This is a genomic window from Huintestinicola sp. (genome assembly GCF_051882455.1).
In the GTDB taxonomy this organism is placed as follows: Bacteria; Bacillota; Clostridia; order Oscillospirales; family Ruminococcaceae; genus Huintestinicola.
The window spans coordinates 1-102,442 of the sequence record NZ_JBJERV010000032.1 but is presented as its reverse complement, the minus strand read 5'-3'; the positions used below and the strand labels follow the sequence as shown (position 1 = coordinate 102,442).

The 102,442-nt window shown below is 47.0% G+C and carries 96 protein-coding genes and 3 pseudogenes; 18 read left to right on the top strand and 81 right to left on the bottom strand.

From position 1 onward, the window contains the following. Nucleotides 1-594: 594 nt before the first annotated feature. Together ACI4J0_RS04590 and ACI4J0_RS04585 are read right to left on the bottom strand one after the other, a co-directional pair. Entirely contained in the window at nt 595-1,950 is a 1,356-nt protein-coding gene (locus tag ACI4J0_RS04590; RefSeq protein ID WP_439764634.1) for a hypothetical protein, read from the bottom strand. A gap of 421 nt (nt 1,951-2,371) precedes the next feature. Continuing rightward, a complete protein-coding gene (locus ACI4J0_RS04585; protein WP_439764633.1) occupies nt 2,372-2,926 on the bottom strand; it encodes a helix-turn-helix domain-containing protein in 555 nt (184 codons plus the stop codon). Between the two features lie 158 nt (nt 2,927-3,084). Here ACI4J0_RS04585 and ACI4J0_RS04580 point away from each other — a divergent pair, with 158 nt between their 5' ends. Further along, on the top strand, nt 3,085-3,279 hold the full coding sequence (locus ACI4J0_RS04580; RefSeq protein ID WP_439764636.1) for a gamma-glutamyl-gamma-aminobutyrate hydrolase family protein: 195 nt from the start codon (nt 3,085-3,087) through the stop codon (nt 3,277-3,279). Between the two features lie 72 nt (nt 3,280-3,351). Here ACI4J0_RS04580 and ACI4J0_RS04575 read toward each other — a convergent pair whose 3' ends face one another. Then, on the bottom strand, nt 3,352-3,765 hold the full coding sequence (locus tag ACI4J0_RS04575; protein ID WP_439764632.1) for a DUF4143 domain-containing protein: 414 nt from the start codon (nt 3,763-3,765) through the stop codon (nt 3,352-3,354). Between the two features lie 287 nt (nt 3,766-4,052). On the opposite strand from ACI4J0_RS04575, the gene ACI4J0_RS04570 reads away from it, so the two are divergent. From ACI4J0_RS04570 to ACI4J0_RS04555, 4 genes are all read left to right on the top strand, one after another. Continuing rightward, nucleotides 4,053-5,039 (top strand): YecA family protein, encoded by a 987-nt coding sequence (locus ACI4J0_RS04570; RefSeq protein WP_439764631.1) that lies wholly within the window; start codon nt 4,053-4,055, stop codon nt 5,037-5,039. 18 nt (nt 5,040-5,057) lie between these two features. Continuing rightward, a complete protein-coding gene (locus ACI4J0_RS04565) occupies nt 5,058-6,251 on the top strand; it encodes an IS1096 element passenger TnpR family protein (protein ID WP_439764630.1) in 1,194 nt (397 codons plus the stop codon). 70 nt (nt 6,252-6,321) lie between these two features. Then, the gene (locus ACI4J0_RS04560; RefSeq protein WP_439764629.1) at nt 6,322-7,104 is read left to right on the top strand and encodes a zinc ribbon domain-containing protein; all 783 of its coding nucleotides are present in this window, start codon (nt 6,322-6,324) and stop codon (nt 7,102-7,104) included. A 113-nt stretch (nt 7,105-7,217) separates the two neighbouring features. After that, nucleotides 7,218-7,670: a hypothetical protein gene (locus ACI4J0_RS04555; protein WP_439764628.1), complete on the top strand. Its 453-nt coding sequence runs from the start codon at nt 7,218-7,220 to the stop codon at nt 7,668-7,670. Between the two features lie 26 nt (nt 7,671-7,696). On the opposite strand, the gene ACI4J0_RS04550 is transcribed toward ACI4J0_RS04555, so the two are convergent. The 14 genes and pseudogenes from ACI4J0_RS04550 to ACI4J0_RS04485 form a co-directional block, all read right to left on the bottom strand. After that, complete coding sequence (locus ACI4J0_RS04550) at nt 7,697-8,290, bottom strand: hypothetical protein (protein ID WP_439764627.1); 594 nt, start codon at nt 8,288-8,290, stop codon at nt 7,697-7,699. A 41-nt stretch (nt 8,291-8,331) separates the two neighbouring features. Then, nucleotides 8,332-8,622: pseudogene (locus ACI4J0_RS04545) on the bottom strand (sigma-70 family RNA polymerase sigma factor); the annotation flags it as partial. A gap of 455 nt (nt 8,623-9,077) precedes the next feature. Next, a complete protein-coding gene (locus ACI4J0_RS04540) occupies nt 9,078-10,805 on the bottom strand; it encodes a MutS-related protein (RefSeq protein WP_439764626.1) in 1,728 nt (575 codons plus the stop codon). 27 nt (nt 10,806-10,832) lie between these two features. Beyond that, complete coding sequence (locus tag ACI4J0_RS04535; RefSeq protein ID WP_439764625.1) at nt 10,833-11,048, bottom strand: topoisomerase C-terminal repeat-containing protein; 216 nt, start codon at nt 11,046-11,048, stop codon at nt 10,833-10,835. Further along, the gene (locus tag ACI4J0_RS04530) at nt 11,018-11,773 is read right to left on the bottom strand and encodes a DNA topoisomerase (protein WP_439764624.1); all 756 of its coding nucleotides are present in this window, start codon (nt 11,771-11,773) and stop codon (nt 11,018-11,020) included. Before ACI4J0_RS04530 ends, ACI4J0_RS04535 begins: the two co-directional genes overlap by 31 nt. After that, nucleotides 11,766-12,338 (bottom strand): GNAT family N-acetyltransferase, encoded by a 573-nt coding sequence (locus ACI4J0_RS04525; protein WP_439764623.1) that lies wholly within the window; start codon nt 12,336-12,338, stop codon nt 11,766-11,768. The genes ACI4J0_RS04530 and ACI4J0_RS04525 overlap by 8 nt, the downstream gene beginning before the upstream one ends. Nucleotides 12,339-12,393: 55 nt before the next feature. Next, nucleotides 12,394-12,834, bottom strand: a complete 441-nt coding sequence (locus tag ACI4J0_RS04520) for a hypothetical protein (protein WP_439764622.1) — start codon at nt 12,832-12,834, stop codon at nt 12,394-12,396. Then, nucleotides 12,831-13,268, bottom strand: coding sequence for a LytTR family DNA-binding domain-containing protein (locus ACI4J0_RS04515; protein WP_439764621.1), 438 nt, complete (start codon nt 13,266-13,268; stop codon nt 12,831-12,833). The genes ACI4J0_RS04520 and ACI4J0_RS04515 overlap by 4 nt, the downstream gene beginning before the upstream one ends. 3 nt (nt 13,269-13,271) lie before the next feature. Then, the gene (locus tag ACI4J0_RS04510) at nt 13,272-14,579 is read right to left on the bottom strand and encodes an alpha/beta hydrolase family protein (RefSeq protein WP_439764620.1); all 1,308 of its coding nucleotides are present in this window, start codon (nt 14,577-14,579) and stop codon (nt 13,272-13,274) included. Nucleotides 14,580-14,713: 134 nt separating this feature from the next. Further along, nucleotides 14,714-14,926: a hypothetical protein gene (locus tag ACI4J0_RS04505; protein WP_439764619.1), complete on the bottom strand. Its 213-nt coding sequence runs from the start codon at nt 14,924-14,926 to the stop codon at nt 14,714-14,716. 64 nt (nt 14,927-14,990) lie between these two features. Continuing rightward, nucleotides 14,991-15,860 carry an AraC family transcriptional regulator gene (locus ACI4J0_RS04500; RefSeq protein WP_439764618.1) on the bottom strand — a complete coding sequence of 290 codons (870 nt, stop codon included), beginning with the start codon at nt 15,858-15,860 and terminating at the stop codon, nt 14,991-14,993. 1 nt (nt 15,861) lies between these two features. Next, nucleotides 15,862-17,187: an MATE family efflux transporter gene (locus ACI4J0_RS04495; RefSeq protein ID WP_439764617.1), complete on the bottom strand. Its 1,326-nt coding sequence runs from the start codon at nt 17,185-17,187 to the stop codon at nt 15,862-15,864. A 432-nt stretch (nt 17,188-17,619) separates the two neighbouring features. Beyond that, the gene (locus ACI4J0_RS04490; RefSeq protein ID WP_439764616.1) at nt 17,620-19,020 is read right to left on the bottom strand and encodes a family 43 glycosylhydrolase; all 1,401 of its coding nucleotides are present in this window, start codon (nt 19,018-19,020) and stop codon (nt 17,620-17,622) included. Further along, nucleotides 19,017-20,552, bottom strand: coding sequence for a carboxylesterase/lipase family protein (locus tag ACI4J0_RS04485; RefSeq protein WP_439764615.1), 1,536 nt, complete (start codon nt 20,550-20,552; stop codon nt 19,017-19,019). The genes ACI4J0_RS04490 and ACI4J0_RS04485 overlap by 4 nt, the downstream gene beginning before the upstream one ends. Before the next feature lie 279 nt (nt 20,553-20,831). On the opposite strand from ACI4J0_RS04485, the gene ACI4J0_RS04480 reads away from it, so the two are divergent. From ACI4J0_RS04480 to ACI4J0_RS04470, 3 genes are all read left to right on the top strand, one after another. Next, entirely contained in the window at nt 20,832-22,361 is a 1,530-nt protein-coding gene (locus ACI4J0_RS04480; RefSeq protein ID WP_439764614.1) for a glycoside hydrolase family 43 protein, read from the top strand. 412 nt (nt 22,362-22,773) lie between these two features. Continuing rightward, the gene (locus tag ACI4J0_RS04475) at nt 22,774-23,139 is read left to right on the top strand and encodes a hypothetical protein (RefSeq protein ID WP_439764613.1); all 366 of its coding nucleotides are present in this window, start codon (nt 22,774-22,776) and stop codon (nt 23,137-23,139) included. Nucleotides 23,140-23,298: 159 nt separating this feature from the next. After that, complete coding sequence (locus ACI4J0_RS04470; RefSeq protein ID WP_439764612.1) at nt 23,299-24,480, top strand: glycoside hydrolase family 5 protein; 1,182 nt, start codon at nt 23,299-23,301, stop codon at nt 24,478-24,480. A gap of 209 nt (nt 24,481-24,689) precedes the next feature. Here ACI4J0_RS04470 and ACI4J0_RS04465 read toward each other — a convergent pair whose 3' ends face one another. Next, nucleotides 24,690-25,658 (bottom strand): phosphotransferase enzyme family protein, encoded by a 969-nt coding sequence (locus tag ACI4J0_RS04465; RefSeq protein WP_439764611.1) that lies wholly within the window; start codon nt 25,656-25,658, stop codon nt 24,690-24,692. Nucleotides 25,659-25,802: 144 nt separating this feature from the next. Between ACI4J0_RS04465 and ACI4J0_RS04460 the strand changes: the two genes are divergently transcribed. After that, nucleotides 25,803-26,198 carry a hypothetical protein gene (locus ACI4J0_RS04460; protein WP_439764610.1) on the top strand — a complete coding sequence of 132 codons (396 nt, stop codon included), beginning with the start codon at nt 25,803-25,805 and terminating at the stop codon, nt 26,196-26,198. 45 nt (nt 26,199-26,243) lie between these two features. On the opposite strand, the gene ACI4J0_RS04455 is transcribed toward ACI4J0_RS04460, so the two are convergent. The 7 genes from ACI4J0_RS04455 to ACI4J0_RS04425 form a co-directional block, all read right to left on the bottom strand. Then, nucleotides 26,244-27,029 carry a helix-turn-helix domain-containing protein gene (locus tag ACI4J0_RS04455; protein ID WP_439764609.1) on the bottom strand — a complete coding sequence of 262 codons (786 nt, stop codon included), beginning with the start codon at nt 27,027-27,029 and terminating at the stop codon, nt 26,244-26,246. 63 nt (nt 27,030-27,092) lie between these two features. Further along, nucleotides 27,093-28,433 (bottom strand): family 43 glycosylhydrolase, encoded by a 1,341-nt coding sequence (locus ACI4J0_RS04450; protein ID WP_439764608.1) that lies wholly within the window; start codon nt 28,431-28,433, stop codon nt 27,093-27,095. 101 nt (nt 28,434-28,534) lie between these two features. Continuing rightward, nucleotides 28,535-29,968: a carbohydrate ABC transporter substrate-binding protein gene (locus ACI4J0_RS04445; protein ID WP_439764607.1), complete on the bottom strand. Its 1,434-nt coding sequence runs from the start codon at nt 29,966-29,968 to the stop codon at nt 28,535-28,537. 31 nt (nt 29,969-29,999) lie between these two features. Continuing rightward, nucleotides 30,000-31,145 (bottom strand): glycoside hydrolase family 5 protein, encoded by a 1,146-nt coding sequence (locus ACI4J0_RS04440; RefSeq protein ID WP_439764606.1) that lies wholly within the window; start codon nt 31,143-31,145, stop codon nt 30,000-30,002. Nucleotides 31,146-31,322: 177 nt separating this feature from the next. Then, on the bottom strand, nt 31,323-32,015 hold the full coding sequence (locus ACI4J0_RS04435; RefSeq protein ID WP_439764605.1) for an alpha/beta hydrolase: 693 nt from the start codon (nt 32,013-32,015) through the stop codon (nt 31,323-31,325). 43 nt (nt 32,016-32,058) lie between these two features. Continuing rightward, nucleotides 32,059-32,511 (bottom strand): GNAT family N-acetyltransferase, encoded by a 453-nt coding sequence (locus tag ACI4J0_RS04430; protein WP_439764604.1) that lies wholly within the window; start codon nt 32,509-32,511, stop codon nt 32,059-32,061. A gap of 31 nt (nt 32,512-32,542) precedes the next feature. Beyond that, nucleotides 32,543-33,571: a DUF5104 domain-containing protein gene (locus ACI4J0_RS04425; RefSeq protein ID WP_439764603.1), complete on the bottom strand. Its 1,029-nt coding sequence runs from the start codon at nt 33,569-33,571 to the stop codon at nt 32,543-32,545. 226 nt (nt 33,572-33,797) lie between these two features. Between ACI4J0_RS04425 and ACI4J0_RS04420 the strand changes: the two genes are divergently transcribed. From ACI4J0_RS04420 to ACI4J0_RS04405, 4 genes are all read left to right on the top strand, one after another. Beyond that, nucleotides 33,798-35,183, top strand: a complete 1,386-nt coding sequence (locus ACI4J0_RS04420; protein ID WP_439764602.1) for an ABC transporter substrate-binding protein — start codon at nt 33,798-33,800, stop codon at nt 35,181-35,183. A gap of 6 nt (nt 35,184-35,189) precedes the next feature. Further along, a complete protein-coding gene (locus ACI4J0_RS04415; RefSeq protein WP_439764635.1) occupies nt 35,190-36,035 on the top strand; it encodes a carbohydrate ABC transporter permease in 846 nt (281 codons plus the stop codon). After that, entirely contained in the window at nt 36,032-36,862 is an 831-nt protein-coding gene (locus ACI4J0_RS04410; protein ID WP_439764601.1) for a carbohydrate ABC transporter permease, read from the top strand. The genes ACI4J0_RS04415 and ACI4J0_RS04410 overlap by 4 nt, the downstream gene beginning before the upstream one ends. A gap of 198 nt (nt 36,863-37,060) precedes the next feature. Then, a complete protein-coding gene (locus ACI4J0_RS04405; protein ID WP_439764600.1) occupies nt 37,061-38,731 on the top strand; it encodes a bifunctional diguanylate cyclase/phosphodiesterase in 1,671 nt (556 codons plus the stop codon). 49 nt (nt 38,732-38,780) lie between these two features. Here the strand turns inward: ACI4J0_RS04405 and ACI4J0_RS04400 are convergent, their stop codons facing one another. The 16 genes and pseudogenes from ACI4J0_RS04400 to ACI4J0_RS04325 form a co-directional block, all read right to left on the bottom strand. Continuing rightward, nucleotides 38,781-39,992: a transglutaminase domain-containing protein gene (locus tag ACI4J0_RS04400; protein WP_439764599.1), complete on the bottom strand. Its 1,212-nt coding sequence runs from the start codon at nt 39,990-39,992 to the stop codon at nt 38,781-38,783. A 23-nt stretch (nt 39,993-40,015) separates the two neighbouring features. Further along, a complete protein-coding gene (locus ACI4J0_RS04395) occupies nt 40,016-41,653 on the bottom strand; it encodes a transglutaminase domain-containing protein (RefSeq protein WP_439764598.1) in 1,638 nt (545 codons plus the stop codon). Nucleotides 41,654-41,708: 55 nt separating this feature from the next. Further along, on the bottom strand, nt 41,709-42,890 hold the full coding sequence (locus tag ACI4J0_RS04390) for a transglutaminase domain-containing protein (RefSeq protein WP_439764597.1): 1,182 nt from the start codon (nt 42,888-42,890) through the stop codon (nt 41,709-41,711). A 17-nt stretch (nt 42,891-42,907) separates the two neighbouring features. Continuing rightward, entirely contained in the window at nt 42,908-44,251 is a 1,344-nt protein-coding gene (locus tag ACI4J0_RS04385; protein ID WP_439764596.1) for a transglutaminase domain-containing protein, read from the bottom strand. A gap of 73 nt (nt 44,252-44,324) precedes the next feature. Continuing rightward, nucleotides 44,325-46,025 carry a transglutaminase domain-containing protein gene (locus tag ACI4J0_RS04380; RefSeq protein WP_439764595.1) on the bottom strand — a complete coding sequence of 567 codons (1,701 nt, stop codon included), beginning with the start codon at nt 46,023-46,025 and terminating at the stop codon, nt 44,325-44,327. Then, nucleotides 46,006-47,367 carry a hemolysin family protein gene (locus ACI4J0_RS04375; RefSeq protein WP_439764594.1) on the bottom strand — a complete coding sequence of 454 codons (1,362 nt, stop codon included), beginning with the start codon at nt 47,365-47,367 and terminating at the stop codon, nt 46,006-46,008. Before ACI4J0_RS04375 ends, ACI4J0_RS04380 begins: the two co-directional genes overlap by 20 nt. Before the next feature lie 305 nt (nt 47,368-47,672). Continuing rightward, on the bottom strand, nt 47,673-47,834 hold the full coding sequence (locus ACI4J0_RS04370) for a hypothetical protein (RefSeq protein WP_439764593.1): 162 nt from the start codon (nt 47,832-47,834) through the stop codon (nt 47,673-47,675). A gap of 96 nt (nt 47,835-47,930) precedes the next feature. Further along, nucleotides 47,931-48,218, bottom strand: coding sequence for a hypothetical protein (locus ACI4J0_RS04365; RefSeq protein WP_439764592.1), 288 nt, complete (start codon nt 48,216-48,218; stop codon nt 47,931-47,933). Beyond that, nucleotides 48,215-49,558 (bottom strand): ABC transporter permease, encoded by a 1,344-nt coding sequence (locus ACI4J0_RS04360; protein WP_439764591.1) that lies wholly within the window; start codon nt 49,556-49,558, stop codon nt 48,215-48,217. The genes ACI4J0_RS04365 and ACI4J0_RS04360 overlap by 4 nt, the downstream gene beginning before the upstream one ends. Further along, nucleotides 49,545-50,288: an ABC transporter ATP-binding protein gene (locus ACI4J0_RS04355; RefSeq protein WP_439764590.1), complete on the bottom strand. Its 744-nt coding sequence runs from the start codon at nt 50,286-50,288 to the stop codon at nt 49,545-49,547. Before ACI4J0_RS04355 ends, ACI4J0_RS04360 begins: the two co-directional genes overlap by 14 nt. 88 nt (nt 50,289-50,376) lie before the next feature. Beyond that, entirely contained in the window at nt 50,377-50,745 is a 369-nt protein-coding gene (locus ACI4J0_RS04350; protein ID WP_439764589.1) for an SdpI family protein, read from the bottom strand. A gap of 148 nt (nt 50,746-50,893) precedes the next feature. Beyond that, a complete protein-coding gene (locus ACI4J0_RS04345) occupies nt 50,894-51,154 on the bottom strand; it encodes an SdpI family protein (RefSeq protein ID WP_439764588.1) in 261 nt (86 codons plus the stop codon). Between the two features lie 289 nt (nt 51,155-51,443). Further along, nucleotides 51,444-51,602: pseudogene (locus ACI4J0_RS04340) on the bottom strand (Arc family DNA-binding protein); the annotation flags it as partial. Nucleotides 51,603-51,620: 18 nt separating this feature from the next. After that, nucleotides 51,621-51,986 carry a hypothetical protein gene (locus ACI4J0_RS04335; RefSeq protein ID WP_439764587.1) on the bottom strand — a complete coding sequence of 122 codons (366 nt, stop codon included), beginning with the start codon at nt 51,984-51,986 and terminating at the stop codon, nt 51,621-51,623. Continuing rightward, a complete protein-coding gene (locus tag ACI4J0_RS04330; protein ID WP_439764586.1) occupies nt 51,983-52,786 on the bottom strand; it encodes a YhfC family intramembrane metalloprotease in 804 nt (267 codons plus the stop codon). The genes ACI4J0_RS04335 and ACI4J0_RS04330 overlap by 4 nt, the downstream gene beginning before the upstream one ends. 72 nt (nt 52,787-52,858) lie before the next feature. Next, entirely contained in the window at nt 52,859-53,857 is a 999-nt protein-coding gene (locus ACI4J0_RS04325) for an SPFH domain-containing protein (RefSeq protein WP_439764585.1), read from the bottom strand. Nucleotides 53,858-54,116: 259 nt separating this feature from the next. Between ACI4J0_RS04325 and ACI4J0_RS04320 the strand changes: the two genes are divergently transcribed. From ACI4J0_RS04320 to ACI4J0_RS04310, 3 genes are all read left to right on the top strand, one after another. After that, a complete protein-coding gene (locus ACI4J0_RS04320; RefSeq protein ID WP_439764584.1) occupies nt 54,117-55,832 on the top strand; it encodes an ABC transporter ATP-binding protein in 1,716 nt (571 codons plus the stop codon). Then, nucleotides 55,833-57,602: an ABC transporter ATP-binding protein gene (locus ACI4J0_RS04315; protein ID WP_439764583.1), complete on the top strand. Its 1,770-nt coding sequence runs from the start codon at nt 55,833-55,835 to the stop codon at nt 57,600-57,602. It begins immediately after the preceding gene. Between the two features lie 105 nt (nt 57,603-57,707). Beyond that, nucleotides 57,708-58,496, top strand: a complete 789-nt coding sequence (locus ACI4J0_RS04310) for a polysaccharide deacetylase family protein (protein WP_439764582.1) — start codon at nt 57,708-57,710, stop codon at nt 58,494-58,496. A gap of 48 nt (nt 58,497-58,544) precedes the next feature. On the opposite strand, the gene ACI4J0_RS04305 is transcribed toward ACI4J0_RS04310, so the two are convergent. The 39 genes and pseudogenes from ACI4J0_RS04305 to ACI4J0_RS04115 all read right to left on the bottom strand — a co-directional run bounded on the left by ACI4J0_RS04305 (nt 58,545) and on the right by ACI4J0_RS04115 (nt 99,930). After that, the gene (locus ACI4J0_RS04305; protein ID WP_439764581.1) at nt 58,545-59,405 is read right to left on the bottom strand and encodes a TIM barrel protein; all 861 of its coding nucleotides are present in this window, start codon (nt 59,403-59,405) and stop codon (nt 58,545-58,547) included. A 14-nt stretch (nt 59,406-59,419) separates the two neighbouring features. After that, nucleotides 59,420-59,905 carry a YqeG family HAD IIIA-type phosphatase gene (locus tag ACI4J0_RS04300; RefSeq protein WP_439764580.1) on the bottom strand — a complete coding sequence of 162 codons (486 nt, stop codon included), beginning with the start codon at nt 59,903-59,905 and terminating at the stop codon, nt 59,420-59,422. Nucleotides 59,906-59,994: 89 nt separating this feature from the next. Then, entirely contained in the window at nt 59,995-60,168 is a 174-nt protein-coding gene (gene rpsU / locus ACI4J0_RS04295; RefSeq protein WP_022474864.1) for a 30S ribosomal protein S21, read from the bottom strand. Between the two features lie 155 nt (nt 60,169-60,323). Next, nucleotides 60,324-62,762 (bottom strand): leucine--tRNA ligase, encoded by a 2,439-nt coding sequence (gene leuS / locus ACI4J0_RS04290; protein ID WP_439764579.1) that lies wholly within the window; start codon nt 62,760-62,762, stop codon nt 60,324-60,326. 57 nt (nt 62,763-62,819) lie between these two features. Continuing rightward, nucleotides 62,820-63,680: a hypothetical protein gene (locus tag ACI4J0_RS04285; protein WP_439764578.1), complete on the bottom strand. Its 861-nt coding sequence runs from the start codon at nt 63,678-63,680 to the stop codon at nt 62,820-62,822. A gap of 14 nt (nt 63,681-63,694) precedes the next feature. Then, on the bottom strand, nt 63,695-64,204 hold the full coding sequence (locus ACI4J0_RS04280) for a hypothetical protein (RefSeq protein WP_439764577.1): 510 nt from the start codon (nt 64,202-64,204) through the stop codon (nt 63,695-63,697). Between the two features lie 19 nt (nt 64,205-64,223). Further along, nucleotides 64,224-64,589, bottom strand: a complete 366-nt coding sequence (rsfS, locus tag ACI4J0_RS04275) for a ribosome silencing factor (RefSeq protein WP_439764576.1) — start codon at nt 64,587-64,589, stop codon at nt 64,224-64,226. Nucleotides 64,590-64,602: 13 nt separating this feature from the next. After that, entirely contained in the window at nt 64,603-65,190 is a 588-nt protein-coding gene (yqeK, locus tag ACI4J0_RS04270) for a bis(5'-nucleosyl)-tetraphosphatase (symmetrical) YqeK (RefSeq protein WP_439764575.1), read from the bottom strand. After that, nucleotides 65,191-65,811, bottom strand: a complete 621-nt coding sequence (gene nadD / locus ACI4J0_RS04265; protein ID WP_439764574.1) for a nicotinate (nicotinamide) nucleotide adenylyltransferase — start codon at nt 65,809-65,811, stop codon at nt 65,191-65,193. Further along, the gene (locus ACI4J0_RS04260; RefSeq protein ID WP_432649829.1) at nt 65,808-66,116 is read right to left on the bottom strand and encodes a YhbY family RNA-binding protein; all 309 of its coding nucleotides are present in this window, start codon (nt 66,114-66,116) and stop codon (nt 65,808-65,810) included. Before ACI4J0_RS04260 ends, nadD begins: the two co-directional genes overlap by 4 nt. Nucleotide 66,117: 1 nt before the next feature. Further along, entirely contained in the window at nt 66,118-66,690 is a 573-nt protein-coding gene (gene rdgB / locus ACI4J0_RS04255) for an RdgB/HAM1 family non-canonical purine NTP pyrophosphatase (RefSeq protein WP_439764573.1), read from the bottom strand. Nucleotides 66,691-67,102: 412 nt separating this feature from the next. After that, nucleotides 67,103-68,002: pseudogene (gene ftsY / locus ACI4J0_RS04250) on the bottom strand (signal recognition particle-docking protein FtsY); the annotation flags it as partial. 18 nt (nt 68,003-68,020) lie between these two features. Next, nucleotides 68,021-71,584: a chromosome segregation protein SMC gene (smc, locus tag ACI4J0_RS04245; RefSeq protein ID WP_439764572.1), complete on the bottom strand. Its 3,564-nt coding sequence runs from the start codon at nt 71,582-71,584 to the stop codon at nt 68,021-68,023. Nucleotides 71,585-71,599: 15 nt separating this feature from the next. Beyond that, complete coding sequence (locus ACI4J0_RS04240) at nt 71,600-72,616, bottom strand: elongator complex protein 3 (RefSeq protein ID WP_439764571.1); 1,017 nt, start codon at nt 72,614-72,616, stop codon at nt 71,600-71,602. A 1-nt stretch (nt 72,617) separates the two neighbouring features. Beyond that, entirely contained in the window at nt 72,618-73,325 is a 708-nt protein-coding gene (rnc, locus tag ACI4J0_RS04235) for a ribonuclease III (protein WP_439764570.1), read from the bottom strand. Nucleotides 73,326-73,391: 66 nt separating this feature from the next. Beyond that, nucleotides 73,392-74,396, bottom strand: a complete 1,005-nt coding sequence (gene plsX / locus ACI4J0_RS04230) for a phosphate acyltransferase PlsX (protein WP_439764569.1) — start codon at nt 74,394-74,396, stop codon at nt 73,392-73,394. A 4-nt stretch (nt 74,397-74,400) separates the two neighbouring features. Continuing rightward, nucleotides 74,401-74,943 carry an RNA 2'-phosphotransferase gene (locus ACI4J0_RS04225; protein ID WP_439764568.1) on the bottom strand — a complete coding sequence of 181 codons (543 nt, stop codon included), beginning with the start codon at nt 74,941-74,943 and terminating at the stop codon, nt 74,401-74,403. Then, nucleotides 74,940-75,467 carry a YcxB family protein gene (locus tag ACI4J0_RS04220; RefSeq protein ID WP_439764567.1) on the bottom strand — a complete coding sequence of 176 codons (528 nt, stop codon included), beginning with the start codon at nt 75,465-75,467 and terminating at the stop codon, nt 74,940-74,942. The genes ACI4J0_RS04225 and ACI4J0_RS04220 overlap by 4 nt, the downstream gene beginning before the upstream one ends. 4 nt (nt 75,468-75,471) lie before the next feature. Next, a complete protein-coding gene (locus ACI4J0_RS04215; protein ID WP_439764566.1) occupies nt 75,472-75,636 on the bottom strand; it encodes a hypothetical protein in 165 nt (54 codons plus the stop codon). Next, nucleotides 75,636-76,961, bottom strand: a complete 1,326-nt coding sequence (trmFO, locus tag ACI4J0_RS04210; RefSeq protein ID WP_439764565.1) for a methylenetetrahydrofolate--tRNA-(uracil(54)-C(5))-methyltransferase (FADH(2)-oxidizing) TrmFO — start codon at nt 76,959-76,961, stop codon at nt 75,636-75,638. The genes ACI4J0_RS04215 and trmFO overlap by 1 nt, the downstream gene beginning before the upstream one ends. 2 nt (nt 76,962-76,963) lie before the next feature. Then, the gene (topA, locus tag ACI4J0_RS04205; protein ID WP_439764564.1) at nt 76,964-79,042 is read right to left on the bottom strand and encodes a type I DNA topoisomerase; all 2,079 of its coding nucleotides are present in this window, start codon (nt 79,040-79,042) and stop codon (nt 76,964-76,966) included. An 81-nt stretch (nt 79,043-79,123) separates the two neighbouring features. Then, on the bottom strand, nt 79,124-80,416 hold the full coding sequence (dprA, locus tag ACI4J0_RS04200; protein ID WP_439764563.1) for a DNA-processing protein DprA: 1,293 nt from the start codon (nt 80,414-80,416) through the stop codon (nt 79,124-79,126). Next, nucleotides 80,413-81,234 carry a TrmH family RNA methyltransferase gene (locus tag ACI4J0_RS04195; RefSeq protein ID WP_439764562.1) on the bottom strand — a complete coding sequence of 274 codons (822 nt, stop codon included), beginning with the start codon at nt 81,232-81,234 and terminating at the stop codon, nt 80,413-80,415. The genes dprA and ACI4J0_RS04195 overlap by 4 nt, the downstream gene beginning before the upstream one ends. A gap of 79 nt (nt 81,235-81,313) precedes the next feature. After that, nucleotides 81,314-81,667, bottom strand: coding sequence for a 50S ribosomal protein L20 (rplT, locus tag ACI4J0_RS04190; protein WP_432649841.1), 354 nt, complete (start codon nt 81,665-81,667; stop codon nt 81,314-81,316). Between the two features lie 55 nt (nt 81,668-81,722). Next, nucleotides 81,723-81,920, bottom strand: coding sequence for a 50S ribosomal protein L35 (rpmI, locus tag ACI4J0_RS04185; RefSeq protein ID WP_022474285.1), 198 nt, complete (start codon nt 81,918-81,920; stop codon nt 81,723-81,725). Nucleotides 81,921-81,965: 45 nt separating this feature from the next. After that, nucleotides 81,966-82,508, bottom strand: coding sequence for a translation initiation factor IF-3 (gene infC, locus ACI4J0_RS04180; RefSeq protein ID WP_439764561.1), 543 nt, complete (start codon nt 82,506-82,508; stop codon nt 81,966-81,968). Between the two features lie 357 nt (nt 82,509-82,865). After that, a complete protein-coding gene (locus ACI4J0_RS04175; RefSeq protein ID WP_439764560.1) occupies nt 82,866-83,663 on the bottom strand; it encodes a hypothetical protein in 798 nt (265 codons plus the stop codon). A 208-nt stretch (nt 83,664-83,871) separates the two neighbouring features. Then, entirely contained in the window at nt 83,872-84,297 is a 426-nt protein-coding gene (locus ACI4J0_RS04170; RefSeq protein WP_439764559.1) for a hypothetical protein, read from the bottom strand. A 47-nt stretch (nt 84,298-84,344) separates the two neighbouring features. Beyond that, nucleotides 84,345-84,875, bottom strand: a complete 531-nt coding sequence (locus ACI4J0_RS04165; RefSeq protein WP_439764558.1) for a hypothetical protein — start codon at nt 84,873-84,875, stop codon at nt 84,345-84,347. A gap of 26 nt (nt 84,876-84,901) precedes the next feature. Continuing rightward, a complete protein-coding gene (locus ACI4J0_RS04160) occupies nt 84,902-85,324 on the bottom strand; it encodes a hypothetical protein (protein ID WP_439764557.1) in 423 nt (140 codons plus the stop codon). A 63-nt stretch (nt 85,325-85,387) separates the two neighbouring features. Next, nucleotides 85,388-89,293: a UvrD-helicase domain-containing protein gene (locus ACI4J0_RS04155; RefSeq protein WP_439764556.1), complete on the bottom strand. Its 3,906-nt coding sequence runs from the start codon at nt 89,291-89,293 to the stop codon at nt 85,388-85,390. Nucleotides 89,294-89,311: 18 nt separating this feature from the next. Beyond that, nucleotides 89,312-92,854 carry a PD-(D/E)XK nuclease family protein gene (locus ACI4J0_RS04150; RefSeq protein WP_439764555.1) on the bottom strand — a complete coding sequence of 1,181 codons (3,543 nt, stop codon included), beginning with the start codon at nt 92,852-92,854 and terminating at the stop codon, nt 89,312-89,314. A gap of 74 nt (nt 92,855-92,928) precedes the next feature. Beyond that, a complete protein-coding gene (locus ACI4J0_RS04145) occupies nt 92,929-94,623 on the bottom strand; it encodes a MutS-related protein (RefSeq protein ID WP_439764554.1) in 1,695 nt (564 codons plus the stop codon). Nucleotides 94,624-94,626: 3 nt separating this feature from the next. Continuing rightward, nucleotides 94,627-96,366, bottom strand: coding sequence for an Rqc2 family fibronectin-binding protein (locus ACI4J0_RS04140; protein WP_439764553.1), 1,740 nt, complete (start codon nt 96,364-96,366; stop codon nt 94,627-94,629). Then, the gene (locus ACI4J0_RS04135; protein WP_439764552.1) at nt 96,356-97,201 is read right to left on the bottom strand and encodes a putative RNA methyltransferase; all 846 of its coding nucleotides are present in this window, start codon (nt 97,199-97,201) and stop codon (nt 96,356-96,358) included. Before ACI4J0_RS04135 ends, ACI4J0_RS04140 begins: the two co-directional genes overlap by 11 nt. Before the next feature lie 15 nt (nt 97,202-97,216). Then, nucleotides 97,217-98,002, bottom strand: a complete 786-nt coding sequence (locus ACI4J0_RS04130) for a Nif3-like dinuclear metal center hexameric protein (protein ID WP_439764551.1) — start codon at nt 98,000-98,002, stop codon at nt 97,217-97,219. A 16-nt stretch (nt 98,003-98,018) separates the two neighbouring features. Continuing rightward, nucleotides 98,019-98,960: a hypothetical protein gene (locus ACI4J0_RS04125; protein WP_439764550.1), complete on the bottom strand. Its 942-nt coding sequence runs from the start codon at nt 98,958-98,960 to the stop codon at nt 98,019-98,021. A gap of 1 nt (nt 98,961) precedes the next feature. Continuing rightward, nucleotides 98,962-99,642, bottom strand: coding sequence for a class I SAM-dependent methyltransferase (locus ACI4J0_RS04120; protein WP_439764549.1), 681 nt, complete (start codon nt 99,640-99,642; stop codon nt 98,962-98,964). A 78-nt stretch (nt 99,643-99,720) separates the two neighbouring features. Further along, nucleotides 99,721-99,930 (bottom strand): DUF1858 domain-containing protein, encoded by a 210-nt coding sequence (locus ACI4J0_RS04115; protein WP_432649856.1) that lies wholly within the window; start codon nt 99,928-99,930, stop codon nt 99,721-99,723. A 136-nt stretch (nt 99,931-100,066) separates the two neighbouring features. Here ACI4J0_RS04115 and ACI4J0_RS04110 point away from each other — a divergent pair, with 136 nt between their 5' ends. Together ACI4J0_RS04110 and ACI4J0_RS04105 are read left to right on the top strand one after the other, a co-directional pair. After that, nucleotides 100,067-100,777, top strand: coding sequence for a rhomboid family intramembrane serine protease (locus ACI4J0_RS04110; RefSeq protein ID WP_439764548.1), 711 nt, complete (start codon nt 100,067-100,069; stop codon nt 100,775-100,777). Beyond that, complete coding sequence (locus tag ACI4J0_RS04105) at nt 100,764-101,315, top strand: DNA-3-methyladenine glycosylase (protein WP_439764547.1); 552 nt, start codon at nt 100,764-100,766, stop codon at nt 101,313-101,315. Before ACI4J0_RS04110 ends, ACI4J0_RS04105 begins: the two co-directional genes overlap by 14 nt. Nucleotides 101,316-101,519: 204 nt before the next feature. On the opposite strand, the gene ACI4J0_RS04100 is transcribed toward ACI4J0_RS04105, so the two are convergent. Beyond that, the coding region (locus ACI4J0_RS04100) for a glycoside hydrolase family 9 protein (RefSeq protein WP_439764546.1) at nt 101,520-102,442 on the bottom strand (923 nt) is incomplete at its 5' end.

The window sequence follows — 102,442 nt, the reverse complement described above, 5'->3', positions numbered from 1 at the left end:
ATTTCTTGGAAAAGATAACCTTCAGCTGGCCAGACAACTGTTTGAAGAAGATTTTTACTTATCTGCCTCAAACAAAAATCTCAGGATCATTTGGTAATAACCTTTTTATGCATATTTTTGAAAACAAACTCGACAAAAAGAAAATAATGCATATTTTTGTCGAGTGACTCGATGAAAATTCGTCGAGTCGCTCGACAAAATCGTTCGTGGGGTAAATATAAATATCGAGGTGATAGCCATGGCAATACCTGATATGAAAAAAAGATCATTGAAGCACTGAAAAATAAGCCGCTTACGCTGACAGAACTCTCTTTGGCTTTGGGATACAAAGGTATAACATCAAAGCTGACCAAAACCGTTAACGATATGATCGCCGGGTCACTTATTGAGAAAATTGCCGGAGAGAGAAATACTAACAAGCTTAAGGTTAGGCAGTGATTTTGCAGTGCAGACTTGATATTTTATATTTGCGTTATTTTATACACGTAACCCACAATACGTTACAGGTATAAAATGCAGCTTTAAGGGATTACCTGATTCCGCAAACTCTAAAAGCCGAATTATTTATTATATCAGTTTTACTATGAATAATTTTTAGTCATACATCTCCGGTTCGTACAGTTTAAAATCATTTGTCACATCAAACTGCTTCGGTATTTCTTCCAACAGCCTGTTATATAAACCGTTCAGTATTCTCTCAAATGTTTCATAGTTCATATTATTATTGTTTAGACACTGCTCTCCTGCACAGATACATATACACCTGACCATATGACGGGCAACTGCTCCCACATTGTATATCCTGCTGTTTTCATCCTGTAGATTTATACTCATTTGCTCACCATCATAGTAGTATTCCACAGCCACCGGGCACAGCGGTTTTTCTGCTTTTTCAAGCGAATTTATAAAGTCATTGCAGCACACTTCGATACATTCGTTTATTGCCTGTCCGAGTGTCTCCGGTTCTTTGCCTCCGGAAAAATCAAAGGTCAGATAAATCGGCAGCTTACCTTTTTCGGTATTTATGTATACCGAAAATAATTTACCGTCCCAATATGTTATCTCGGTGCATTTAGGGACGTTGCAGTCACCGATGTCGTACACCGTATAATCGTTATTTCTGCTTAATATACAGTTGCCGTCAAGTTCAAAGATAAAGCCGTCCCCCTCGGGTACTTCAATGCTACTTAGCTTATATATCCCGTTTTCATGTCTAAATGGTATCTTATATTTTCCTGTGTAATGTGTCTTTTTTATTTTCTGCTGATTTCCTGTGACAGGGGCGGAAGGCACAGAAGGTAGTTTTTCATAGGCAATATCCGATTCATCATCATATACCTTTTGAAAATTAAACCCTGTCAGATTATTCTCCTTAACAAACTGAACAAATTCGTCAAGAGCAAATATGTCGAATGGTTCGCATATAGTTATCGCTCTGCCTTTATTTTGATCAAACCCTGATTGTTTAATCCGAAAAATAGGATAATCCTTTACAAAATCTTTAAAACAGTACTTAGAAATATCACTTATATTATATATCCCGTCAAATAATTGAATATGATTATGATCCTCATCAAATTCTAATCGTTCAACATCAAGACCTTCTATGTATTTAGACGGTAAAAAAGAATAATACTTATTACCTTGCTCATCTGTACTCTCCAAGGGAAAAAACCATATAAATTCACCGTATTTCTGTTGTATAATTATTTTCGATTTCTCATTTACTACCCATAGTTCTGTTAAATTGGTATGCATAAAATCACCCAATATTTTTCCCTTTTTCTTATGTTCATAATGACAAAAATCAAATTTAAAAGGCAAACCGCCATTGAAATCAAGTTCTTCTTTCCACAGCATTTTACCCGCATCCAAAATACTCAACGAATTGTAGTCCGAGTAAAATGGCACTCTATAGCCCTCACAGCATTCAATTTTATATACTTTCATAATAATTCCTCCTAAATATTTTACGTTGAATAAACGCAGATTAAAATCGAAACAATGAACCTCTCTTTTTTATGTTCGCAAAAGGCACTTTTATCATTTTCAACAAATATTTACAAAAACATTTGTTGAAATAAACAAGCCAATATGTTTTGATTTTCCAATATGTTATGATAAAATAGAGTTACGGAGATAAAGACCCTTGCATCTCCGTGTGATCTATCGTGGTTTTCTCTCCATATTATTTAGCTTTTTATAGTAAAGTTGGACTTGACCTCTTCCCGGTTTTTTTACCGAGAAGAGGTTTTGTTCTTGTATTTTATATATGAAAATCAAGCTGTTTCTTAATATGGATTTCGATACAGTGAAAACCTTCACTATATTTTAAGATTGGTTTTATTATAATGAACATTTTCCTCTGCCTTTACTTGCAATAACGTATCTTTATCCACATATTGTCATCAACACATTTTCCTTTGGTGTATTCAATAATGCTGAGCGGGTCATAGCTGTCGATATTCATACTTCTGAGCAGACTTTTGATATTTCCTCTTGTTCTCGGCGGACATCTGTCCTCTAAAAAAGCTTCAAAATCCTCCCATTCGGGAGATTCGTTAATGCCGAAGGCTCTGTGAAGGATATCGTCTGTTTTATTTTGAATATATATCTTCTTTTCCAGAAAATCAATGTCTATCTCGGTGCAGGGAGATTTTTTATACATATATGTCATACGCATAGAACAGCCCTTATGGATAGGCTTGTTGATATATTTGCTTATTATCTGCCTTGATGTACCGTATTTCTCGGCTATCTGCTTGATAGTCATCCCTCCGCTGTACAGCTTCAGTATCTGGCCAGCCTCTTTTTCGGTAAATTTCTTCTTCCTTCCCGGTTTTGATTTCTCTGCAATTTTTTTAAGTGTATTCACATCATCTGTTCCGAATAATTCTATACACAGCTTTCTGTAGTCCGTTGCCATTCCCATCACCTCGGTATGTAATTTTTTATTTAATTACATATTATATCACTTAAAGGATTTTGTCAAGGGGAAAAATGCAGAAAAATCGTTAATGGATAGCTCTCATGATAAAACGATCGACACCATATGCCTGATATGATATTCTTATTAGGCGATGAATCCCTATTCAGGCAATCAAAGCTCTGGCCGCGGGGCTTGTGGAAATGGCAGTTTCTGAGGACGGACTTACAGAAGCCGTCTGTATGCCCGAACATCATTTTCTGTGGGCAGTACAATGGCACCCGGAATTTTCCTATCTGACAGATGAATCAAGCAGAGCTATTTTTTCTGCTTTTGTAAATTCAATGCTGTAAAACCGAAGTGTCCAAAGACTGTTTATGCCCCCTCAGACAGCTTTTTCAAGCCGTTTGAGGGGGCATTACATATCATATAAACATTGTCAGATAATGCGGCAGAGTGACCTTGGAATCGCTTTCTCCCATATTGCCGCTTATAAGCTTGAATGCAACAGACGGCGAGAAATTTTCAATAAACGAATTAAGTGACTTGGTAGCAGTATTGCCTGCCTTGACCTCAATAGGTATCACTTCACCGCTTTTTTCGATTATAAATTCAAGCTCCGAGTTATCATCGGGCTTGTAGTAGTGAAGGGTGTAGCCGTTCTTTATAAGAGTTTCGGCAACAAAATTCTCGTATATTCCGCCCTTGGCAAAGCCTTTCAGATTGCCGTTTAAAAGTGCCTGCTTTGTGGCAAAGCCGAACATTGCCAGCAGAAGTCCCGTATCATTGATGTACAGCTTGAACTCGTTATCTTTTTCATAAGCGTTCAGCGGTAACATATTATGTACACAAAATCAAGAGCTATGCATAAAATAGGATATTCAAAAAATTGATTTATGCATATTTTCGGGTATTGTCTATGCAAAAATATGCATATTTTAGAAGCCCAATGAAATAAAATGCTCGTAATCTGATTGAAAGTTTATTTGTAAAGCCTTGAAAATATTGGTATTGTATGATATAATAGAGATAAATTGTGAGCTGTACAATTCGGAATGTATATCGATTGTTGATAAACAGCGAAACAATGGAGTCTTTTCAGAAAAATACAAAGGAGAAAAGAGTTATGAGTGAATTTCCTCAGAAATTATCGGGTACTGAGCTTGACAAACTTCATCAGAAAGCACTTCTCACAATATCCGAAGAAAAGATCGGTTATCTAAGGAAAATGCTGTATGCAATGGTGAATTTTTACGGCATAATTCCTGTGAAAAAAGCATATGAAATTCTGACAGAGAATTACGGTGAGGATATTTCGGAGGAGGCTTTCCTTGATCTTTGCGAATATATCCGATATGAGCAGAAGGAGCATTTTTACATTTTCGGCAAGGAAGAGTATTACATTGACTGCACCGACCCTGCTTCCGAACCTATGGATCGTCTGATATCCCAGGAATCCTTTGTTCAGTTTGAAGATATATATGAAAAACTGATGAAGCTGAAAGAAGGAAAGCCCTGGTATATTCCTGCAAAGGAAGAGCTTGAAAAATACACAAAGGATACCGAGTTCGAAAAGGACGAGCATTATTATGCCTTCATTGATTTTATGAAGGCTGAATTCAAGCTTAGCGGTGATGAAGCGGAGGAACTGGTGTTTGATGCTATTTTCGGTCTTCATATGGAGGAACACAGCTTTGATGATTTCCTGAACGCTATTCAGCGATTCGGTTCATTAAACATTACCTTTGAGCAGACTAATAAGATCGTGCCCTACTATATTGCTATGAACAATAATACAAGAATGCCTGCAAATAACGGCTATACTCCTATAGAAGCAGAAAAGCTGCGTGAAGAATACGGCTTTGAATCTGATTCTTGCTTTGTTTCTGAGATCGAGCTTGATGAAGCTCATGAAAAGGAACGTTCAGAAAAATCCAAGGAATTTAACCGCAGCTTAAATAAAATGAGAGGTCTGTTTAATGAATTTGCCCTGTCTCAGATGATAAAAAATCCTCCTGCGAAAAAGAAGAAAATCGGTCGAAATGAGCCTTGTCCCTGCGGCAGCGGTAAGAAATATAAGAAGTGCTGCGGAATGAATAATCAGTCTTTGTAAAAATAGGAGCGTAAAAAAATGAACGATAAAATAATGCAGCTTCACCTTGAAATATCCCCTAAGCCCGAAAGGAAAGAACTGAATATCCTAAAAAAATACGGAAAGGTAACCAAAAGCCTGAGCCGTGATATTCTTGTTTCTTCCAAGATGCCTCTTCACAATCTTCATTATGCAATTCAGAAGCTGTTCGGCTGGCGAAACAGTCATTTGCACAGCTTTTCCTATGACAGGGAGCTTTTTGAAGAGCTTACGAAAAATGATTTTAACAGGTGGCTTGATTTGTGCGGAGTGTATTTCCGTTTTCCCGATGATGAAATGAGCGATCATTTTTGGGACGATGATTATGACGGTACCATTGACCCGAAAGCGTGGTTCAGGAGCAAATATACTGCGCCATATATTTACAGAGGCTTCTGCGAGCATTTCATGTGCGCTCAGAATATGGCAAGAGATTTTACCGCAAGCAACAAGGAAATAACCGTTATGCCAAGCTTTGAGGAATTTCTCAGCTCAGATGCGAAGCCTAAAGTGATGAAGCTGGCTGATGCGACTCTTGACGAGGTTCACAGATCACTTGAAGGAAGTATGACAGAGCTTCTCGAAAGGCTTCCTGTGGAGGATATTATTTCGGTGAAAAAATGCAGCATTGCGGAGTTGAAAATAGACTCAAGCGAGACTGTTTACAATGAAAATTTCTTTCTATATAAACGTATTATGGAGCAGTTTGACAAAATAGACGAGCTGTCGGAAAAGCAGGAAAAATATTTTAGTTCCAAAAGAGCTTTGGAATTGAGGTCGTTATGCTCCGAAACAGATCAGTTATTCGACGATCTGTGCAGCAAAACAGACAAGACGGTTATTCCTCTGTCTGACAAGCTTCTGTATTCCTACGATTACGGTGACGGCTGGGAAATTGAAATTACCTGCACCGATATATTTGAACACACCGGAAACGGATTTATAGGCAGCAAAGGCAAGCCTGCTTCTGAAGAAATATCCGCAAAGCTTTCCGCCGTAAGATCAAAACGCCGCCCCATATGCATAATGGCTGATGGTCTGCCGCTTATGGACGATGTAGGCGGTATCGGCGGATACTGCGAATTCCTTCAGACCATAAACGGGTCCGACAAGGAAGAAAAGTCATATATGAAGGAATGGGCTTCGGATATGGGCTGGACAGGCAGAATGGTGAAGCCCGAGAATATTCTTTGATTTGCGAATTTTACGATGTTTTGTATCAAACCGTGTAAAAGTTGATCTTTTAATAAAGGGGGAAAATAAAATGGGCAGACACCACGGAAGCCGTCATTCGGGCAGCCATCATCGCAGCAGCAGCCATAGAAGCAGTCACAGAAGCAGTTCACATAGCCACAGCCGTTCACGCAGCAGAAGCAGCTATCATAGCTACAGCGGAGGAGGTGCAGCTCCGTCTCCCGAGGGGTATAAGGCTGACCAGCAGTATAAAACCAAACCTGCGCATACTACGGGAGAATATGAGACCCTTTGGTATGATGACGAAACAGGCGGCTTTTCATATTCATACAAATATCCATACATCAAGGATACAGTGGATACTCATATCAGAGAAAAAGAGCCTCCTGTTATCCATTATCTTTCTATGTCAATGGCAATTACCGGAGCTTTCTTTCTGTTTGTGTTCGCTCTGATAAATCTTCCATATGAAATTTTCATTATTCCGTTTGAGTGCATAGATATGTCTGATGTTGCTTTTGACTTTATTGATGATTTCTTATATGTGGGTCAGTATCTTGTTGCCCTGATACCTATAATTAAAAGCATAATTGACAACAGAAAGATGACAAAATACAAATTTGAAGTAACAAAGCAGGCTGTCGAATATTATAAGCTTCAGGAAAAGCTTAACGCCGAAAGAGAAGCAGCTGAGAGAGAACACAGGGTCACGCTCAAAGTCTGCCCTTCCTGCGGTGCTTCTGTTGAACAGGGCGACAGGTTCTGCCCTTATTGCAATACCATTTTAGAGCGATATACCGACGAAAATACAATGCAGTCGATCGAGACCATAAGCCACGAAAGAGATGAATGATAATGCAGTACACCAGGCATCCGGAATACAAAAAGGCGCTGAAAAAGAAAATCCCGCCGGGTACATATATATTTAACGGAACGTGGATATCAGGTAGGGATTTTGAGCTTAATATGAATGACCCGTTTGTCAAAGAGCTTCATAAGGCTCAGAAGCTGCCCTTCCTGATTGAGAAAAAAACTTTGGGGATAATTCTCCTGATGGTATTTATAGTTAATGCCTTGTTCAATATATCCTACGAGCTGATTATTCCGTTCTTTGAAAGCACTATGGACGAAATGTCATCTCAGTTTATAACCGTTGATGACATAGTCTTTTACAGCCAGTTTGCCGCAGCGGTGATATATGCTCTGATCTATATTCTGTCCTCACTTAAAGCCGTAATAATAAAGCGTTCCTGGGCTGAAAAAACTATTGAACATTATAAGGAACTCCGTCAGAAGGACAGGAACGCTTTTGATAATATTATCGGAAAATACCTGATAACCTGCCCCCACTGCGGCGCTCCTAATGACGGCGATCTGACTGTTTGCGAATACTGCAGATCGGAAATGAGGATATTATAAAAATCTCCGTTTCCGACTAATGCATCTCAGCGTTTCTCAAGCAGCCTGCTTATCTTCTCATAAGCAGGAGAAGTATGCTCAACCGTAAAATGCGATACATTTTCGGAAGAAGTTTTTTTCACACCCGTCACCTCAAGCAGCTCTTTCCAGGTTGCCACACCAAGATATCTCGCAACGGTCAGCCAGGTGGGACTGTCATTGTCCCGTTTAACATTGTACTCCTTTGCCGAAACGGGACGAATAGAATTATACTGCGAAATAAAATCCGTTATCCATTCTTCCCTTGAACGGACAGAATATCTGCTGCTTTGTGGTTTTCTCTTTTCTGTGGTATAATATGTATTCAAAAACGCACTTGCTTTCATATCAAAAAGCTTCTGTATCGTCACAGCCTTTGGCATATTCGGCTCGACGAGGTCGGTGACGGTGGGATTTCTCCCGTGAGACTTAGCCCATTCGTCAAGTGCCTGACGCACCGATTCTTTCGTCCAGGTAATTGCCTTGCAGTCGTTTTTTATGTTTAACAGCCTTTCGACAGCCTGCCTGTTCTCATTGGAATCGGGCAGCTGATTTATAGCCGAAATGGCAATATCAATAGCCCTGAGTCTGGTTATGTACATAGTGAAAACCTCGATTCTGCGTGGTTTCAACTACTGTATGTCATTGGAACGGCATATGTGGAAAATCTCACATCAAGCTCGGTATTGAAATTGTCGATGGCTTTGATAAGCCCGATGCAGCCGACTTGAAAAAGGTCGTCGGGATTTTCACCTCTGCCCATAAATTTCTGGATAACGCTGAGCACCAGCCTAAGATTTCCGCTGATAAGCTTTTCGCGGGCTTTTTTGTCTCCTGCGCGGCATTTTTTCAGAAGCTCTGTTTTCTCTGACTCTTTGAGGACTGTAAGTCCCGAGGTGTCAACGCCGCTGATATCGACTTTGTTATAGTACATAAAAAATCCCGCCTTTGCGATAATCTGTTAAAATTATTGGCGATGGCGGGGTATGTTATGCATGGAATAAACATTGAAAAATTTCCCATTATTATTGATACTATAGCAAGACACAGAAATAGACTGACAAAAGGAGGCGAGTGCAAAGCTTGAAGAGTTAGGAAGGAACCCGCAGGCAGGCTTGCCGCCTGTCAAGGGTGAGTGACGACACTATTCAAGCTTTGAACCGCCGAACTTGGCAGGATATTTTTGTGGTGGGAATAACAAAAAAGAACGTAAAAAAGAATTCCAAATCACAGCAATTATCCGCAAATACCCACAGAATAAGTATATACTATAATAGTGATAAATGAAGAAAAAACCGTAAATTACGTGTACAAGCGTAGTTTACGGGCTTTTTTCATTTGTGTGAAAATAACTTCTGCAAGGCATATAAAGTGTAAAATGCCTGTTTTTTACTTCAAATCTCCCACCAGCATATCATAAGTAACACCATATTTCTCCGCAATATCCATAGCATACGATATACCCTCGGGCGGGGCAATCTCGATTTTAAATGACCTCTTGTTACCCTCATTCTTTACAATAAGCGAAGCAGCCTTTGCATTGCCGCCTGCCTTATTTAACTCGTTCGTATCGGCAGCCAGCTTGTGCATATGAGTGTTGTAGATCGTCCTGACCTCCTTCTTTAAAAGTGCCCGGACAGAATCCTTAGCAATAAAGTAACCTTCCTCAAAGGACGTGGTTGAGAAGGTCTCATTCATCAAAAGCAGACTGTCTTTTGTACAGCTGCCGTATATCTCCTTGAACCTTATGCACTCCTCACCAAGTCTTCCCAGATCCATCGTCTTGTCCTCATCGGCGGGGAAATGGGTATATATGCAGTCGGCAGGACGATATACAAACTCCGAAGCAGGTACAAATAATCCTCCCTGTGCCAGAACAAACATCAGCCCCACAGCCTGCGTAACTGTAGTTTTGCCGCCTCTGTTTGCGCCTGTCAGAATATAAATTGTATGTTCATCATCAAAAATAAGATCGTTATATACGATGTCATTTTTATCGGGAATGCTTACTGCAAGCTTCAGATTATAAAAGCCCATTGCACACATTGAACAGCTGTCATTACCCGAAAGCTGAGGTTCGCAGAACGGAAAGCCCTTTTCCATACAGCTTTCCACAAATTCAGCCGTTCTGATATAATACACAAATTCGGGAATTAGCTGAGAAATGTTCACAACTGCTACATTCGCATATTTTGTAAGGGTGTCACGAAGTTTTTTTACCAGAGAATCAAGCATTTTATTCAGCACATTTTCAAGATAGAAGGTTGAATTATTTGCCCCGTCACCCTCGGGCATATTTACGATAGTTGATTTTGTCCTTATGTCCATAAGCGGGTTCTGAGCAGCCTGAACAGCAGCTGTTTTCTCAAGAAAGACAAACGCACCGTTATCCTTTTCCTGCTCGACCATATGGTAATGCATATCACCGTTCCACTCTGTACCGCTTTGTATCTTATCCTTTAAGGAAATGGCATCGGCAAAATTGCTTATAATACCCGATTTTTTGAAGGGCTTGTCATTTATGGAAACAAGTCCCATACTTACTGCTTCAAACCGTTCATTTACATTTATTCCGATGTTCACACTTTTTATATCCGAAGCAGTAATTTTCAAAGCAGCAATATCCTTTTTCATTTCCGCAAAGAAGGCTTCATTGTACAGCATATCAATATGATTTTTAAATCGGGTCAGTCCATCGGAGGTTATATCTGCCTCGGCAAGACATTCTCTCATTTCCTCCACGCATTTTATGTAATTGCTCAGATCTTCAAGCCTGTGCATAAGGTGCCACAGCCCAAGCTTTTCGTCCGAGTCCTTGTGCATAATCCCGAAATTGCGGATAAATTCAACCTTGTCAAACAACTCTGTCATACGTTTTCTGAGTTCAGGCAGCCGCAGAATATCCGCAAATATCTTCTGGCGGTATAGTGCTGTATCGGGATCGGCGGTCATTTCGGATAATACATTCATTATCAGCCGCTGTTCCTTTGTATCGTCGGTAATCTTTCGGCAGATATTATCAAGCCCGAGATCGTGACAGGCGGTTTCCGAAAGCTTTGAAATGCTGATGTTATTGTGATCGGGATAAAGCAAGCTGAATGTGCCGAAATCGTTCATTTTTATGACCGTCCTTTCAAAACTATACTATTTCATTTCCTCCGGAATGACCGGCTCATAATACTCAATCTCCGCATCATCGGGATAATACCCTCCCCTCGGAGGCGCTATAGGTTCCTGCCTTGCAAACTCGAAATCAATTTTGTGAGTCTCCTTGTTCACAACAAGCGCAGCGTCAAAATCCTTGCCCGCCTTTGACTTGAAACCCTTTATCACATCTGTCCTGCCGTTTTTGAGAAGCATTGCAACCTGTCCTTCGGGATCGCATATTTTGAATATTCGGGCATATTTATAAGCTTGCCGATAGTCACCGAAACCTCGGACATCATCGCTTCGGTAAGATGTTCGGACGATGTTCGGGGATAGGTCATCAGCTTGTGTTCGTACAAGTCCTGCATAACCTTCGTGGTCTTGTCCGAATCCCAGCCGAATTTTTTATTGGCTGCTATCTGCAGCTGTGTAGCATTGAAAAGCAGCGGAGCAGATTCGCTCTTGTGCTTGGTATTTACCTCTGCCACAATTCCATCGGCATTTCCGCACTCGGACAGCTTTTTCTCCGCATCCTCAAGCTTAGTGATCTTGCCTTCAATGTATTCGGCTTCAAACACATCACCGTTTACAGTCGTAAAGCCTGCCATTATCCGCCAGAATTTCGACTTTGTATGATTGAGAATTTCCTTTTCACGCTCAACAACAAGTGCAAGTGTAGGTGTCTGAACACGTCCTACTGACAGCAGTTCCTTATATCCGCCGAAACGCTTTGTGGCGGCAACGGTCAGATTGTTTCCTATAAGCCAGTCAGCAATATCTCTCGCCCGTCCGGCTGGTCGCTGGCATACCATTTGATAAAAATGGGCTATTCGGAGCTTGGAATTTACCCCGATTATCCGGGAAGCAAAATACTTTTTGCAGGTATCCGATTTTTTGCGGTAAACCTTGTACCGTCTCAATAAAATCTGATCATGCATTGAAATACATATCATAAACAATAAACCCATGTATGCCGTCCAATGAGCCTTTATATGTCTCCCGGCACATCATGCACCTTGGTTCCTGCATCGGGATACCGCTTGTGGGAAAAATGTTATATTCCGATGATGTTCTGAACCCTACATGATTATAAAAGCGGAAATTCCCCTCAACGGTTATACCCTTAAAGCCCATCTCCTTAACTTTTTCAATTCCCAAATTCAGCATAGCGGTCCCTATTCCTTGGTGAAAATGATCCGCATGAACAGATACAGGCGCTAACATTACTATTTCCGTATCTGCCGCATTGCCGTGTCCGCCATCTTTTGTGGGAGATAACGGAAATCTCGAAAACAAAAAGTGACCTACTATTTTTTTATCTAATTCTGCGACAAAAGACAATTCGGGTATATAGTATTCCGAATCCCTTATCTCTTCTACCAATGCAATAATATCCGTTCCGTCGGAATAATCGGTCCCTTCCTGAAACGAACGCAAAATCAAAGAAATAATATCTTTATAGTCTTTATGCTCTTCCGGGCGAATTGTAATATTTTTGTTCATATAAATAACCTCCACAATTAAATAAGTTTTAACACACTTTATTTTACAACGGAATTTATTCTTTCTCTTTTTCGGACTGTATCTGACGTATCCCGCGATTTATAAGCTCTGCGCTGCGCAGGTCATTGATGTACATTACAATATTCACTGCCACATCTATGACAAAAATCATTACCGCCAGTGAAATCGTTACGGACAAACTTACCGGTGCACCGTTAATGAAAAGTATTCCGTTTATGGTAAGCTCCAGCAGAAGCAGATGTAATATCTTGCGAAAGATCGTCTCGCCGACCGTCAGTTCGTGCCTTGAATACATCACCAGCGACGGAAAAGATGCCGCCATACCGAAAATTATGGGAGCCAGAAATCCTCCGTAGGAAAAAAGTTTATCAGGCTCGAAAGTGCTGCCGACTATCGCCATTCCTACGCAGATGAATGTTACAGAAATAAAAAAGCTGTTCATTACATTTTTTATAAGAAATTCCTTGAAATTCATTTTAGCACCGCCTTTTTAAGCGCAGGTACATACTGCCTTGATATTATTACCCGTTCCCCGTTTTTCATATGAGCGGTAAAACGCCCGTTAAGTGCGGGGCTGACGCTTTCTATTTTCATCAGGTTTATTACTGTGGATTTTGAACAGCGAAGAAAGGAGCTTTCCGACAGCTTGCGCTCTATCTCGTACAGCCGTCCCTTCACTTCGAAAACCTTGCTTTCGGAGTAGGCGAATATCCGCTCGTCCACTGCCTCAAAGTAGTAAATATCCCCGATATTTACACTGTAGAGCCTTCCGTCAATACTGCCGCTAAGGGTCTGTCCCGAGCTTTCCGCAAAGAGGCGGATACGCTCCACCTCCTCTGTGACTTCAATACATTCGATTATTACCTGTTCCTTTTCCTTGCTGTCCACATTTCTGATGATAACGTTCATATTTTAGTATTCCTTTTCAATTTTGGGTTTCTCTCCGTCCTTTAAAATATAGTCAAAGTAATCCCCCGTAAGCTTGTTCATTGTGTTTATACAGTACAGGCTGTCGATATCGCCCGTACCCATATTTCCCAGTGCTTTTCCAAGCATCGGCGAGAAAAGCGGCAGGTCGGTGAAATTAAGATGTCCCGATTTTTTAAAGCAGGTGGATATCACATTATCCGAAATTCTCTCGGTATTGAAGTTCACATATTCATACCCTTCACTTTCGTATTGGGCAGCTAAGTCATAAAGATACTGACTGTAGATCACCAGCATGGGAACGGGGAAAGGTTCGTCGGTAAATACAGAAGCACCGTTTTCAAATGCAGTTTCATCGCCCGAAAGCGTTCCGTCAAGGTTTATTACGGCGGAAATGTCGCTTCTGCTCCTTGCGGTCTGAGCTGCCGCCGCTCCGCCTAAGGAATGACCTAAAATGCCTATCTTTGCAGTGTCCGTGTTTGCGAAAACAGGGTCTCCGCTTTCGGACAGACCTATGATAGTGTCAAGGGCAAAGTTAATATCCTTAACTCTAAGGTCAAGCCATTCCTTGTTATCGGTATATTCCTTTTCGGGGTCATCTGTGGCGTTATGCTCCATTACGGTGTTGATAAATTTCATATCCGCTATGGTAATATTTCCTTCGGTATCGGCAGTGAAAAGCGCGTGATAAGTATGGTCTATTCCCGCAACCGTATAGCCTCGGGAGGCAAGCTCGGTGCAGGTGGAGTAGTTTGAGCCTGAAAATCCGAATGCTCCGTGAGAAAAAAGTATCAGCGGAGTTTTTTCGTGGCAGTTTTCGGGATACCATACACGAACGGTTATTTTGCGGTTTTCGCCTGTCCGGGTAAAGGTTTCGGCACGGCTCTCATCCGTCCATGTGTATTTTGCCTCAAGCACATTATACTGTCCCGTAGGCTCCGGCTCGGTAAACTGAGGGCAAATTATAGCAAGACATAGAGCTGTTGTGTAGAGAATAGTTTTGCCCACAAATCTTCCCACAGACTTGCCGATGACCTTGACTGCCGTTTCGGTTTTATCCTGCTTAATGAGCCTTATTACGGCAATTACCGACTGCATAGCCAGCGCAAAGCCGAAAATATAATATCTGAAGCCCCAATCCACAACGCCTGTAAGGCAGAGCGTCACAAATATAACAAAAATAGCAATGGCACTTACCGCTTTTTCTTTTCGGTGAAGATCGCTTTCTGCAATGTTCCGGATCATAAATGCCAGCTCCAGAAGTATCAGAGCCGTAAGAATTATCATACCCATATTATCCTCTTCCTTTCTGATGATAATATAAGTATAGTTTACAGCAGGACTGATTTCAACTTTTTTGGGGCAAGCTGCATTTTTGGACGGTAAGATGCATTACAGAGAGATATTTCTTCTGCAAAATATGGACCCTATTTCCTTTTCCCGATAATTGTCAGAATGATCCCTGCCAACAGAAAAACTGCAAACGCAGTGATCATTATAATACCCATAGCAACGCCGATATTGTAATTTGCCGCATTTTCGGGGTGAATTCTGTACCCGTGAAAGGACGCCCCGATCATAAGTGAAGCAACTGCTATACCGAAGCATATCCGACTGAAAATTTTAAGCTTTTTCTGCATTTTTTTATCTTTCCTTGAATTCATTTTTATATGTATGAGCTTTTGTAATTATTCAAAACGTTATTCATTTCAGTGGAAAACAAATATCTATCTCCATGTATCCGTCCTCTCTCACATTCCGGTATATATCGAATATGGGTCTGTCATCAAGCTGATTTCCTGTTTTTGAAAGCCATCTGCAGAACACCTCCTGATATACCATAAACAAAAACTGCGGAAATCCCTTAAAGTGGTAGACCGCATATTTTCCACCTTCAAAAGTGTGCGTTAAAAGACTGTTATCCTCTTTCAGGGCAGGGTGATCGGGAGAAATTGTCTGGCACAGTTCATACATACATCTGTTTTCATCTGTAATGGTTGGGTCGTCAATGGTAGCTTCAATATAAAGCGTATCTTTTGTGGAAAGATGCTCATACTTTCTGATAAACCTGCACCATTCCTCCGGCAGATCATGATAATTGCCTTTCCTGCGCTCATATATGACCGGATAACTGTCAAGCTGCTCCACAGTTATCAGATCTTCCGACCCTTCCAGCTCGTCAATTGATATTCCATGTGAAAATGAGCTTTGCTGTACCATTTGCTCGCTTTTCTTTCTGAAATCTGCCGGAGATACATTCAGATGCTTCTTGAATGCTGTTGCAAAATTTGAGGAAGAATACCCATAGTCAACGCCGATTTCCGTAATGCTTTTATCCTTCTCGACTTTGAGCCTCCAGGCGCTTCTTTCAAGACGAACACGCTTGATAAACTGATACAGAGCCTCGTCGGTATCCTCTTTAAACATTCGCATAAGATGATATTTCGAATAACAGCAATGCTTCGCCACATCATCTACAGTAATATCTTCCTCAATATTGTCAAAGATAAAGCTTATTGCTTTGTTGATAACAGCACTTCTTATCGTAGTGCTGTCTTTCTCTTCCACTTCCATATCACCTGCTTTCGATCATTTTCTTTTGTTTCATTATCAAGCCTGCCGAAACGACAGCTGTTAAAACCTCTGTGGTCGGAGCTGCCAGCCATACTCCCGTCATTCCCCAGATCGCAGGGAAGATGAATGTGAATGCAAGGAGAAGAACAATGCCTCTCAGAGATGAGATAAGTGCCGAACTCAAAGCATCACCGCAGCTTGTAAAATACATGGAGTTTATCACATCATATCCCATGAACAGAAATGTTACAGCGTAGATCCGAAATCCTGCGGATACCATATCTGCCACACTGCCGCTGCAGCCAAACACACCTGCATAGCTCTTTCCAAAGACAAAAAAGAACACTGCAAATATCAAACCGATAATGAACAATATTTTATTCGTTATTCTCCGCAGCTCCATTGCAGTTTTCTGTTCCTTTGCACCCCAGCAGATACTTATAAGTGGAGTAATTCCCTGACCGAAACCAATGGCAATCATGCTGTATCCGTAAACCGCAAAGCCAAGTATCGTAAATGCGGCAACGCCTTCTGTTCCCACATATTTCATCAGCACATAGTTAAATGCAAACATTGATATCGCGCTTGCCATCTCACCGATAAACTCAGACGAACCATTGAAAAATGTTTCCTTATTCACTGCCGTGTCAAAGCTGAAACGTCTGAACCTTATGCTTATGGACGGTTTTAAAAAGTAACCAAGCTGCACAATAACTGCAAATACCTGAACAATGAGCGAAGCTACAGCACTTCCCTGTACACCCATTGCTAATCTGCCGACCAAGATGTAATCAAGGACAGCGTTCAGAACACAGCTTACGATACTGACAAGCATACACACCTGAGGCTTTCCGTCTGCACGGATAAACATTCCGAGTATAGTCCCTATAACCATCAGCGGGTAATTCACAAGCATTATCCTGTAATACTCGGTGAAGTAAACGGACAGTTCTCCGTCCGCTCTCAGTACTTTCAGGATAGGGGAGAACAGCAGAAATACCGCAAGTGATGTTAGTATGCATATAACTGCGGCTGTAACAACAGTTTGCGAAAACACTTCGGAAGCCTTTTGTTTATCCTTTGCCCCAAGCAGTCTGCCGCATATCACAGAACCACCCACACCTACACATAGTCCGACACCAAGGTAAAAATACAGTATTGGCAATCCAAGATTTATCGCAGCCAGTGCATTTTCACCCACATAATTTCCAGTAAAATAGCCGTCGGTTATTGTAATCGCCGTCTGCAAAAGCATCGCTATAATGCTTGGGACGGAAAACCGGAGAATTGTTTGAAGCTTATTTTCGTTGATTTCCTTTATTTCCATAATTACATCTCTCCTTTACATAGTTCTATTATAGAGATGTAATAATTTATTTTCTTCTGAATTTGTGCTATCTTCAAAATTCCTCAGCCGTGTGATCTATAATTATGTATTATAGCATATTCATACAAAAAAATCAACCGGAAGAAAGAACTGCGCCATAAATAACACTTTTCGGAAGGGTATTATGTAAAATCATCTTGAAAATAATGCTATAGTATGATATAATGAAAATGTAAAAAATTGGTTGGAGCCGGTACGGCGGAAAGAAGAAAATTGTTGATAAACAGCGAAGTGTTATCCTTCCTTGCCTCAAGCCGTACACCCGTCAGCTCAGGCAAATCCATAAACAGCTGCCCGTTCCGCTTGGAATCGGGCAGCTGTTTTATATCCGAATTTGTAATATCGTCCGAACGAAAATTTTACCGATACATTTTACTCAAGAGTAAAGGATTTTAGCATAGAATTACCGCTCCCTCTGAAAGTGAGATAAATTGCATTTACGCCATCGGGAAGCCTGATATCAGCACTCTTTGTTTCCCAGACATTGCTGAATTCCACCCATATCTCCCCAAGGATCTCTCCGTCCCATTTCGTCCTCACTTCATATTTTCCCTGAGCATAGCCCCTCGTGGTAACGGATATCCTGCTCACACCCCTGCAGTCAAAAAATTTAAACCCTGCTGCTGCACCATCGGTGATATTTCCGATATAGCCTGTTTCCTCATCACCGTCTCTGCCGTCCTGCATGATTTTCGGAGCGCCCTCCTCGCCGATGTATAACGAGTGCTTTTCGGTGAACAGGTTGCAGGCAAGATATGCGGGATATTCGCCCTTTCCTTCAAGAGCACCGCCGTTAAGTCCGCAGGAGGTCATTTCCGCCTGAGTGAATGAGCCGTCAGCATTAAGCCCCAGCTTTTCCGCACAGCCCTGTCTGCTGTACCATGTGCCGTTTGTGTGGCGGTGATAGAAAATGTACCAATCGCCGTTTATCTCTATAATGCTGCCGTGATTGTTTGCACCTGCTGCCATTGGCAGCTCGGCAGGCTTGTAGCTGTCAATGTGCAGATCGGTATTGCTGATAAGCACCCCGCCGTATTCAAAGCCCTCAAGGGGACTGTCGCTTACAGCATAGCAAAGCTCGTGCATGACTTCGGAGGAATATATGAGATAATATTTGTTATCCACCTTGCGGATAGACGAAGCCTCAAAAAAAGCATGTCCCTCAAAGCCCGTACCGCTGCTGTATTCGCAGCCGGGAATAACGGTTACAGGCTCGGTCTTGACGGTGAGCATATCCTTGTCAAGGATAACAGCTCTCGAGCCTGTTCGGCTCCTGTCACCCTTTCCGCAGAAGCCGCTGTAAAGATATGTATTTTCCCCCTCGGTGATAACTCCCGGGTCGAATTGGGGCTCGTCGCCCTCACGTTCGCCAAGCCTTGTTCCGTCGGGATAATGTACATATCCGTAAAACTCATATCTGCCCGCAGGTGTGTCGCATACTGCCACAGACATAACGGGAACCTTGTCAAGAACATAGTAAAGATAATACCGTCCGTCGGGTCCCACAGTCACATCGGGGGCATAAAGACACATCTTTCCTTCCTTGTTCATAAGGTCATCGCAGCGTCCGTAAATAACACCCTCGCACCGCCAGTCTCCCAGATCGTCAACAGGCGCAGACCAGCACAAATAATCACCCATACAGAAAACATAGCCATTATAAAAATCATGTGAGCCGTAGATATAAACTCTGTCCCCGAATACATAAGGCTCGCCGTCGGGAATATACTCCCAGCTTGGCAGATATGGATTAAATGCAGGTTTTTTACTCATTTAGTGATACCTCCGTTTTCTCTACTGACTATTTCGTTTATCAGGAATGAAGCAAATTCGCTTTCGGTTTCGGCGGGCTTTGCGCCGTCCGATTTAAAGAGCATTTCGGCTCTGTTTTTGTGGGTATATTTATCCCAATGGGGGAGTGGCTCGCCGTTGTTGTCCATGCCGTTGGGGTCTCCCGTTTTGATGAAGTTTGTAAAGTAGCTGCTCATCTGTCTTGCAAGGTCATAATGCCTGCCTGAATAGGGTCGGGTGCATTTTGCAAGAGTCTCAAAAAAGAACCAGAGATCAACCGAATGGAATGTTCCCGGGTGGTCATCGCCGGGAATATCGGGTATGAAGCGGTAATAATAGCAGTCACGAGGGTCTTCAAGTCTGCTTTCGCTGATAAAAGCCGATTTCACACCTATTTCGGGGTGACTGACAGCTGCATATCCGCAGGCTGTTTTTTTCACCGCTTCGTCAAAGGAAAGGAATTTATCCGCATTATCACCGAAATATTTTTTGGCTTTATTTCTCAGCTCGTCAATATTTTCGGCATTTATTCCCTCTACAAATTCATCTCCCGTATTTCCTGCCATAACGGGAATTCTGATGCGTTCTCCCGAATAGAATGCCTTCATAGCGTCTCCCGTGCAGAATTTATCGTCCCGGACAATGCAGAACATAACATTTTTTGCACCTCTGAACTCGGAATATTTATCTCTGATAAATTCAGCATCCAGCTTTCTTGCCTCTTCAAGTGAAGAAACGCCCATAAAGCCGAAAAATTCTTCGCCAAGCTTTCCTGCCCGTTCAAGGGAAAGGGGAATAAAAATGGGATCAGGTTCATAGGGACTGCGGAACATTCCGCTGAAAATTACCGCTTTATTGAAAGCCCCCTCATTATCTTTGCACGCCATCTGAGCAAGAACACTTCCGCCGCCCGCGGATTGACCCGCAATGGTAATATTATCGGGGTCGCCGCCGAAATGATCAATATTTCTTTTGACCCAGCGAAGTCCTGCCTGCTGGTCAAGGCTGCCGAAATTGCAGGGAGCGTCGGGCTGAGCGGCTGAAAGCTCGGGGTGAGCAAGAAATCCGAATGCGCCCAGGCGATAATTGACGGTCACGACCACAACTCCCTGTCTTGCGAGACGTTCCCCGTCAAACTCCATTTCTGAGGTATATCCCCACTGAAAGCCGCCGCCGAAAAACCACACAAGAACAGGCAGCTTTTCATCTGTGCTCTTTGCATTTGTCCAGACATTAAGATAAAGACAGTCCTCGCTCATAGGAATTTCGGGGTCAACGTGCCATTCACGGCAGTAAATATCCGTTCCAAGCCCGGGAACGTCCTGCATAGAGATAGGCGCAAAGGCATATGCATCAAGAACACCGTCCCAATTTTTGCAGGTCTGAGGCGCACGCCAGCGGTTTTCTCCGATCGGCGGTGCAGCAAAGGGAATACCCTTGAATGATGTTACCCTCGGGTCGGCAGCGGGAAGTCCCCTGACCTTGCCGTTTTCTGTATCTGCTATTCTTATCATAAATTTCATCTCCGCACAAAAATGATTTCTTTGCAGATATTCTACCATACACAGCTTTTTTATTCAAGAAAAATTGTGCTGATTATCCTGTGTCAATGTTCATTTTTTGCGGTTTGATGATAATATTAAGCGACACAGCGCAATTATTGATCAAGGGAAAATAAAAATCGGATTGCAGAGCTTGGTTTTTTATGCTATAATTTTATGGTATGATAAATTTGGGGAATTTTTCTATGTATATCATAATAATGCATCATAAAACAGAAGGGAAAAACAGCTATGAAAATAAAAAGATCATTTGCAAAAATTGCGGCGGCATCTGTGGCTGCAGCCCTTATATTTACACTTTGCGGCTGCGGCAAAGCAGAGGCAAATTCATTTTCTCTGGGAGGAAAGACAGTAATGTCGGGAGCGGCAGGAGCAAAAATCGAAAATATCAGCGAAATAAGATCAAAGGAGCCGAAGAATACAAATCCTATTATCTCAAATGTATTCTGCGCCGACCCAACATCGATCGAATATAACGGCAGGCTGTATATCTACGGCACCTGCGATCAGCAGCAGTATGAGGTGGTAGGAGCGGACGGCGAAAACACCTACGAGCATATAAAGTCACTTGTAATGCTTTCAACGGACGATATGGTGAATTATACCTATCACGGCCGCATAAATGTGGGCGAGATATGCCCCTGGATAATTGCTTCCTGGGCACCGTCCATAGTTTCCCGTGAGGAAGAGGACGGACTGACGCATTTTTATATGTACTTTTCAAACAGCGGCTGGGGAACAGGCGTTATCACCGCAACATCTCCGACAGGTCCCTGGAGCGACCCGCTGGGGCACTCGCTCATTGACGGACATACTCCCGGTCTTGCAGGCTGCAAAATTCCCTTTGACCCGGGCGTATGCATTGACGATAAGGGTACAGGCTGGCTTTCATTCGGCGGCGGAACGGACAGCGCAAGAATTGTTAAGCTGGGCAGCGATATGATAAGCCTTGACAGCAAGATAACAAAAATACCGTCAAAATTTCATTTTGAAGCCGGCGAGCTTAATTTCATCAACGGGACTTATGTATATACCTACAATACCGACTGGGAAAAGCATATCCTTAAATGGGACATCAAGGGCGTTTCTGCACCTCCGACCTGCAGTATGGCATATATGACAACAAAAACACCTCTTGACCCCGAAAGCTGGGTATATCGTGACTATTATTTCAAAAACCCCGGTGAACAAGGACTTGAATACAGCAATAATCACACACATCTTCAGAAATATGGGGAAAAATATTATCTTTTCTATCATTCACTGTTTCCTCAGAAAAGTCTCGGAACAAGCGGCGGATTCAGAAGCCTGTGTGTAAATGAAGCCATTGTTGACGAGGGTACGATCACTATTGAAAAGGTTTCAGCCACCAAAGCAGGCGTATCTCAGATAAAAGATCTCGACCCGTATCAGCCCGTAAAGGCAACAACTATCGCAGCCTGCTCCAATATCTCATATGAGCAGAATGAGGAGGCAGTGACCGTTATAAGCGGCAGCGGAGACGGAAAGGCATCGTGGATATGCGTTCGGGGAGTTGATCTCGGCAAATCTCCGGAGTATTTCGCCGCAAAGGTCAAGGGAAAGGGCAGAATGGATATTTACATCGGCGGAATTGAGGGTGAACCTATTGCCTCCCTCGGATTTAACTGCGGTGATATGACAACTGTTTATAACAAATTCAATTCTAAAATAAGCGGAGTAAACGATATTTATTTCGTAATATCCGATGGAGTTATGTTTGATTCCTGGCAGGTGTCGTAACAGGTCTTGCAGGACTTTCGGCAGCTGCCGGTGAATGTCTTGCTTTCTATAATTGCTGCGATTTGTATATGTTAATCTTTTGTTAACACTTTTATTTCTTCGATGATATATACTTTAATAGTAAATCGCAAATCAATACCGTATTAGAGCGATATACCGACGAAGATACAATGCAGTCGATCGAGATCATTAGCCACGAAAGAGATGAATGATAATGCAGTACACCAGGCACCCGGAATACAAAAAGGCGCTGAAAAAGAAAGTCCCGCCGGGTACATATATATTTAACGGGACTTGGGTATCCGGCAGGGATTTTGAGCTTAATATGAATGACCCATATGTCAAAGAACTTCATAAGGTTCAAAAGCTGCCCTTCCTGATTGAGAAAAAAACTTTGGGGATAATTCTCCTGATGGTATTTATAGTTAATGCCTTGTTCAATATATCCTACGAGCTGATTATCCCGTTCTTTGAAAGCACTATGGACGAAACAACATCTGTGTTTATGACCGTTGATGACATAATTTTTTACAGCCAGTTTGCCGCAGCAGGACTGTATGCCCTGATTTATATTCTGTCCTCGCTTAAAGCCGTAATAATAAAACGCTTATGGGCTGAAAAAACTATTGAGCATTATAAGGAACTCTGCCGGAAGGACAAAACTGCATTCCATAATATTATCGGCAAATACCTGATAACCTGCCCCCACTGCGGCGCTCCGAATGACGGCGATCTGACCGTTTGCGAATACTGTAAATCGGAAATGAGGATATTATGATCTATGCAGTCAGTTCTGTTTGTAGGGATATTAAACGTTTACTTAAACAGATATTTACAATTTACGAACTGAATATTTATACCAATCTTACCGCACTTGTGGTATACTATAGGTAGTATATTCCTACGGTTCAGACTGAGGAAATTAAGGAGTGCTTATATGAAAAAAATACTTGCAATGATAATGTCCGCTGCTATGACAGCGGCAGTTTTCACAGGCTGCGGCAAGGCTGCCCAAAAGCCTGCCGATAACGGTGAAGCTGATGTAACAAATGCTGCTGTATCCGAGGTGACCTTCCCCGAGATCGCTATAGCAGACAACGCTGTTGACTATGCAAAGTCTATGAAGCTGGGCTGGAATCTGGGCAACACCCTTGACGCTGTTACAAGCAGCAGTCTTGATTCGGAAACCCTGTGGGGTCAGCCTAAGACTACCAAGGAGCTTATAGGGTTTGTTAAGGAGTCCGGCTTTACTACCATAAGGATCCCCGTTTCCTGGGGGCAGCATACCACCGATGAAAACTACACCATTGACCCTGCATGGATGGCACGCGTCAATGAGGTCGTTGATTATGCGGTTGAAAGCGGACTTTACATAATCCTCAATTCACATCATGACTGCGACTACTATTATCCCACCGAGGAGAAATTCGCAGAAGGGGAGAAGTATCTTAAATCAATATGGACTCAGATATCCGAGAATTTCAAGGATTATGACGAGAGACTGATATTCGAGTCTATGAACGAGCCCAGACTTACAGGCACCAACAAGGAATGGTGGTTCCAGGACAACGATGCAGAAGGCGTTGCTTCCATTAAGACTATCGTGAAGTATAATCAGATATTTGTTGATACCGTTCGTGCAGGCGAGGGTTACAACAAGACACGTTTCCTTATGGTCCCCAGTAATGCTGCTGCACCTCAGAATGCCCTCAACGCTGCTTTTGAGATGCCTGTTGACACCGCAGAGAACAGACTGATGGTTTCCGTTCATGCATATTCTCCTTATGATTTTGCTATGAACGATAAGGGATACAAGGTATGGGACGGTTCTAAATCGGGTGAGCTTAACTTTATGGATAACCTCAGCAAGAAGTTCATCGAAAACGGCTATGGCGTAGTAATCGGTGAATTCGGTGCGACTAACAAGGATAATCTTGAGGACAGAGTTGCATGGGCAAAGGATTACTGCGGCAAGGCTGCTTCTCTCGGCATTCCCTGCGTACTCTGGGACAACGGCGGTACAAAGGTCGGCAGCGAGAATTTCGGTATGATATACAGGCTCCCCAAAACTATCCACTACCCCGAGCTCCTTGATGCAATGCTTGAAGCATACAAATAATAGTGTAATATAAAAAGACTGATGCGGCAAAGGACATTTCCCATGCCGCATCAGTCTTTTTGCACGCTGTAAATCATTTTATTCCGATAAATATGCTTTTGCCTGCCCACCCTCTTCGCCTTTGGACAGCGATGGTTCAGAGTCTTGTGTGATCCGATTTTACATTATTGAGAAGCACCGATTGAAAGCAAGGATAAGCTCTTTCATTGTTATATTTCAATACAAAGCTCGCAGGGATTTTCTATCATATTGAGAAAAGCCTCATCAGCCGCTTTATCATTTGACAGCCAGTCCTGCATTACAGTGTAAATGAGCAGTCTGCGATATTCAAGAAATATACCGAGATTTCGGAGCCAGAGATCGTCTATCCTGTTTTCTGTAAAATAGCCTTCCAGAAAACAAGAATAAAACCGTTTCAGCACCTCCATATCCGTAATAGGACTCATCATTCCGCCGCTCACATCAAATAAAAGCCCCTGTATCGGCAGAAGGATATCATTTGCAAAAAAATGACATTCCGCACAATCAAAATCAATAACTGCAATGCCTTCTTCCGATGTAAGTATATTCATCTGATGATTATCGTTATGGATAAATCCATAGCTGTCCCTGTCAATAGGGAGCTGTTTGAGCTTTTTCTTCATATCAAGCCACTTATCCCTGATATTATCATTCGGTGACATCTCAATAAAGGAATCTATTTCGGCTTCAAAACCAAACCGCTCATCGTCCTCACGGGAGTTTTTCCACACGGGATAAGCCTTTGCAGCCTTATGCAGCTTGCCTGTAAGCCTGCCCCACTCATAGACAAGCTTTTTATTATTTATTAGTTCATTTGCATCGGGATTTCGTCCGTTTATAAATTCCATTAATGTGGCTAAATACAAAATATCCCCGTCTTTTGCCGTCTCGAAAATGTTCCCGTTTTGGTTTTTTAGCGGTCTGCCGACATAAATTCCGCTGTTCCCTAAGAAATCGGCAAATCTCAGAATATTTTTTGCCCGCATTTCATCAGCCGCCTGTGAAATTTTGAATACCTGCTTCTTATCGGCTTTATTTACAGTGAAAACAATACCGTCGCTGTCCTCTCTGCCGCCTGCGAGAAAAACAAGCTCCTCAGGCGAAAATCCGAATTTCTTTGCCAGATCATTTCTAATGCTGTCTTTTAATGGCTTCATTTTTTCATTCCTCTGCGTAATGCTCTTAATTTCACGTTTTATGATTATGTAATAACTATACTGCAAATATCAGAAAAAGTCAATAGGAAGATTATTTATGAATCCTATATCTTCCTATGTGAAGTCCACAGCAGCGAGCATTTTATGAACCCGAAGGAAACCTACGACGGCGCATTGCCGAGCGGCAATTCCCTTATGGCATATGACCTTGTGCGGCTATATCAGCTGACGGAAAAGAAGGAGTATAACGAGCTTGCAAAAAAGCAGCTTGCCTTTATGTCCGCTCAAGCGCAAAGGTATCCGTCGGGGTACAGTATGTTCCTGACCGCAAAGCTGATATATGATGCTCCGCCCCCGCATATCACTGTCGTTACAAAGGAAAATACTGACCTGACCGAGCTAAAAGAACGGCTGCCGCTGCTTGCAAATATATCTGTGACCTCCGAAAGCAAAAATTATCCCCTTATTAACGGCAGGACCACATATTATGTGTGCAGAAATGAACATTGCCTTCCGCCGTCGGATACATTGGAATTATAGGCAATGCAAAAAAAGAAAACCGCCGTGCGTTCGGCGGTAAGTAAATCATATCTGTCTGCGGTATTCGGTGGGAGTTTTGCCCGTCCTGCTTTTGAACTGCCGCATAAAGTTGTATTCGGTGGTGTAGCCGCATTTTGAAGCTATTTCCGAAACGGTCAGGTCGGTGGAGGAAAGCAGCCTTTTTGCACGTTCCAGCCTGCCGTTTATCACATCGTTTATCACGCTGATACCAAACATTTTTTTATATAAATGCTGAAATCCCGAGCGGCTCATATTCACGGAAGCCGCCATCTCGTCAATGCTCATTGTCCTTTCGGGGTCGGTATGAATAATGGTCCTCAGCTGTGTCATACGATGATTTTTTTCTAAGAACATTTTCGAGGAAATATGCGCTCCCGAACGGATAGTCCTGCTTACGGACAACAGCAGTATCTCGGTGTAATGCTCCTCAAGCTCAATATGACAAGGCTCTGCACTGTAATGCTCATAGGCAAGGATATGCACGATATGCGAAACAGGCTCGGCATCTCCCAGATATACAGGCTCGTTTATGGGAATGCTAAGCTCACCAAAGTGACTCACATCATCTTCGTCCGCACTGAAATAGATCCAGTCATCTGTGTATGTATCACCCGACGCCCTGTATCGGCAGGGAGTGTCGGGTGATATTATCACGAAGGAATTTTCCCTGACAGAAAAGCTTTTGCCGCTTAGCTCAAACAGCGCAGGAGTCTTGATAACAAGCATAAGCCAGCAGCCGGGACCGTTTGGTCTGTCCATAACAAAATCCGCATCGTGGCTGTAATTGTATCCGATAGTGCCGAGCTCCATTAACATCACTCCGATATTCATTGGTATAATAAATATTATACCATAGCCTTGACCGCTTTTCAACTATTTCATAAATACAAATTCGCTCAGTTCAAACAGGCTCCTGCCCTTGAAATATTCGGCAGTCCAGCCGCTGTAGTCGGTCGAGATCTTAAAATAAACCGCCCGTCTGCCCGTAACAGCCTTCACAACAGTTTTTACTGCGCCGCCGTCCTGACCGATATCACAGACGCCTATCTCCTCATCGTCCGCAAAAATGTGCATATGACAGTTGCAGCCCGTGCCTTTGATCTTTGCGGCAAATTCCATAGTTTTGCTTGAATTGTCCTCGCCGAAATCAAAATACTTGTAGCCGATAACATCGCCGTCCTGAATATTTATTACCGCCCTGTCAAACACATTTCTCTCGGTAATGAATGCGCTGCCCTTCAGAACGCAGGCAATGTCCGCAGGAGTTATCTCATAAGGGTCAAGGCTGTCCTCAAAGCCCAGAGAGGTCATTTCAACGGGAGGGATAGTGCCGTCGGGGAGTATCTCTATTTTTTCGACACAGCCTCTTCTTGACATTATGGTGCCGTTTGTCATGCGGTGATAGAAAACATACCATTGCCCGTTTATGCAAGCCACAGAGCCGTGATTGTTGCCCCCGGGATAATCTGTTCCGTTGTCAACGATATATCCCCGATAGGTAAAAGGACCCGTGGGGCTGTCAGATGTGGCATAAGCAAGGCGGCTGCCCCGCTTGGGCGAGTATATCATATAATAAACGCCGTTTATTTTCCGCGGTGAGCAGGCTTCATAAAAAAGAGACTCCTTTTCGGTAAATCCGCCTTCTGCCGTTTCTGTGCAGGGGATAAAATGCTCAATGCAGCTGCCGTCGATTATCTCGTACATATTATTGCTGTTAACTTCCGCAAGGAAAGAACGCTCAAAGCCGCAGTAAATATATGTTCTGCCGTCATCATCCACCAGCACGCCCGGGTCAATGAACCAGCCATTGCAGCACACCTCATCGGGAATGGTGTATTTGTATTTTGAAAGGAGCTTAAAGGGACCCTCGGGTCTGTCGCTTACGGCAACACAGCCCCTTGCATTTACGATATAAGCATACAGATAATATTTTCCGTCCGGACCCTCTATAACATCGGGAGCAAAAAGCTGAGTATTGTCGCCGTTCCAGTCAATGTCGGAGGGGTGATCTCTGTCGGCTCTCGTATGGAAAATATCGCCGTGACATACCCATTTTGTGGGGTCTGACAGGGGAGCGCTCCAGCATTTTAAAACAAAATCGCAGAAGCTGTCCGAGCCTGCCTTATCGTGAGAGCCGTAAACATATATCCTGTCGCCGAAAACTCTGGGTTCGCCGTCGGGAATGTATTCGTAACGGGGGAGATATGGGTTCATGTTGATTTACCGTCCTTTCTGTAACTGCCCGAAAAGACCGCCCGTTTTTTCGGTGCAGTCTTTCGGTTTTGGGGATCATAAGGAAAGAAGAAAATAAAGAATTATTGAAGCTGAGCCGCAACCTGATCGTTGGCGTCATTTATACCCAGGTCAATAGCGTCAAAAGCCGCGTCACGTACCGAATACCAGTCATTGCCCTGGAGAGGCTGATTTATGGTGTCGCTTACAAGATTTGCGTAATCGGTGGGAAGTCCGCCGTAGATATCTCTTACGGGATTTTCGGAGGTGAGTCTCTTCACCTCGTCCTTCATCTCAAGCATTTCATCGGTCCAGCCGTAGTCGGACTTGTGCTTATCCTTATTTATCTGAATAGAATTTTCATCGTCATAGGAGGCGATAATGCACTCCATAAATCTTGCAACGCCCTCGGGATTTCCCGCGCCCTTGCAGAGATTGTAGCAGTCTATCTCAGCATTGTAATAATACTTGTCAGCCTTATCGTCTCTGGGAACAGGAACGAAGAAAACGTCCTCGGGAGAGCCGAAATTCTTTGTCCATATATCGGGAGCCTGCTCTATCTCATAAAGACCGCCTATGTAGAAAAGCTCCTTGCCCTCGCCCATAAACTGTATCTGAGGTGACCAGTTGAACAGAGACTTGTCAAGCACAAGACCGTTTTTGTTCAGCTCATACTGAAACTGCATAGCTCTTTCAAATGAAGGGTCATTAAGGTTATTGATAAGCTTTCCGTCAGAGATCGAAACCGCAGGCACGCCGCTTGCCAGATAAAGGGGAGTAGCATTGAACCAGCCGTCCAGACCGTACCGCTCCGAGTCGTTATCCACAAATTCAAGAAGCATTTCCTTGAATTTATCAAGAGTCCATTCGCCGTTTTCGTAAAGCTCCTTGGGGTCGTCAAAGCCCATTTCCTCGATAGTCTTTCGGTTGTAATACACAACATATCCCTCGGTTGCCTGACAAGCCATAAGGTAATGCTGTCCTCCGATGGCAAACATTTCGTTAAGCTCCTTCACGCTTTCCCACAGAGGACTGCTCCAGTCCACATAGGGGTCATAGGACTGTGTCATTCCCGAAATAACACACTTGGGAACAGCCTCGGAAGCAGGAAAGAAGTCTATTCCCTCGCCGCCTAAAATATATGTGGAAAGGTCGCTGTACTGATTTGCCCAGGTAGTGGAAAAGCTTTCGATATTTCCGCCGTATTTCTTTTCAAAAAGCTCAACTGAAACGGGCTTGGTGTTTCCGAGACCGGTAGGGTGCCATGGGTCATAGAAGGAAAGCCACTTGATGGTCTTGTTCTCAAGCTCGCCCGTAAGCGTATCGGCAAGAGCGCTAACCTGCTCCTCCTGCTCGGGAGCAAGGGTCTCGGTGTTTATCTCAACGGTGAATGCGGTGGTGGTCTCTTCTTCAAGAAGATAGCCGTGGTCTCCTTCTTCTGCACTTCCTCCGCAGGCGGTCATAGAAGCTGTTAAACAAAGTGCGGTGCATAGCGCTGCTGTTTTTTTGAATGACATAACTGACATATCCTTTCTGGTAATTTATTTCTCAGTTCTTAACGTCCATAAGCCCTTTAAGAATGTCCTTGTCCTTGAAGCTGCACTCGGTGCGGCTGTAGAATGCGTCTGTAACGTCCCACAGAACGGGGCACATATCCCTGTCGTAGGCAACTTCGCAAACGCTTGTAAGATACTTTTTAATGGAGTCCTTGTCCTTGTTTTTTACGGGACAGCCGTATTCTCCGATGATGACGGGAATACCCTTGTCAACGAAATGCTCCTTCATCATATCCATATTCTTTTCAAGCTCAGCCATATCCGCGTCGGTTCCCCAGTCCTTCCTGCACTTGCCCCAGGAAGCGTCCTTTTCAAGGATAGCAAAGGTGGAGGGAGTGTAGTAATGTACCGAAACAGCGCAGCGGTTTTCGGGGTCCACGGGCATTTTGTAAAGCTCGTCGCAGGTGAGGGAAATATCCGTAGCATAGCCCGCAATAAGCAGATGGCGCTTTTTGTTGTTTCCGCCCGAAGCTCTGACAAGATCGACAAATTTCTGATTTATCTCATTTAAAAGACCGAATGCCTCAGCCTTGCCGTCCTCTTTTCCGCTGTAGCGGTTCCAGATGTCGTCCCAGCAGCCCTCTTCGTTTAAGGACTCAAACATAAGCTTGTCGCTGTAATTTTTAAATTCGGCAGTGAGCTGAGTCCAGATACGTTCGTATTTGTGCATACATTCGTCCTTGTCCTTGCCCGAAAACTTCTCAAACCAGCCGCCGTCCCAGTGGATATTGAGAATAACATACATATCGGTCGCAAGCGCCCAGTCAACCACCTGTTTCACTCTTGCAAGATATTCGGGATTTATGTCATAATCGCCGCTCATCATATTCGACCATGCCACAGGTATGCGAAGGACGCCGAAGCCCGACTCCGCATAGCCCTTTATGATATCCTCGGTAATAACGGGACTGCCCCAGCCCGTTTCGTAATTTGTCACGCTCGAACTGTTTATCCAGCCGCCGCAGCTTTCAAAGGTATTGCCGAGATTTATTCCGAGACCCATATCCTTAACGATCTCCATAGTTGACATATTGCGCATTTCGCCCTTAGGCTCTCCGCAGCCCGAAAGCAGGGCAGTGAGCATGGAAAGGGAAAGCACAAGCGCAGTAAATTTGGATATTGCTTTGATGATTTGCATGACCATCACTCCTCCTTTTTTTATAATTATAGCGCTTTATATACATTTGCACAATATCCTATGCAGTCGGGTTTACTGACCTTTTGTGCATTTTATTGCTCGTAAAAAACTAACCGGCATTCACAAGCAGGACCTGTCGTGATACGGCAGTCCATTTTGTAAATGCCGGCAAGCATATTATATGTTCTCGTCAAGCCACTTTTCAACTATCTTATTATCCTCGGGAGCCATGAACGGGTGCTCGCTCTGCTCCGATACAGTAAGCTTTGCCCCGAATTTATCCGCAAAAGCGCGAACAGACTCAATAGGCTGCAAATTATCCTTTGCCCCGTAAAGTATGGCGGTAGGGAACGGCCATCGGCAAATGGGGTGGGACAGGATATATTGATAATGATCCCACCGCAGCGTATCGATATCCGTAACGATCTCCTGCTTTTCCTCCAACTGCTTTTCGCTGACTCCCGACCACAGCATCATATGCCGTACAAGCCACTCCATATCTGCAACAGGCGACTGGAACAGGCATTTTTCAAGCTGTCTGTCAGCATAGGCGTTCAGTGAAAAACAAGCGCCCAGGCTGCAGGCGAAAAGCGCCGCAGTTTTCCAACCCGCAAAAGCATAGTCTGCTATCACATTCAGATCGTGTATCCCGTTCATCACATCACATCTGTAAGTCTTATCCGTCCGCTCGCCGTGTTCGGGAAGGTCAAAGCTTAAAGTCTGATAGCCCTTTGTCTCTGCTATCTCTGCAAACTGCTCCGCATATTCCTTTCTGCTCATCTTTCCGTGAACGTGAATGTAAATTTTCTCCGATGGCTTTCCCCACAGTATCGCAGGGATACCTTCAATGCAAAGCTTTTCTTTTATCATTTTTTATCATTCCTTAATGTTATCTCTGCCTCAAAAAAAGCAGTTATATTTTTTTTACCATAACAAAATTATTCAGTGCAATTCCGCTTCTTATGACCTGCTGTTCCCTTACCGCAGTATAACCTCTCTTCTCAAAAAATCCTTTCGCAGTAATTGAAGCGTGAGTCGTGATAACGGGAACACTTACAGCCTTTTCAAGCTCATCGCATATGGCGGAAGCAATTCCGCATCGCTGATAGTCCTTGTGAACATAAAGCCTGTCAAGATACCCTGTTTTGTCAATATCCCCGAAGCCTAAAATAAGCTCTCCCTCGGCACATACCACAGTATAATGCTCGCAAAAAGACTTGTCCCATTCTTCGGTGTCAACCGTTCCCGCCGCCCATACGTCAAGCTGCTCGGGCGAATGATCCTTTGCATTAACGGAATGAACAGTTTCAAAAAACAGCCTTGATATCTGCTCACAGTCCGATGAATTATACTTTCTTATTATCAAAATATCCACCTCTATGATTTTCGGCATATGTTCATTCTTCGTCATTAAGCTCTACATTATAAAAGCTTTTTGTATCGGAACAGATATCGGCATACAAAATTTCACCCTGCTCAGAGCTTGTGCAGATATGAGCATACAGCGGAATATCTTCTTTTGGAACAAGCTCATAGTAATGGTCATATCCCGTACTGTTGCTGTATTTTTTTGTAACATTGGGCTTGCCTATCTCTTCCGAAAGACCATACAGACTGTCATATTTTCTCAGAAGCTTTATCATTTCCGCGGCGGATATCTGCCGTTCGGGATCCGGTTCAAATAAAAACGGCATTCCGCTGATAAGACGTGCGGAAACCTCACTGTCGCTTTTAATATTGCATACAAGGTGCTTATACCCGTAGTAAGTATCCGCTGCAGCACCCTCAAGATCTTCAATGCAGAAAAATTCTACTCCCACCTCATCGGGAGAATTTTCATTATAACAGCAGAATTTCAGCTTTATCCTGTACCATTCGCCGTTCATCATACAGGTATATGTTACGCTGCCTTTGCGCACCTCACCCGAGCTGTTTTTTGACACTCCGCTGCTTTCCCGTTCGCATTCGGACAATCCCGCAGGATAAGCCTCAAAAAATTCATTTATGGCACTTTCAAAGCTTTCGGAATTTTGGAAACCGACAGTAAACAGCTTGCCGAAGCTTTCTCTGTCGCCGTTGTCGGCAGCGGATAAAAGCTCGTTCATTGCGTCCACAGCAGCCGAATTTTCCGAGACCCGTTCATTCCGCCACAGCTCGGTCACATTTTCATAGCCCGACCGCCGTTCCCTCATTTCAGCCGAGGATATCAAACCGCTTACAGTTAAGAATATCACAATGCCCACAGGAATAGCAATAAGCACCGACCCCGCGGCAATTAAAACGGCAGGCAGCGCCCGTCCTATGTACTTCGGCTCACGAACTTTTGTGATTCCCGATATGAGAAGTATGATGCCCGTTACCAGAACTGAACCCAGCACCAGGCATATTATTACCACAAAAACAAACATCAATGAAGCAAAAGCCATTGCCCCGCCCCCTTACGCTTTCTTGTATAGATAAATTATAATATCCTCCGTTCCAAAAGTCAACAAGATATCCGATTTTTAATAAATCTATCCAAATTCTAATGAATTTACCGAAATTTACAAACCACAGCAAAAGCCGATTTTCTGAATATCGGGGATAGAAAAATAAATACTATTTCCAAAAGCAAATTGCGGATAAAGCAATTTTTGAAAGGAAGAAAAGCTGATGAAAAGCTACAGAAAAATAATATGCTGCATAGCGGCAGTGAGCATAATGACCTCACTTACCGCCTGCGGAAGAAAAAACAACAACGAGCAGGGAAATGTTCAGGAGGGACAGAACGGACAGACGGCGGCAAAAAACGTCACTGTCAGATTTTTAAACTTCAAGCCCGAAGCCGCATCCGTCTACGAGGAAATTGCGCGTGCGTATAAGGACGAAACGGGCAATACCCTTATCGTCGAGACTGCCGCGAACAATACCTACGAGCAGACCCTGAGCGCAAAAATGTCCACCCCCGAAGCCCCCGTAATTTTCCAGATAAACGGACCCCGGGGCTATGCAAACTGGCGCGACTACTGCCTTGATATGACCGACAGCGATATCTATAATCACCTTATCGACAAGTCCGCAGCAGTCTCCGCAAACGGTATGGCATACGGTATTCCCTACGCCGTTGAGGGCTATGGCATCATCTACAACGACGAGATAATCCAGGGGTATTTTGCCCTTGAAAACCGTGCAACGGATTTTGTCTCAATGGACGAGGTAAATTCCTATGAAGAGCTTAAAGCTCTTGTGGAGGATATGCAGGCAAATGCAAAGGAACTGGGCATAAAGGGCGTGTTCGCCGCCACATCGCTCAAATCGGGAGACGACTGGCGCTGGACGACACACCTTGCAAATATCCCCATCCACCGTGAATTTGCGGATAACAACATCGACCTGACAGGGGAGGGCGTAAAGGCCCTGAACTTTGCCTATGGCGATAATTACCGCAATATCTTCGACCTCTATCTGAATAACTCCACCCTTGACAGAAAAATGCTGGGCTCCAAGATAACCGACGAGTCAATGGCAGAATTTGCCCTGGGCGATTGCGCAATGGTACAGAACGGCAGCTGGGCATGGTCGCAGATAAGCTCCGTGCAGGGCAATACCGTCTCCGAGGAAAATATCCGTATGATGCCCATTTATATGGGACTTGAAGGCGAAGAAAATCAGGGACTGTGCATAGGAACGGAAAACTTCCTCTGCATAAACAGCGCCGCAAAGCCCGAGGAGCAGCAGGCGGCAAAGGACTTCCTTTTCTGGCTCTATTCCTCCGAAACAGGCAAGGATATGGTGGTAAACAAGCTTGGCTTTATTGCACCCTTTGACACCTTCACAGATACCGAAAAGCCCTCCGACCCCCTGAGCAGAGAGGTTCTCCGCTGGATGGACAAGGAGAACGTGCAGACTATCCCCTGGAGCTTCACCGTGTTCCCCAGCCAGACCTTCAAGGACGATTTTGGCGCCGCACTCTTACAGTATGCTCAGGGCAGCCGTGACTGGAATTATGTCACCGAAAGAGTAAGAAGCTCCTGGGAAACCGAAAGCTCAATGCTGTAAATGAGTATGAAAAGAAATTTACACCCCTATTTCCCGCTGTTTGTGCTGCCCACCCTTGCGGCATTCGTCATATCCTTTCTCATACCCTTTTTAATGGGAATATACCTCTCCTTCTGCAAATTCACCACCGTGGCGAATGCACAGTGGACAGGGCTTGAAAACTACAGAAGGATATTTTCGGACAGCAATTTCACAAACGCCCTGTGGTTCACGGTAAAATTCACCGTCATATCGGTCATAACGGTAAATATCTTTGCCTTTCTCCTTGCCCTTGCCCTCACAAAGGGACTTCGTGGCACCAATGTGTTCCGAACAATATTCTTTATGCCCAACCTCATCGGCGGCATCGTCCTGGGATATATCTGGAACCTGATAATAAACGGCGTCCTGGGCTATTTCGGCACGGACATCACCTACAAGGCACAGTACGGCTTCTGGGGACTTGTTATCCTCACAAACTGGCAGCTTATCGGCTATATGATGGTCATCTATATCGCAGGGCTCCAGAATATCCCGAGGGATATAACCGAGGCGGCACAGATAGACGGAGCGTCAAAGGGACAGATAACCCTTCGCATAACCATACCCATGGTAATGCCCTCCGTGACCATCTGTACCTTTCTGACCCTCACAAACTCCTTCAAGCTCTTTGACCAGAACCTTGCCCTTACCGCAGGCGCCCCCGGCAGGGAGACCGCAATGCTTGCCCTGGATATCTATAACACCTTCTACGGCAGACCCGGCTGGCAGGGCGCAGGACAGGCAAAGGCAGTCATATTCTTTATAATAGCGGCAGCAATAGCCTTTATCCAGCTGAGACTCACCGAAGGAAAGGAGGCAGAGGCACGATGAAAGAAAAAGCAGATCCTTTTGGCTTTGTATTTATGATATTTCTGTCAGCAGTGTTCCTTTTCCCCATAGCCATAGTTTTTATGAACTCATTCAAGACCAAATTCAGCATTATGGGCGCACCCTTCCGCCTGCCTGATAAGGACACCTTTGCAGGCTTTGACAACTATATAACGGGCATAACCGCAGCAGGGATAGGCGGAGCCTTTCTCCGTTCGGTTTTCATAACCGTTCTGAGCGTGGCTGCCCTTGTCCTGCTCTGTTCCATGACCGCCTGGTATATAATGCGTGACACAAGCGCAGTTGGCAGAGTAATTTATAAGCTTTTCCTGTTTTCAATGATAGTGCCCTTCCAGATGGTGATGTACACTATGACCTATGTGGCAACAGGGCTTCATCTCAATAATCCCGTGGGAATAATCGCAGTATACCTTGGCTTCGGCTCGGGGCTGTCGGTATTTATGCTTGCAGGCTTTGTAAGGTCTGTTCCGCGGGAGCTTGAGGAAGCGGCAGAGATAGACGGCTGTACGCCCTTCCGGACATTTTTCAGTGTAGTTTTCCCTATCTTAAAGCCCACAGCGGTAACGGTAGCCATACTGAATGCAATGTGGATATGGAACGATTATCTTCTGCCCTATCTTATCCTCGGAAACAGGTACAAGACCCTTCCCGTAGCCATACAGATATCCATGCAGGGCGCATACGGCTCTGTGAACTGGGGCGGCTTTATGGCAATGCTTGTGCTTGCCATACTGCCCATAATCATCTTTTATCTGTTCAGTCAGAAGTATATCATTGAAGGCGTTATCGCAGGCGCAGTAAAGGGATAATAATATGCTTCTCTTTCGCGATAGGAAGAGAAGCATACATAGCGCAGTGAGTTTTTTTAACAAGTTATAAACCTTAAATTAGTTACAAATATCAAAAATGCCAATTATTTTCAAAAAAATATTGACATTTCTATATATTTTTGATATAATAATATTTGAAAGCAACAGTTGCGCAATAATATGCAAAGGAGGATGACTATGGAAGATGTTCTGAATAATCCGCTGTTTGAAGCATTCGCCAACGCTTCGGATAATGTATATATTTACGTATGCGACGTAAAAAAAGATCTTTCCCGCTGGTCGCCCAACGCAATAAGCTATTTTGATCTGCCCGGAGAGTATTTTGTCAATGCAGGAGATGTCTGGGGCGAAAAGATACATCCCGAGGACAGAGAGATATATTATAAAGATATATCCGCAGTATTTTCGGGGGAGAAGGATAATCACAGCTGTCAGTACCGTGCCGTCAACCGTTACGGAAAATACGTATGGCTTGAATGTAAGGGAACAATGATCCGTGACAAAAACGGCGGGCTTGACACCTTTGCAGGCATAATGACAAGGCTTGACAGGCAGAATAAATACGACACTCTCACAGGTCTGCTTACGAAATATGAATTTTACGAGCAGTCTCTGGGCAAAGGCGGCGGAGTAGTAATGCTGCTTGGTGTTGACAGATTCAGAAATGTAATAAATACATACGGCTACTACTATGGGGACGAGCTTCTCACCACCATTGCAAAGCGGCTTCAGTCTCTGTGCAGGGACGACAGAAAAGCTTTCAGGTTTAACGGAGACGAATTTATCCTCCTGCTCCCGGGAGCGGATAAAGCAGAGGCAGCCAATGTTTTTAACAGCATACGGAACACTGCCCGCTCCATCGAGACAAAGGACGGTAAAAGGATAGAGCTGTCCATATCGGCAGGAGCGGTGGTCTATGAGGACGAAAAGACTGACAAGGACGAGATAGTGAACCGTCTTGAGCTTGCCCTTTCCTATATCAAGAAGATAAACAAGGGCAGCATAGAGTTTTATTCTGACGAAATAGATGAAAAGCAGCGGCGGTTAATGACTCTCAAGGAGGACCTTAAATACAGCATAGCGCATGATTTTGAAGGCTTTGAGCTGTATTTCCAGCCTCTTGTGGACGCAAGGGGAACAAGGATACTTGGCTGTGAAGCGCTGCTCAGATGGCATGGCAGGCATATCAAGGACGCAGGGCCTATGGATTTCATTCCCATACTGGAGGAAGACTCGGGCATAAATCAGGTGGGAAGATGGGTAATGCGGCAGGCAGTAAAGCAGCAGCGGGAGTGGCAGGAGAAGTTCGGGGATTTCAAGGTAAATTTCAACGTGTCCTACGGTCAGTTCCTTGAAGAGGGCTACGTTGAGGAGCTTGTACGAACCACCGAGGAATACGGCGTATCTCCCGAAAATCTTGTGCTGGAGCTTACCGAGAGTAACAATGTGGAGTCTCCCGAAAGCCTTGCCCTTATATTCGAGCAGATACGTTCCCACGGCTTCCATATCGCCCTGGACGATTTCGGAACGGGCTATGCGTCAATGGAGCTTCTGAAAAAGCTGCCCGCAGATGAAATAAAGATAGAGCATACCTTTGTAAGGGAGCTTGCCAACGGAGATTTTCACCAGGTGGATTTTGCCATAATAGAATCCCTTCTGTATCTTTGCAAAAAGGTAAACAACAGCGTAGTTGTGGAGGGCGTGGAAACCAAGGCGGTGGACGATATAATCCGTACCATGGGCGCAGATTATCTTCAGGGCTATTACTACTCAAAGCCCGTCTGCAAGGCGGAATTTGAGAAAATGCTCATAGAAAATCATAGTACTCAAGCAGTCGGCAGCGTCTGAAAAATAAAAAAGCATAGCCGTGAAATTCATTTTCTCAGGCTATGCTTTTTTATTCCACCACAAAAATAAGTATGCGGTACTGCTTGTAGTAATCGATATAGCTTATCTGCCCCTTGAAATTGAGCCTTTCCACTATCCTGTCAATGTCAGAAACGCCGTTTTCGTCAGGCTTGATAAGGTCTGAAATGGTCTGCAAACATAGATTTGAGGAGTCAAATTTCAGCATAAAATACTTTTCGCCCGTGTCGATACAGCTTCTGCAGGAGTCCTCGATTATATTAAGTGCCTCTTCGTAATCCGACGCGTATCTGTCCTCATAAATGAAATAGTTCATGGTCTCAGCCTCAGCGTCGGGAGGGGAGCAGAGATAATTGTTTATGCTCCGGTTGTTCTGTATGACCGCGTCGTCCACCAGGAAATACTGGTAAAGTATCAGGTCGGGATACTGACTTTTCAGAGCCTGTGCAGGCTGGTCCCAGCCGATGTCAATATGATACCAGCTGCCGCCCAGCTTCACCATATTCCACATATGGTCAACGCCCGTATAACCCGTAACTATCATATTTTCGATGCCGCTTAAATTGCACAGATAGGAAAAAGCCTTTGCGTAACCCTCGCACAGGGCTTTTTTGTCTATCAGGGCACCGTATATTGAGTCCGCAAATTCGCCGTCCACGGAGCTTTCCACATTGAGCACAAGATAATCGTGGAAAAATTTCAGCTTTTCATAATCGGACATATTCTCATCAAGCTGTGAAATGATATCCAAAGCCGCCTGCTCGGTCTCTTTCAGCATAGCGTTCACTTCGTCCACCGAAAACCTGTATGTAAAATCAATGGTGTAGGAATGGGTGAAGCTGTCAAAATCGCCTAAAGTCCTGTCCTTCAGATAAAACAGCATAAGCTGTTCGCAGCGGACGGTCTCAAGCACCTTGACATAATCGGTCTCGCTGATGGTGAGGGGCATATGAGCGGAGGGCTCAAAGTTCAGAATGGTATCCACCACACTGTCATAAGCGTCCTGCATACGAGCGTCATAGTCAAGGGAAGCGTACTTTGTGACCATATGCTCAGGGATATACAGCCCCGACGGAGCATAGACCTCGGTGTCCGAAGCACTGCTTTCGGTTATCTCCGCAGCAGTGCCGTCGGAAATAACCGTGATCCCGTCCTCATGCTCACAGCCCGAAAGAGCGGTGAGAAGAAAGCAAAGTGCCGCAGCAGCGCAAAATATTCTGTTTTTACCTCTGCTGCAAAGCATAATTTAAACCATACCCTTCCGTATCAGTCGAGATATTCAAGAAAGATCTTGACAGTTCTGGTGCTGCTGTTGCTGTTATGGTAGATAGACTCTGTATTGAAGCGGTTTTCCGCCTTGTCCTTGATAGCGCCCAGTATACCGATAACATTATCCTGGCTGTTTCCGAAAAATACGTCGGTGACTTCTTTAAAGACCGTATCATCGGCACAGAGTATCTGAATAGTGGAAGCCTTTGTTTTTGCAGCTTTCAGAGCCTCCGATTCGATGAGCGCCTTAGCCTCGGCAACGCTGCCTGCGACCAGGTTGTTGTAGTAATAATACTGATATTTTGTACCCTTAGCCCGGGGTATCTCGTAATCGTAATCGTCAAACTGTCTCAGTTCTCTTATCCTGTCATCGGTAAGTCCGAAATAGTCATATCTGACGGAATCGGGAGATTTTGCGCGGTCGGGGTCGTCCCAGGTCAGGTCGACGTGATAATAATCCCCGTCCATCTTCACCACATTCCACATATGAGGCTCATTTGCCACGCCCAGAACGATGAACGAATCAATGCCGACCAGAGAGCAGAGATATGTAAAGCTCTGAGAATATCCCTGACAAAGAGCGGACTTTTCCACCAGAGTGCCGTAAATGCTGTTTGGATTTTTAGCGTCGGTGTCATAGGTGCAGTTAATGATAATATAGTCGTGGAACAGCTTTACGATATCATAATCGTTCATATCGGGAGTTATCATAGAAAGTATCTTATCGGTCTGTGAGTCTATCTCAGCCTGCATATCCCTGATCTTGTCCTTTGAGTAGGTGTAATTCACCTTCATACTTCTTATATGACCCGTAGAACCGTCCGAAACATATTCAATGGTAGGGGAGATGTAGAAGAGCCTGTTTTCGTCATTGTATATCAGCTGATATGTGTCAAAAAGCTCCTCAAAGCTTACCTTCTCGTCGGCATCAAAGCTTATCCTGTCCTCGCAGTCAAGCATTGCGCTTACAAGCTTGTCATAAAGCTTTTTGTGCTTATCGTCAAGGGTGTAGTAGCTGTAAGGGTGGGAAATTATCTCTCTGCCCGTGTACTGACTTTTCCGCCCGTCTGTAAGCTTGACGTTGAGACCCGATGAAACGTCAGCCGTTGAAACGGCAGTTTCCGAAGATGAAGTAACGCTGCTGTCTGCCGAACCTGTCACATTATCCGAAGAAACGCTTTCGGAAACAGAGGTGACATCTGAAACGGATGTAGTCACCGCAGCCGTAGTCTGAGATGGGGCAGCCGTATCGGTGGGCAGGGGAGGGGTGGTCTGAGTTTTCTCATAATACTCGGATATCCCCACCACAGGAACGTCCTCCAAGGAAAGGGACTGAGCTGAGCTTGCGGAAGTCTCGCTCTCGGAGGGAACGGTTTCCGTCTCGGTCTCGGTCTCAGTTTCCGTTTCGGGAACAGTGGTCACCTCGGAAACTGTGGTCTGAGAGGTGGTAACAGTAGTTTCGGGCGTGGTATGTTCTGATGTGTCATAAACAGTCAGAACAGTTCCCGTTGCGGAATATGTAGGCAGTGTGTCCGCGCCGTCGGGATATTCGACCTCGCTGCCGCAGGCACTGAGATAAAGCAGAGCTGCCGCAAAAGCAGCGGCTCTGAAAGCAAATGATCTGAATTTTTTCATTTTCTGTTTGCTCTCCGTAAACTATGGGGCACTCCGAAGTATTCACAGTTCCCCGTTATTCAAATATCATGGTGATGTGTATGATAAGCTCATCATCGTTAAGGTAGCGCACATATCTTTTGTCCGTGACCTTAACGTCCGAGCTGTCGTTTGCAAATTTAAAGACCTGTTTGATATCCCCGAGGTCAAACAGCTTGCTTACAGCGTCATTGTAAGCCTTTTCGTCGGAAAATCTCACAGCAGCGTCTTTTCTGCCGCAGTTCAGAGCGTCAGCCGCCGATTTGGAGAGAAGTGAGATGCCCTCATCGGCAGACGAAGCGAAATAACCCTCGCGCTTGTAATAATTGTCACCCGAGGAGCAAATGGGAAAGGTGTAATAAGTGTTGTCGGGGAAATGGGTCACTCCCGAAATATCGGAATCCGACGCCAGAAAGTAGTAATATCTGATGAAATCCTCATCAACGGGAGAAAGAATGGGGTCGTCCCAGGTGCAGTCAACATTGTACCACATACCCTCAAGCTTGACCACATTCCAAGCGTGAAGCGCCCCTTCTGAGTTTGTTCCCGAAACTGTAAAGCAGTCGATATCAGCCAGACTGCAAAGATAATCGAAGGCGAAAGCATAGCCCTCGCACTGAGCGTAACCATCGCAGAGAGCGCCGTAAACGGTGTTCACATAATCGGTATCCATGGAAAAGGTGCAGTTTAAAACCAGCTGATCGTGAAAGCTTTTTAGCTTTTCGTAATCGGAGGTATCCTCATTGAAGGAGCTGAAGATCTCCGCAGCTTTGGCGTCTATCTCAGCCTGAAGCCCTGCGGATTCCTCCTCAGTGAAGCGGTAGGAAAGCATAAGGGTATCCGATTCTGAGGCAGGTCGGTAAAACATACTTGACAGCCAGAAAATGCTTTCTTCCTGGTAATAGACGGAAATATACAGCTTTCGCAGCAGCTCGGGGTCAAGAGCCTCGGGAAAAACAGCCTTGTCCTCAAAGCTCATGGCAGCGTCTCTGATGATGCCGTAATATTCCTTTTCCTTCGGTGAAAGCTGGCTGTAAATATAGCGGCTGTCATCGAAAATATCGTCTGAAATTCCGGACTCATTTGCGGACAGGCTGTCCGCAGGCTCGGGACCCGCCGCATCAGCGGGGATCTCATCGACCTTTGAACAGCCTGCCGTCATTATAGCGATCGCCTGCACTGCAAGGAGCAGTGCAGGAATAAAAGCAGATCTTTTCATTTGGGCTCCGAAAAAAATCAGTAAATAAGATCAAGCTCGATAACGAGAGTATTGGGGTCGCAGTTAGAAGCCACAGAGGTAACGGAGGAATTTTCGCTCTTTATCCAGGAAGCGTAATCCTTGAGATCAGCGGTAATAGCGTCATAAACGCTCTTGTCGGATACGCGTATCTCAGCGGCTCTCATCTTGCTTGCAGCGGTGGACTTGAGCTTTTCCTTGAGAGCGGAATCAGCGGAAGCCTTGTCGGAATAAACCTGATTTGTAACGTTGAAGTAATTCATCTTTGTAGAGGTGCAGGCAGGAGGAGTGAAATAAGTAAGCTGAGTGCCCGATATCTTTTTGTTGATGTTAAAGTGGGACTTGTTGTGTATCCACTCGTCGGGTACCAGGAAGTATCTGTATCTTACATTTGTCTCGTCCACCTCGGAAAGAATGGGGTCGTCCCAGGTGCAGTCGATGTTGTACCATTCACCGTCTACCTTGACAACGTTCCATGCGTGGGTGTCATTTGCCTCATTGCTGCCTACAACGACCATAGATTCGATGCCCGACATATCGCAGAGGTACTGCATGGTCTTTGCATAGCCCTCGCACTGTATGGTGCCCTTGACAAAACCGCCGTAAATAGTCTGATTGAAGCCCTCTTCCTTGACGAAGTTGTTGTTGAGGGTGATGTAGTCATGGAATACCTTGAGCTTGCCGTAGGTGTCCTTGCCCTGAGCCTGAGCCAGAACATCGGATACCTTGGCGTCAATTTCCTTCTGCATGGAAGCGATTATCTCGGGGTCAGTCTCCCAGTACCACAGCTTGCCCTTAACGACCTTTTTGGAGGTGAGCCAGAAGAGCTGAGGCTCCTGCATATAGAGGCAGCCGTAAACCTTTATCCACATCTCATTGGTAACGCTGTCGTCCACCTTGACCTTGGTTTTAACGGACTTTACAGCCTCAAGGATATCTGCATAAAGAGCCTTTTCCTGGTCGTTTAAAGTGTTGTAGCCGTAGCGGGTCTTGAAGTCCACATTATACTCGGTCAGAACGGGCTTCTTTTCGGTAACAATGCCGCCCTCGATCATGCTGACGATATCCTCGTGATTTTCGGGGAGACCTGTGTCAGCTTCGGTAACAACTTCGGGAGCGGTCTCTGAGCCGCCGAAATCGATATTTGCGCCCGGGTCAACAAAGGAGGTGGTCACGGTCACAGAGCCGTCCTGACCCTCGGCAGCAGGAGCTTCTGTGCCGTCCTGAATGATGTTAATGGAAGTTTCCTCCGCAGGTGTATCATCCGTTTTCTTGCCGCAGCCTGAAAACATAGAAGCAGTAAGGAGGAGAGCCGCACAAACAGCGGAAATTCTTTTCTTCATTTTCGTAATGTTCCTTTCCTTTAAATATCGGCGTGCCGTAAAAACGGCTGCCGCTTTATATTTTTATGTTTTATCAATTATAAACGATATCGTAGTGAACGACCTGAACGCCGCCTGTAAAGGAGCGCTGTCTCTGTATCTGCTTAACGGAGGAGGACTTGCTCTTGGCGTACTTCTGGAAGATCTTGAAATAATCGTCGCTCATAAGAGTGTCATAAACGGACTTGGAGGTAACTCTTATCTCAGCAACGTTCTTACCGTTTGCGATAGCTTCATCGATAGCGGCATACATAGCAGCCTCAGCGTCAGCCTTGGTGTCATAAAGCTTGTTGTAAGCAGCGAAGTAGTTGCAGGCTTCCTTAGTGCAGGCAGGGGGATCGTAAAGCTTGATAGAGCCGCTGCTTCTGAGCAGAGTGCTTACGTTGAAGTGAGTGATGTTATGTATCCAGGAGTCGGGAACGAGGAAGAACTCATACTGAACGTAGCTTGAGCCGAAGCTGTTGATGGGGTCGCCCCAGGTGGTGTCCAGATTGTAATAACCGTTTTCGCAGTAAACAACGTTCCATGCGTGGGAGTTGCCGTCCTTGTCGGAGCCTCTTACAACGCAGGACTCAATGCCCGCCATATCGCACAGATACTGCATAGTCTTTGCATAGCCTGCGCACTGAATAGGACCCTTTGCGGTAAGACCGTTGTAAATGGAGCAGTTGTAGCCCGACTCAGACTTGCTGAACTCGCCCTGGAGAACGATGGAGTCGAAGAAGACCTTGAGCTTTGAAACTGTGCCGCTGTAATTCTTAGCCTTAGAAAGGATAGACGAAGCAGCAGACTCGATCTCGGACTGCATAGCCTTGATCTCGCTTCTGTCAGTGGTCTTGAAGGAAAGTGTGGCAAAGGAAGAGCCGGCGGAAATGGTGTTGCCCATCCAGAAGAGCTGAGGCTCGGAGTCATAAACGATGGTGTATACCTTTACAGCCTGTTCCGAGGTCATTCCCGAGGGTAACTCAACAACGCTGTTAAGTGTCTTTACAGCATTGACATATCTGTTGTAAAGTGTCTGCTCGTCAGCGGTGAGCTGCTTGTAAGCGTATCTTGAGGAGGACTTGACATTGTAGCCCGGGGTCTCGATAGCGTCACCGAAGCTTCCTGTGTCCTTGTTGCTGCTGCCCGAGTCAGAATTTCCGTTATCGGAGCCGGTATTCTCAGCGGCAGTGGTGGTCTCCTCCACAGCAGCAGTGGTCTCGGGAGCCGCAGTAGTAGTTGCCGCAGTCTCGGCAGGCTTCTCGTCGGAAAGGTAATCCGAGTGGATAAAGCCGCCCTCGGCAAGCTTGTAGTAGCCTGTATCGGTAAGAGCAGTTACCTCGACCGTGTCGCCCACATAGTGCTGGGAAATGGGAGTGGAGCCGATAATAGCCTTCTCTCTGGAGTAGCAGTTCTCGGTAACGTACATAGTGCCCGAGAGCTCAGTCTCGGACCATTCCTGAGCGGTTTCGGAGGTTTCCGAGGTCTCGGAAGTCTCGGAGGTCTCTGTGGTCTCCTCTGTCGCGGAAGTTTCCTCGGAAGTGGTGGTTTCCTCGGTAGTGGTCTCGGGAACGGTGGTGGTCTCGGGAGCGGTAGTTTCCGAGACAGCCTCAGTCTCGGGAGCAGCGGTGGTCTCTATCTCGGGGATAGAGCTGCCGTCCTCCGCAGTTTTCTGACAGCCCGATGCGATCAGCGTAAGGGAAAGAACGCAGGCGATGGCAGCGGAAATTCTTTTACTGTTTGTTGTCTTCATCTTCTGGTAACTCCTTTTCATCATCTTTGTGTTTTATTACAGCTTTAATTCTGACAATTCTCATATCCTCGGTAAGCAGAACGGTAAATTCGATGTTCTTGTAGCATACGGAGGGGGTCTCGCCGTCCTCGGGGATACGTCCCAGGAGGTCGGTGATAAAGCCGCTCATAGTGTCATAACGGCAGTCCTCGGGGAGCGGCTCTCCGAGAGCTTCCATAACATCGGCAGGGTCGGCAGTGCCCTTAACGGTGTAGGTATCATCGGATATTTTTGAGATATCCTCGGTCTCGTTGTCATATTCGTCCTGAATACTTCCCACAATGGATTCCACAAGGTCCTCCATGGTAACAAGACCTGCCGTGCCGCCGTACTCGTCCACCGCCACAGCTATCTGCAGCTTTTTTTCGGTGAACATCTTAAAAAGGTCGTCGCACATACAGCTTTCGGGAACAAATTCGGCGTCTCTGAGAAATCTGCTTGCCGAAACGCCCTGAGAGGACTCCGTACCGATAAGGCATAAAAGGTCCTTCACGTGTATCATACCCTCGATGTGGTCAACGCTGTCCCTGTAAACGGGGATACGCGAGAAACCGCTTTTGATGGCGGTATAGACCACCTCGGATATCTCAGCGTCAGCGCTCACCGCCACAATATCGGTGCGGTGGGTCATAACATCGCTTACGGTAAGCTCGTGAAACTCAAAAACGTTGTTTATCATTTCCTTTTCGGAGGATTCGATAGTGCCCGTTTCGTTTCCGGCGTCCACCATCATAAGAATTTCTTCCTCGGTGACAGAGTCCTCATCTCCCTGATTTCTGCCGAAAAGGGAGGAGACCGCCGCCGAAAGCTCGGTAATGGGGGATAACAGGTAATACAGCAGTCTGACTGCCCCCGCTGAGGACGCCGCAAATTTCTCAGCGGTATCGCCTCTCATAAGTATCCTTGGCAGGTCGCTGCCGAAAAATCTCAGTATAAGCGCAGTTATCAGAAAGCTCAGAGCAATAATGAGCCATACAACAGGAGCATTACCGTCTCCCGCCCCGATAACAAGGGGCTTAGCAAAGGAAAAAGCGAAAATTGCTCCCGCCAGCAGTGAATTTAAAAGCTTGTGAACGGAGAACACAGCGAAAAATCTCCGCTGATTTTTAAAAAGGGTGAAAAGAGTGTGCTTTCCGCCGCTTTCCTCCTCATAGCTTTTTATCCTGCCCTCGCCAAGCTCGTCCGCCGCCGCCTCGGCGCAGCCGTAAAACAGCCTTATTAACGTAAGAACGGCACAAACTGCAAGAGCGATGACAAGCTCCTTCTCGTTCGAAAAAATAAACCGACTCCCGTCCGCTTCCATAACCGACTTCCTTTCGGGAAAATTTTATATGCCATGCTTACATATCACAGGGCATAATTTTCAATTCTGATGATACACTGTAAATTATACTACAAAACTCGCTCAATGTCAACGTGACAATGAGATAATAAGATTAAAAGATAGAAGGGTTAATTCGTTAAAATTGCCCTAAAAACCGCAGTTTTCGGCTGAAAGTAAAAATAGTGTAACGATTTGTAATCAAAATTTGGCTGAATTACATAACAAAAAAAGCGCCGTATCTCATAAAAATGAAATACAGCGCATTGCAGCAATAAGCAGAGCTATTATCTTTCGGAGCGGTTGTCCCTGCAGTTCTGACCGTTCTGCTGATTTTTCTTCTGTTCGTTCTGCTGACGGTTCTGCTGGTTCTGCTGGTTCTGCTGGTTCTGCTGGTTGTTCTGCTGATTATTCTGCTGACGGTTGTTATTCTGGTTCTGATTAAACATAGTAATACTTCCTTTCCACGGGAAAGCTTCTTCCCCGTTACAGAAGTATTATGTTCGGTATCCGTCCGAATATACAGCAAGGGTGAGGATTTCCGATTATTTGAAAAAGATGCTGCTGTCGGAAAAGTCCTCATATTCCATATCGTCCCTCTGTTTTTTTAGTTCCAGAGAAGTTCGGAAATTTTCCATTTTTTTCAAAATATCCCTTACTGTCAGCAGCACTATAAGCAGAGCGCCGCCCGAAAGCATAAGCATATCGGGAATTGACAGTTCCAGTTCTTCCCTGAAATACCACAGTCCCGCAGCAGCGGCGGCGGAAAAGACCGCCGTGCCGATAAGCAGAGGATTTTTCTGCATTTTTGGCTTGTAATCGTGAAAGATCATTTAGCCGCACCCTTGAGTAAGCTTTTCTTTCTGCCGCTGTCCGCGGAGAAATTCATAGTAAACAGCAGGTCGGAGGTAAACATCTTCACCGCCAGGTACATACAAACCGCAAAGAAAACAGCCTGATAGATCAGTCCTCCGATAACCAGCGCCGTCTGACCGAACATCAGGTTAGTCATAGCGGTGTAGGTGTGAGTAAAGGGAATGATGTACATAATGACCTTGAGCAGGGGAGACATAGAATTAACGTCCGTAAACATAGTAACGAAGAAGGGTATCATGGTCGCCATCATAATGGGCATTACCAGAGTCTGAACGGACTTTGTGTCCGTAGCCATAGCGCCCAGGATAAGGGACACCGACAGACCGATAGCGATGGTAAGGAACAGGTCAAGACCGAAAATAAGGATATCGCCGATACCGAGAGTAAGTCCCAGGCTTGCCATAGCCTCAGCACCCGAAGTAATGCCTGCGGTATTTGCGGCAGCGCCCTCCTCAAGCTCAGCAGCAGCGCCGCCCATCATGCTCTGCATATAGAAAGCAAAACCGATTATCATAGCTCCTGCATTAAGAAGCGCCACAATAACAGCGGATATCATCTTAGCCGACAGCACCGTAAGCCTTGAAACGGGAGCGGACATAAGAGTTTCCAGAGTTTTGTCTATCTTTTCTGTAGAAATAGCGGTCATTATCATCTGGGAAGCCATAAGGATAAGGAAGAATACCGCAAAGGGAGCTATCATAGACTGGCTCATAAGCACGCCCATAAGCATATCCGCCGAAACCTGAACAGACTTGCCGTTGGCGGTAGTGTATTCAACCGTCACAACAGGCTCCGCAAGAAGCTCCTTTTCGCTTTCGGTCATACCCATTTTCTGAGTCTCTATGTAATCTCTTACATAGCTTGAAATGGAAGCGGTAAGGCTTGAAGCGGACATATTCTGCATAGACGTGGTAACGCCGCCGCCTGTCACAATGCTGACGCAGTCAACGCCTGCCGCCTCCGAGCCGTTTACCACGCTGTCGCCGAAGCCTGCGGGGATAATAACGAGATTTTTGATATCAAGCTTTTTCATCTCGCTCTCATAATCCTCAGACTCAAGTGTGACCACCGTGGGGTCAGCGCCGTAATCGGGGAGTGTCTTTATCATTTCCTCGGTAAATTCCGAGCTGTCGAGATTTGCAATGTTAACGCTTGAATTGTTGAGAGCCTCGTCCATGGCGCCGCCCATTACCTTGCCCATAACAATGAGCAGAACGCAGGTGAATACCATAGAGAAGATCGCCTGGGGAGTAAGCAGCTCCTTTATCTCTTTTTTGAGCAGATTACCTAATTTCATCTGTCTGCACCACCCTTTCAAAAACTTCCTCAAGATTAGCGGCACTGTAACGTGATTTCAGCTCGTCAATGGTACCCGTGACCATAAGCTCGCCGTGAGCCATAATGCCCACCCTGTCGGAAACGTACTCTATCTCCAGCATATTGTGGGAAGAAAGAAGGAAGCTCATACCCTCTTCTGCGGAAAGCTTTTTTATTGTCTTTCTGATGTCAAGAGCGTTGATAACGTCAAGACCCGAGGTAGCCTCGTCCAGAATGGCAAGCTTGGGTCGGGTCATAACAGCGCGGGAAAGGAGCAGCTTTCTTATCATACCTCTTGAGTAGCCGCCTATCTTTTCCTCCAGCCTGTCGCCCAGACCGCACATATTCACAGCCCTGTTCACAAACTTGTCTATCTCGTCCTTGTCGGCGGAAAAAAGCCCCGCCATAAAGTAAAGGTAGTCCATACCCGTCATAGTCTTGTATGCGCCTGCCTCGTCGGGGAGATATGTAATAGCCTGCCTTACCTTGTCGGGCTCGGTGATAATGCTGTGACCGTCCACGAAAGCGTCGCCGCCTGTGGGCTTGATAAGGGTGGATATCATTCTTATAGTCGAGGTCTTGCCTGCGCCGTTGGGACCGATAAGAGCGAAAATTTCTCCCTCGCCCACAGTAAAGCTCACGTCCTTGACCGCCATAACGCCCTTTTTGTAGGATTTAGACAGACCCTCTGCCTTTAATACGTCAGCCAATTTAAAACCCTCCTGTTTTATGATAATATAAATGCATTTATATCTTACCACGTTATTTATAGAATGTCAATGATAAATCTAAAAAATATCAAATATGAAACATCTTTTTGAGCCTGCTCTCCGTCACAGGGATCGCCCCAAGCAATAAAGCAAGCTGCACCGCCTCTTCAATGAGCATGACATTGTAAAGCCGTCCGTCCGCCTCCATACCCGTTACCACCGCAAAAACGCCGCCGATAAGGGCAATGATAAGCGTGACGATGCCCGAAATAAGCCACAACCTGCCGCATATCCTGTGAGCCGCAAGCCAGGTCTCGGCAGATGTCATAGACCGCCTTGTCCTGTAGCCTATGCCGCTTTCGGGCTCGGGTGGGGATCTTAAAAAACACCCGCCGCATATCACCATCGTCAGCGGAAGTAAAAGCATAAAAAGCGAAGTGAAAATTATCTCAAACATAAAAATGCACCTCTTGAAATAATTCGGCTCAGCCCACCGTCTCCTCTTCGCATATCTTCTTCAGAGCAAGCTCCGTCACAGGAAAAGCCCCTGCGCATAAAGCGTACTGAACAGCCCACTGTCCGTAGATGAAATTATCTGCACAGTTTTAGGAAATGCCGCCCGAAGAGCCGAGACAAGCCGTAACGACAGCCGCCGCCGCAAGGGTGAATATTCCCGAAACGAGCCAGAAGCCTCCCAATGTATAATGAGCCGCAAGCCACGCCCTTTCCGAAGAAAGGGACCGCCTTGTCCTGTAGCCTAATCCGCTTTCGGCAGCGGGTGTGCGCTTTATCATCAGAAGCCCCAGAACGATCATAGTAACGGGTACGAATATCTGCTCCGAAAAAAATACAATAAACTTAAACATAATTTATCCCTGTCCTTTCTCTGATTATGAGTATATCACAGGGAAAAGAGATATTCAAGCGGGATAAACATCTTCTAATCTGTTTAATGATATTTTAATTTTGGGGCTTTTCCTCATTTTCGGGTGTCTCGTCCGCCGCATTGTCCCCGCCGTTTATGACATAATCAAGAAAGGCTTTCACATTTTCAAACTCTTTAGTGTGACCGTCGGAGTATGTGAAAATAAAGGGCTCATTCAGCTCGGGAGCTTCATTTGGAGGAACATTTCCGTTGCGCTTTTTGGGAGCGGCTTTTTTGCGCTTTTTGACGCATTCCGTAAGCAGATATTCTATCTGCCCGTTGATGGAGCGGAAATCGTCCTCAGCCCATTTTGCAAGCTCATCGTAAAGGGAAGCGGACAGCCTGAGGGGGACCTGCTTTTTGCCCTTTGCCTTATCATTTTCAGCCAAACGCTTCACCTCCGTTTATTATTTTTTCTTGTCGGCTATAAGAATGGAAATCAGCAGTGTGACCCCGATAATGTTTACATAAACCGCAAACAGCCTATCGGAAATGCTTTCGTAAAATAGAGGAACAAGAAACAGGGGAATGCTGAGAATAAGCAGAACAATGCTTGATACCGAAAGTATCCTGTCAAGCTTTGCCGTGTTCTTGTATCCGTTTTCTGCGGCAAGCCCGAAACCGAATTTCAGCATTGCTGTCAGAATGAAATTCACGCAGACGACCACCGCCGCCCCGATACAAAGCTCTGATCTGCTGTGCAAAGCAATGACGAGAGCGGTAAAAACGGCGGCAGAGATACCGAGAATTATCCTGCATATCCTGCCTTTCAAGACGTCTCCTCCCCGGCACAGACCGCCCTGGTCCTCTTGTACGACTTAACGGCAAAATAAACCGCCGCCGCCGTAAATAATGTCATAAAGATATAAACCGCAGGCATAGGTATCGCCTGTCTCTGATAGAGTGCGGGAGCAACGTCCAGAAGTGCATGGAAAAGGATACAAACAGGGTATAAGTACCCCTTGCCCTTGACCCTTGCGCTCTCGAAAACCATTACCGACATAGCCGTGTGGAAGGTCATAGCGATAATTCGCTCTAAAACATTGATCCATATCATGCCCGTTCCCACAGACGCCATTGTTTCAAGCTGTGCGCGGACAAGCTCGGCGGTCTCGGCATTTCCGCCCGAGGACATGGAGACCATTGTCTCAAGTCCCATCTTATTGGTCATTATTGCCGTAGCCGCATAGCTGAGCAGTAAGACACCCGCAAGGATCACGGCTTCGAGACCGCCGTGACCCAGTCCGAACATAACGGCATCCTTCGGGTCATTCCGATTTTTCATCACCGTTTTGAAAGCGGCAAATCTGCCCGTCTCCTCGAAAATACCTGCGGCAAGAACTCCGTATATCACATAAGTAACAGTGCTTCCGCTTACAATGGGCAGCATAAAATAATGCATTATCTGCTCAAGCACGAGAGCGAACAGGAAAAAGACCGCTGCGCCGATGAAGAACGAGGAAATTCTCACGTCCTTGTTTTTCTTCTTGTAAATTATCATTGCCGCGATGGGAATGATAATGCAAAGCAAGCCGCATATTATCATTGAAGCTATTATAGTATCTGAGAACATAAACTGTCACCTCTGAATATGTGGTTATTTCTGTCTCCCTGCCTTGGCGGGGAGACAGAAGACTTGTTTTTATCAATATATGGAACCGCTGTTTACAATAGGCTGAGCGTCCTTGTTGCCGCAGAGAACGACCAGCAGATTTGATACCATCTGAGCCTTTCTCTCATCGTCAAGGTCGCATACATTGTTCTCGGTAATGCGCTCGAGAGCCATTTCGACCATGCCCACAGCACCGTCAACTATTTTCTGTCTTGCCTCGATGATAGCAGCCGCCTGCTGTCTCTGGAGCATTGCCGCAGCTATCTCGGGAGCGTATGCAAGGTGGGTTATGCGAGCCTCAATGACTTCCAGACCTGCGTCTGCAACTCTGTTCTGAAGCTCAGCCTTGAGATTTTCCGCAACCTCGGCAGAGGAGCCCCTGAGGGACTTGCCGCCGTCATTTCCAACATCATAGGGATAAAGGCTTGCCACATCTCTGAGAGTGGAGTCCGCCTGAATTGAAATGTACTCCTGGAAGTTGTCAACATTGAAAACAGCTTTTGCAGTGTTTGCTATCTTCCAGATGACCACAATGCTCACCTCAACGGGATTTCCGTCCCTGTCGTTTATCTTCTGCTTTCTGTTGTTGAGGGTCATCGCCTTGAGAGAGAGCTTTTTGGAAACGGAAGCCGATTTGACCTCTGTTTTTCCGTCCGCAGAGACCTGAACGCCTGACTGTGAAGCAAGCTCGGCAGCTGCGGGATTGACAGCCGATGAAAAGGGGTTTACAAAGAAAATGCCATCCTTTTTGAGAGTGCCTGTGTATTTTCCGAAAAGTGTAAGTACGAGAGCTTCGTTTGGACGAATTACCTTTATGCCCATAAACGGTATCCAGCCCACACAAAGCCACAGCACGCAGAGCACCATCAGCGGAGCGCCGAAGGTGGGAGCGTCGCTGTCCAGGTCCATTCCCGCGGGAATGATGCCCACGACAGCAGCGATGTAAAGAATTATGAATAAAAATGCGATTGCCAGACCGTTGGGAGCATTCAGCTCCTTTTCCTCAATTTTGCCTGTGATCTTCTTGCTCATAAAAATTTCCTCCCTTTATGATACGTCAGAATTGGGTTTGATTTGAAATGATATCATTTTGATATCATTATCATAACACATATTTCCATATTTGTCAAGAGGTCTCAGAAAAAAATTTTTTGCAGGCGGGTCTTAACATAAAATGGAAATTACACATAATAATATTGCCAATAAATTTAACAAATTAGAATTAAACATTTTCTCCCGATATGGTATAATAATTCTGTATGTGAAAAATTTTTTCTAAGGAGAGATGGGATTGAAAAAGCTTCTTGTTTACATGAAGGCTTACATCAAGGAAAGCATTCTGGGACCGCTTTTCAAGCTGCTTGAGGCTTTGCTTGAGCTTTTTGTGCCGCTGGTGGTGGCGGCGGTCATCGATAACGGTATCGCAATGGGCGACAGGGCGTACATCGTGAAAATGTGCCTTGTGCTGGTGCTTCTCGGCTTTGTGGGGCTGGCGTTTTCCATTACGGCGCAGTATTTTGCCGCAAAGGCTTCGGTGGGCTTTACGGCAAAGCTTCGCCATGTGCTTTTTGAGCATATCCAGAGCCTGTCCTATTCCGAGCTGGACGAGCTTGGCACCTCCACAATGGTGACCCGTATGACCAGCGATATGAATCAGGTGCAAAACGGCGTAAATCTCACCCTGAGACTGCTTCTGCGCTCGCCCTTCGTGGTTTTCGGCGCAATGATAATGGCATTCACCATAAACGCCCGTGCGGCGATGATATTCGTTTATGTGACCGTACTGCTTCTCATTGTGGTATTCGCCATAATGCTCTGCTCAATTCCCCTTTACAAAAAGGTGCAGCAGAAGCTTGACGGCGTTACGGGCGTTACAAGGGAAAATCTTACCGGTGTGCGCGTTATACGTGCGTTCTGCAAGGAGGACGAGGAGACGGAGCGCTTTGTTTCCAGAAACGCCGAGCTTACCCGTTCCCAGGAATTTGTGGGACGAATTTCCGCTCTTATGAACCCCGTGACCTACATCATCATAAATCTGGGCATAATTTTCCTCATAAACAGGGGTGCTGTCAGCGTAAGTCAGGGAATTATCACACAGGGTGCGGTGGTTGCCCTTTACAATTATATGTCACAGATTCTTGTTGAGCTTATAAAGCTTGCAAATCTTATCATCAACATTACAAAAAGCATTGCCTGCGGAAACCGTATCCAGGCGGCTCTTGAGATGAAGCCCTCCGTTTGTGACGGCGAGAAGGGCGCGAAGGAAAGCGACAATGCGGCAGAGTTCCGTCACGCTTATCTGCGGTACAAAAATGCGGGTGACGACTCCCTTTCGGACATCGATTTTTCGGTGAAAAAGGGGGAGACTGTGGGAATTATCGGCGGCACAGGCTCGGGAAAATCCTCCCTTGTAAACCTTATCCCCAGATTTTACGATGTGAGTCGGGGCGAGGTGCTGGTTGACGGCATTAATGTGAAGGATATGCCCGTTTCGGAACTCAGGAGCAAAATCGGCGTTGTTCCTCAGAAGGCGGTGCTTTTCAAGGGCACAATTCGTGAAAATATGCTCTGGGGCAACTCAAATGCTTCGGATGATGATATTATGGAGGCGATCAAGGCGGCTCAGGCGCTTGACGTTATCAAGGCAAAGGGCGGTCTTGACTGTGAGATCGAGCAGGGCGGCAAGAACCTTTCGGGCGGTCAGCGACAGAGACTCACCATTGCAAGAGCGCTGGTGAGAAAGCCCGAGATACTCATTCTCGATGACAGTGCTTCGGCTCTGGATTTCGCCACCGACGCGGCTCTCAGAAGATCGCTCAGGGAGCTTGACTATTCACCTGCGGTGTTTATCGTTTCCCAAAGGACTTCCTCCATTCAGCACGCTGACAAGATAATCGTTCTTGATGACGGAAATGCGGTTGGCATCGGCACTCACGCCGAGCTTCTTGAAAGCTGCGAGGTTTACAGAGAGATCTACAATTCCCAGTTCAAAAAGGAGGCGGTCTGAGTGGCGGATAAAAAAGCAAAAGCCCCCAAGGGCGCTCTCAAAAAGGTTTTTGTTTATGTAAGGCGGTACATTCCGCTTATCGTCATATCGGTGATAACGGCGGCGGCGACCGTGGGGCTTACGCTCTACGTTCCCATACTTGCGGGAAATGCCATTGACCTTATCGTCGGCGAGGGGAATGTTGACCTTGCGGGCATTGGCGATATCCTGCTCAAGATAGCTGTTGTGGTGGGAATTACGGCTGTTGTTCAATGGATAATGAACACCGTCAACAACAGGATAACCTATCATGTGGTGCGGGACGTGAGAAACGAGGCTTTCAGAAAGCTTGAGAGACTTCCACTAAGCTACCTTGACGTTCACCCCGTGGGAGAGACGGTCAACCGGATAATCGCTGATGCAGACCAGTTTGCGGACGGTCTGCTCATGGGCTTTACACAGCTTTTCACAGGCGTTGTGACTATCCTTGCCACCCTTATTTTCATGCTGCTTATAAGCTGGAAGATAACTCTTGCGGTGGTAGTGCTCACGCCCCTTTCCCTGTTTATTGCACGATTTATCGCAAAGAAAACCTATGATATGTTCCGTTTGCAGTCGGAGACGAGAGGGGAGCAGACTGCATTTATCGATGAGATGATAGGCGGTCAGAAGATAGTTCAGGCATTCGGCAGGGAAGAGGAGACCTTGAAAAAGTTTGACGAGATAAACGACAGGCTTTTTAAATGCTCCCTGAGAGCAACCTTCTTTTCCTCCATCACAAACCCCTCCACCAGATTTGTAAACAATGTGGTATATGCGGCGGTGGCGCTTACGGGTGCTCTTACCTGCGTGGCTACGGTTGGAGCGGCGGTGCCCTTTACGGTGGGTCAGCTGTCGGTTTTCCTGTCCTATGCAAATCAGTACACCAAGCCCTTTAATGAGATATCGGGAGTTATCACAGAGCTGCAGAACGCTCTTGCCTGCGCTTCGAGACTTTTTCAGCTTATTGAGGAGGAGCCCCAGACCCCCGAAAAGGAAAATGCTGTTGTGCTTTGTGACCCCAAGGGCAGCGTTTCGCTTGAGAATGTGTATTTCTCCTATGTTCCCGAAAAGAAGCTTATCGAGGACTTGGATCTGAAGGTAAGTCCCGGTCAGAGGGTGGCAATTGTGGGACCCACGGGCTGCGGAAAGACTACGGTCATAAATCTGCTCATGAGATTTTACGATGTAAACAGTGGTGCTGTTAAGGTGGAGGACATTGACATCAGGGATATGACAAGGAGCAGTCTGAGAAAAAATTACGGAATGGTATTGCAGGAAACATGGCTCAGGGCGGGAACTGTCAGGGAAAACATCGCTATGGGCAAGCCCGACGCCACAGACGAGGAGATAATCGCCGCGGCAAAGGCTTCCCATGCTCACGGCTTTATCAAGCGTCTCCCCCAGGGCTATGACACGGTGATAGGGGAGGACGGCGGAAGTCTTTCACAGGGTCAGAAGCAGCTTCTGTGCATTGCCCGCGTAATGCTCTGCCTGCCCCCTATGCTCATTCTGGACGAGGCTACATCTTCCATCGACACCCGAACGGAGATAAAGATACAGCAGGCATTTGCCCGTCTTATGGAGGGACGCACAAGCTTTATTGTTGCTCACCGTCTTTCCACCATAAGAGAGGCGGACGTGATACTTGTTATGAAAGAGGGACATATCATCGAGCAGGGAGACCACGAGTCCCTTCTTGCAAAGGGCGGCTTCTATGCCACACTTTACAACAGTCAGTTTGCCGAATGAAAAAGGCGCAAAAAATGTGCAGAAAATGCACAAAAATGCTTTGACACATCTTGTTTTTTATGGTATAATTATTATAACTTAAAAAGGAATTAAAGGAGAGATGTTATGAAAAAAGCTTTTGCTGCTTTTATGGCACTGGTTGCCTCTCTTGTATGCGCCTGCACAGATGCACCTGCGGAGGAAAAAAATACAGAGGTCACTTCCGATACCGTAAGTTCGGAGGTTCAAACTACTGAAAGTGAGGTTACAAAAGTGGATTACAAGGCTCTGGGAAAGCCCCTGGTGGCTCTTACATTTGATGACGGTCCCAACATTACCACCACCGTTCAGGTGCTGGACGTTCTGGAGGAATACGGTGTGCGTGGTTCGTTCTTCCTTGTGGGCAACAACATTACCGAAAGCACCGAAAAGGTCGTTAAGCGCGCTTATGATATGGGCTGCGAGATCGATAACCATTCGAAAACTCATTCGGATATGACCAAAATGTCTGCCGAGGACATTGCTGCGGAGATAGATTTTGTCCGCGAAAAGGTAAAGGCGATCACGGGTGAGGACACTAAGTTTTTCCGTCCGCCCTTCATTGCGGTAAATCCCACGATGTATGACGCTATCGATATGCCCTTTATCTGCGGCGCAGGCTGCAATGACTGGGAGGACAGCGTTTCCGCCGAGGAGAGAGCCGAGCGAACTCTGAAGCAGGTCAAGGACGGCACTATCGTCCTTCTTCACGATATGCAGGGCAATTCAAAAACAGTCGAGGCGCTCAAAACTATTATCCCCGAGCTTCAGGCGCAGGGTTACGAGTTTGTTACCGTTTCCGAACTTTTCGAGGCTAAGGGCATTGAGATAAGCGGCGATGATACGGGACTTTATACTCTTGTTGAAGCGAAATAATGAAAATAGAAACAGCATTGACGGGTCATGGCTCGTCAATGCTGTTTTTTATTTTTTCACGCTGTTATAATAGTCCATCATTGCCTTTGCGTCCTCGGTCTGGGTGCCTGCGCTCTCGCAGATGAAGGTGGGCGACCAGTCACGCTCTGCGATAAGCTCCATAAGCGGCTCATAGTCGGGTCCGAAGCCTTGGTTGTCGCCGAAGGTGAGGTGCATTTTCTCGCCGCCCTTTTCGGTGAACATTATCTTTGAAAAATGGCTGTGGAAAACTCTTGCTCTGTCGATGCCCAGTCCGTTTTCAAGCTTGTCCAGCATTTCGGCATAATCCTGCTTGGTTTTTATGCCGCCGAAGGTGCGGGCGTTCAAATGTCCGAAATCAACGGTGGGAATGAAGCTGTCGTCAATCTTGCATATCTCGATGACTTCCTCGAGGGTGCCCAGCTGATTTACCTTGCCCATGGTTTCGGGGCAGCAGATAATGTCCTCAAGCCCCTCGGAGATAAGTGCCTGCCTTGCTCTTTTCATTGTGTCCTTGGCAAGCAGGAGTGCCTCCTCACGGGATAATTTTGCGCAGGAGCCGCTGTGGATAACTATCCTCCGGGCTCCCATTGCCTTTGCAGCCTTTGCGGAGGCGAGTATGTAGTTTATGGAACCCAGTCTCTTTTCCTCGTCTGTGCCCGAGAGGGAGATGAAGTATGGAGCATGGAGAGACAGAGTCATTCCCGCGTTTTTAAAGGCTTCGCCAATTTCCCTTGCGGAGTCCTCGGATACTCTTACGCCCTGTCCGCACTGGTATTCAAAATGGGTAAGACCGAATTTTTTTAAGTATTCGGGCAGCTGTGTGGACTTTTTATATCCCATTGCTTTGAAGCTTTCTGCGCTTCCTGCGGGACCGAATATTGCGCTCATATTTATCCTTCCTTTTATAAATATTTTTTCGGCAGAAAGGGCTTTTCTGCCGCTCTTTTTATTTTGAAAAATACGGTTTTCTCGGGCTCGATAGGGGGGACGAGAATGGATTTTATGCCGAAAAGCTTTGCGCCCAGGATATCCGTAAAAAGCTGGTCTCCGATGGTGCATATTTCACTTTTGGGCACGCCAAGCTTTTCTGCGGCTTTTTTATATCCGATGGGCAGGGGCTTTGCGCCTTCGGGAATGAAATCAAGCCCTAAAAGCTCCGCAAAGGGAGTGACGCGGGGCACGTGATTGTTTGAGACTATCATCATTTTTATGTTGTTTTTCCGCATATCGTCCAGCCAGTCGAAAAGCCCCTCAAGGGGAGTGGGATCGTTATGGGTGGTCATTGTGTTGTCGATATCCAGGATAAGGGCGGTCACTCCCATTTCACGAAGTATTTCGGGAGTCACGCACAGTATGCTCTTATATGCTCTTGTGGGTGTAAACAGCATAAACACGCTCCTTCTTTAAAGAAAAAAGCGGCGGCAGTTATATGGCTGCCGCCGCTCTGTACAAAGCGATACTATTAACATATTAACGATTAATACTTACGCTTACGAGCAGCCTCAGACTTCTTCTTGCGCTTTACGGAAGGCTTCTCGTAGTGTTCTCTTTTACGAACCTCAGCGATAACGCCGTCCTTAGCACAGCTTCTCTTAAAACGCTTAAGAGCAGTCTCTAAGGTCTCGTTCTTTCCAACGTGAATTTCAGCCAATTTTGTTCCCTCCCTTTGCCCTTTGGCAGAGGATTATATACGATATAACTATAACATTATACTATATATCTTACGTATTTGTCAAGTGTTTGCACAAAAAACCAAGACGAATTTTTGATGATTTTTTTGTGCATATTTACAAGAAACGGTGGAAATTACTTCGCAACGATATTTACTATCCTGCCCTTGACATAAATTTCCTTAACTATGGTCTTGCCATCGATGAATGACTTTACATCGGGGTGAGCCTTTGCCTTTGCGAGCGCGGACTCCTGCTCCTCGTCAACGCCTACAGATATCTTGCCTCTGAGCTTGCCGTTTACCTGAACAGCTATCTCGATGGTATCCACCTCAAGCTCCTTTTCGTCATAAACGGGCCAGGACTCGTATGCAATGGTCTTGTCGTGACCGAGAATGCTCCACATTTCTTCGCAGACGTGAGGAGTTACGGGAGAAAGCAGCTTGATGATGCCCTCGGCGTATTCTCTGGGGCATTTTCCTGCCTTGTAAGCCGCGTTCATAAATATCATGAGCTGGCTTATGGCGGTGTTGAAGGCGAGTGCCTCGAAATCATCGGTGACCTTCTTGACGGTCTGGTGGTAAACTCTTGTGAGTGTGCCGTCATTGTCCTCAGTGAGATTTGCAGGTTCGGTGAAGAAATTCCATACTCTTGTGATGAACTTCTTTGCGCCCTCAACTCCCGAGCTGCTCCAGGGCTTTGATACCTCAAGGGGACCCATGAACATCTCATAAAGTCTAAGGGTATCGGCACCGTAATCTCTTACGATATCGCTGGGATTAACTACAAATTCGGGATATCTCTTGCCCATCTTTATGCCGTTTTCGCCAAGGATCATTCCCTGGTGAACAAGCTTCTTGAAGGGTTCCTTTGTGGGTGCAAGACCCTTATCATAGAGGTATCTGTTCCAGATACGGGAGTACATAAGATGACCTACTGCGTGCTCGGGACCGCCGATGTACAGGTCAACGGGCATCCAGTGCTTTAAAAGCTCGGGGTCTGCAAATACCTTGTCGTTATCGGGGTCGATATATCTGAAATAGTACCAGCTTGAGCCTGCGGAGCCGGGCATTGTGGAGGTCTCTCTTGTGCCCTTTACGCCGTTTTTGTCATACTTTTTCCATTCTTCAGCATTTTCCAGAGGTGCCTTGCCGTTTTTGCCCTTGTAGTCCTCCAGCTCGGGGAGAATGAGGGGAAGCTCTTCATCGTCAAGGACGTGTATCTCGCCGTTTTCGGTGTGAACAACGGGAACAGGCTCGCCCCAGTAACGCTGACGGGCAAATATCCATTCTCTGAAATGATAGTTTGTGGTGCGCTTTGCAACGCCCATTTTTTCAAGCTTGCAGGTGATGGCTTCCTTTGCCTCTTCAACGGTAAGACCCGTAAATTCCTCGGAATTGATGAGCTTGTAGCCCTTGCCCAGATAATCTCCCTTTTCAAATGCCTTTTCGGACACGTCAACATGACCCAGCTTCTCATCGCCGTCGATCACCTGTATCATATCGATGTTATGCGCAACGGCATACTCAAAATCTCTCTGGTCGTGAGAGGGAACAGCCATAACTGCGCCTGTGCCGTAGCTTGCAAGAACGAAATCGCCGATGAACATTCTGACTTCCTTGCCGTTTACGGGATTTATGCAGGTAACGCCTTTAAGCTCGCAGCCCGATTTGGTCTTGTTGAGCTCGGTGCGGTCCATATCGTTTTTCTTGAGAGTCTCGTCGATGTATGCCTGGACCTCTTCCTTATTGGTTATGCGGGGCATAAGAGTTTTTACGATGTCGCCGTCGGGAGCAAGTACCATAAAGGTAATGCCGTAGATGGTCTCGATACAGGTGGTGTAGATGCTGAAATCGCCGCCGCCCACAATGTCAAACTTGACCTCAACGCCTGTGGATTTGCCTATCCAGTTGCGCTGCATAGCCTTTGTGGACTCGGGCCAGTCTATCTCGTCAAGACCCTCGAGAAGCTTTTCTGCAAAGGCGGGCTGGTCGATGACCCACTGCTTCATATTCTTTCTTACAACGGGATAGCCGCCGCGCTCTGATTTTCCGTCAATGACCTCATCGTTGGAAAGAACGGTTCCCAGCTCCTCGCACCAGTTAACGGGCATATCTGCATACTTGGCATAGCCGTCAAGATAAAGCTGCTTGAAGATCCACTGGGTCCACTTGTAGAATTTGGGATCGGAGGTCGCTACCATCTTTGACCAGTCATAGTCAAAGCCCAGCTCTTTAAGCTGCTTTGAAAAGGTCTTGATGTTCTCCTGGGTAAAGCCGTTGGGGTGGTTGCCCGTGGTCACCGCATACTGCTCTGCGGGGAGACCGAAGGAGTCATAGCCCATGGGGTGGAGCACATTGTAGCCCTGCATTCTCTTCATTCGGGAAACAATGTCGGTAGCGGTGTAGCCCTCGGGGTGTCCTGCGTGAAGACCTACGCCCGAAGGGTAGGGGAACATATCAAGAACGTAATATTTGGGCTTTGAAAAATCCCATACATCGGTCTTGAAGGTCTCGTTCTCCTCCCAGTATTTCTGCCATTTTGCTTCAATGGCGGCATGATCGTATCTTTCCAAAATTATCAGTCCTTTGCAAAATAAAGAAATTTATATCATATGAGTTTGATATCCGGGTTATTGCTTGTTCTTGCTGTATTCGGAAATGTCATCATCGAGAACAAGGAAATAGAGCATAACGCACCTTGCCACAAGAGTGATAAAGCCCATCACTATCGCTATTACGCCGATGATCCCTAATCCTACTCCGCTCAAACCTACAGTAAGGATTCCGGCTGAAAACAAGCCGATGATGTTGAATACAACGTCAATGCCTATCCACCAGGCAAGAGATTCCTTGGCGGTGTTGCTGCCGATAAAGAACCTGATGAACATATAAAGAAGAAAGCCCGAGATACCGAGATCCAGCAGGACAGTCAGCTTTCCGCCGCCTATCAGCGAAAGAAGATAGTAAAGAGTGTTGTATCCATAAAGGGCAATACCTACGCCTGCAACTACCTTGGTCTTTTTCTTTCCCTTTTCGTATTTTTCGGGGTCTACTGCCATACGTGCAGTATAGAGATCGTCCATAGAGGAGGTCGTTCTTCCGGAAGTGCTCTGATAAGAGCTCTGATATGACCCCGAGGTACTTTGATATGAGCTTGATGTGCTCTGATATGTACTCCGTCCCGAAGAGGAGGACTGCTGTGTGTTCTGAGGTCTTGCGGGAGCGGACATATCCTCAAACATGGGTTTGGGTTCAGACGGCTTATCGAGTGAAACTGCTTTCTCTTCCTGCTTATCTGCGGGAGCAGTCACCTCCGAGCCGTCCATTTCGCTGAGTACGGGCATAGCGATATCATCAAAATTGTCCATGCTGTCGGAGGGACGGGGAGCCTCGGGTGCTGTTTCCTCAAGTCCTTCCGATGCGTCGGGGAGATCGTCATAGGTCTCTCCCGTTTCAGGCAGTTCAAGACCGTCCATTTTAAATTCGTCCATAGTAAATACCCCTTTCAGTTTTTATTTTTTTGTTTGCTTTTGCAGTATGCTTTAACGCTTTTATCTAATAAGGTGAACCAGATAGGCACACCGATAAGAGCAAGGGAAATGAGCGATGATAAAACACCGAAGAGAACAGCCATGCTGCCATATGCCGCAGTTGATATAAGCGACGGCACAAGAATAAGCAAAGAAATAGCGGCACTTATGCAGAAAATCACTCCAAGGGCTATCCTTGCGCCGTTTTTTCCCATGATAAACATAACTCCGATAGCGGTAAAAAGAACCAATGCAGCCATTTCGCCTATAAAGTAGGATAATCCCTCCGACAGGTCGGGAATGGCTTTCAGAATATTTATCCCGCAAAAAATAAGGTAGAGTATTCCGATGACCATGACCTTGATTTTTCCCTTTCGGGCAAGCTCACGCTGTTCGTAATCCGCAAGAGCCGTTGCTTTATCGTCATTCTCTTCTTCAGTCTGACTGTAGAGAGCGGAATATCCCATATCTGTTTTGTCTTCCATTTCAAGTCCACCTTAAAAATTACTTTATCCAATCGGATATATCCACATCCTCGCCGTCTCTCCAGAGACGTTCAAGGTTGTAGAAATCCCTCTGATCTTTGCTGAAAACGTGGACTACAATGTCACCGTAGTCGATTATCACCCAGTTGGAGCCGTTGTTTCCCTGAACTCTGTTGGGGGTGACGCCGTTTTCCTGCATTTTGTACTCCGCCTCGTCGGCAAGAGCCTTTGTCTGAGTGCTTGAGGTTCCGTCGGCAATGACGAAATAGTCCGCGATTATGGTGAGGTCGCCCACCTTGATGACCTTGATATCCTCAGCCTTCTTGCTGTCAAGAGCCTTGACGATTATCTCAAGCTTTTGTTCCTGTGTAAGTTTATCCGGCATAAAAAACCGCCTTTCATCTGAAAATTTCAGCGTAATGGTTATAAGCCTGTGCAGTGCTTTCGGGGATAAGCGAGCCTTTGGAAATAACATCGCTTACAGAAAAGCTTATGGCTTCAAGCATAGCCTTCTGCAAATTCTCGAAAGCAAGCTTACGCATTTTTCCCACATCTTTATATGAACGATCCTCGGAAATGAGGTCGGCAAGGTAGATTATCTCCTCCGTCCGCGACATTTCCGCTCTTGCGGCAGTATGGAACCGCACCGCCATGAGAATATCCTCGTCGGCAATGTGCAGAACGTGTTCACAGTACCATGAGCCTGCCGCAGCGTGATACAGCGCAGGTATCTTCTCCTCCACGGGACTCAGGGGAACGATGCATTCCCTGCCCATTTTAAGCTGCTCCTCGGGAGGTATCTCCTTGCAGATATCGTGGATAAGCCCTGCAAGAAAGCATTTTCCCCTGTCTGCGCCGAATTTCTCCGCCAGTCTTTCGGCGGCGGCGGCAACATTCAGACTGTGGGTATATCTTTTCTTTGAGAGCCTTATTTTCAGGATATCCTTTATTTCTTCCGTATCGGCTCCGCAGATATCAACTGCCATTTAACGATCACCCTGTTTATAAATAGACTTAGACATAATATATTGTACTACATTTTTATCAACATAGCAAGATATATCCTGATTTTTAACAATTTTTTTACGGATCTCGGTGGAAGATATATCAAATGGCTCTGTTTCGATAACAGTGACGCTGCCTCCCGAAGCCCTTACCGCTTCCGCATAGCCCTCTATTTTCAGCGATTCCTCGGGAGAACGTGATACAGCCGCGATTTGGGCAAGCCTTATTATGTCTGGAAATCTGTTCCAGCGGGGCAGAGTGGCAAGGGAGTCGCTGCCCACCGTTAATATAAGCTTGTCCTCGGGATAAAGCGCACGCATATGCTCAAGAGTATCAGCCGTGTAGCTGAGAGTTCCCTTTTTTATCTCATAGTCGGATATTTCGCAGAGGGGGAGCTTTTCAAAGGCAAGCCTGCACATCTCCAGCCTGTCCTCGCAGTCTGCCCTGTTTTCATGGTCAAGCCCTGCTTTAAAAGGATTTACAAATGCGGGCATGATTATTACTCTATCGGGGGCAAGACTGCTTTCAAGGAGAGATTTCACCGCATTTACATGACCTAAGTGAACGGGGTCGAAGCTTCCGCCGAAAAGTGCCGTTATCACTTTTTCTTTTCTGCCTTTGGCAGCTCTATCTTAGGCTCCTGGGGATTTCTTTTGAAAAGCACAAGCTTGTTTCCTATGGTCTGAACGACCTCGGACTTTGTTGCCTCCGCAAGCTCCGCCGCAGCCTCCGCAGATGAGAGCATTGCCGTTTCAAGGACTTTAAGCTTGACTATCTCACGCGCTTTGAGAGCGTCGTTTACCTGTGTGATAAGGTTCTCGCCGATGCCGCCCTTGCCCACCTGCAAAATGGTGTCCTCTTTAGCGGCTATCCCTCTTAAATAAGCTCTTTGTTTGCTTGTAAGCATTTTATTTCTCTCCCTTTATTACTTTTTCAAACTTCCTCAAAGCGTCGCTCCTGTGGCTGACCTTGTTTTTCTCCTCTGCGGAAATTTCCGCAAAGCTTTTGTCACCATACATAAAGATAGGGTCGTAGCCAAAGCCGTTGGTGCCTTTCTTCCCGTAGCCTATCTTACCCTCGCAAACGCCTGTGACCACGTGCTTTCCGCCATTTTCGTCAATATAGCATATGCAGCACTTGAATCTTGCCGTCCGCTTTTCGTCGGGAACTCCCTCAAGCTCGGAAAGCACTCTTGCACAGCGCTTTCCCTCCTCGGCATATCTTGCGGAATATATTCCGGGTGCGCCGTCCAGTGCATCTACCTCAAGTCCGCTGTCGTCGGCAATAACGGGTATTTTCAGCATATCGTAAATAGCCTTTGCCTTGAGATATGCATTTTCCTCAAATGTGGTGCCTGTTTCCTCAACCTCGATATCGGCTCCCGCCTCGCTCTGGGAAACCACCTCAAAGCCCTCGGGCTCAAGTATCTCTCTGAACTCTCTCAGCTTGTTTTTATTGTTGGAAGCAAGTATAAGCTTCATATGAACACCTCTCTTATTCGTCCTCGTCCTTTTTCTTCTTGCCGAAGGTAATTTCCTTGAACAGGAAGCCGAATTTTCCGTCCTTCAGACTCTTCTTCTCCGCAGGCTTTTCTTCCTCGTCGGCTTCTTCGGGGATCTCTTCGCTGTCGGATATTTCTTCCGCAGTCTCATCTTCGGGGATATCTTCGGGAGTTTCCTCTTCGCTTGTTTCTGTCATTTCTTCGGAAATATCATCGTCTGCTGCTTCATCGTCAGTATCGGAAATATCCTCCGTATCGTTTTCGGGAACGGCTTCTTCCGCAGCTTTCTCTTCAACATTTTCGGGAATATCTTCGGAAATATCCTCGGCAGTCTCTTCCTCGCCGTCACCCGTAAGTCTCTCGTAATTCCCGCTGAATTCGGTATCGGAAACGAAAAGCGCCTCCGCATAATCGTGAGCGGAAAAATCCATAAGGTCGTCTATCTTCTCGCCCACGCCCACAAGCTTTACGGGTATGCCAAGCTCTCTGTGAATGGTGATGATGATGCCGCCCTTTGCGGTGCCGTCGAGCTTTGTGAGAACAATTCCCGTGATATCCGCAGTTTCCGAGAAAAGCTTTGCCTGATTTACGGCGTTCTGCCCCGTGGTCGCGTCAAGGACAAGAAGGGTCTCCAGGGAACAGCCCTCCGCCTGCTGACGGCATATCCTTGTTATCTTTTTCAGCTCGTCCATAAGGTTTTTCTTGTTGTGGAGCCTGCCTGCGGTGTCACAGATGACAACATCTGCGCCCCTTGCCTTTGCCGCTGTGATGGCGTCAAAAACCACCGCCGCAGGGTCGGAGCCTTCGGAGTGCTTTACGATCTCGGCACCCGCTCTTTCCACCCATACCTGGAGCTGGTCGATAGCCGCCGCGCGGAATGTGTCCGCCGCCGCCACAATGACCTTCTTGCCCTCAGCTGTGAGCCTTGCGGCAAGCTTTCCGATGGTGGTGGTCTTGCCTGCGCCGTTTACGCCGATCACCATTATCACCGCAGGCTTTGAGGAAAGGTCAAGCTTTTTGTCCTCTCCCAGCATTTCGGCGATTATCCTTTTCAGCTCGTCCTTGATGAGTGCAGGCTCTTTTATGCCTTTTTCCTTGACAGCCTTCCTCAGCTCCGAGCAGATATCAACAGAGGTCTGCACGCCGATGTCGCACATTATAAGGGTCTCTTCCAGCTCCTCAAAAAAATCCTCGTCTATTTTTGTAAAGGAGTTCAGCAGGGAATTGACCTTTCCCATCATAGAATCCCTTGTTTTTTTGATGCCCTCGGCAATTTTTTCAAAAAATCCCATAGCTATTCCTCCAATAATTTAATCGGTGATATCTTCGGCAGGGGGCTGTTCCATTTTCAGAAGTCTTGAAATGCCCTTCTCCTGCATGGTTACGCCGTACATAACATCCGCTTCCTCCATAGTGCCCCTACGGTGGGTGACGGTTATGAACTGGGTGGTATCGGTGAAATTATGAAGATACTGCGCATATCTGGTAACGTTCATATCGTCAAGCGCCGCCTCTATCTCGTCAAGTATGCAGAAGGGCGCGGGACGGAGCCGCAGTATGGCAAAGTAAATTGCAATTGCCACAAATGCCTGCTCTCCGCCGGACAGCAGGGACAGGCTCTTTATGACCTTGCCCGGGGGAGCCACGTTTATCTCAATTCCCGACTCAAGCACATCTTCGGGGTCGGTGAGGGTAAGCTCCGCCTTTCCGCCGCCGAAAAGCTCGGTGAATATCTGCTTGAAGTTCTGATTTATGATATTGAAGCTTTCGGAGAATTTCTGCTTCATTGTCTCGGTAAGCTCGTCTATAAGCTTTTCCAGCTCCCGTTTGGAGCTGTTTACATCGGAAAGCTGTCCCGACATAAATTCGTATCGCTCCGAGACCTCCTTGTATTCCTCGATAGCCGAGAGATTTACGGTACCGAGAGCCCTTATCTTCTGTTTTACGGTTCCCAGACGCATACTTATCTCGGCGTTGTCTGCGTCCTTTATGGCAAGCTCCTCCGCTTCGGAGGGGTACAGCTCGTACTGCTCCGCCATATCGGAGATTATCTTGTCATACGCGGTCTGAGCAGACTTGTGCCGCTCCTCGAGACGAGTCTTTTCGGCACCGAATTTTTCCTTTTCGGCGTTCTGCTCCTTTATGTCGTTTCGAATCTCGTTTGAACGCCTTTCAAGCTCAAGATTTCTGCTCTGAGTTTCTGCAATTTCCGAATTTATCTCGGCAGTACGGTCTCCTGCGCCTTTAAGCTCGTTCTCACGCTGACGGATAAGCTCTTCCTTTTCGGCAATGAGCTTTTTCTGCTCCTCGATGGCAAGGGCGGATCTAACGGAGCTGTCGCCGATGCTCCTGCTCTGCTCCTCAAGAGCGGCAAGGCTTTCCCCGGCGGCTTCTCTGTCCTTCTCAAGCTCTGCCCTGCGTATTTTAAGAGCGGACATTTCCGAGGAAATTTTTTCTCTTTCCTCCTTGAGCTTTTCAAGAAGTGCGCCGTCTCTGCCCGATTTATCCTCGCCGTCGGCAATTTGTGCGTCAATTTTTTCAAGCTCTGCGGCTGCCTTTTCTGCTGCGGCTTTTGTTTCCTCATAACGCTTTCTGAGCCTTAGGGTAAGCTCCTCCGCATTTTTTCTGCCGCTTACGCTCTGCTCCTCCACCTGCTCGATACGCTTCATCTCAGCTTCAAATCTTATCCTGTCCTGCTCGATTATGCGTATCTCGTCCTTTGCCGCTTCAAGGTCTATCCGCATTTTATCGGTCTCGGCTTTGAGCGCGGCGGTGCCGTTCTTCATTTCCGAAAGACGGCTCTCATCTGCGGAAAGCTCGCTTCTTAACCGCTCTATCTCATTTTTACGCGTCAGAACGCCCGAGGAACGGTTTGCGGAACCGCCTGTGAACGAACCGCCTGCATTGACCACCTGACCGTCAAGGGTGACTATTTTAAATCTGTAGTTGTATTTTTTAGCAATGCTGCCTGCGCAGTCGATGTCCTCGGCGATCACCGTCCTGCCCAGCAGCGAATTTACGATACCCGTAAATCTGGCATCGTATGTAACTATATCACAGCCCAGCGCCACAAATCCGCTGCAGCTTTCAAGCCCGCTTTCATTTAACCTGTTTCCCTTAACCGAGGTGATGGGGAGAAATGTGGCTCTGCCTGCGTTCATATCCTTGAGCATACGGATACTGCGCTTCGCGGCTTCCTCGTCCTCGGTGACGATGTTCTGGAGCGCGCCGCCGAGAGCTGTCTCCACAGCCACGCTGTATTCGGAGGGAACTGTGAGTATCTGCGCCACCGAGCCGATTATTCCGCCTATCCTGCCGCTTTTTCCCGCTTTAAGAGCCTGTTTTACGGCGTGACCGAAGCCCTCCATGGAATTTTCCAGATCCTGTAAGATCTTTATCCTGTTTTCCTTGTCCCTTACGCTTATCGTAAGCTCGGAAAGGGACTTTTCTGCGGCGGCAAGCTTTTCGCATCTTGCGGAAAACAGCCTGTTCATACCGTTTGAACGGTTTTCCTGCTCGGCTTTTTTCTCCTCAAGGAGCTTTAAGCCGTCAAGCACCTCTCTGCGCTCATTTTCAAGATTTTTTCCGCTTTCGTCAATGGCTTCAAGCTGTGCTTTTGCGGCGTTTTCCTGCTCCTTTATCTCTTTCAGGGCATTATCCGAGGAGCTTGCGGTTATTTTCAGTTCGGACTGCCTGATATAGAGCTTGTTAAGCTCTGCGGCATGACCCGAAAATTCCTTTTCAAAGCCGTCCTGCCTGCCTGCGGCTTCCTTCAGTCTTTCCTCAGCCGCGGCAAAATCCTTGTCCGCCTGTTCGATATCCTTGCCTATCTTATCTATCTGCGCAATTTTTTCCTCGGTGAGCCGCCTGTTTTCGCTGTCTGTCAGCTTGGCGTTCTCCATCTGCTTTTCGAGAGCTTCAATGTTCTCATTGAAATGAGTTATCTCGTTTTTATACACCGCAATGTCGGCGTGGAGCCCCGTATTCGCCTTTTCCGCGTCGAGAATGGCATTTCTCAGCTGCTCAATGCGGATATTTCCCTTGGCAATGTCGCTGTAAACAGTTCTGTATTCCTCTTCGAGACGTTCGATATCCGCCTCGCAGGAGGAATATTCCGAGGTGTTGATAAGCAGCTTGTCCGAAAGCTCGGAAAGCTTTGCACGAAGCTCGGAAAGCTCGTGAACCCACACGGTTATCTCAAGGGATCTCTTTTCTTCGGACAGTTCGATGAACTGAGCCGCCTTTTCCGACTGCTTTCTGAGGGGCTCAACTCTGCTTTCAAGCTCGGAGATGATGTCTGTCAGTCTCAGGATATTTTCCTCTGCCTGGGCAAGTCTCCTCTGAGCCTCCGCCTTTCTGAAACGGAATTTGGAAATGCCTGCGGCTTCCTCAAAAATGCTTCTTCTCTCGCCGGATTTGGAGGAAACTATCTCCGCAACGCGTCCCTGTCCGATAATTGAATATCCGTCACGTCCCAGACCCGTATCCATAAAAAGCTCGGAAACGTCCTTTAAGCGCACCTGCGCCCCGTTTATGATATACTCGCTCTCGCCGCTTCGGTAAAGCTTTCTTGTCACCGTTACCTCGGGAGCGTCTATATTTAAAATGCCCTTGTCGTTTACAATGCAAAGTGTGACCGCCGCGAAGCCCATAGGCTTGCGAAGCTCCGTTCCCGCAAAGATAACGTCCTCCATTTTTGCGCCTCGGAGAGTTTTCGAGGACTGCTCTCCCAGCACCCAGCGCACCGCGTCGCCGATGTTGGATTTGCCGCTTCCGTTGGGACCCACTACCGCGGTAATTCCCTTGCCGAAGTCCAGCCTTATTTTGTCGGGAAAGGACTTGAAGCCCTGAAGCTCAAGTGATTTTAAGTACATATTAAGACCTCTGAATTATTGTATGGTAAATTCTCTGCCGTTTACGGAAATTATCCCCGCAGGCAGGCTGTCATCACGATGAAATGAGACCATTTTGTCCGCAAAATAAACTTTATTTGACCTTTTGTGACCCACAAGAATGCTCATATTGCGGTTTGATGCCATGCACCGGGCAAAGCCTTTTTCGGAAAGCTCATTCTCGATTATCCCTCTGACCCATTCCGAGCGTACAAGCTCACCCAGCGCAGGGTGATAAAATCCCGCCACAGCCCTGTTCTCAACGCTTTCCTCGGCGTGAAGCCCCAGACGGATAATTTTTATCCCCGCTTCGGTAAAGCCTTCCATAAGCCTTGCGCAGAGGGAAACGCACTCCTCAAAGGGATAAAGCACATATTCGCCCTTGTCAAAAAGCTCTGCAAGATAGGTTCCCCGAAGCACCGCCACAGGGTATATCCGCACAGTTTTCGGGGCGATATCGATTATCTCGTTCATTGTGAAAAGCTCGTCCTCGGGAGTGCTTTTGTAAAGCCCCACCATCATCTGCAAGCCAAGCTCAAAGCCATAGTCCTTTATAAGCCTTGAAGCTCTCTTCACGTCATCGGCAGTATGACCCCTGAGATTTGCACGCAGGACGCTGTCTCTCATTGACTGCGCCCCAAGCTCTATTGCACCTACGCCGAATTTTTTCAGCAGCATAAGAATTTCCTCGTCAATGCAGTCGGGACGAGTGGAAATTCTTATACTGCGAAAGCCGTCTTTTTCGGGTGTTTTCAGATATTTTGACGCACGCTCAAGCAGGGCGGTCATATAGCTTCTGTCGATAGCCGTAAAGCTGCCGCCGAAAAAGGCTATCTCGGTCATGGCTCTGTCCTCGGGGGAGCTTATCCGTTCATATGCTCCTCTTATTATCTCCTCCGCTTCATCGGGGGTGGGGGCGTGAGAGGTGCTGCTTATTATCCGCTGGTCGCAGAAGGAGCAGGCGTTGGGGCAGCCCATGTGAGGGATAAAGATCGAGATATTTGCGTGGCTCATATCAGACCTCGCAGCCCATAAGTCTCAGGGCTTCCTTTGCAGCCTGCTGCTCAGCCTGCTTTTTGCTGTGACCCTCGCCGTGACCGATAACGTTGGTGTTAAGGCAGACCTCCACCACAAAATGCCTGTCGTGGTCGGGACCCGACTGGCTTCTCAGGACATATTCCACCTTTTCCTCGGGATTTCGCTGGATTATCTCCTGCAAAATGGTCTTGTAATCCTGGAGCTTCTTTGCGGAGTTTCTGTCCAGATCCTTCGGAATGAAGCCTAAGACATATTCCCTTGCAGCCTCCATGCCGCCGTCAAGGAAAACCGCGGCAATTACCGCTTCGAATGCGTCGGAAACGATGGAGGGACGGTTCCTGCCCCCCGTATTTTCCTCGCCCTTTCCCAGAAGGATAAATTCTCCCAGAGATATCTGCTTTGAAAATTCAAACAGTGCCTTTTCGCATACCAGCGATGCCCTTATTTTGGTCAGGTCGCCCTCGGGCAGGTGCTTGAAATGATTGAAAAGATGCTCCGAGATAACGATGGAAAGCACGCTGTCACCCAGAAATTCAAGCCTCTCGTTTGAATTTCTTCCCTTTTTGCACTCGTTTGCGTAGGAGGAATGGGAAAGCGCCTCGTGAAGAAGATTTTTGTTTTTAAAGCTGTAGCCGATCTTTTCTTCAAAGGCGGCAAGCCTTTCGCTTAAAGCCTTTTCTGTCATTTAAGACATATCCTTTCTTATATTATAGCACATCTGTTTCTAAAAGTCAATAGCTTTTGGAAATTTTTACTCGCTCTTTGCCTTGCAGCTTTCCAGTGCCTTTGAGATCTCGCCGATAACGTCTCCGTCAACGCACTGCTTTGCCTGCCTTATAGCATTGTAGAAAGCCCTTGCGTCCGAGCTGCCGTGAGCCTTGATAACGGGCTTGGAAATGCCCATCAGCACAGCGCCGCCCACTTCCTTGTAATCAAGCTTTTTCTTGAAAGCCTTTACCTTTTTCATAATGAGCAGAGCGGCGAGCTTGCCCGAAATTCCGCCTGTGAGCATACCCTTCAGCTCTCCCGCAAAGAATGAGCCCATGCCCTCGTAAAGCTTCAGGGCGATATTTCCCGTAAATCCGTCGGAAACAGCCACCTGACATACTCCCTTGGGCATTTCTCTTGCCTCAAGGTTGCCGTAAAAATCAACGGGAGCACTTGAAAGCAGCTTGTAAGCCTCCTTGTCAAGCTCTCTGCCCTTGGTGTCCTCGGCGCCGACATTCAGAAGTCCCACCTTGGGGGACTTTATTCCCATTACCTTTTCCATATAGCAGCTGCCCATTATGCCGAACTGCATAAGCATTTCGGGGCGGCAGTCAACGTTTGCGCCGCCGTCCATAAGGATAAGATGACCGTTTGCGGTGGGGAGAATGGGTGCGAGAGCGGGGCGCTTTACGCCCTTGAGACGCTTTGCGATAAAGGTTGAGCCTACCACCAGAGCACCTGTGCTGCCTGCGCTCACGAATGCGTCGCCCTTATCGTCGGCAAGCGCCTGCAGACCCACCGCCATAGAGCAGTCCTTGCGGCTCTTCACGATCTCTGTAGGCTCCTCGTGAATATCAATGACCGACTCGGTATGTATTATGGAGATTTTATCGAGACTTATACCGTTTTTCTCGGCGGTCTCCTTGATTATTTTTTCATTTCCCGTAAGAGTTATCTCCACGCCGAAATCGGCTACAGCCTGAGCTGCGCCCTTTATGACCTCGAGGGGGGCGTTGTCTCCGCCGAATGCGTCAACGATTATGTTCATTATATCATATCCTTTCAATATATTCCGCAGGGACCGCTTTTATCTGCCATACTCCGTTTGCGGAGATGAAAAATTCAAAGCCGTCCTGCGACATCTTTTCGGTATTTATTTTAAGAATAACAGGCTTTCCGTGGCGTTTTCCCACCTTCTCAGCCGTTTCGGCGTCAGGGGACAGATGAACGTACAGCCTTGACATGGGCTTCAAGCCCTCCTTCATAATGCTCGGAAGGGAAGTCTCGGCAGTTCCGTGAAACAGTACAGCAGGAGGAGTCTTTCTTTCAAGCTCAACGTCCACATATGTGACCGAGTGACCCTGATTTGCACGTATTTTTGTCTTGTCCTCATTGTAGGAGTAGCGCTGCTTGTTGTTTTCGCGGACTATCCTGTCAAGATCCTCTCCTGTAAAGCCCGGGAATTTTCGGGAAACTCCTTTTATAAGCTCGTCCGTGTCTGCATAGCCGTGTTCATCGAGGGTTATCCCTGCGGCTTCGGGGTGGTGACGGAGGGCAAGGCTTATAAATCTCCCTGCTTTGATATCATCTGTCATTTTTTTCGTTCCCTTTCAATAAAATCGACCGTCTTAATGCCCATATGCTCACAAATGAATCCGGAAAATTCCTCATTGCTCACATTTCCCATAGCCTCTTTTGACAGCAGATAAGCAAGATTTCTGCTTGTGTAAAAAAAGTAGCACAGGCTGTTCGCCCTGACAGCGGTTATCTGTGAGTAGGGGACAGTGACCGTTCTTTTTTTAGGGACGACCAGAATATCCACCGAATCATTTCTGAACGTGAATTTCAAATGTGCCTTTGCTTTGAAAATAAATATTGCAGCGAGTAATATTATCAGGCGAACTATAAAAAAGACTGCAAACAATATAACGGTTATCCGCAGCTCCGAGTCTGCCGCCAAGGCGGCAATAAGGTCAAAAGCGAATATGAGTCCCAAAATGTCCCTTAAAAGGCTGGGAACGGTAATAAGAAGTCCGATAATGAGTATGGCTGCATACAGCTTCGGATTAAGCCTTCTGTATTTTATTTCGGATTCAAATTCGTAATAAATGTCATTCATCGAATTACCTCTTCTTTGATCTCAGCACTATCGAAATAATGTTGAGCACAGCCACAGCTCCCCATATCACCGACAGACCGTAATTCCCGCCGATGATATTCAGAATACTGTTTGCGATAGAGAGAACAATGATCACAAGAGTGAGAATAAATGAAACCTTTGCGTCCATCACGTCATCTCCTTAAAATATCCCTCAAATGCCTCCAAAGCCCTGTCGGCAACAGCCTGATATCTTTCCTGCTTGTCCTTTATCCGCCTGCCGATATCGGGGAGAATACCCATATTTGCCCCCATAGGCTGAAAATTTTCCACGCTCTCATCGGAAATATAATGTGACAGCGCGCCAATCATGGTCTCACGGGGGAGAATGAGCGGCTCTTTTTCTTCCATTCGGCGGACGATATTGATACCTGCCATAATTCCCGAAGCGGCGGACTCCATATAGCCCTCGACACCTGTTATCTGCCCCGCGAAAAATACCTCGGGGCGGCTCCTCATGGAAAAATCGCCGTTTAAAAGTCTCGGAGAGTCGATAAATGAGTTTCGGTGCATAACGCCGTATCGGACAAATTCCGCATTCCGGAGACCGGGTATCATAGAAAATACCCGCTTCTGCTCGGGAAATCTGAGGTTTGTCTGAAATCCCACCAGATTAAAAAGCGTTCCCTCCGCATTTTCACGGCGAAGCTGCACCACCGCATAGGGCTTTATCCCCGTTCTGCTGTCGGTGAGTCCCACAGGCTTCATTGCGCCGTATCTTGCGGCGTCCTCGCCCCTTTTGGCAAGCACCTCGATAGGCATACAGCCCTCGTAAACGGTGAACTCGTCCCGTGAATTTTCGGGGCGGTCAAAGTCGTGGACGGGTGCAGACTCGGCGTTTATCAGCTCGTGATGAAAGGCAAGATATTCTTCCTTTGTGAAGGGGCAGTTGATGTAATCATCGCCCCCTCTGCCATATCGTGCGGCAAAGAACGCCTTGTCCATATCGATGGATTCGAAGGTGACGATGGGTGCGGCGGCGTCAAAGAAGCTGAGCCTTTTTCCGCAGAGACTGCCGATATTTTCTGCAAGCCTGCCTGCGGTAAGAGGACCGCTGGCGATAACGCAGTACCCCTCGGGTATATCCTCCTGCTCACCCGAAACAAGGGTGATGTTTGGGTGGGATAGTATCTTTTCCGTAACGCTGTCGGAAAATTTCTCCCTGTCAACGGCAAGCGCCCCGCCTGCCGCCACAGCGTTTTCCTCGGCGCAGGGAACGGTGAGGGAACCCAGCCTTCTCATTTCCTCCTTGAGAAGTCCTGCCGCAGAATTTATGCGGGAGGCTTTCAGAGAATTTGAGCAGACAAGCTCCGCAAAGCCCTTGTATTTGTGGGCAGGGGAGTATTTTTCGGGCTTCATTTCAACAAGCCTTACCTTTGCTCCCCGATTTGCCGCCGCCCATGCCGCCTCGCAGCCTGCAAGACCTGCGCCGATAACGGTTATTTTTTTATCCATAATTATTTTTCCTTTTTGATAGCGACCTCGTATCCGCAGCCCTCTTTCAGGCAGAACATTTTTCCGCCCTTCTTGAAAAGGGTGGTGCCGTCATTGCACTTGGGGCATTTGTCGGAAACGGGGGTGTCCCATGACATAAAGGGGCAGGTGGGATTATCCTCGCAGCCGAAATATTTCTTGCCCTTCTTGGATTTTTTCGCAAGTATCTTCTTGCCGCAGAGAGGGCATATGCCGCCTGTGGGCTTGATTATCTTCTTTGTGTTGGTACATTCGGGGAAGCCTGTGCAGGCAAGAAATCTTCCAAATCTGCCTATCTTGATGACCATAGGCTTTCCGCAGATCTCGCATACCTCGTCGGTCTCCTCGTCGGGGACCTTGACTCTCTTGCCCTCCATAGAGGTCTCCGCTTTGGTGAGTGTGTCGGAGAAATCGCCGTAGAAATCTTTAAGGGTGCCTACCCAGTCCTTTTCGCCTATTTCTATCTTATCAAGGCTGCTTTCCATCTGGGCGGTGAACTTTGTGTCAACTATCTGCTTGAAATGAGCTTTCAGCAGGTCGGTGGTCACTTCGCCAAGACCTGTAGGCTTGAGCTGCTTTCCGTCTCTCTCAACGTAGAAACGGTTTATTATTGTGGAAATAGTTGAAGCATATGTGGAAGGTCTGCCTATGCCGTTTTCTTCCATTGCCTTGATAAATGAGCCTTCGGTGTATCTTGCGGGGGGCTGGGTGAAATGCTGCTTGCCCTCGATATTTTTGAGCTTGAGCACATCTCCCGGATTTATCTCGGGGAGCACCTTGTTTTCCTCGTCGTCCTTGGACTCCTCGTAAAGTACCGTAAATCCGTCGAATTTAACGGAATATCCCGTTGCCTTGAATGCACAGCCGTTTGCGTCGATGTCAACGGAAACTGTGTCCATCAGAGCGTTTGCCATCTGGCTTGCGATAAATCTCTCCCATATGAGCTTGTAGAGTTTATACTGCTCGGGAGTAAGGCTGTCCTTCACTCTTTCGGGAGTAAGCTCGGGGGTGGAGGGACGGATAGCTTCGTGGGCATCCTGTGCGCCTGCCTTTGTTTTGTATACCTTGGGGGAGGCGGGGAGATAGTTCTTTCCGTACTTTTCCTCGATATATTTGTATGCGGAGGCTCTTGCTTCATCGGAAACTCTCAGGCTGTCCGTTCTCATATATGTGATAAGACCCACGGCGCCCATGCCCTCTATCTCAACGCCCTCATAGAGCTGCTGAGCGGCTCTCATGGTCTTGGAAGTCTGGAAGCCCAGCTTTTTTGAAGCCTCCTGCTGCATGGTCGATGTGGTAAAGGGTGCGGCGGGAGATTTTCTTCTTACGGATTTTTTAACTCCCGTTACATTAAACTGTGCGCCCTCCAGCCTTGCCAGAACTGCATTTGTCTCGCTTTCGGAATGAAGCTCGGTCTTTGCGCCGTCCATTCCCACGAATGTGGCATCAAACTGCTTCTTTGAAGAAGGAGCGGTCATTTTTGCTTCAATTGACCAGTATTCCTCGGGCTTGAAGGCGTTTATCTCCTTTTCCCTGTCAACGATCATCTTCACCGCAGCTGACTGAACACGTCCTGCGGAAAGACCTCTTCTCACCTTTTTCCAAAGGAAGGGAGAAAGCTTGTAGCCCACTATTCTGTCAAGGATACGCCTTGCCTGCTGGGCATTTACCAGGTCGAGATCGATGGAACGGGGGTGAGCCATACCGTTCTGCACGCCTGTTTTGGTGATCTCGTTGAAGGTGACCCTCACAGGTGCGTCCATAGGAATGTCAAGAAGCTGCGCTAAGTGCCAGGAAATTGCTTCTCCCTCGCGGTCGGGGTCTCCTGCCAGATAGACCTTATCCGCCTTTTTGGCAGCTTTTTTCAGGGAGGCGATGACCTCTTCCTTATCCTTCATGGGAACGTAAACAGGCTCAAAATCGTTCTCTATATCCACGCCCAGCTTGGATTTGGGCAGGTCTCTCACGTGACCCATTGAGGCTGCCACCTCGAAGCCCTGACCTAAATATTTCTGAACGGTTTTCGCTTTTGAGGGCGACTCCACGATAACGAGATTTGACATATTATCTTTCCTTTCCTTTGCTGCGGCTGTTTTCGCAGCAGGCTTTATCTTCAAACAGATAAAGCAGTATATATTTTTAAATCAGTCCGAAATGCTGTAATTTCCGCTTTGGGACTGAATGTTACCCATTATTTCAAGCTCGGTGAGAGCGGTAAGTATCTCATCTATGTCCGCGCTCAGTTCTTCCGCAAGCTCGTCCGCTCTCATTGAAGAAACCTCCGAAAGCTTTTCTATTATTTTCCTCTGAACGGGGTCGGAAAAGCTCTCAAGCTCCTCTGTGCTGACGCTTCGGGGCTGTTTTTCGGGTCCGGGCTTTTGCTCCTGCGGGGCTATGTTCTCTGCCTTTTTACGGGGGCTTTTTACGGCGGAAGCTCTCTTCTGTGCGCTTTCCCGTTCGGCTTCGGCAGCCTTGTCCGCTATCTCCTTTATTTTGGCAAGGTGAGCGGCGGTATTTTCGTTTGCGACTATTATATGCGGAGTATTTATGCAGTATTCTCCGTAAATATCCCGGGCACCCATAAGGGGGATAGCGCCCTCTCTGATAAGCGAAACATTTCCTCTGTACCTGCTGTCAAAGAGGTCGCAGGGGGGAACGGCGAATACGGGCTTGCCCTGGCTTACGGCGTGGGCAGCGCTGTTGAGAGAGCCGCTCTGCACACCTGCTTCAATGACCGCAACGCCCATTGAAAGCCCTGCAAGTATGCGGTTTCGCAGAAGAAAATTTCCGGGATAGGGCTGGGTGCCGGGGAGAAATTCGGATATCACTGCTCCGTTTTCTTCGATAATTTCACGGTAGGGAATATTGTTTTTCGGATAGGGATAATCAAGCCCCGAACCCACTACCGCAAATGTTCTGCCGCCGCTTTTTATGCACTCGAGGTGAGCGCATATATCGATGCCCTCCGCAAAGCCGCTTATGATGTCAAAGCCGTGCTTTGCAAGGGTATGTACGATGGCTGCGGCGGTTTTTCTGCTGTAATCCGAGGGCTTTCTTGTTCCCACCACGCCGATGTTCAGCTTGTCGCTGATGCCCGAAATGTCGCCCTTGTAAAAAAGCACCGTAGGGGGATTGTATATCTCTTTAAGCCTTGCGGGGAAATCCTCCTCGTCCGCAGTGACTATCTTTATTTTCTGCTTTTCGCAAAGCTCCATGACCCTTTCCGCAGAGGACAGGGTGATGCTGTCGGCATTTCGCACGGTTTCCGCAGGGAGCCCGTTTCTCACCGTTTCGTCCTGAGTAACGGCGGCGTAAAGGCTTTCCGCATTTCCGAAGCGTTCATACAGCTCGGAAAGAGTTCTTGAAGCCGCGCCGAATGCAATGACCGCCCAGAGCCGATACAGCCTGCGGTAATATGCTCCGTCGTCAATGTTCATTGCCTTCCCTCCTTGCCCTTGGAAAGCTCCCACATGATTATCCCTGCTGCCATGGCGGCGTTAAGGGAATTGATGGTCCCGTGCATTTTTATGGTGAGCAGAACGTCTGCCAGAGCAGCGTCTTTGTCGGATAAACCGTTTCCTTCGTTTCCTATCATAACAGCTCCGCCTCCCGAAAAATCGCAGTCTGTGAGGGACGCTGCACTGTCCGAGATAACTGCGGCAAAAACGGGTATGCCCCGAAGCTTCATTTCGCTTACTGCATTTTCGATATCGTCGGAAATGGCAGGCACTCTCATAATACTGCCCATAGCCGAGCGGACGGTCTTGGGATTATAAATATCGCAGCAGGAGCAGAGGATAACGCAGTCTATACCGCAGGCGTCGGCAGTCCTGAGCATTGTGCCCATATTTCCGGGGTCCTGGATATTATCAAGTATCAGCACTCTGCTGCCGCTCTTTATTTTGCCGTATATTTCCGATTTGTGAGCTTCGGGCATTGAGCAGACTGCAAATACCCCCTGGGGCATTTTTGTGTCGGAAAGCTCTTTTGAAAGCTCTTCGGAAATAATGTTGAATATTTTCGGGGGGTATTTTTTTATAAGAAGCTCCAGAGCTTCGCCGTATTTTTCCATTGCGCTTTCGGTGAAAAAAACACTGTGCAGCTCTATAGCCTCGGCGGCGGCGTCTGATACCAGCCTTGCCCCTTCAATTGTGAATTTGTTTTCCTTTCGTCTTGCTTTCTTGTCCTCGGTCAGCTTTCGGTAAAGCTTTATTTTTTCATTATCGGCGGAAAATATGCGGTTATAATCGGTCATTGCACCTTGCAGCCTCCATATTCAAAAAAGCTGTACCACAACGGACAACGCCTTTGTGATACAGCCTGTTTGCCTTAAATTAAAGAGCAGCCTTAGCCTTTTCAGTAAGAGCTGTGAAACCTGCTGCGTCGCTGATAGCGATCTCGGAGAGCATCTTTCTGTTGAGAGTGATGCCAGCCTTCTTGAGACCGTTCATAAAAGTGGAATAGTTCATTCCGTTCATCTTGCAGGCAGCGGAAATTCTTGTGATCCAGAGCTTTCTGAAATCACGCTTCTTGAGACGTCTGCCGATATAAGCGTAGTTGCCGGATTTCATTACGGCTTCCTTAGCCATCTTGAAATGCTTGCTCTTTGCGCCCCAGTAACCCTTGGCGAGCTTTAAAGTTTTATTTCTTCTCTTGCGAGTAGCCATTGCTCCCTTAACACGAGCCATAGTATTTTACCTCCAAATGTATTATTATTCAGTACTTAAAAACGAGCCTTGCCGATTACTTGTAGGGCATAAGCTCTCTGAGTGTAGCAGCATTTGCTGAACCTGCAACGCCCATGTTACGAGCAATTCTCTTGCGCTTGTGATCCTTCTGAGTGAGTCTGTGTCTCTTGTTGGTCTTCTGATACTTTACGAGACCGTTTTTGGTGAGCTTGAAACGCTTCTTAGCTCCGGAATGAGTCTTCTGCTTTGGCATAGAAATATCCTCCCTTTATTTTTACAGTTATTTTGAAATGATCGGTTACTTTGAAGCCTTGGGGGAAACGAACATTACAAGTGCTCTTCCCTCCATTTTTGCAGACTTTTCAACGACTCCCGCTTCTGCGCAGGCCTCCTTGAATTTTTCAAGCAGCTCTTCTCCAAGCTGAGGATGAGCGATGGCACGCTTACGGAAACGAACGGAAACCTTTATTTTATCTCCGCCCTTGAGGAACTTGACAGCCTGGGCTGTTTTGGTTTCAAAATCGTGGGTATCGATGGTGGAGAACATTCTGATCTCCTTTATCTCGACTACCTTCTGATTTTTTCTTGCTTCCTTTTCACGCTTAGCCTGTTCGAACAAATACTTTCCGTAGTCCATGATCTTGCACACGGGCGGAACAGCCTGCGGTGCGATCTTTACAAGATCCAGATCCTTTTCTGCGGCAAGCTTCTGCGCGTCCCTTGCGGACATAAGACCCAGCTGTGCGCCGTCGGGACCTATTACTCTGATCTCCTTGTCACGGATTTCTTCATTGATCTGAAGCTCCTTGCTATCCTTGTTAGCTATGGCGAGCACCCCCAAAAAATCAAATTAACTATAAATGAATGTGAAATAAAAAACGGCAGAACCAAAGCTCCGCCGTATAATTTCTCAGACGTACCGCAAATATATAAAGATACCGCGGACGAATTAAAAATTATTGACCACTGCGTGCCTTTGCAGCAGGGTGAGAGCGGAAAGCTCTGCTTTATTTTTCGTACTCAAGTATTATATCACGTATGCACGGTTATGTCAATAGGAAAATCAAAATATGTATGAATTCACAAACAAATCGGTTTATTGGAATACTTTTATGTTGTGATTTAACAAAATTTATAGTCATAATAAAGTGCAGAATGAGAAAAGATCATTCTGCACTCTATGAGACAGTAAATGAAATTACTTTCTGCGGTTGATAACAGCGACAGCTGCTGCACATACAGCTATTGCTGCAACGGAAGCGGCTGCTGTATTGCCTGTCTTGGAGGAAGTTGTATCTCCGTCGGAAGCGGGAGCCTCGGCAGGTGCTTCCTCAGCGGGAGCTGCTTCAACGGGAGCCTCCTCGGCAGGAGCTTCTTCTGCAGGAGCGGCGGAAAGCATGATAGGCATTTCGTTGCCGTCCTTGTCAAGAACTCTGATGTTGTCAACGTACATATAGTAAGGTACTTCTGTGCCCCATCTCATAAGCTGTGCAACAGAGCCTTCGGTGCCGCTCACATACTTCTTGGAGGGGAGCAGGAACTTTCTTTCGATGGTCATAGGTTCGGAAACGGGGTTCTCATATTCGCCGCCCTCAAAATCTGTCTGGTCCCAGGCGGGAGTATCGTCTCCTCCTGCGCTGCCTAAGCAGCCGCCGATCCAGCCGGGAGCTGTTACGCCGTCCTTGGAGGCGAATGTAATGTCCATAAGTATCTTATCGATATCGGAGAGGTTGTCTGTGCCGACAATATCGTTCATGCTGAAAAGGATCTTGGGCAGGAGTGAGCAGTCCTGAACGTCTACCTTGAGCTGCATTGAGCCGTTGAACTCCTCAACGGAAAGAACGGAAAGGTCTCCGCCGTCGTCTGTCTTTACGGATACAAAGGAGTAGTTGCCGTCCTCAAAATCAACTGCTTCTGCATATGCGCTTGCAGCTATGGCTGTGAGAGCAGCGGCTGATAAGCATAAAGCCGCACCTGTACGCAATACTTTTTTCATAGTTATCATTCACCTTTCAATAGAAATACGGTCGGTTTGTGACCCGAGCTTTAGCATTTTCTGCTGTTAAGGTAATGATACCATAAACCTTGATATGAGACAAGTTAATTATTGCGCCTTAATTTACAATTTATGCTGTGTTTTGATATTATGTTTTTATAGACTGTTCAAAGCTGTCCGGCTTAGTCTACCCCGCAGCTTTTCCCGGTCATATCACTCCTCGGGTATAGACATCATACAAAGAGATCTCCGTTGCTCTGGCAGTATCGCAGATCGTCTGCACTGTGCGTATGGGACCCCAGGGAAAACCCCACCAGCCGCCTAATAGCGTCATAAGGACACAAAGGAGCCTTGTTGCGCCAGATCTGTCTGTGGGGACGATACAGCTTGAACGGCACAGGGTCAGTATGATGACCGAAATGCAGCAGGAAAAGCGTATCACACGGGTCTCTCTTGTATATGTAAACCCCATAAATTCACAGCTTCCACCGTTCATTATTTCTTCTCTGTTATTATTTAAAAATCTAATAAATTCATGGTCCTGCTTTTTCCAGATATTCTGCATTATCGGGAACAATATCCACGAGATGATAACTAAATAATATATCAGCTTAACTAAATGATCTATCAACATAATTTTTCCCCGTTTTTCTGTATTATCTTTATTTGTTCGCTGACGTGTTAAAGCATATCCCCGATACTTTCGGGCTTCACATACCCCTTAGCCTTATCGGGAAGCCTTTCTGCCAAAAATCTGTATATTCGTATAATGGGAACATTGCACTTACTGTTTGTGTCAAGCGATGAGGCAAGCTCTTCCTCGTTTATTTTATCATTAAAGGAATGTTCCGCGCCGTCAACGGTTTTAATATTCAGGGAAATCCGCTTTGTACTCATTCGTCCCGCATATTCTGTGTATACTCCGTAGCTTATCTCGGTGATGTTACTGAGTGGGATACTTGACTCGTATTTTATGTAGCGAAAGTGTATGGCTTCATCATAGACGGAAAGATAGCCGTTTATAGCGCTGAAAAATTCGCCCAATCCAAATATCGCAAACAGGCTTATATATGAAGCGATCATCAGTCCGATCGAGTGGCTTGCTCCTGCTGCAAACATCAGAAGAAAGCATACAAAGATCCCGCCGAATAATTCGATACAGCGATAGCTCACAGGGTGATGATTTATTTTTACCTTTATCCTGTCTGTCATATTGTTACCCCTTTTCCGGGGCGGCATCAGCTTTCGGAGCTTTCGGAATTAGCTGCATTAAGGCTCTCGTATGCCTTCTGCTCGAAATAATCGTCAAGCACGTCCTTGGAAATGGAATAGCCTGCGGAGGTCTTGACGTACTCCTTTATCTCCTTTTTGGTGATAGCCGCCTTTATCTCGTCAACGGTCATATTAAGGTAAGCCGCAGCTTCGGTCTCGGTGAAATAATTCTTGGGGGCGCTGTTATTAACGGTGATGTTCGAGGGGGAGGAGTAGCTTGACGCAAAGGTCTGAGCCTCAACAGCGGCGGTGAGCTTTTTTACAGAGCCATTGACCGAGGCTCCCGCAATGATTATGCTCACTCCGAGAATTACCGAGGACAGGAGCATTCCTGCTGCAGGTGCGGGCTTGGGTGCGGCTTTTGGGCGTCTTGCGTTATTGTTTTCCATAATTTGACCATTCCTTTCAGAGCCGTTTTTTTATATTATCCACATTGGGAAAATCACGCTATATTATATAATGATATTTTCGGGAGAAAGCTCCGTTTTTACCGCAGCTCCCAGCTCAAAGGAGTAGAGATACGCTTCGGAGACGGGCTTTCCGAGGATAAGGGAAAGCGCCTTTGCATAAAGATAAAGCTGCATACTGTAACGGGCTTTAAGCTGCTCGGGGGTGATGTATCTGTCGGTCTTGTAATCCACAAGTATCATCCTGCCGTCCTCCTCAAAGAGCAGGTCGGCAACGCCCTGTAACATTCCCTCGGTATTATTATAAACCCTCAGCCCCGAATTGTCAAGAATTTCTTCATCAATACATAAATCGGCAATCTTCACCAGGAATTTTCTTTCCCTCATAACATTTTCCGAGCGGATGATCCTTCCGCATAGCTCGCTGTCAAGAAATTGACCAATCATCTCGGGGTCGGCGCATTTTGCCTGAATTTCGGTGAGGTGTCCTGTTCTGCAAAGCCGTGCGGCTTCCTCGGAAATGGCTTTGTCACGTTTCTCGGGAGATACCGCCGCAAGCTTTGTGATATCGCAGTACTGCATAAATTCGTGGACTGCTGTGCCCCGGTCGGCGGCGGATATGCCTGCCGCAGCCTTTTTTTCGGCTTTCTTCCGTGCAGTTTCCCCGAAAAATCTTCTGAGCTTCGGCTCGTGCTTTTTGGCTATCTCGCTTACGGTAAGCTTTGAAGCGGTCACGGACAGGGTATCGTCATAATCGCAGGAGAGATTTTCTCTCAGTATTTTTGCTCGGCTTTCATCGGGCAGGGCGGCAGGGGAGACGGCATTTTCGTCCGAAGCTGTTTCCTCCGATATTTTTCCCTCGGTGAACATTACCCTGCATTCCCCGCGAATCTTTTCGCCGCTGTTTTCACCGTTTTCAAACAGCGACAGCGCCACGTCCAGCCACTGCTCCATACACATACATTCGCCCACTGCTTCACGGCAGTCACAGCCTGTTTCGGTGGTCACGATAAGCTCTGCAAGCTCCCTTCGCCTGTCAGCCACAGTCCGCTTTGCGCTTATTGGCTCGCTGTCATTCCTTCGGGTGATGAAAAGCTTGTATTTTGCACGGGTGAGAGCCACGTAAAGGAGCATCATCTCCTCGTCCCGCTGGCTTTTTTTCAGCATTTCGCTGAGCACCTCACGGGGGAATGACTCGTAAACGGCGTACTTTGCCCCGTCGGTTATCCTGAAGCCAACGCTGCTGCCGCTGCCGTCGGGGAATGGAGAGAAAACTATCCTGCCCGAGGTGTCCCTGAGATTGAATTTAACAAAGCTTCGGCAGAGGAATACAAAGGGGTATTCAAGTCCCTTGGACTTGTGAATGGTCTTAATGGAAACGCTGTCGCTTACAGACGAAACTGCCGAGGCGGACTGGAAATCCTTCTTGTTTCGGAGCATTGAGTCGATAAAGTGCAGAAATCCGCTTAATCCACCCGAGCCGTTTTTGTCGAATTTCTCCGCATAGATGGGCAGGAGACGGAGGTTTGCCTTCTTCTTTGCGCTGTCCTTGTAGACCGATACCACCGCCATAAAATCCGTCCTGCTGTAGATAAACTCGATAAGCTCTGCGGCGGTGTGGACGGCGGCGTATTCTCTCAGTCTGCCGAACACGTCAAGAAAATCCTTACACTGCCTTTTAAGCTTTTCGGGAACGTCCTTTTTGCCCATTGAGGACAGCAGCACATCGTTATATACCGAGGAGCTGCGCTTTACTCTGAGCCTTGCCATGTCCTCGGCGGTGAACATAAACATGGGAGACATAAGCACAGAAGCCATAGGCACGTCAAGGGTGCAGTTGTCGATGCATCTGAGCAGATTTATAAGCACAGCTATCTCCCTTGAGCCGAGATAGCTTTCCTCCGCAGGACCCTGAACGCTTATGCCAAGCTCCTCAAGACAGCTTACATATATCCCCGCCTTTTTCACTCCGCGCATAAGTATGCAGATATCCGAGGGGCGCACGGCTCTCAGTTCGCCGTTTTCCTCTATCTTTTCGTTTTCAAGGAGCTCCTTTATCCGCACGGCGGTGCATTTTGCCTCGATTATATCAAGAGAGGAAAGTCCGCCGTCATCTTCGGTCAATGAGCCGTTTTCCTCGCTGTCCTGTGTCTCTTCCTCCTCGTTTTCTTCGGGGGAGACCGAGGGGGGGAGGGTTATTATTTCCGTGGGACCGTAAATATCTCCGATACCTGCGCCCTCAATAAGCTTTGCGGTATCGTCGTACAAAACGCTGCCGTTTTCCTCGGACATTATGCTCTCAAATACTGCATTTACAAATTCCACCACACCGTGAGAGCTTCGGAAATTGCGGTTCAGATATATCCTTGCTCTGTCACAGCTTCCGTCATCTTTATAGTCAACGCTATCCCTTATATTTGCAAGGAAAATTGTGGGGTCGGAGCAGCGGAAACGGTAAATTGACTGCTTCACATCTCCCACAGCAAAGAAATTTGTTCCGGGAGCGTCGGCGCTGCCACCCTTTGAGAGCATACGGAAAATTAGCTCCTGAACGGCGGTGGAATCCTGAAATTCGTCTATCATAACGATGTGGAAATAGTCGGAAAGCTCCTTTGCAAGGGGAGTGGGGGAAATATTGCCGCTTTCGTCACGGCTGCAAAGAAGCTCCACCGCAAGCTGCTCTGCGTCGGAAAAGCTGAGAGCGTTTTTCTCGCTTCTGAGCAGCTTTTCCTCTGCGAAAATATCGCTCATAAGGGCAAACAGCAGCCTGCAGATCTCCCCGTGACGGTTGAAGTCGTAAAAAAGGTCGGAGAGGGTGTATCGTCCCGAAAGCTTCTTAACGGTGTCAAGGCTTTCCGCACGGAGCTTCTTGCCTTTGTCAAGCACCTCCTGAGAAGGAGCGGCGGTATAGCTTTCCGCTTTTTTGGCTCCTGCGGGCTTGACCTTGTATTTAAATGATTTGCTCAGAGTAAGCCTTGCCGTAACGTTCAGACCTTCTCCCGAAAAGGGGAAAAACAGGTCTGCTTCAAGCTTTTTTTTCATTACGGCGGCGGAATTTTTCTCTCCCTCAAGGACGGTTATTATCCCCTTAGCTTTTTCTATAGATGAAAGTGTGTCGGCATAGGGCTTTTCGTCCGAACCGCTTGTTTGCAGGATTATCTCGGAAATTATTTTTTCATATTCCCCGATAAGCATATCTGCGGCGGCGGTAAGGCTGTCAAGGGCTTTGGCAAGCTTTACCCGTGAGTTTTTCAGGTAATAGGAGATAAGCGGGTCACAAAGCAGTTCATTTTTTCGCTCCTCGGAAACGGCCTCGGAGCAGCATTTTCCGAGTATTTCGGCAGTATGCTCATATGCGGCGGCAATACCGTTCATTCTGTCCTCGGGGAATGGGAGCGCCAGCAGCTTGCTTCTGAGGGGAGGTATTACCGCAGCCAACCTTTCATCGTTTCGCGAATCGGGACAGAAAAAATCCGTCAGCCGCTTCATATCCTCCGAACGCTCCGCAAACCATCTGTCAAAAACATTTTCCGCCGCGCGTGCCGAAATTGCGTCGTCCTCGGACTGGTCAAGCACTCTAAAGCCGGAGTCTGCGTCAATGAGAGCGGAATTTCCGCGAATCATATCAAAGCAGAACGAGTGGATAGTGGATATCTTTGCCGAAGGGATAAGAGCCTGCTGAGAAACCAGCCAGTCGTTCTCGGGGTCCTGTTCGGCAGCTTCTGCAAGCTTGGCGCAGAGCCTTTGCTTCATCTGTGCGGCGGCATCGTTTGTGAAGGTCACCACCACTATCCTGTCCGCCGAAACGGGTTCATTCCTGTCCGAAAGGATACGCAGGAGCTTTTCCACCAATACGGCGGTCTTTCCGCTTCCTGCGGCTGCTGATACCACCGCTGCCCTGTTTTTTACATTTATGGCGGCGCATTGCTCGGGAGTCCAGTTTGGTGCCATATTTCACATATCCTTTCGTTAGTTCTCATCTTCGGTTTTGGCGGCGGGGAAAATGCTGCCGCTTCTGGTTTTGGGAGAGGGATAATTTCCGCAGACCTCCGCATAATCGCAGTTGTCGCAGGGGCAGGCGCATTTCAGCTTTTTATTGCTCAGGGGACTTGCAGGGATATATCCCTCGTCAAGAGCCTGCGCAAGCCCCTTGAGAAGGGTCTCTGCCTTGTTTATATCGGCGCATAGCTCCTCCTCGGTGAACACGTTTGAGACCTGCGCTTCTCCGTCCTTGAATTTAAGCTTTGCGGGAATAAATACCTCGCTGTCGCCTGTACATTCAAATATATCGTTCTGCATAGCGGTCAGAATGTTTTCGTCACCGAGAATTTCGCCCTTCATTCGAAACGAGCTCATTTCCGTCTGCCGGGGGGAGATATCGTCATTCCTGTTTTTCATTGACAGCTTCGGTGCTTTCATGGGCACGTACATTACTCCCGCCGCTTCAAAATTCCGTTTGTCGGGGTCACTTGTGCGTGTCAGCGCCCAGAGGTAGAAAAACATCTGCATATTTATTCCCAGGTCAAGCTGCTCTCTTACAAATTCCTTGGAGCCTGTTTTGTAGTCGATTATCCGCAGATATATCCTGCCGCCGTTTTTTTCGTCAATATATGCGTCAACACGGTCTGCTGTGCCCGAGAAATCAATGCCCATACCTCCCTCTCTGTCGGATATTGCGGTGCGGGGGGCAGCTTTCAGCTTTTCGGAAAGACGGATGTAAATTTCCTCTGCGGAGCCCGAAAGAGGGCTATCCTTACGAAAATCAGCTTCGGAAAAATCGTCATCGGGAATGCTTCGGTATGAAATACCCACAGGCAGCTCGCAGGCAACGGGAACAAAGTCTGAACGCATAAGCTCCTCCTGCATATGGAGGATCACCTTTAACATAAGCTCGGCGGCAATGTCCAGATAAAATTCAAAGCTGTTTTTCTTTGCAAAGCCGCCGCCCAGGTCGTCCCTGATATATTCATGGGCTGAAAGGGCTATGGAGCCCAGGATATCTTCCTTTGAAAGCCCGAGAAAGCTTTTCTTGGAATTTTTTGTAAAGATATCCTGCATACATTTGTGGATAATATTTCCCTGTATTATAGGGTTAAGGTCATTTTTCGGCAGCGGATATATGCCCAGACCCTTTTTGCAGAAAAACATAAAGGGGCATTTGCTGAAATCCTCAAAGCGGGAGGGGGAGATACGTGCATTTGAGCCGTAAAGCCGCTTGTTAAGCTCTTTGTCGCTTATGCAGTGGTCGGTGCCCGTGTCGATGGAGTCTATGTATTCAAATCTGCTTTTATAAACGGGGTCCTTTGAAAGCTCCGCGCGGACTGTGGCGAAATCTGCATTTTCCGCGTCAAAGCCTGCGGTGGCTGCGGCATAGGCAGACTCCTTTGTGCGGCAGAAAAAGAGCATATCAAGCTCATCTGTATTTATCCGCCTGACGTCCTCAAGAGTACAGCATATCTCGGAAATAAGGGCGGAGGGGTACATAGGGGAGCCGTCCGAAGAAGCCGCCTCGAAGGAAACGTACAGCTTTTCCGAGGGACTGCACAGAGCCTTGAATGCATTAAAGCGCTCCTCCTCGATACGGTTTTTCACATCTCCCGAAAGGTCATGCTCGGACTGCCTGAAAAATTCTCTTTCCCTCTCGGAAAAGGTAACGCTTTCTCCTGTCACATAGGGGAAAACGCCGTCATTTGCGTGCATTACGAATACTATTTTCGGCTCGGACAGACGGGCAAGGTCAGACTGCTGTGCGGCTACCGAGTCAAGGGCTTCGGGGGGGCTTGAAAGGGTTATGCCCGATGCGCTGAGGGTGAATATCTCGCGAAATTCCGAAAGGGATATCTTGTCGGGCAGGGCGGTCTCAAGCCCGGAAAGGATACCGTCAAGCTGAGCAAGGAGCCGTTCGTTCTCACGCTTTTCAAGCCGTTCATCAAATGAGAATTTGCCGCTTGCTTTCCCGTTTTCATCGGGTGGGAGAGAGGTGAATTCAAGAAGATTTTCCTCTGCGGGTATGGAAGCCATAAAGCGGCGTATTGCTCTGCAAACTTCCGCACCCGTCTTGTCCGCGCAGTCCTTTCTCAGAGCGATCATCGGCTCAAGGAGCCTGTTTTTGATATCGTCAATGCCCTTGTATGCTTCGTCCGTTTCGGGAAAGGTCTTTTCCCATAGCTCACCGTCAATATCCCATGTGTAGCAGTAATTTTCAAGCTTTAAAAGCTCCTCGTCGGGCTCAAGGGAGTAAATGCTGTGCTTTTCTCCGTCCTTTTCGTATTCCTTCGGGGGCTTTGCAAGTCCCGTTTTTGCGTATCGGAGGAGGGCTTCGGTGGATATGCGCTTTGCGGAGGCAAGCTCTAAGGCAGCGTTTATCATTATCATCAGCCGCTTATGTGCCGCAGACTGTTTCTTGTCGGAATAATAGGGGATATCGTATCTCTCAAATGCTGCGGAAAGAATGGAAATATCATCGTTCATACTGCGGCTCAGCACTGCGATATCCTTGTATCTGAGCGCTTTATCCTCGGAAATGAGCCGCTTTATCTCTGCGCATATGTAGTCGCATTCCCCGTAAATATCGGGAGCGCAGACTACGGTGACTGCCTCACCCGAAGCGGCATTTTTGACTTTGGGGAGTCTCATGAGCTTATCCGAAAGTGCAAAAAGCCCATCGCTTTTATATCGCTTGTTTTCGGTAAATTTCTTCGTTTCGGTCTTAACGTCAAGCTTATCGGCAATGGACATTATCCTTGCGGCGGTCTTTGTCACCGCTGTAAAGGGGGAATAGCCCGTTTGCGAAAGGCGGTCGGCGGTAAGGCATACTGTCAGGTCTGTGCAGTCTTTGAGCATTGTTTCCATAAGACCGTACTGGTCGCCCGTGAAGCTTTTGAACTCGTCCATAAAAATGCTCATACCCTTGAAATATCCGCATTCCCTTGCATAGTCCGCAGCGATGCGGGGATCGAGCATAGGGTCCCTCAGCGAAAGCTTTGAAAGCTCCTCGGTAAATCTTGAGTAGATAAGAAATACGTCCGTCAGCTTATCACGCATATTTTCGGGAGCTTTTCCCGCAAGCTCGCCCATTATTTCGGGGGTAACGCCGCTGTGGATAAGCTCGCTTATCATGGTCAGGGCGGAGGCGGTGAAATTCGGTCGTGAAGCCTGCTTTTTGTAATAAAGCAGAGCGTCCTCGGATACCGCTTTTTTGATCGTCTTGTACATAACCGCGGTTTTGACGGTGGAGTCGGCTGCCTGTCCCTCGGGAGCATGACTATGGCTGAAAATATCCCTCACCAGACGGGAAAATGACCACACCTCGGTATTTCCGCTGTTGAAAAGTCCGCAGCCCATGGAATTATAGAGCATATGCTCGTATTCAAAGGTGAACTGGTCGGGGACGATAACGCATATGCTTCTGCTTTCGCCCGATTTGCGTATCAGCTCCGCTTCTTCCCTTATCCTTTTCATCATTGCGGCGGATTTGCCTGTGCCTGTGGTGCCGTAATAAATATTCAGCATTAGTCTGACCGTCCTTTATCTGGAGTTTTATGTACATTATAGCATATTATCTGTGTAAATATCGTTACAGTATCTCAGCTTCTGTGAACTCTCCTGCGGATATTTTCGGCGTTTATCCCGAAGGAGTCGAAAATATCCTTCGCATAGCTCTGCTTTAAGGGCTCGCCCCGTTCTATTCGGTAAAGCCGCTTGCCGCTTTCCTTGTCCACCCCTGCCACAATGCTTACGGGCATACTTCTGCAGTCGGGGTCTGCGGCGATATCGTCACATCTGTAGGCAAGGTCGGTTATATGTGTTGCATAGATTCCCCTTACGCCTATGATACAGAAAATACGGGTTATCTCTGCTGCTATCTCGGCACATTCCTTGGGAGTTGTGCTCTGAATGGACTCGTTCATAAGCAGAAGGCTGTTTTCGGTGATAAGGTCACTTATCTGCTTTAGATCCTTTATCTCGTTGGTAAAGCGGCTTGCGTTTATGCCCGTTTCCTCCTCCTTGGGGAAATGGGTGAAAATGAAGTCGCAGGGACAAATTTTACAGCTTTCCGCGGGAACGTAAAAGCCTGTCTGAGCCATAAGGAAGCATAGTCCCGCACCCCGGAGAAAGGTGGTCTTTCCGCCGTTGTTTGCACCCGTCAGGATAAAAAATCTTCCGCTGTCGTCCATAGTAAGGCTGTTTCGCACCACAAGGTCATCGCCCTTTGCCTCGGAATCTGACGCCGCCGCTTTGAAATAAAAGCAGGGGTCGAAAAGGTCTTTAATTTCGGCAGTTCTTGGGGTGTCCGTAAATTCGGGGCGGCACATTTTTATTCCTCTTGCATCGCAGGTCATGGCTATCTTTGCAATGCCGTCATATATCTCAAGCTGTCCCGTAAGCATTGAAAGCCTTGAGAAAGACAGCCTGTCATAGGCTTTCAGCGCGCCTTCAAGCCTCTTCATATATGCCGATGTAAGCTTTTCGAGCGCTTCGAAAAGCGCCTTGTCCGCCTCGCTCAGAAATCCGTCCTGGTTCGGCAGACCCGAGCGGAGCTTTCCCGACACCACAGTATCGGAGTAGGCGCTTGTCTTGTAAAAAAGCCTGTCGAAAACATTGAGCTTTTCCCCTGCGGGCTTGTCGGAATAGCTGACTATCCCCGCGGAAACGGGACGCATTTCCTGATTGAAATTTATGGCAACGGTGACGGAGCGTATCTTCTTTGAAAATGCTTCTTTAAGCTCGGAAATGTCACGCTTCATCTGAGCAAATTCCTCACATTCGCAGCGCCCTTTTATTATCTCAAAAAAGCTGCGGAAGGCTTCGGAGCGAATGCCGCCGCCAAGCTCTTCTGACAGGCTGTTAAGGCTTTCCATGCAGGAAATGTAGGAGTCCAGCATTTCAATTCTGTCGCTGAGGGCTGTGAAGCTGTCGGGGGAGCCGTTGCCGCCGCTGTTTTTGCTCTCGGTCTCAAGAAGCTTTTCAGCCGCGCTGTGAACGGCAGGAGAAAGCTTTGGATTGTTCATCACGTCCTCGAGAGCGTCAAGGCGATAGTTTATCACCTCGGTATCGGTGCACATTTCGCGGAAAAGCTTCTGCACGTTCTGAGGATTTCTGCGGCATATCATAGAAGCCACCGTATCGGTCATAAGGTCGTTTATATATGTGCAGGGGAATTTGTCCGCAAGCTCAGTCCTTCGGCGGTTCAGAGCGTCACGCTTTTGGGCCGTGGGATAAAGCAGGTCGGGAATATCGGGGAGGGGAGAGGTCTTGTCCATATCAAAGCTTCCTTTCATTTATCAAAGTTCTTCGGTATCAAGCGGCTTTACATAAAGGGTCCTGTTGTTTGTGAATATTACCATGCCGGGCTTTGCGCCTGCGGGCTTTTTGACGAATTTCGCAGGAACATAGTCCACAGGCACCTGCGCCGAATTTTTTGCGCTGCTGTGAGCGGCGGCAAGCCTTGCGGCGTAATAGACAGTCTCGTCGGGAACTTCTCTTCCCTCAGCCCGGATGATTACGTGGGAGCCTGTGATATCCTTGGTGTGGAGCCAGATATCGGTCTTTTCGGCGGTTTTGAGGGTAAGGATATCGTTCTGCTTGTTGTTTCGTCCCACCAGTATCGTAAAACCGTCGGGAGATGTGAATTCCAGCGGGGGAGCGGGCTTCGGGGGCTTCTGCTTGCCCTTGGGCGCCCTGATATAGCCCTGCTCGGCAAGCTCGGCTCTCAGCTCGTTAACGTCGTTTTCCGTTACCGCTCTCGAAAGGGCGTCCGAAACGCTGGAAATATACCGGAGCTCCTCCTCGCCCTGTGCGATAAGCACCTTGAGACGCTTTTCCGCATTGTCCGCCTTGCGGTAGCCTGCGTAATACTTCTGCATATTCTGTGACGGCGTGAGCATCGGGTCCAGCTCAACCGTTATCTTGCCGCAGTTTTCATCATAGAAATTCACGCAGGTAAACTCCTTCATACCCTTTTGGAGCGTATAGAGATTTGCGGAGATAAGGTCGCCGCGGAGCTTTAATTCCTCACGCTCTTCCGACTCTTTAAGCTCCAGCCGCTGATTTTCCGTTCTGCGGAGTATCCTGTCATAGGTATTTCCCAGCAGCCTGAAAAGGTCCTGATAACGCTGCTTCATTCTTGCGGCTCTGTCACGCTCGGAGTAGAATTTGTCAAGAGTTTCGCAGGCGGTATCGCAGGGAATTGTTTTCATAAGCTCCCCGTACTGCTTGATACCTGTAAAGCAGAAATCCTTGAGAGCGCCATCGGGGTCGGTAACGATGGTGTATTCCCGTCCGCCCTCATAAAAGGCGTTTCGGGTGCTTATTATCTCGCGGATAATGCTGTCAACAGTCACATCGTCAAAGTCCTCGGAGGTGATGTCCCTGCCGCCTGCGGCTCTGTATATCCATTCCCTTGCGAGAATTGGGGAAATGCCCTCGAATACGGAAATAAGGCACTTTGCCGCAGATTTGCCCACGCAGGCTTTTATCCGCTCTCTCATATCATTTTCGTCCGCAATGAGGAAATTGAGCCTTTCCTCTCTGGGGGGAGCGGTGTAGGTCATATTGGGCAGGACAAGCCTTTCACGGCTCATAGCGTCGTCCACTCGCTTCAGGCTGTCGATTATCTTTCCGCTTTGGTCGATAACGATAAGGTTTGAATATTTTCCCATGATCTCGCAGGCAAGGGTAACGGTAACAACGTCCCCAAGCTCGTTTACGGTCTCAAAATCAAGGAAAAGTATTCTCTCAAGTCCGTCCTGCCTTACAGCCGTAAGCTTGCCGCTGCCCAGGCGCTTTCTCAGAAGCATACAGAACATGGGGGGGACTTTGGGGTTTTCGATAGGCTTTGCCGTTATATGGATACGTGCGGAAGCGGCGTTCACGCATATGAGAAGCTTTGAGCTGCCCGTTCTTGTGCGTATTCCTAAAACTATCTCCTCCTTTGAGGGCTGGTAAATTTTTTCTATCCTGCCTCCCACAAGAGGCATAAGCTCCTGCTTTACCGCCAGGAGAAATGCACCGTCAAGCGCCATTTGTATCAGTTCCTTTCCTGTATATAAGCACCTCGAACTCAGCTTCTGTTTCAAGGCTTTCAAGCCGGTTTACACGCTCATGTCCCTCGACACCCGTTTTGTAATAATAGGGGGTCATTGAGAAAAGGCTTTTTATGTCCTCGTTATTGTCAATATAAATTCTGCGGGATATTTTTCTGCTTTCTGTAAATTCAAAGCCGTCAATATCATAATCCGCTGTCTCGTTTTTGTACGGCTTATCGTATACTGCTTCTTTAAGGCTGAAAAGGTGGTTTTCACCGGGGATAGCCATAATAAGGCTGCCGCCCTTTTTCAGCACCCTCAGATATTCCTCCCTGCAAAAGGGCGCAAACATGGTCACAAGCACATCTGCCGAACCGTCTGCCATGGGTATATGAAAAACGCTTGCCGCCGCAGTTTCGCAGCTGTCAATTCCTTTGAAACGCCTTGCCGCCGCAGCGCAGGCGAATTTTGAGATGTCCACAGCGCACAGCTTCACATCGTCCGTCTTTTCTCTTACGGAACGGTAAATTTTCTCGGTGTAATATCCCTCGCCGCAGCCTGCGTCAAGGATAAGTCCTCCCGTGAAATTTTCCGTCACAGCCCTGCTCATTTCCTCAGCAAGGTGGGAATAATATCCCCTTGACAGGAAATCCGCTCGGGCTTTTACCATCATTTTGTTGTCCCCCGGGAGCTTTGCGTTCATATCCTTTGAGAGCAGGAGATTTACATAGCCCTTTGAGGAAATGTCAAAGGAATGTCCCTTTTCGCATTTATAGGAATGTTCTCCCCGTTCAAGGGGCAGGCGGCATACGGGGCAGATAAATCCGCTCATTTTTTCAGTCCTTTCTCATAGGATATAGCTTGCAGGGTCGGTGCAGCTTTTCGCTTCGGTAATTGTTATTTCGGGAAAAGCCTCGGAAAGCAGCTTTTTCATAATGCCGCAGAATATCCGCTCTGTATGGAAATGTCCGCAGTCGATTATGGTAAAGCCCTCGTTTCCCGAGTCGATAAATGCGTCGTGCTTGAAGTCTCCCGAAATAAGTGCGTCGGCACCCTTTTTCTGAGCAAGTCCAACAAAGCTGCCTCCCGAGCCCGAGCTAACGGCGATTTTTCGTATCTCCCTGCCGCCGTCCGAAAATCTCACCGCAGAGCAGCCGAGAGCCGCTTTTGCCCTTTTTGCGGCTTCTTCGGGTGACAGGGGAGCTTCAAGCTCGTATATCCTGCCCACGGAAAGCCCTTCTCCCGTTTCCTCAAGGGGGACAGAGCTGTCGGATAATCCCAGCGGCTCCGAAAGCAGGTCATACAGCCCCTTGTTCATTCCCAGAGGGGACATATCAAAGGGGGTGTGGGTGCAGATGGCGGAAATTCCTGACCGTATCATTCTGCCTGTGGGTGAGCCTGCCATTACGGCTTTAAGGGGCGTGAAAATAACGGGGTGGTGGCTCACGATAAGCTCCGCTTTTTCCGATATCGCTTCGTCTATCACATGGTTTGTGATGTCAAGAGCGGTTATAATGCGGTGAACGTCCATATCCGGGTCGCCTGCAAGAAATCCGCTGTTGTCCCAGCTTTCCTGAGTGGAAAAGGGGATAACGCTGTCTATAAAATCATAAATATCCCTTACCGTTGTCATATTTACAGTCCTTTCCTTATACCTGCCGTCCCGAGCCTGCCGCAGCGGCTGCGGAGCAGAGAAGGTTGTATCTCACGATATCCCTATACTCGGGCTTTGCCATATAGTAAACATACTGCTCGGCAAGGTCGGGGAAAATATTGCCCCTGCCCTCAAGCTTGAAGTTCACAAAGCCCATGGGAGCGTATTTTGTGTAAATATCCTTTGGAGAAATGTGGAGAGGGGAGCTTCTTCTCATAAAGGCGTTGTTGTTCATATGAGGGCATTTCCATTCCTCTATCTTTGCTGTGCCCTTTCGTATCCTTTCAAGCTCCTCGGGGCAGCAGTGCTCAAGCTGGTATTTGCCGATAAATCTGTAATGCTCTCCTCGTCTGGGGCAGCTCGGAACGCACACCGCATTGCAGAGAAGCTCGCATTTTTCCTTATGAGGAAGGGCTTTCAGCACATCAAAATTATTATTGAAATTATAGTCGAGCACCACAAGGCTGTAGTCCTTCTCAAGCTCGGCTTTAAGCTCCGGAACACCGGTTATCTGCTTGCAGGTGGAGCTGGTTATCTTCATTCGCGGGTGGGTCTGTCTGATATGCTCCTCAAGAAGGGGCGAAAAAACGATGACCTCGTTTAAGCCGTTGTCGGCGATATCAAGCACCCTGTTGCAGACGGGGTCCGCAAGCTCCTTTTCGGTTATCAGGGGATTTGTGAAGGTGAGACGGCAGGGAATACCCAGTGCGTTAAAGCGTCCCAGATACTGAGGGACTGCCCTTTCGGCAGTGCTTATATCCATATATCCAGCCATAATGCGTCCGCCGTTCCATATCACAGGGAATGAGTCAAAAACGCTGGCTATCTCCACCCCGTCATAAAACATCTGCGGAGCCTTTTTGATCATACCTATAAGGGTCAAATTCATAGTGCCGTCAAATCTTTCCATAAAATTCGGAATGTGAAACTTTACCATATCAAAGCTGCTCCTTTTCGCACATTTCTTTGAGTTCCCGGGATAATTTCATAAGCTCTGCCGACCTGACCGGATATTTTTCCTTCATTCCCTCGGCGGACCTTGACAGCCTGTCCGACTGCAGAAGAATATAATCCCTGTCCTCGGGAATACAGGAGTCAAGCCTGCCGATGATCTCTTCGGCAGGGGAGAGAGTACGGCATACTCCCGTATAGCGGCACCTTATGACCGAGTAGATAAATCTGCCCTCTTTTACGCCCTTTTCGCAGTCGGTCTCAAAGCCGTTTTCCGAGAGGAATTTTCTCAGCTCCGACGCCCTTGTCATAGGCTGAAGGATAAATGCCGCACCGCAGCTTTTTGTCCTTTCGTCTGCGGCGATTATCCTTGAGATAAGCTCGCCCCCCATTCCCGCAATGACGATATCCGTCACGCCCTCAAGGGGAACGTTTTTCAAGCCGTCAGACAGGAAAAAATCCGCCTTGTCCGAGATGTTTTCTTTCCTGAATACGCATTTTGCCGCTTCAAGGGGCATTTCGTTTATATCGGCGGCAATTGCCCTGCGGCATTTCCCCGACAGGATAAGATGAGCGGGGAGATAGCCGTGATCCGTGCCGATATCGCATATAATATCTCCCGTGACAAGCTCTGCGCACAGGAGAAGCCTTTTGTCTTTAAGTATCATAGAAAAACCGTCCTGAATCAAACCTAAATAAAAATCGGGAAACGGCATTTTACCGCCGCTTCCCGTTTTGCTCAGAAATTATGCCTTCTGTGCGAAATGCTCGTTAAGCTTTGCAACGAGAGCGTTAACGTCTGTTCCGTGAACGGCGCAGGCGTCGGCAATAGACTCGCCTCTTGAAGCGGGGCAGCCCAGGCAGTGCATACCGATCTCGAAGAAGTAGGGAGCGGTGTCCATATCGGTATCGAGGATATCGCCGATGATGGAATCGGGAGTTACAGTGTAGCTCATTGTTTTAAAACGACCTTTCATAAAATATTATGTAAATATATTATAACTCATTTTTTTGATTTTTGCAATAGTTTTCCTTGAAATATACAAATCATTGTGGTATAATTTTATTATCTTTTAAAAAAGGAGCTTTCAGATGGAATTAAAATACAAGATCAAAAGGTTTTTCCGGAATATTGCCATTGAAAATCTTATGACCTACATTGCCGCTTCAATGGCAATAATTTTCGTAGGCGACCTGTTTACCGACGGAATGCTGTCGCTGTATCTGTCCTTTGACAAAGCGGCGATACTGGAGGGACAGGTGTGGAGGCTCATTACATTTTTGATGCTTCCCGATACTGCAAGTCCCATATGGATAGTGTTCTCGGTCTATTTCTACTACTTTATCGGAAAGGAGACGGAGAACGAGTGGGGCAGCCATAATCTTACTATGTATTTCCTGCTTGGAGCGGCGCTGCTCATAATCTCGGGCTTTGTAACGGGATATACAAGCGCTTCATATCTGTATTTCTCCCTGTTCCTTGTTTACGCTCATCTTGATCCCCATCATCGGTTTATGATGTTTATGGTGATACCCATCGAGGCAAAGTGGATGGCGCTTATCGATGCTGTGTTTATGCTTTCGGGATTTATAAAAGCGTTTGCGATCTATCCCATATTCCCTTTACTTGCTTTGGGTATGCAGCTTTCGGTGGTCATTGCATTTCTTGTGTACGGCATATTTTTCGGCAAGGATCATTTCGGCGGAATGGTTAACAGGTTCAGGCACCGTGACTTTTATCGTGAAATGAGACAGAACAGGATAAAAATGTCACAGAACGAGAGAGACGATGATGAAAAGTAAGTATATTCCTCTGGGAGCGGAATTTTTCCGAAGGGACTGCCTTGAGCTTGCACCCGACCTGGTGGGAAAGCTTATCGTCCGTAAGACAGGGGACGGGGAGCTTGTGCTGCGGATAACCGAGACCGAAGCCTATCGGGGCGAGGAGGACACTGCCTGTCACGCTTCAAAGGGGCGCACTCCCAGAACGGAGCTTCTCTATCGTGAAGCGGGAACGATATATGTTTATCTCTGCTACGGTATGCATTGGCTTTTTAACATCATTTCGGGGGAACGGGAGCAGCCCCAGGGCGTTCTTATCCGCGCCTGCGAAAATTACGAAGGACCCGCAAGGCTCACGAAATATCTGAGGATAGACAAAGCCTTAAACGGCAGCTCTGTTATCGGGAACTCCGAGATATGCATTACCGATGACGGCTTTCGCCCCGAGATAGAGCGGCGCAGACGTGTGGGGATAGATTACGCCGAGGAAAAGGACAGAAACGCCCTATGGCGCTTTGCAGACAAGCGCACAAAGGATGTGCTGAGAGCAAAAAAATAAAAGAGTTCTTCGGTCGATCGAGCTGCCATAAAGAAGTTTTCGCGATCACGATAATGACAGATACAGCAAATCATCAGGCTGCCACAGAAAATCGCCCGAAGCGATACTGTGGCAGCTTTTTTTGATTTGATACAAAGTATCGGATAATTTTAAAAATGTCGGCACGGCTGTTTCTGACGAAGACAGGTTCTTATACTATGGTTTTTATTCTTTTGCTGTCTGCATTGCAGCTGCAAAGATCAGTGACGACTGATAGTAGATAGAATTCTCATCTGTAACCCAATCAAGTGCCGTATCGGAGTGGCACTTGCCCGGAAAACGTGATATAATGCTGCCATCGTACATATTTATTCCGCCGGGGGTGTAGCCTTCGGGAAATTCTTCGATACCGTCCTCGCCGAAAATCCCGCTGTATGTACGTTTGATGCTGTTTTCGCCTATGCCTGTCACAAAGGATCTTCCGGTAGGATTTATACCGAATATGAAGTTGACAGTTTCCGAAGCAAGCTTTTTTGACTCAGCTGTATTTCCGTCCAGAAAATGATCCGTAATGTACATTTCCATCGCAGTATTTAATGCGTTGGAGTTGCTTCCCCACCATAATGCCCAGTCAGGCAGCGGAGTTCCCCATGGATTTGCACGGGCATTGGACAGAATATTCTTTTTCCAGGTGTTGAACTTCTTGCTTATCCATTCAGTGATCTCGGCGTCTTTGTTTTCACAGGCAAGATATTCGGCAAGGGCAAGCTTTGTCATATTATCGGAGCCGTGTCCGAATGAGTTCATATCATAAGCATTAAAATTTTTGTAATTCTCTCGGATATAGTTGTGATACTTTTCCTCGCCTGTGGCATAATACAAGGTACACGCAGCAAAGAATATCTGGTGGTCGGTCTTGTCGCTGCCGTAGGTCCCCGATGATGTTATATCGGGATTTTTTATGGCATATTCCCAACCCTTGACCGCAGCGGAAAGCAGCTTTTCGGCATACCCGGAGTCAACGTCCTTGTAAGCTGTATGTGCAAGGGCAAGCGCGGCGGCAGCGTTTGCGGTTGTGCCTGCGGCTTTGATGTTTCCTCCGTCACCGTTTGCAAAAGTGTCAACAATAGCTCTGCTTCCGTCATCGG

Bases quoted from the DNA above. Each gene is read 5' to 3' on its own strand.
- smc (WP_439764572.1), bottom strand. From the start codon at position 71,584: ATGTACTTAAAATCACTTGAGCTTCAGGGCTTCAAGTCCTTTCCCGAC.
- ACI4J0_RS04565 (WP_439764630.1), top strand. From the start codon at position 5,058: ATGAACGATAAAATAATGCAGCTTCACCTTGAAATATCCCCTAAGCCC.
- ACI4J0_RS04555 (WP_439764628.1), top strand. From the start codon at position 7,218: ATGAATGACCCGTTTGTCAAAGAGCTTCATAAGGCTCAGAAGCTGCCC.
- ACI4J0_RS04425 (WP_439764603.1), bottom strand. From the start codon at position 33,571: ATGGCTTTTGCTTCATTGATGTTTGTTTTTGTGGTAATAATATGCCTG.
- ACI4J0_RS04360 (WP_439764591.1), bottom strand. From the start codon at position 49,558: ATGAAATTAGGTAATCTGCTCAAAAAAGAGATAAAGGAGCTGCTTACT.
- ACI4J0_RS04500 (WP_439764618.1), bottom strand. From the start codon at position 15,860: ATGGAAGTGGAAGAGAAAGACAGCACTACGATAAGAAGTGCTGTTATC.
- ACI4J0_RS04145 (WP_439764554.1), bottom strand. From the start codon at position 94,623: ATGAAAGGAAGCTTTGATATGGACAAGACCTCTCCCCTCCCCGATATT.
- ACI4J0_RS04225 (WP_439764568.1), bottom strand. From the start codon at position 74,943: ATGACAGATGATATCAAAGCAGGGAGATTTATAAGCCTTGCCCTCCGT.
- ACI4J0_RS04460 (WP_439764610.1), top strand. From the start codon at position 25,803: ATGAACCCGAAGGAAACCTACGACGGCGCATTGCCGAGCGGCAATTCC.
- ACI4J0_RS04440 (WP_439764606.1), bottom strand. From the start codon at position 31,145: ATGCAAATCATCAAAGCAATATCCAAATTTACTGCGCTTGTGCTTTCC.
- ACI4J0_RS04135 (WP_439764552.1), bottom strand. From the start codon at position 97,201: ATGAGCGGATTTATCTGCCCCGTATGCCGCCTGCCCCTTGAACGGGGA.
- ACI4J0_RS04170 (WP_439764559.1), bottom strand. From the start codon at position 84,297: ATGTTGATAGATCATTTAGTTAAGCTGATATATTATTTAGTTATCATC.
- ACI4J0_RS04590 (WP_439764634.1), bottom strand. From the start codon at position 1,950: ATGAAAGTATATAAAATTGAATGCTGTGAGGGCTATAGAGTGCCATTT.
- ACI4J0_RS04465 (WP_439764611.1), bottom strand. From the start codon at position 25,658: ATGAAGCCATTAAAAGACAGCATTAGAAATGATCTGGCAAAGAAATTC.
- ACI4J0_RS04525 (WP_439764623.1), bottom strand. From the start codon at position 12,338: ATGAACAAAAATATTACAATTCGCCCGGAAGAGCATAAAGACTATAAA.
- ACI4J0_RS04160 (WP_439764557.1), bottom strand. From the start codon at position 85,324: ATGGAAAACAATAACGCAAGACGCCCAAAAGCCGCACCCAAGCCCGCA.
- ACI4J0_RS04560 (WP_439764629.1), top strand. From the start codon at position 6,322: ATGGGCAGACACCACGGAAGCCGTCATTCGGGCAGCCATCATCGCAGC.
- ACI4J0_RS04410 (WP_439764601.1), top strand. From the start codon at position 36,032: ATGAAAGAAAAAGCAGATCCTTTTGGCTTTGTATTTATGATATTTCTG.
- ACI4J0_RS04535 (WP_439764625.1), bottom strand. From the start codon at position 11,048: ATGCTTCTCAAAAACGGCAGGACAGATGTGATAAAGGGTTTCAAGTCA.
- ACI4J0_RS04585 (WP_439764633.1), bottom strand. From the start codon at position 2,926: ATGGCAACGGACTACAGAAAGCTGTGTATAGAATTATTCGGAACAGAT.
- rsfS (WP_439764576.1), bottom strand. From the start codon at position 64,589: ATGCCGGATAAACTTACACAGGAACAAAAGCTTGAGATAATCGTCAAG.
- ACI4J0_RS04365 (WP_439764592.1), bottom strand. From the start codon at position 48,218: ATGATCTTTCACGATTACAAGCCAAAAATGCAGAAAAATCCTCTGCTT.
- ACI4J0_RS04140 (WP_439764553.1), bottom strand. From the start codon at position 96,366: ATGGCGCTTGACGGTGCATTTCTCCTGGCGGTAAAGCAGGAGCTTATG.
- ACI4J0_RS04480 (WP_439764614.1), top strand. From the start codon at position 20,832: ATGAAAATAAAAAGATCATTTGCAAAAATTGCGGCGGCATCTGTGGCT.
- ACI4J0_RS04380 (WP_439764595.1), bottom strand. From the start codon at position 46,025: ATGAAGACAACAAACAGTAAAAGAATTTCCGCTGCCATCGCCTGCGTT.
- yqeK (WP_439764575.1), bottom strand. From the start codon at position 65,190: ATGGCAGTTGATATCTGCGGAGCCGATACGGAAGAAATAAAGGATATC.
- ACI4J0_RS04455 (WP_439764609.1), bottom strand. From the start codon at position 27,029: ATGGAGCTCGGCACTATCGGATACAATTACAGCCACGATGCGGATTTT.
- ACI4J0_RS04540 (WP_439764626.1), bottom strand. From the start codon at position 10,805: ATGAACGATTTCGGCACATTCAGCTTGCTTTATCCCGATCACAATAAC.
- ACI4J0_RS04150 (WP_439764555.1), bottom strand. From the start codon at position 92,854: ATGCTGAATATTTATTACGGCACCACAGGCACAGGCAAATCCGCCGCA.
- ACI4J0_RS04415 (WP_439764635.1), top strand. From the start codon at position 35,190: ATGAAAAGAAATTTACACCCCTATTTCCCGCTGTTTGTGCTGCCCACC.
- ACI4J0_RS04105 (WP_439764547.1), top strand. From the start codon at position 100,764: ATGATGAAAAGTAAGTATATTCCTCTGGGAGCGGAATTTTTCCGAAGG.
- ACI4J0_RS04120 (WP_439764549.1), bottom strand. From the start codon at position 99,642: ATGATACTTAAAGACAAAAGGCTTCTCCTGTGCGCAGAGCTTGTCACG.
- ACI4J0_RS04550 (WP_439764627.1), bottom strand. From the start codon at position 8,290: ATGTACATAACCAGACTCAGGGCTATTGATATTGCCATTTCGGCTATA.
- rnc (WP_439764570.1), bottom strand. From the start codon at position 73,325: ATGACAGAAAAGGCTTTAAGCGAAAGGCTTGCCGCCTTTGAAGAAAAG.
- ACI4J0_RS04405 (WP_439764600.1), top strand. From the start codon at position 37,061: ATGGAAGATGTTCTGAATAATCCGCTGTTTGAAGCATTCGCCAACGCT.
- ACI4J0_RS04215 (WP_439764566.1), bottom strand. From the start codon at position 75,636: ATGGACGCAAAGGTTTCATTTATTCTCACTCTTGTGATCATTGTTCTC.
- ACI4J0_RS04300 (WP_439764580.1), bottom strand. From the start codon at position 59,905: ATGCTGTTTACACCCACAAGAGCATATAAGAGCATACTGTGCGTGACT.
- ACI4J0_RS04475 (WP_439764613.1), top strand. From the start codon at position 22,774: ATGGTATTTATAGTTAATGCCTTGTTCAATATATCCTACGAGCTGATT.
- ACI4J0_RS04435 (WP_439764605.1), bottom strand. From the start codon at position 32,015: ATGATAAAAGAAAAGCTTTGCATTGAAGGTATCCCTGCGATACTGTGG.
- ACI4J0_RS04240 (WP_439764571.1), bottom strand. From the start codon at position 72,616: ATGAGCCACGCAAATATCTCGATCTTTATCCCTCACATGGGCTGCCCC.
- ACI4J0_RS04510 (WP_439764620.1), bottom strand. From the start codon at position 14,579: ATGGGTATGATAATTCTTACGGCTCTGATACTTCTGGAGCTGGCATTT.
- ACI4J0_RS04530 (WP_439764624.1), bottom strand. From the start codon at position 11,773: ATGCATGATCAGATTTTATTGAGACGGTACAAGGTTTACCGCAAAAAA.
- ACI4J0_RS04520 (WP_439764622.1), bottom strand. From the start codon at position 12,834: ATGAATTTCAAGGAATTTCTTATAAAAAATGTAATGAACAGCTTTTTT.
- ACI4J0_RS04495 (WP_439764617.1), bottom strand. From the start codon at position 17,187: ATGGAAATAAAGGAAATCAACGAAAATAAGCTTCAAACAATTCTCCGG.
- ACI4J0_RS04385 (WP_439764596.1), bottom strand. From the start codon at position 44,251: ATGAAGAAAAGAATTTCCGCTGTTTGTGCGGCTCTCCTCCTTACTGCT.
- ACI4J0_RS04285 (WP_439764578.1), bottom strand. From the start codon at position 63,680: ATGGACGAATTTAAAATGGACGGTCTTGAACTGCCTGAAACGGGAGAG.
- topA (WP_439764564.1), bottom strand. From the start codon at position 79,042: ATGTCAAATCTCGTTATCGTGGAGTCGCCCTCAAAAGCGAAAACCGTT.
- ACI4J0_RS04350 (WP_439764589.1), bottom strand. From the start codon at position 50,745: ATGTTTGAGATAATTTTCACTTCGCTTTTTATGCTTTTACTTCCGCTG.
- ACI4J0_RS04165 (WP_439764558.1), bottom strand. From the start codon at position 84,875: ATGACAGACAGGATAAAGGTAAAAATAAATCATCACCCTGTGAGCTAT.
- ACI4J0_RS04370 (WP_439764593.1), bottom strand. From the start codon at position 47,834: ATGTTTAATCAGAACCAGAATAACAACCGTCAGCAGAATAATCAGCAG.
- ACI4J0_RS04570 (WP_439764631.1), top strand. From the start codon at position 4,053: ATGAGTGAATTTCCTCAGAAATTATCGGGTACTGAGCTTGACAAACTT.
- ACI4J0_RS04220 (WP_439764567.1), bottom strand. From the start codon at position 75,467: ATGAATGACATTTATTACGAATTTGAATCCGAAATAAAATACAGAAGG.
- ACI4J0_RS04490 (WP_439764616.1), bottom strand. From the start codon at position 19,020: ATGAGTAAAAAACCTGCATTTAATCCATATCTGCCAAGCTGGGAGTAT.
- ACI4J0_RS04110 (WP_439764548.1), top strand. From the start codon at position 100,067: ATGGAATTAAAATACAAGATCAAAAGGTTTTTCCGGAATATTGCCATT.
- ACI4J0_RS04330 (WP_439764586.1), bottom strand. From the start codon at position 52,786: ATGTTCTCAGATACTATAATAGCTTCAATGATAATATGCGGCTTGCTT.
- ACI4J0_RS04390 (WP_439764597.1), bottom strand. From the start codon at position 42,890: ATGAAAAGATCTGCTTTTATTCCTGCACTGCTCCTTGCAGTGCAGGCG.
- ACI4J0_RS04305 (WP_439764581.1), bottom strand. From the start codon at position 59,405: ATGAGCGCAATATTCGGTCCCGCAGGAAGCGCAGAAAGCTTCAAAGCA.
- ACI4J0_RS04125 (WP_439764550.1), bottom strand. From the start codon at position 98,960: ATGGTAAAGTTTCACATTCCGAATTTTATGGAAAGATTTGACGGCACT.
- ACI4J0_RS04345 (WP_439764588.1), bottom strand. From the start codon at position 51,154: ATGTTTAAGTTTATTGTATTTTTTTCGGAGCAGATATTCGTACCCGTT.
- ACI4J0_RS04400 (WP_439764599.1), bottom strand. From the start codon at position 39,992: ATGCTTTGCAGCAGAGGTAAAAACAGAATATTTTGCGCTGCTGCGGCA.
- dprA (WP_439764563.1), bottom strand. From the start codon at position 80,416: ATGAACATTGACGACGGAGCATATTACCGCAGGCTGTATCGGCTCTGG.
- ACI4J0_RS04280 (WP_439764577.1), bottom strand. From the start codon at position 64,204: ATGGAAGACAAAACAGATATGGGATATTCCGCTCTCTACAGTCAGACT.
- trmFO (WP_439764565.1), bottom strand. From the start codon at position 76,961: ATGGATAAAAAAATAACCGTTATCGGCGCAGGTCTTGCAGGCTGCGAG.
- ACI4J0_RS04195 (WP_439764562.1), bottom strand. From the start codon at position 81,234: ATGACCGATTATAACCGCATATTTTCCGCCGATAATGAAAAAATAAAG.
- ACI4J0_RS04155 (WP_439764556.1), bottom strand. From the start codon at position 89,293: ATGGCACCAAACTGGACTCCCGAGCAATGCGCCGCCATAAATGTAAAA.
- rpmI (WP_022474285.1), bottom strand. From the start codon at position 81,920: ATGCCAAAGCAGAAGACTCATTCCGGAGCTAAGAAGCGTTTCAAGCTC.
- ACI4J0_RS04310 (WP_439764582.1), top strand. From the start codon at position 57,708: ATGAAAAAAGCTTTTGCTGCTTTTATGGCACTGGTTGCCTCTCTTGTA.
- ACI4J0_RS04175 (WP_439764560.1), bottom strand. From the start codon at position 83,663: ATGAAAAAAGTATTGCGTACAGGTGCGGCTTTATGCTTATCAGCCGCT.
- plsX (WP_439764569.1), bottom strand. From the start codon at position 74,396: ATGAACATAATCGTTGACGCATTCGGCGGAGACAACGCCCCCCTCGAG.
- ACI4J0_RS04450 (WP_439764608.1), bottom strand. From the start codon at position 28,433: ATGAACCCATATCTCCCCCGTTACGAATACATTCCCGACGGCGAACCC.
- rdgB (WP_439764573.1), bottom strand. From the start codon at position 66,690: ATGAAGCTTATACTTGCTTCCAACAATAAAAACAAGCTGAGAGAGTTC.
- rplT (WP_432649841.1), bottom strand. From the start codon at position 81,667: ATGGCTCGTGTTAAGGGAGCAATGGCTACTCGCAAGAGAAGAAATAAA.
- ACI4J0_RS04395 (WP_439764598.1), bottom strand. From the start codon at position 41,653: ATGAAAAAATTCAGATCATTTGCTTTCAGAGCCGCTGCTTTTGCGGCA.
- ACI4J0_RS04325 (WP_439764585.1), bottom strand. From the start codon at position 53,857: ATGAGCAAGAAGATCACAGGCAAAATTGAGGAAAAGGAGCTGAATGCT.
- ACI4J0_RS04470 (WP_439764612.1), top strand. From the start codon at position 23,299: ATGAAAAAAATACTTGCAATGATAATGTCCGCTGCTATGACAGCGGCA.
- ACI4J0_RS04505 (WP_439764619.1), bottom strand. From the start codon at position 14,926: ATGCAGAAAAAGCTTAAAATTTTCAGTCGGATATGCTTCGGTATAGCA.
- ACI4J0_RS04375 (WP_439764594.1), bottom strand. From the start codon at position 47,367: ATGGAAGCGGACGGGAGTCGGTTTATTTTTTCGAACGAGAAGGAGCTT.
- ACI4J0_RS04575 (WP_439764632.1), bottom strand. From the start codon at position 3,765: ATGTTACCGCTGAACGCTTATGAAAAAGATAACGAGTTCAAGCTGTAC.
- ACI4J0_RS04515 (WP_439764621.1), bottom strand. From the start codon at position 13,268: ATGAACGTTATCATCAGAAATGTGGACAGCAAGGAAAAGGAACAGGTA.
- ACI4J0_RS04420 (WP_439764602.1), top strand. From the start codon at position 33,798: ATGAAAAGCTACAGAAAAATAATATGCTGCATAGCGGCAGTGAGCATA.
- ACI4J0_RS04260 (WP_432649829.1), bottom strand. From the start codon at position 66,116: ATGCTTACAAGCAAACAAAGAGCTTATTTAAGAGGGATAGCCGCTAAA.
- ACI4J0_RS04115 (WP_432649856.1), bottom strand. From the start codon at position 99,930: ATGAGCTACACTGTAACTCCCGATTCCATCATCGGCGATATCCTCGAT.
- ACI4J0_RS04485 (WP_439764615.1), bottom strand. From the start codon at position 20,552: ATGATAAGAATAGCAGATACAGAAAACGGCAAGGTCAGGGGACTTCCC.
- ACI4J0_RS04130 (WP_439764551.1), bottom strand. From the start codon at position 98,002: ATGACAACGGTAAGGGATATTTATGATTTTATAGACAGCGTTATCCCC.
- ACI4J0_RS04445 (WP_439764607.1), bottom strand. From the start codon at position 29,968: ATGTCATTCAAAAAAACAGCAGCGCTATGCACCGCACTTTGTTTAACA.